This is a genomic window from Acidiphilium sp. C61 (assembly GCF_905116885.1).
In the GTDB taxonomy this organism is placed as follows: domain Bacteria; phylum Pseudomonadota; class Alphaproteobacteria; order Acetobacterales; family Acetobacteraceae; genus Acidiphilium.
Window position 1 is genome coordinate 2,298,662 of record NZ_CAJHNI010000005.1, and the last position, 88,839, is coordinate 2,387,500.

Annotated in this window: 85 protein-coding genes and 1 tRNA gene (2 of these 86 only partly in view); 38 read left to right on the forward strand and 48 right to left on the reverse strand. The window is 67.7% G+C overall.

What is annotated here, in order from left to right; genetic code table 11:
* Together HUW10_RS13650 and HUW10_RS13655 are read right to left on the reverse strand one after the other, a co-directional pair.
* Positions 1-64: the 5' portion of a site-specific integrase gene (locus HUW10_RS13650; RefSeq protein ID WP_174504000.1), read on the reverse strand. 1,082 nt of this gene lie to the left of the window's left edge; 64 of the gene's 1,146 nt are visible here — the first part of the coding sequence; the start codon lies at positions 62-64; the stop codon falls past the left edge of the window.
* Positions 65-200: 136 nt separating this feature from the next.
* Positions 201-290 (reverse strand) — tRNA-Ser (locus HUW10_RS13655).
* A gap of 201 nt (positions 291-491) precedes the next feature.
* On the opposite strand from HUW10_RS13655, the gene rplU reads away from it, so the two are divergent.
* The 4 genes from rplU (at position 492) to proB (ending at position 3,336) form a co-directional block, all read left to right on the forward strand.
* On the forward strand, positions 492-806 hold the full coding sequence (gene rplU, locus HUW10_RS13660) for a 50S ribosomal protein L21 (protein WP_174504001.1): 315 nt from the start codon (positions 492-494) through the stop codon (positions 804-806).
* Between the two features lie 15 nt (positions 807-821).
* Positions 822-1,091 (forward strand): 50S ribosomal protein L27, encoded by a 270-nt coding sequence (gene rpmA, locus HUW10_RS13665; RefSeq protein ID WP_174504002.1) that lies wholly within the window; start codon positions 822-824, stop codon positions 1,089-1,091.
* 62 nt (positions 1,092-1,153) lie between these two features.
* Positions 1,154-2,152, forward strand: a complete 999-nt coding sequence (gene obgE, locus HUW10_RS13670) for a GTPase ObgE (RefSeq protein WP_174504003.1) — start codon at positions 1,154-1,156, stop codon at positions 2,150-2,152.
* Positions 2,149-3,336, forward strand: coding sequence for a glutamate 5-kinase (proB, locus tag HUW10_RS13675; RefSeq protein WP_174504004.1), 1,188 nt, complete (start codon positions 2,149-2,151; stop codon positions 3,334-3,336). The genes obgE and proB overlap by 4 nt, the downstream gene beginning before the upstream one ends.
* Positions 3,337-3,458: 122 nt before the next feature.
* On the opposite strand, the gene HUW10_RS13680 is transcribed toward proB, so the two are convergent.
* From HUW10_RS13680 to HUW10_RS13690, 3 genes are all read right to left on the reverse strand, one after another.
* Positions 3,459-4,001, reverse strand: coding sequence for a Cupredoxin (locus HUW10_RS13680; protein WP_174504005.1), 543 nt, complete (start codon positions 3,999-4,001; stop codon positions 3,459-3,461).
* A gap of 71 nt (positions 4,002-4,072) precedes the next feature.
* Positions 4,073-4,861, reverse strand: a complete 789-nt coding sequence (locus HUW10_RS13685) for an arginyltransferase (protein ID WP_174504006.1) — start codon at positions 4,859-4,861, stop codon at positions 4,073-4,075.
* On the reverse strand, positions 4,858-5,352 hold the full coding sequence (locus HUW10_RS13690; protein ID WP_174504007.1) for an RDD family protein: 495 nt from the start codon (positions 5,350-5,352) through the stop codon (positions 4,858-4,860). The genes HUW10_RS13685 and HUW10_RS13690 overlap by 4 nt, the downstream gene beginning before the upstream one ends.
* A 159-nt stretch (positions 5,353-5,511) precedes the next feature.
* Between HUW10_RS13690 and HUW10_RS13695 the strand changes: the two genes are divergently transcribed.
* The 4 genes from HUW10_RS13695 (at position 5,512) to HUW10_RS13710 (ending at position 8,999) form a co-directional block, all read left to right on the forward strand.
* Positions 5,512-6,444, forward strand: coding sequence for a ribose-phosphate pyrophosphokinase (locus HUW10_RS13695; RefSeq protein WP_174504008.1), 933 nt, complete (start codon positions 5,512-5,514; stop codon positions 6,442-6,444).
* Positions 6,445-6,469: 25 nt separating this feature from the next.
* On the forward strand, positions 6,470-7,090 hold the full coding sequence (locus HUW10_RS13700; protein WP_174504009.1) for a glutathione S-transferase family protein: 621 nt from the start codon (positions 6,470-6,472) through the stop codon (positions 7,088-7,090).
* The gene (locus HUW10_RS13705; RefSeq protein WP_174504010.1) at positions 7,090-7,674 is read left to right on the forward strand and encodes a histidine phosphatase family protein; all 585 of its coding nucleotides are present in this window, start codon (positions 7,090-7,092) and stop codon (positions 7,672-7,674) included. Before HUW10_RS13700 ends, HUW10_RS13705 begins: the two co-directional genes overlap by 1 nt.
* A gap of 161 nt (positions 7,675-7,835) precedes the next feature.
* Positions 7,836-8,999: an iron-containing alcohol dehydrogenase gene (locus tag HUW10_RS13710; protein ID WP_174504011.1), complete on the forward strand. Its 1,164-nt coding sequence runs from the start codon at positions 7,836-7,838 to the stop codon at positions 8,997-8,999.
* A gap of 21 nt (positions 9,000-9,020) precedes the next feature.
* On the opposite strand, the gene HUW10_RS13715 is transcribed toward HUW10_RS13710, so the two are convergent.
* Entirely contained in the window at positions 9,021-10,190 is a 1,170-nt protein-coding gene (locus HUW10_RS13715) for an amidase (RefSeq protein WP_174504012.1), read from the reverse strand.
* A 106-nt stretch (positions 10,191-10,296) separates the two neighbouring features.
* Between HUW10_RS13715 and HUW10_RS13720 the strand changes: the two genes are divergently transcribed.
* Complete coding sequence (locus HUW10_RS13720) at positions 10,297-11,247, forward strand: ferritin-like domain-containing protein (RefSeq protein ID WP_174504013.1); 951 nt, start codon at positions 10,297-10,299, stop codon at positions 11,245-11,247.
* The gene (locus HUW10_RS13725; protein ID WP_174504014.1) at positions 11,244-12,098 is read left to right on the forward strand and encodes a class I SAM-dependent methyltransferase; all 855 of its coding nucleotides are present in this window, start codon (positions 11,244-11,246) and stop codon (positions 12,096-12,098) included. The genes HUW10_RS13720 and HUW10_RS13725 overlap by 4 nt, the downstream gene beginning before the upstream one ends.
* A 131-nt stretch (positions 12,099-12,229) precedes the next feature.
* Here the strand turns inward: HUW10_RS13725 and fusA are convergent, their stop codons facing one another.
* A complete protein-coding gene (gene fusA, locus HUW10_RS13730) occupies positions 12,230-14,317 on the reverse strand; it encodes an elongation factor G (protein WP_174504015.1) in 2,088 nt (695 codons plus the stop codon).
* A gap of 226 nt (positions 14,318-14,543) precedes the next feature.
* Positions 14,544-15,791, reverse strand: coding sequence for a D-alanyl-D-alanine carboxypeptidase family protein (locus HUW10_RS13735; protein ID WP_236656396.1), 1,248 nt, complete (start codon positions 15,789-15,791; stop codon positions 14,544-14,546).
* A 168-nt stretch (positions 15,792-15,959) separates the two neighbouring features.
* On the opposite strand from HUW10_RS13735, the gene lepB reads away from it, so the two are divergent.
* The 3 genes from lepB to era are packed head-to-tail and all read left to right on the forward strand — an operon-like array spanning position 15,960 to position 18,264.
* The gene (lepB, locus tag HUW10_RS13740) at positions 15,960-16,718 is read left to right on the forward strand and encodes a signal peptidase I (protein WP_174504017.1); all 759 of its coding nucleotides are present in this window, start codon (positions 15,960-15,962) and stop codon (positions 16,716-16,718) included.
* Positions 16,715-17,380, forward strand: coding sequence for a ribonuclease III (gene rnc / locus HUW10_RS13745; RefSeq protein ID WP_174504018.1), 666 nt, complete (start codon positions 16,715-16,717; stop codon positions 17,378-17,380). Before lepB ends, rnc begins: the two co-directional genes overlap by 4 nt.
* Entirely contained in the window at positions 17,377-18,264 is an 888-nt protein-coding gene (era, locus tag HUW10_RS13750) for a GTPase Era (protein ID WP_174504019.1), read from the forward strand. Before rnc ends, era begins: the two co-directional genes overlap by 4 nt.
* A gap of 38 nt (positions 18,265-18,302) precedes the next feature.
* Here the strand turns inward: era and HUW10_RS13755 are convergent, their stop codons facing one another.
* From HUW10_RS13755 to HUW10_RS13785, 7 genes are all read right to left on the reverse strand, one after another.
* Entirely contained in the window at positions 18,303-19,421 is a 1,119-nt protein-coding gene (locus HUW10_RS13755) for an acyl-CoA dehydrogenase family protein (RefSeq protein WP_174504020.1), read from the reverse strand.
* A gap of 10 nt (positions 19,422-19,431) precedes the next feature.
* The gene (pimC, locus tag HUW10_RS13760) at positions 19,432-20,643 is read right to left on the reverse strand and encodes a pimeloyl-CoA dehydrogenase large subunit (RefSeq protein WP_174504021.1); all 1,212 of its coding nucleotides are present in this window, start codon (positions 20,641-20,643) and stop codon (positions 19,432-19,434) included.
* Between the two features lie 114 nt (positions 20,644-20,757).
* Positions 20,758-22,461 carry an AMP-binding protein gene (locus HUW10_RS13765; RefSeq protein WP_174504022.1) on the reverse strand — a complete coding sequence of 568 codons (1,704 nt, stop codon included), beginning with the start codon at positions 22,459-22,461 and terminating at the stop codon, positions 20,758-20,760.
* Complete coding sequence (locus tag HUW10_RS13770) at positions 22,458-24,554, reverse strand: 3-hydroxyacyl-CoA dehydrogenase NAD-binding domain-containing protein (protein WP_174504023.1); 2,097 nt, start codon at positions 24,552-24,554, stop codon at positions 22,458-22,460. The genes HUW10_RS13765 and HUW10_RS13770 overlap by 4 nt, the downstream gene beginning before the upstream one ends.
* A gap of 134 nt (positions 24,555-24,688) precedes the next feature.
* Positions 24,689-25,687 (reverse strand): ABC transporter substrate-binding protein, encoded by a 999-nt coding sequence (locus HUW10_RS13775; RefSeq protein ID WP_174504024.1) that lies wholly within the window; start codon positions 25,685-25,687, stop codon positions 24,689-24,691.
* Positions 25,687-27,060: a tetratricopeptide repeat protein gene (locus HUW10_RS13780; RefSeq protein WP_174504025.1), complete on the reverse strand. Its 1,374-nt coding sequence runs from the start codon at positions 27,058-27,060 to the stop codon at positions 25,687-25,689. Before HUW10_RS13780 ends, HUW10_RS13775 begins: the two co-directional genes overlap by 1 nt.
* Positions 27,057-28,934: a tetratricopeptide repeat-containing sulfotransferase family protein gene (locus tag HUW10_RS13785; RefSeq protein ID WP_236656397.1), complete on the reverse strand. Its 1,878-nt coding sequence runs from the start codon at positions 28,932-28,934 to the stop codon at positions 27,057-27,059. Before HUW10_RS13785 ends, HUW10_RS13780 begins: the two co-directional genes overlap by 4 nt.
* Positions 28,935-29,066: 132 nt before the next feature.
* Between HUW10_RS13785 and mbfA the strand changes: the two genes are divergently transcribed.
* A complete protein-coding gene (gene mbfA, locus HUW10_RS13790; protein ID WP_174504027.1) occupies positions 29,067-30,023 on the forward strand; it encodes an iron exporter MbfA in 957 nt (318 codons plus the stop codon).
* 31 nt (positions 30,024-30,054) lie between these two features.
* Positions 30,055-31,011 (forward strand): nitronate monooxygenase family protein, encoded by a 957-nt coding sequence (locus tag HUW10_RS13795; RefSeq protein WP_174504028.1) that lies wholly within the window; start codon positions 30,055-30,057, stop codon positions 31,009-31,011.
* A 7-nt stretch (positions 31,012-31,018) separates the two neighbouring features.
* Here HUW10_RS13795 and HUW10_RS13800 read toward each other — a convergent pair whose 3' ends face one another.
* Both HUW10_RS13800 and HUW10_RS13805 read right to left on the reverse strand, forming a co-directional pair.
* Positions 31,019-31,684 carry a glutathione S-transferase gene (locus HUW10_RS13800; protein WP_174504029.1) on the reverse strand — a complete coding sequence of 222 codons (666 nt, stop codon included), beginning with the start codon at positions 31,682-31,684 and terminating at the stop codon, positions 31,019-31,021.
* Entirely contained in the window at positions 31,681-32,514 is an 834-nt protein-coding gene (locus tag HUW10_RS13805) for a folate-binding protein YgfZ (protein ID WP_174504890.1), read from the reverse strand. Before HUW10_RS13805 ends, HUW10_RS13800 begins: the two co-directional genes overlap by 4 nt.
* 48 nt (positions 32,515-32,562) lie before the next feature.
* Between HUW10_RS13805 and HUW10_RS13810 the strand changes: the two genes are divergently transcribed.
* The 5 genes from HUW10_RS13810 to HUW10_RS13830 all read left to right on the forward strand — a co-directional run bounded on the left by HUW10_RS13810 (position 32,563) and on the right by HUW10_RS13830 (position 37,994).
* Positions 32,563-33,459 carry a glycosyltransferase family 9 protein gene (locus tag HUW10_RS13810; RefSeq protein ID WP_174504030.1) on the forward strand — a complete coding sequence of 299 codons (897 nt, stop codon included), beginning with the start codon at positions 32,563-32,565 and terminating at the stop codon, positions 33,457-33,459.
* Positions 33,456-34,481, forward strand: a complete 1,026-nt coding sequence (locus tag HUW10_RS13815) for a glycosyltransferase (protein ID WP_174504031.1) — start codon at positions 33,456-33,458, stop codon at positions 34,479-34,481. Before HUW10_RS13810 ends, HUW10_RS13815 begins: the two co-directional genes overlap by 4 nt.
* Complete coding sequence (gene asnB, locus HUW10_RS13820; protein ID WP_174504032.1) at positions 34,481-36,226, forward strand: asparagine synthase (glutamine-hydrolyzing); 1,746 nt, start codon at positions 34,481-34,483, stop codon at positions 36,224-36,226. Before HUW10_RS13815 ends, asnB begins: the two co-directional genes overlap by 1 nt.
* On the forward strand, positions 36,223-37,551 hold the full coding sequence (locus HUW10_RS13825) for a dihydroorotase (protein ID WP_174504033.1): 1,329 nt from the start codon (positions 36,223-36,225) through the stop codon (positions 37,549-37,551). Before asnB ends, HUW10_RS13825 begins: the two co-directional genes overlap by 4 nt.
* Before the next feature lie 236 nt (positions 37,552-37,787).
* Positions 37,788-37,994 carry a cold-shock protein gene (locus HUW10_RS13830; RefSeq protein WP_007422074.1) on the forward strand — a complete coding sequence of 69 codons (207 nt, stop codon included), beginning with the start codon at positions 37,788-37,790 and terminating at the stop codon, positions 37,992-37,994.
* An 89-nt stretch (positions 37,995-38,083) separates the two neighbouring features.
* Here the strand turns inward: HUW10_RS13830 and HUW10_RS13835 are convergent, their stop codons facing one another.
* The 6 genes from HUW10_RS13835 to HUW10_RS13860 all read right to left on the reverse strand — a co-directional run bounded on the left by HUW10_RS13835 (position 38,084) and on the right by HUW10_RS13860 (position 43,902).
* Positions 38,084-38,725, reverse strand: coding sequence for a GIN domain-containing protein (locus HUW10_RS13835; protein ID WP_174504034.1), 642 nt, complete (start codon positions 38,723-38,725; stop codon positions 38,084-38,086).
* A 71-nt stretch (positions 38,726-38,796) separates the two neighbouring features.
* Complete coding sequence (locus tag HUW10_RS13840; RefSeq protein WP_174504035.1) at positions 38,797-40,032, reverse strand: DNA polymerase IV; 1,236 nt, start codon at positions 40,030-40,032, stop codon at positions 38,797-38,799.
* A 51-nt stretch (positions 40,033-40,083) separates the two neighbouring features.
* On the reverse strand, positions 40,084-41,010 hold the full coding sequence (locus tag HUW10_RS13845; protein ID WP_174504036.1) for a sterol desaturase family protein: 927 nt from the start codon (positions 41,008-41,010) through the stop codon (positions 40,084-40,086).
* 2 nt (positions 41,011-41,012) lie between these two features.
* Positions 41,013-42,014, reverse strand: coding sequence for a beta-propeller fold lactonase family protein (locus HUW10_RS13850; RefSeq protein ID WP_174504037.1), 1,002 nt, complete (start codon positions 42,012-42,014; stop codon positions 41,013-41,015).
* Positions 42,011-43,330, reverse strand: a complete 1,320-nt coding sequence (locus HUW10_RS13855; RefSeq protein ID WP_174504038.1) for an O-antigen ligase — start codon at positions 43,328-43,330, stop codon at positions 42,011-42,013. Before HUW10_RS13855 ends, HUW10_RS13850 begins: the two co-directional genes overlap by 4 nt.
* A complete protein-coding gene (locus HUW10_RS13860; RefSeq protein WP_174504039.1) occupies positions 43,327-43,902 on the reverse strand; it encodes a class I SAM-dependent methyltransferase in 576 nt (191 codons plus the stop codon). Before HUW10_RS13860 ends, HUW10_RS13855 begins: the two co-directional genes overlap by 4 nt.
* A 40-nt stretch (positions 43,903-43,942) precedes the next feature.
* On the opposite strand from HUW10_RS13860, the gene HUW10_RS13865 reads away from it, so the two are divergent.
* A complete protein-coding gene (locus HUW10_RS13865) occupies positions 43,943-44,707 on the forward strand; it encodes an alpha/beta fold hydrolase (RefSeq protein WP_174504040.1) in 765 nt (254 codons plus the stop codon).
* A gap of 34 nt (positions 44,708-44,741) precedes the next feature.
* Here the strand turns inward: HUW10_RS13865 and HUW10_RS13870 are convergent, their stop codons facing one another.
* Positions 44,742-45,155: an EVE domain-containing protein gene (locus HUW10_RS13870; protein WP_174504041.1), complete on the reverse strand. Its 414-nt coding sequence runs from the start codon at positions 45,153-45,155 to the stop codon at positions 44,742-44,744.
* Positions 45,152-45,445, reverse strand: a complete 294-nt coding sequence (locus tag HUW10_RS13875; protein WP_174504042.1) for a YciI family protein — start codon at positions 45,443-45,445, stop codon at positions 45,152-45,154. Before HUW10_RS13875 ends, HUW10_RS13870 begins: the two co-directional genes overlap by 4 nt.
* Before the next feature lie 139 nt (positions 45,446-45,584).
* On the opposite strand from HUW10_RS13875, the gene HUW10_RS13880 reads away from it, so the two are divergent.
* From HUW10_RS13880 to HUW10_RS13915, 8 genes are read left to right on the forward strand one after another with little or no spacing between them, the layout of a single operon-like run.
* Positions 45,585-46,397, forward strand: coding sequence for a heme ABC transporter permease (locus HUW10_RS13880; protein ID WP_174504043.1), 813 nt, complete (start codon positions 45,585-45,587; stop codon positions 46,395-46,397).
* Between the two features lie 4 nt (positions 46,398-46,401).
* Positions 46,402-46,566: a heme exporter protein CcmD gene (gene ccmD / locus HUW10_RS13885; RefSeq protein WP_174504044.1), complete on the forward strand. Its 165-nt coding sequence runs from the start codon at positions 46,402-46,404 to the stop codon at positions 46,564-46,566.
* Complete coding sequence (gene ccmE / locus HUW10_RS13890; RefSeq protein ID WP_174504045.1) at positions 46,563-47,084, forward strand: cytochrome c maturation protein CcmE; 522 nt, start codon at positions 46,563-46,565, stop codon at positions 47,082-47,084. The genes ccmD and ccmE overlap by 4 nt, the downstream gene beginning before the upstream one ends.
* A gap of 21 nt (positions 47,085-47,105) precedes the next feature.
* Complete coding sequence (locus tag HUW10_RS13895) at positions 47,106-49,079, forward strand: heme lyase CcmF/NrfE family subunit (RefSeq protein WP_174504046.1); 1,974 nt, start codon at positions 47,106-47,108, stop codon at positions 49,077-49,079.
* A gap of 9 nt (positions 49,080-49,088) precedes the next feature.
* Positions 49,089-49,643, forward strand: a complete 555-nt coding sequence (locus HUW10_RS13900; protein WP_174504047.1) for a DsbE family thiol:disulfide interchange protein — start codon at positions 49,089-49,091, stop codon at positions 49,641-49,643.
* Positions 49,640-50,137 carry a cytochrome c-type biogenesis protein gene (locus HUW10_RS13905; RefSeq protein WP_174504048.1) on the forward strand — a complete coding sequence of 166 codons (498 nt, stop codon included), beginning with the start codon at positions 49,640-49,642 and terminating at the stop codon, positions 50,135-50,137. Before HUW10_RS13900 ends, HUW10_RS13905 begins: the two co-directional genes overlap by 4 nt.
* On the forward strand, positions 50,134-50,910 hold the full coding sequence (gene ccmI, locus HUW10_RS13910) for a c-type cytochrome biogenesis protein CcmI (RefSeq protein ID WP_174504049.1): 777 nt from the start codon (positions 50,134-50,136) through the stop codon (positions 50,908-50,910). Before HUW10_RS13905 ends, ccmI begins: the two co-directional genes overlap by 4 nt.
* Positions 50,907-51,098, forward strand: a complete 192-nt coding sequence (locus tag HUW10_RS13915) for a DUF1674 domain-containing protein (RefSeq protein WP_174504050.1) — start codon at positions 50,907-50,909, stop codon at positions 51,096-51,098. The genes ccmI and HUW10_RS13915 overlap by 4 nt, the downstream gene beginning before the upstream one ends.
* A 9-nt stretch (positions 51,099-51,107) precedes the next feature.
* Here the strand turns inward: HUW10_RS13915 and HUW10_RS13920 are convergent, their stop codons facing one another.
* The 4 genes from HUW10_RS13920 to hrpB all read right to left on the reverse strand — a co-directional run bounded on the left by HUW10_RS13920 (position 51,108) and on the right by hrpB (position 58,116).
* On the reverse strand, positions 51,108-52,928 hold the full coding sequence (locus HUW10_RS13920; protein ID WP_174504051.1) for a chloride channel protein: 1,821 nt from the start codon (positions 52,926-52,928) through the stop codon (positions 51,108-51,110).
* Between the two features lie 174 nt (positions 52,929-53,102).
* Entirely contained in the window at positions 53,103-54,629 is a 1,527-nt protein-coding gene (locus tag HUW10_RS13925) for an acetolactate synthase large subunit (RefSeq protein ID WP_174504052.1), read from the reverse strand.
* A gap of 33 nt (positions 54,630-54,662) precedes the next feature.
* Entirely contained in the window at positions 54,663-55,535 is an 873-nt protein-coding gene (locus HUW10_RS13930) for a hypothetical protein (RefSeq protein WP_236656398.1), read from the reverse strand.
* A gap of 151 nt (positions 55,536-55,686) precedes the next feature.
* Entirely contained in the window at positions 55,687-58,116 is a 2,430-nt protein-coding gene (gene hrpB, locus HUW10_RS13935) for an ATP-dependent helicase HrpB (RefSeq protein ID WP_174504891.1), read from the reverse strand.
* Positions 58,117-58,163: 47 nt separating this feature from the next.
* Between hrpB and HUW10_RS13940 the strand changes: the two genes are divergently transcribed.
* The 4 genes from HUW10_RS13940 (at position 58,164) to HUW10_RS13955 (ending at position 62,269) form a co-directional block, all read left to right on the forward strand.
* Positions 58,164-60,191, forward strand: coding sequence for a protein-disulfide reductase DsbD (locus HUW10_RS13940; protein WP_174504053.1), 2,028 nt, complete (start codon positions 58,164-58,166; stop codon positions 60,189-60,191).
* Positions 60,188-60,673, forward strand: a complete 486-nt coding sequence (locus HUW10_RS13945) for a hypothetical protein (RefSeq protein ID WP_236656399.1) — start codon at positions 60,188-60,190, stop codon at positions 60,671-60,673. Before HUW10_RS13940 ends, HUW10_RS13945 begins: the two co-directional genes overlap by 4 nt.
* A gap of 45 nt (positions 60,674-60,718) precedes the next feature.
* Positions 60,719-61,345 carry a c-type cytochrome gene (locus tag HUW10_RS13950; RefSeq protein WP_236656400.1) on the forward strand — a complete coding sequence of 209 codons (627 nt, stop codon included), beginning with the start codon at positions 60,719-60,721 and terminating at the stop codon, positions 61,343-61,345.
* A 169-nt stretch (positions 61,346-61,514) separates the two neighbouring features.
* Positions 61,515-62,269, forward strand: a protein-coding gene (locus HUW10_RS13955) for an IS5 family transposase (protein WP_371808631.1) whose coding sequence is annotated in 2 segments (ribosomal slippage) — positions 61,515-61,835 and positions 61,838-62,269 — 753 coding nt in all. Because the reading frame shifts where the segments join, the coding sequence is not laid out codon by codon here.
* A gap of 113 nt (positions 62,270-62,382) precedes the next feature.
* Here the strand turns inward: HUW10_RS13955 and HUW10_RS13960 are convergent.
* Positions 62,383-63,585, reverse strand: a complete 1,203-nt coding sequence (locus HUW10_RS13960) for an ABC transporter substrate-binding protein (RefSeq protein ID WP_236656523.1) — start codon at positions 63,583-63,585, stop codon at positions 62,383-62,385.
* Positions 63,586-63,711: 126 nt separating this feature from the next.
* On the opposite strand from HUW10_RS13960, the gene HUW10_RS13965 reads away from it, so the two are divergent.
* Both HUW10_RS13965 and HUW10_RS13970 read left to right on the forward strand, forming a co-directional pair.
* The gene (locus HUW10_RS13965) at positions 63,712-64,713 is read left to right on the forward strand and encodes an NAD(P)H-quinone oxidoreductase (RefSeq protein WP_174504057.1); all 1,002 of its coding nucleotides are present in this window, start codon (positions 63,712-63,714) and stop codon (positions 64,711-64,713) included.
* 396 nt (positions 64,714-65,109) lie between these two features.
* Positions 65,110-66,351: a hypothetical protein gene (locus HUW10_RS13970; RefSeq protein WP_174504058.1), complete on the forward strand. Its 1,242-nt coding sequence runs from the start codon at positions 65,110-65,112 to the stop codon at positions 66,349-66,351.
* Between the two features lie 213 nt (positions 66,352-66,564).
* Here the strand turns inward: HUW10_RS13970 and HUW10_RS13975 are convergent, their stop codons facing one another.
* The 11 genes from HUW10_RS13975 to dxs all read right to left on the reverse strand — a co-directional run bounded on the left by HUW10_RS13975 (position 66,565) and on the right by dxs (position 79,763).
* Entirely contained in the window at positions 66,565-67,350 is a 786-nt protein-coding gene (locus HUW10_RS13975) for an ABC transporter ATP-binding protein (protein WP_174504059.1), read from the reverse strand.
* A complete protein-coding gene (locus HUW10_RS13980; RefSeq protein WP_174504060.1) occupies positions 67,347-68,129 on the reverse strand; it encodes an ABC transporter permease in 783 nt (260 codons plus the stop codon). The genes HUW10_RS13975 and HUW10_RS13980 overlap by 4 nt, the downstream gene beginning before the upstream one ends.
* Positions 68,130-68,137: 8 nt before the next feature.
* Positions 68,138-69,211 carry an alanine racemase gene (alr, locus tag HUW10_RS13985; protein ID WP_174504061.1) on the reverse strand — a complete coding sequence of 358 codons (1,074 nt, stop codon included), beginning with the start codon at positions 69,209-69,211 and terminating at the stop codon, positions 68,138-68,140.
* Entirely contained in the window at positions 69,208-70,017 is an 810-nt protein-coding gene (locus HUW10_RS13990) for an EcsC family protein (RefSeq protein ID WP_174504062.1), read from the reverse strand. The genes alr and HUW10_RS13990 overlap by 4 nt, the downstream gene beginning before the upstream one ends.
* Positions 70,018-70,046: 29 nt before the next feature.
* Positions 70,047-71,531, reverse strand: a complete 1,485-nt coding sequence (locus HUW10_RS13995) for a replicative DNA helicase (RefSeq protein WP_174504063.1) — start codon at positions 71,529-71,531, stop codon at positions 70,047-70,049.
* 176 nt (positions 71,532-71,707) lie between these two features.
* On the reverse strand, positions 71,708-73,525 hold the full coding sequence (locus HUW10_RS14000) for a calcium-binding protein (RefSeq protein WP_174504064.1): 1,818 nt from the start codon (positions 73,523-73,525) through the stop codon (positions 71,708-71,710).
* Between the two features lie 171 nt (positions 73,526-73,696).
* On the reverse strand, positions 73,697-74,527 hold the full coding sequence (gene hpnK / locus HUW10_RS14005; protein WP_174504065.1) for a hopanoid biosynthesis-associated protein HpnK: 831 nt from the start codon (positions 74,525-74,527) through the stop codon (positions 73,697-73,699).
* A 21-nt stretch (positions 74,528-74,548) separates the two neighbouring features.
* On the reverse strand, positions 74,549-75,973 hold the full coding sequence (hpnJ, locus tag HUW10_RS14010) for a hopanoid biosynthesis associated radical SAM protein HpnJ (protein ID WP_174504066.1): 1,425 nt from the start codon (positions 75,971-75,973) through the stop codon (positions 74,549-74,551).
* Positions 75,974-75,983: 10 nt separating this feature from the next.
* On the reverse strand, positions 75,984-77,174 hold the full coding sequence (hpnI, locus tag HUW10_RS14015) for a bacteriohopanetetrol glucosamine biosynthesis glycosyltransferase HpnI (RefSeq protein ID WP_174504067.1): 1,191 nt from the start codon (positions 77,172-77,174) through the stop codon (positions 75,984-75,986).
* 1 nt (position 77,175) lies between these two features.
* Positions 77,176-77,802, reverse strand: a complete 627-nt coding sequence (locus HUW10_RS14020; RefSeq protein WP_174504068.1) for an ABC transporter substrate-binding protein — start codon at positions 77,800-77,802, stop codon at positions 77,176-77,178.
* Positions 77,803-77,819: 17 nt separating this feature from the next.
* Positions 77,820-79,763 carry a 1-deoxy-D-xylulose-5-phosphate synthase gene (gene dxs / locus HUW10_RS14025; protein WP_174504069.1) on the reverse strand — a complete coding sequence of 648 codons (1,944 nt, stop codon included), beginning with the start codon at positions 79,761-79,763 and terminating at the stop codon, positions 77,820-77,822.
* 390 nt (positions 79,764-80,153) lie between these two features.
* Between dxs and ispH the strand changes: the two genes are divergently transcribed.
* Both ispH and hpnH read left to right on the forward strand, forming a co-directional pair.
* Positions 80,154-81,137, forward strand: a complete 984-nt coding sequence (ispH, locus tag HUW10_RS14030; protein WP_174504070.1) for a 4-hydroxy-3-methylbut-2-enyl diphosphate reductase — start codon at positions 80,154-80,156, stop codon at positions 81,135-81,137.
* 39 nt (positions 81,138-81,176) lie between these two features.
* Positions 81,177-82,328, forward strand: a complete 1,152-nt coding sequence (gene hpnH, locus HUW10_RS14035; protein ID WP_174504071.1) for an adenosyl-hopene transferase HpnH — start codon at positions 81,177-81,179, stop codon at positions 82,326-82,328.
* Between the two features lie 27 nt (positions 82,329-82,355).
* On the opposite strand, the gene HUW10_RS14040 is transcribed toward hpnH, so the two are convergent.
* The 7 genes from HUW10_RS14040 to HUW10_RS14070 all read right to left on the reverse strand — a co-directional run bounded on the left by HUW10_RS14040 (position 82,356) and on the right by HUW10_RS14070 (position 86,869).
* Positions 82,356-83,108: a response regulator transcription factor gene (locus tag HUW10_RS14040; RefSeq protein WP_174504072.1), complete on the reverse strand. Its 753-nt coding sequence runs from the start codon at positions 83,106-83,108 to the stop codon at positions 82,356-82,358.
* Positions 83,109-83,362: 254 nt separating this feature from the next.
* Positions 83,363-83,806 (reverse strand): molybdenum cofactor biosynthesis protein MoaE, encoded by a 444-nt coding sequence (locus HUW10_RS14045; protein ID WP_236656401.1) that lies wholly within the window; start codon positions 83,804-83,806, stop codon positions 83,363-83,365.
* Between the two features lie 11 nt (positions 83,807-83,817).
* Positions 83,818-84,132, reverse strand: coding sequence for a molybdopterin converting factor subunit 1 (gene moaD / locus HUW10_RS14050; protein WP_371808632.1), 315 nt, complete (start codon positions 84,130-84,132; stop codon positions 83,818-83,820).
* 39 nt (positions 84,133-84,171) lie between these two features.
* On the reverse strand, positions 84,172-84,774 hold the full coding sequence (locus HUW10_RS14055; RefSeq protein ID WP_236656402.1) for a hypothetical protein: 603 nt from the start codon (positions 84,772-84,774) through the stop codon (positions 84,172-84,174).
* Between the two features lie 148 nt (positions 84,775-84,922).
* Entirely contained in the window at positions 84,923-85,462 is a 540-nt protein-coding gene (mobB, locus tag HUW10_RS14060; protein ID WP_174504073.1) for a molybdopterin-guanine dinucleotide biosynthesis protein B, read from the reverse strand.
* 11 nt (positions 85,463-85,473) lie between these two features.
* Positions 85,474-86,058: a CDP-diacylglycerol--glycerol-3-phosphate 3-phosphatidyltransferase gene (pgsA, locus tag HUW10_RS14065; RefSeq protein WP_174504074.1), complete on the reverse strand. Its 585-nt coding sequence runs from the start codon at positions 86,056-86,058 to the stop codon at positions 85,474-85,476.
* 49 nt (positions 86,059-86,107) lie between these two features.
* A complete protein-coding gene (locus tag HUW10_RS14070; protein ID WP_174504075.1) occupies positions 86,108-86,869 on the reverse strand; it encodes an MOSC domain-containing protein in 762 nt (253 codons plus the stop codon).
* Between the two features lie 117 nt (positions 86,870-86,986).
* Here HUW10_RS14070 and clpB point away from each other — a divergent pair, with 117 nt between their 5' ends.
* Positions 86,987-88,839: the 5' portion of an ATP-dependent chaperone ClpB gene (clpB, locus tag HUW10_RS14075; protein ID WP_174504076.1), read on the forward strand. The gene runs 730 nt beyond the window's last position; 1,853 of the gene's 2,583 nt are visible here — the first part of the coding sequence; the start codon lies at positions 86,987-86,989; its stop codon lies off the right edge, out of view.

Sequence of the window (88,839 nt, forward strand, 5' to 3'; positions counted from 1 at the left end):
CGCCGTCGCCATAGCGGCCCGGCTCCTTTGCGGCCTTCACTGAAGTGGCTGAAAGCTTACCCAATCTTATCCCACACTAATTACCACATAGCGAGTGGGATATCATGCAACGGGATACGCCGGGATGCAACAACAAAACACCAAAATTGGCTAAAATCAGCCAATTTTTGTACATTATGATATTGGATAATTCATGGTGGTGGCGGAGAGGGTGGGATTCGAACCCACGGTACCCGTGAAGGCACAACGGTTTTCGAGACCGTCCCAATCGACCACTCTGGCACCTCTCCGCGGTCGGGCGGGGTTATAAGCATGATGGTGCTGACTAGGCAACAGCCGCGGCGCGGGCATCGATGGCGGGGGGAGCGGGCAAATCGATTGACAGCGGGATGGAGCGCGCTATAACCCCGCAATCGCGCGACGCCGCAGGGTTTCGCGCCACTTTTCTTTGTCCGCCCGCGCGGCGTTGCAGATAGAATTGGACCAGATCGATGTTTGCAGTCATCCGCACCGGCGGAAAACAATATCGCGTCGTGCCGGACGCGGTGCTGAAGGTCGAGAAGCTCGAGGCCGAGGCCGGCAGCACCATCACCTTCACCGACGTTCTCGCCATTGGCGGTGAACAGGGCGTGACCCTGGGAAAGCCCGTGGTCGAGGGAGCGACGGTTACCGCCACGGTGATCGCGCAGGACAAGCTCGATACGGTCATCATCTTCAAGAAGCGCCGCCGGCAGAACAGCCGTCGCAAGAATGGCCACCGTCAGCCGGTGACCGTGCTGCGCGTGTCCGGCATAAACGCCGCCTGATCGGAGGGATATCCCATGGCACACAAGAAAGCCGGTGGCTCGTCGCGCAACGGGCGCGATTCCGAAGGCCGCCGCCTCGGCGTCAAGAAGTTCGGTGACGAACAGGTGATCGCCGGCAACATCATCATCCGCCAGCGCGGGACCAAGGTGAAGCCGGGTTCCAATGTCGGCGTCGGCCGTGACCACACGATCTTCGCCCTCGTCGATGGGCGCGTGAAGTTCTCCCGCAAGGCCGAAGGCCGTGTGCACGTTTCGGTCGAGCCGCTGCCGCTCGCCGCGGAGTAATCTGTCTCCGGCATGAAAGACGCGAAGGCCGGCCGGTGCCGGCCTTTTGCGTATCTGCACCCATGAAGTTCCTCGACCAGGCTAAAATCTATGTGCGTTCGGGCGATGGCGGCAACGGCGTCGTCGCGTTCCGGCGCGAGAAATACATCGAGTTCGGTGGGCCGGACGGCGGCAATGGCGGCCGCGGCGGCGACATCGTGTTCGAAGCGGTCGAGAACCTGAACACGCTGATCGACTTCCGCTACACCCAGCATTTCCGGGCCCGCAAGGGCGGCAACGGCTCCGGATCGGACCGCACCGGTGCGGCCGCGCCGACGGTGGTGATCAAGGTACCGGTCGGCACCCAGATCCTCGATGACGACCGCGAGACCCTGCTCGCCGATCTCGACGCGCCGGGCAAGCGCATCGTGCTGCTGCGCGGCGGCGATGGCGGCCATGGCAACGCCATGTTCAAGACCTCCACCAACCGCGCGCCGCGCCGCGCCGATCCCGGCTGGCCGGGCGAGGAGCGCTGGGTCTGGCTGCGGCTCAAGCTGATCGCCGATGCCGGGCTGGTCGGGCTGCCGAATGCCGGGAAATCGACCTTTCTCTCGGTGGCCTCGGCGGCGCGGCCCAAGATCGCCGACTATCCCTTCACCACGCTGCACCCGCAGCTTGGCGTGGTCCGGCTGTCGATGACCGAGGAATTCGTCCTCGCCGACATTCCGGGCCTGATCGAGGGCGCGCATGACGGCGCCGGGCTCGGCGACCGGTTTCTCGGCCATGTCGAGCGCTGCGCCGCGCTGATCCACCTGATCGACGGGGCGGCCGGCGACGTGGTGGACGCCTGGCGGACGATTCGCGGCGAGCTTGAAGCCTATGGCGGCGGGCTGGCGGACAAGCCCGAGCTGATCGTGCTGAACAAGATGGATGCGATGACGCCGCACCAGATCGCCGGCCGGCGTTCGGCGCTGGAACGGGCCTCGGGCTGCAAGGTCATGGTGATTTCCGCCGCCGCGCATCAGGGGGTCGACGCGGTGCTGCGCGAAACCCTGCGGATGATCCGCGAGCAGCGGCAGTGAGCCAGGGGCTGCCCGATCCAGGCAGCGCGCGGCTGCTGGTGGTGAAGATCGGGTCTGCCCTCATCGTCGATCCCGATGCCGCGGCGCCGCGCACGGCCTGGCTTGCAAGCGTGGCCGCGGACATCGCGTCCCTCAGGGCGCGCGGCGTCGGTGTGATCGTGGTGTCGTCCGGGGCGATCGCTCTCGCGCGGCGGCAGCTTGGCCTGACGCAGAAGCGGCTACGGCTTGAGGAGAAGCAGGCCGCGGCCTCGGTCGGGCAGATCCGGCTGGCGCAGGCCTGGAGCGAGGCGCTTTCCGCGCACCGGCTGGTGGCGGCGCAACTGCTGCTGACCATGGACGATACCGAGGACCGGCGGCGCTATCTCAACGCGCGGGCGACATTGCGGACCCTGCTCGAACTTGGCGCCGTGCCGGTGATCAACGAGAACGATTCGGTCGCGACCGGCGAGATCCGCTTCGGCGACAACGACCGGCTCGCCGGCCGGGTGGCCGAAATGGTGGAGGCGGACCAGCTGATCCTGCTCTCCGATATCGACGGGCTCTATACCGCCGATCCGCGGCGCGACCCGGGGGCGGCGCATCTGCCGGTCGTCGCCGCGATCACGCCGGAGATCGAGGCGATGGGCGGGGCGCCGCCGCCGGGCTATTCCTCCGGTGGGATGCGGACCAAGCTTGTCGCCGCGCGGATCGCCACCCAGGCCGGCTGCGCCATGGCGATCGCGCTTGGCGGGGTTGTGCATCCGCTTGCGTCGCTCGAATCAGGGGCGCGCTGCACGTGGTTTTTGCCGCAGCCCGGCGGGCGCTCGGCGCGCAAACGCTGGATCGCCGGCTCGCTCGCGCCGCTCGGGCGGCTGCATGTCGATGCCGGTGCCGTGCGGGCGATCCGCGGCGGATCATCGCTGCTGCCGGCGGGGGTGGTGCGCGTCGAGGGACGGTTCGAGCGCGGCGATGCGGTCGAGATCGCCGGGCCGGATGGCGCGGCGCTGGCCCGTGGCCTTGCCGCCTATCAGAGCGAGGATGCGGCGCTGATCGCGGGCCACCGGACCGACGAGATCGAGGCGCTGCTCGGCTGGCGCGGGCGGGACGAGCTGATCCACCGCGACGATCTCGTGCTCATGTCCGGCCCGGCCGGCCCTGGAGCGCGTCCCGATCCTGATGGATCGGAGCATATTCAGTCATGTTGATAACCAGGGCGCTTTATCCGATCAGATCATGCCATCTGATCGGATGACGCTCTGACGGTCCCCTCTCCCGAGGGGCGCCGCTGCGATCGGCGCCTGCGGGCAAGGGGCGGTCCGGGCGCGGTTCAGCCGCCGAAATAGCCCGGCAGCACCTTTGAATGGCTGGTTGCAGGATTGTCCTTCAAGAGCGCCGCATCGCGGGTGACGATGATCACCCCGGCCATCGGCGTGCCGAACCCGTGCACGCCGGGGCGCACTTTCGGCATCCACACGCCGCCCGGCGCCTTGGCGAGACCGGCATGGACCGGGCAGTAATACCATTGCGGTCCCTGGTGGCGAAAGCTGATCGCGTAGGTGTGGAGCTTGTGTCCCTTGCCCGGCGTGCCCGCCAGCGCGGGGTCGTCGAAGGTCTTGCTCGCGGCGCCGGTCTGCGGGTTGTAGCCCAGAATGGCGTGCGGCCCGGTATCCTCGTTGACGAACACCACCTTCTGGCCGGGGTGCACGAAAACGAGGCGTTCGAGGAACTCGTTGGCGCCGTTCATGTGGATGTAGACCGGTTGCGGCGGCGAGGCGGCATGTGCAGTGGCGGCGCCGAGGATGAGGGCGGAGGCAAGGCCGAGCGCGAGGGCTGATCGGTTCATGATGGTCTCCTGTTTGCTGGCGTTCATCTTCGCCATCCTCGTGGCAGCACAAGGGCAGGCGAGGTGCCGCGCGATCAATCCGGCGTGAGCTTCGCGGATCAGGTGCCGCTCTGGCGCACCGGAGCGAGACGCAGGGGCCAGGCGGCAGGGCTTTCGGCGGCGGCAAGATCGTCGGTCAGGTCCGTCCAGCTACCGCCGAGCAGGATCTCGGCCGGGCGAAACCGCGCCTTGTAGGCCATTTTCGGGCTCTCCGGCACCCAGTAGCCGAGATAGACGTAAGGCAGGCCCAGCTCGCGCGTGCGTTCGACGAGCCAGAGGATCGACCTGGTGCCGAGGGATTGCCGGACCAGCTCAGGGGCGAAGAACGAGTAGACGGCGGAAAGCCCGTCGGCGAGGCGGTCGGTCAGGCATGCGCCGATCAGCTCGTCGGTCGCGTCGCGGAACTCGACCAGCCAGCTCTCGATCGGCGTATCCTCGACCATGGCGCGGTAATCGTAGAAGCTCATGCCCGCCATGTCCCCATCGCCGTGGCGGGCCTGCTGGTAGCGCTGGAACAGCTTGAACTGCTCGGCCGTGGCGCGGGGGGGCATCTCGTAGGCGCGCAGCCCTTCATTCGCGGCGATGATCCGCTTCTGGGTGCGGTTCGGCCGGAACCGGTCGCTGATGATGCGGATGGGGATGCAGGAGCGGCAGCCGGGGCAGACCGGCGCGTAGGCGATGTTGTGGCTGCGGCGGAAGCCACCGCGCGAGAGCCGGTTGTGCAGCGCATCGGCATCGGCGCCGGCGAGTTCGGTGACGACCTTCCGCTCGGTTCGCCCGGCGACATAGGGGCAGGGCAGGGGGGCCGTTGCGTAGAAGAATTGCGGCGGGCGGCTGGAGACGGTCACGGCGGCAGGGGGCGGCCGAGCGCTGCGGCGTGCACCACCGTCAGGCCGGAGAGAAGGTCATGCCCGGTCCGGCGCCGCCTCGTCACCAGCACCAGCAGGAAGGGCAGCATGCCCACCATGAAGGAGACGCCGAGCAGCACCGTCCAGGCGATGGCCTGGGCGAAGCTCGGCTTCAGGGCGCCGCCGCCCTCCAGCGTGTCGTCCTGCCGGAGCGTCAGGCCGAGCAGGCGCTGCCCCGGCGTGGCCGCGGCGGCGGAGCGCAGCCAGAGCACGTAATAAAGCGGCGGGACCGCCCAGGTGAAATGCAGCAGCAGAAAGCCGAGGCCGAGCGTGGCGAAGCCGAGCACCACGATCGTCCACCAGATCGCGCCGCTGAGGATCGCGAGCAGCACGAGATCGACCAGGAAGGCGAAGATCCGCCGCGGCCAGACGTCGCGCGTGAGCCAGGCGTCGCGCGCCGCTTCGGCCTCGAGAGGCAGGGATTGGCTCATGGATTGCAGGATACCGCGCACGGGGCCATCGGTGCAATGGCCTGCACTGCCCGCGCGTCAATGGACAGGGGCGGGAGCGGTTGCTACACGCGGCTCGGATCGTTCGGTCCATTTCCTTCGACATCGGGGCCGCTCGTTCCGGCCGCAAGGATACGCCACATGAAGATCGTCGCGTGTAATTCGAACCTGCCGCTCGCGGAAGCCGTCAGCAAGGCGCTGCACCTGCCGCTCACCAACGCCATCATCCGCCGCTTCGCCGACATGGAGATCCATGTCGAGATCCAGGAGAATGTCCGCGGCGAGGACGTGTTCGTCATCCAGTCCACCTGCTTTCCGGCGAACGACAACCTGATGGAACTGCTGATCACGCTCGATGCGCTGCGGCGCGGCTCGGCGCGGCGCGTCACCGCGGTGATCCCGTATTTCGGCTACGCCAGGCAGGATCGCAAGACCGGCCCGCGCACGCCGATTTCCGCCAAGCTGGTCGCCAACATCATCACCGAGGCGGGGGCGAACCGCGTGCTCACGCTTGACCTGCATGCCGGGCAGATCCAGGGCTTTTTCGACATCCCGGTGGACAATCTCTACGGCGCGCCGCTGTTCGCGCGCGACATCCAGGAGCGGTTCGCCGGGCGGGATATCATGGTGGTGTCGCCGGATGCCGGCGGTGTCGCCCGCGCCCGCGCCACGGCGAGCCGGCTGGCCTGCGATTTCGCGATCATCGACAAGCGCCGCCCGCGCGCCGGTGTTTCGGAAGTGATGAACGTGATCGGCGATGTCGAGGGCCGGCACTGCATCATGATCGACGACATCGTCGATTCCGGCGGCTCGCTCTGCAACGCGGCCGAGGCGCTGATCCGCCACGGCGCGGCCTCGGCCTCGGCCTATGTCAGCCATGGCGTGCTCTCGGGCAAGGCGCTGGAGCGCATCGGCGCCAGCCCGATCGAGACGCTGACCATCACCGACAGCATCAATCTCGATCCCGCGCGCAATCCGCCGGCCAATCTGCGCGTGCTGCCCATCGCCCCCTTGCTTGCCGAGGCGATGCGCCGCATCTCGGACGAGACCTCGGTCAGCTCGCTGTTCGACTGACCAGCCGCCAACCCGGAGGAAACGCATGAAACTGTTCTACACACCCGGCGCCTGCTCGCTCGGCATTCACGTGCTGCTCGAAGAGCTTGGCCTGCCGCACGAGGGCGTGCTGGTGAACCTGCGCGAGGGGCAGCAGTTCAGCGACGAATTCCGGGCGATCAACCCGAAGGCGAAAGTGCCGGCGGTGGTGCTCGACGATGGCGCGGTGCTGACCGAATGGATCGCCATCGCCCATTACCTTGCCGCCACCAACCCGCAGGCGCAGCTGGTGCCTTCCGCCCCGGTCGAGGCGGCGCGCTGCAACGAGCTTGTCGCCTACATCAACGGCTGGATGCACCCGCAGGGCTTTACCCGCATCTTCCGCCCGGACCGTTTCGCGCCGAACCCGGAGGACAAGGAGGCGGTGCGCGAACAGGGGCGCAAGATTTTCGCCGAAGGGTTCGACCTGATCGACAACGTGCTCGCCGATGGGCGTGAGTGGCTGCTCGGCAGTTTCTCGATCGCCGACGCGGCGCTGTTCTATGTGTCGTTCTGGGCAGAGGGACGGCAGACCCTCCCGCTGCCGGCGCATGTCGCGGCGCATTACGCGCGGATGAAGGCGCGCCCGGCGGTGGCGCGGGCGATGGAGCAGGAGCGCCTGTCCTGATGACGCTGCCGCGCACGCCGTTCTGGTTCCTCCGCCACGGTCAGACCGACTATAACGCGCAGGGTCTGTCGCAAGGGGCAATCGACATTCCGCTGAACGAGACCGGCCGGGCGCAGGCGCGCGCGGCGGCGCCGCTGCTGCTCGGGCGCGGGATTGTCGGCATCGTCGCCTCGCCGATGCAGCGGGCGCGCGAGACGGCCGAAATCGTCAACGAGACGCTCGGCCTACCGCTCGCCTTCGAGCCGGAGCTGCGCGAGGTGGTGTTCGGCGGGATGGAGGGCAAGCCGCTCGAACCCTGGTTCAGCGACTGGATCGACGGGCGGCTGACGCCGCCGGGCGCGGAGAGCTTCGCCGACATCACCCTCCGCGCCGGGGCCGCGCTGCGCGCCATTCTGGCGCGGCCGGGACCGCTGCTGCTGGTGTCGCACGGTGCCTTCTTCCGGGCGGTGCGCGGGCTGCTCGGCGTGAGCCTGGAAGGCCGCACGGCCAATGCCGCGCCCATCCTCTGCGCGCCGGAAGGCTTGGGGTGGCGGACGGCGATGGCCGCCGAACTCGACGAGGCGGCGGCGCCGGGTGCGATGTAGTGTCCTGCCCCTGAAATTCCGCAGAGAATTGCAGGGACAGGCAGGAAGCTGAATGATTGGTTCTACTGGTGTCGCAAGTCTGGAATCCGGTCGGGTTCGGACGCGTGACACCAGATCGTCCTTATCCGGCCGGGCCGGATCGCCTGTGGGGGGAACGCAACATGGATATTGGATTTTTCGCACCGCGGCACATGGATATTGGTGGCGGGTCTGCGGCGCGGATCGCGGCCCTGCTCGGCCGCCTCGGCCTGTCGCGGCCGCTGATCGTCACCGATCCGGTCATGGTGAAGCTCGGCCTGGTTCGCCGCATCACCGATCCGCTGGAAGCGGCCGGGATCGTCTGCACGATCTTCAGCGATACCGTGCCGGAGCCGGTGGATACCGTGGTGGAGGCCGGCGTTGCGGCCGCACGCGGCGGTGAGTTCGACTGCCTGATCGGCTTCGGCGGCGGCTCGCCGATCGACACGGCGAAGGCGATCAACATCCTGCTCGCGGCCGCACCGGGCGCGCGGATGCGCGACTTCAAGGTGCCGGTGGCCGCGGATGCGGCGGCGCTGCCGCTGATCGCGGTGCCGACCACCGCCGGGACCGGCTCGGAAGCGACGCGCTTCACCGTGATCACCGATACCGAGACCGACGAGAAGATGCTGATCGCCGGCCTCGGGGCGCTGCCGCTGGCGGCGGTGGTCGATTACGAGCTGACCATGAGCGTGCCGCCGCGCACCACCGCCGATACCGGGATCGATGCCTTCACCCATGCGCTGGAAGCCTATGTCTCGCGGCGGGCGAACCCGGTCTCCGACGCCTATGCGCGCAGCGCGATGCGGCTGATCGGCGCCAATCTGCGCAAGGTCTGGCAGACGCCGCAGGATCGCGACGCGCGCGAGGCGATGATGCTGGGCGCGACCCTGGCCGGGCTCGCCTTCTCCAACGCCTCGGTGGCGCTGGTGCATGGCATGTCGCGGCCGATCGGGGCGCATTTCCACGTGCCGCACGGCATGTCGAACGCGATGCTGTTGCCGGCGGTGACGCGGTTTTCGCTCAACGCGTCGCTGCCGCGCTATGCCGAAGCGTCCCGCCTCGCCGGCTTCGCCCGCGCCGACGATGCCGACCAGCTGGCCGGCGCCAGGCTGATCGAGGCGCTTGAGGCGATCAACGCCGAGCTTGAAGTGCCGACGCCGGAGGGTTTCGGCGTGTCCCGTGCCGACTGGGACGCGCTGCTGCCGAAAATGGCGGAGCAGGCGCTGGCCTCCGGCAGTCCCGGCAACAATCCGGCGGTGCCGGATGCTGCCGAGATCGTGAGGATATACGACGAGATCTTCTGAAATCGTGTCCCGGCCGCGCGCTCAGGCGAGCGCGAGGTCGGCGGCGAGTTCGAGCAGGGCGAGGTCGCGTCCCGGCCCGGCGATGAGCGACAGGCCGACCGGCGCGCCACCCACCTTGCCCACCGGGATGGTGAGTTCCGGCAGGCCGGCGAAGGCGGCGATGATGCCGACACGCAGCGTGCGGGTGCGGACGTCTTCATAGACCGATTGCTCGGCTGCCACCGGCGGGGCCGGGCAGGGCGAGGTGGGGATCACCAGCACCGCGCCGCCGGCCAGCAACGCGTGCATCCGCGCCGTATAGGCGAGGCGCGCCGCCTTGCCTTCGGCGGCGGCCTCGGTGGTGAAGCCCCGCGTGGCCGCGATCCGGCCGGCGGTAACCGGGTCGAGCGTTGGGTTCACCTTGTCGATGAAGCCGCCCAGTGTCAGCCAGGTTTCGCGCCCGCGCACGGCGTTCTGCAGGGCCAGCAGGCGGTCGAGCCCCTCCGGCACCGGGTCGATCTCGGCGGTCGGGCCGAGCCTGTCGAGCGCCGGCGCGAGGGCGGCGACGACACCGGGATCGGCATTGGCGAAGGCGGCGGGAATCCTGAGGAACTGGGCGGATAGCGGCGGTGCTGGCGGCAGCAGTGCCTCGCCGACGCGGAGCATGGTCTCGGCATCGCGGGCGAACCAGCCGGGCGTGTCGAAACTCGGGGCAAGGGCCGCAGCGCCGGCGAGGCTGAGCAGCCCCTGGCTCGGGCGCAGCCCGTAAAGGCCGCAATAGCTGGCCGGAATCCGCACCGAGCCGCCGGTGTCCGAACCGATGCCGACATGGGCGTAGCCGCCTGCGATCATCGCCGCCGAACCGCTGGATGAGCCGCCGGGCAGCCGGTCCGGTGCGGCGGGGTTGATCGGCGTGCCGTAATGGGCGTTGCGGCCTTCGAGGCCGAAGGCGAGTTCGACCGTCGTCGTCTTGCCGGTGATGCGCGCACCGGATTCGAGAAGCTGCGAGACGATCCAGGCATGCGAGAGGGCGGCGCCGAAATGCCGCCCCCAGTCGGGGTTGCCGAAGGCGGTGACTTCGCCTGCGATGTCGAACAGGTCCTTGACGACGACGTTGAGCCCGGCGAGCGGACCATGCGGATTGCCCCGTATGTCGAGCGACTTGATCAGGCCGAGATCGGGGTTTTCGGTGAGATTGTGGCGCGTTTCCATACCGGCAGGGTAACAGAGTTCGGCGTCGGGTTGAACCGGTTTCGGGCGGGGTTAAAATCGTCCCGCTGGCACCGATATTGCCGACAGAAGACAAGGATGAAGGTCGATGAACGCCACTGCAATGACCGTTGATGCCGCCACCATCGAAGCCGCCGACAAGGCCGCCCGTCACTGGGTCAGCCCCGATCCCGGGCCGCTGAAGCCGGGCTCGGAAACCCACAAGCGCGCCGTCTGCGCGATGTTCCACGAAACCTTCAACCCCTACAAACCCTCGGTGATCGAGTGGCCGAAACTCGACGCGGAGACGCTGAACAAGATCACCTCGCTGCCGATCTGGGACATCGCGGTGCAGACCGAGGGCAAGGCGCGGCTGCGGATGGCGGCCTATGCGCGGATCATTGCCGATCCGGACATGAGCAAGACGATCGAGCTGAACGGCTGGGAGGAGAACCGGCACAAGGAGGTGCTCTCCAAGCTGGTCGCGGCCTATGACATCCCGCTGGAGCCGGAGCCGGAATACCTCCAGCCGAAGGATCCCGAATGGGCCTACATGGTGACCGGCTATTCGGAATGCATCGACAGTTTCTTTGCCTTTGGCCTGTTCGAGCTGGCGAAGCGCTCGGGCTTCTTCCCGGCCGAACTGGTCGAGACCTTCGAGCCGGTGATGCAGGAGGAGTGCCGGCACATCCTGCTCTTCGCCAACTGGGTCGCGTGGCACCGGGCGAAGCTGCCGCTGCACCGGCGGATCTGGTTCGAGCTGCGGGTGGCGGCGGTGTGGGCGTTTCTCGGCTGGGAGCGGATCGGCATCGCCCGCGGCATGGACGATGGCGGCAAGGACAAGCCCAAGACGCAGGACAACAACTTCACGGTCACCGGCAGCAAATCGGTCAGCGCCGAGGAGATTTCGGTGCCCGAGCTGATGCGCATCTGCCTTGAGGAGAACGACCGGCGGTTTTCCGGCTACGATCAGCGGCTGCTGCGGCCGACCACGATGCCCATGCTGGTGCGGTTCGCGCTCAAGTTCATGCCGAAGCTGCGCCGGCAGGCGGCGGCGTGAGCGAGGCGGCGGCCGGGGGCGGCAACGAGCGGCAGATCGCCTATTGGAACGAGGTCGCCGGGCCGAAATGGATCGGCCTCCAGGCGGCGATGGAAGCCCGGCTCACCGGGGTTGAGGACCGGCTGCTGGAGCTGGCAGCGCCCCGCCCCGGCGAGCGGGTGCTGGAGATCGGCTGCGGCACGGGGACGACCACGGCGCGGCTTGCCGGGCTGGTGGGCGAGGGCGGGCACGTCACCGCCGTCGATGTCTCGCGCCCGATGCTGGAGGCGGCGCAGGCCCGGCTTGGCGACCTCGCGCAGGTGACGCTGCTGGAGGCGGACGCCGCCGTCGCCACTTTCGCCGCGCCGTTCGACCTCATGACCTCGCGGTTCGGGATCATGTTCTTCGAGGATCCGGCGGCGGCGTTCGCCAATCTGCGGCGCGCGCTGGTGCCGGGCGGCCGACTCGTCTGCGCGGCCTGGGGGCCGATCGAGGACAATCCTCATTGGTCGGTGCCGCTGGGCATCGCCATCGAGCGTCTCGGGCCGCCGAAGCCACGCCGGCCGCACGCGCCGGGACCGCTGGCCTTCTCCGACCGCGCGCATGTGTGCGCCGTGCTGGCGGCGGCGGGATTTGCGGATGTCGCGGTCGCGCCGGAGCGCGTCGATTTGTATGGAAACTCTCTCGACGACGAGGCCAGGATGGCGGCCACGATGGGCCCGGCGGGCGCGCTGATCGACGAGAGACAGGCCGATCCAGCGATGCGCGGGGCGCTGGTTGCGGCGTTTCGCGCCGCGCTGCCCGGCTATGCCGGCCCGGATGCGAGGCTGGCGGCGACCATTCACCTGATCACGGCCCGCAACCCGGGCTGACGCCTGCCCCGCCTCGGGCGATTTCCTCACCAGAGCTGAAGACAAGAAAAACGCGGACGACATTGTCGTCCGCGTTCGGCAGGCTTCAGGCGACTGGCGCCCTTTCGGGCGCCCTGTTTAGCCGCGTTGGATCAGGCGCTTTTGGCCATGATTTCTTCCGCGATGTTGCGCGGCACCGGATCGTAGTGGTGGAATTGCATGGTGAAGGAGGCGCGGCCCTTGGTCATCGAACGCAGGTTCGAGATGTAGCCGAACATTTCCTTCAGCGGCACCTGGGCGCGGACGATGACGGTCGATCCCGAGCTTTCCTGGTTCTGGATCATGCCGCGGCGGCGGTTGAGGTCGCCCACGACGTCGCCGACATGGTCCTGCGGCGTGGTGATCTCGACATCCATGATCGGCTCGAGAATGACCGGGCTGGCCTTCTTCATGCCTTCGCGGAAGCAGGCCTTGGCGGCGATTTCGAAGGCGAGCGCCGAGGAGTCGACATCGTGGTACTTGCCGTCGACCAGGGTGTATTTGAAGTCCACGGTCGGGAAGCCGGCGAGGACGCCGGTGTCGGCCTGGATGCGGATGCCCTTTTCGACCGCCGGGATGTATTCCTTCGGCACGGTGCCGCCGACCACCGAGTTCTCGAACTGGATGCCCTCGTTACGCTCCAGCGGCTGGAACACGATCTTGACTTCGGCGAACTGGCCCGAACCGCCCGACTGCTTCTTGTGGGTGTAGGTTTCGGTGTGCTCGCGGGTGATCGTTTCGCGATAGGCGACCTGCGGCGCGCCGACATTGGCCTCGACGCCGTATTCGCGCCGCAGCCGGTCGATGATGATGTCGAGATGCAGCTCGCCCATGCCGGAGAGGATGGTCTGGCCGGTTTCCTGGTCCGTCTTGAGGCGAAGCGAGGGATCCTCGCCGGCGAGCTTCTGCAGCGCCAGCGTCATCTTCTCGACGGCGTCCTTGGTCTTGGGTTCGACCGAGATGTCGATAACCGGAACCGGGAAGGCCATGCGCTCCAGCACCACCGGATCTTCCGCGGAGGCCAGCGTGTCGCCGGTGCCGGTATCCTTCAGCCCGACGAAGGCGGCGATGTCGCCAGCCTGGACTTCCTTGACCTCTTCGCGCTTGTCGGCGTGCATCTGGAACATGCGGCCGACGCGTTCCTTGTGCCCCTTGGTGGTGTTGAGCACCGTGTCACCCGAACGCAGCGTGCCGGCATAGACGCGGACGAAGGTCAGCGTGCCGTACTTGTCGTTGATGATCTTGAAGGCGAGGCCGGCGAAGGGGGCTTCCGGATTGGCCGGGATCACGCGGCGCTCGACCGAGGGGTCTTCCTCCTCGCCTTCCGGCGGGGCGACCTTGATGCCCTCGATGTCGATCGGGCTCGGCAGGTAGTCGAGCACGCCGTCGAGCAGCGGCTGCACGCCCTTGTTCTTGAAGGCGGTGCCGCACAGCACCGGGCGGAACGCGCCCGAGATGGTGCCGGTCTTGATGGCGCGCTTCAGGGTCTCGACGCTGACGTCGCCCTTCTCGAAATATTCCTCCATGCCGGCATCGTCGACCGCGAGCGCGGTGTCGAGCAGGGTCTGGCGGTGTTCCTTGGCCTTCTCCAGCAGGTCGGCCGGGATTTCCTCGTCATGGAACTTCGCGCCGAGCTCGCCGCCTTCCCAGACGATCGCCTTCATCTCGACGAGGTCGACCACGCCGATGAACTGGTCCTCGATGCCGATCGGCAGCTGCAGCGGCAGCGCCACGATGTCGAGCTTCTCCTTCAGCGTGTCGAACGCGCGGTAGAAATCGGCGCCGGTGCGGTCGAGCTTGTTGATGAAGATGATGCGGGGCACGTTGTAGCGGTCGGCAAGGCGCCAGTTGGTTTCGGACTGCGGCTGCACGCCGGCCACGCCCTCGATGATGAACACCGCGCCGTCGAGCACGCGCAGCGAACGGTTCACCTCGATGTTGAAGTCGATATGGCCCGGGGTGTCGATGATGTTGATGCGGTGGTCTTTCCACTCGCAGGTCACCGCGGCGGAGGTGATGGTGATGCCGCGCTCACGCTCCTGCGCCATGTAGTCGGTCGTGGTGTTGCCGTCGTGGACTTCGCCGATCTTGTGCGACACGCCCGTGTAATAGAGGATGCGCTCGGTGGTCGTGGTCTTGCCCGCGTCGATATGTGCGGTGATGCCGATATTCCGGATCTTGGCAAGCTGGGTGCCGGACATGCAGTCTCTCCAGGGTGGGCTGTCCAGGATACAGCGAACAGCGTTGACAACGAAAAACGGGCGCGACCGCCGGACTGTTCTCCGGCAATCCACCCGATTGCGACCGGCTTTCGACCAATCTTCGGCCGCATAATGGCAAGCGGCACCGGATTTTGCAAGCCGCCGCCCGCCGTTTCGCGAGCGGAAGCCGCAAAGGTGCGGCTCCGGCCGAACGACCGGAGTGCGGTTACAGTGCTGCCTTCAGCCGGCGCATCATCCGGGTCATGAAGCTGGCCCGCGGATCGTCCGCCAGCGCCACGGCGGGAACGGTGGCCAGGGTCTTGCCCTCGGCGGTTACGGTGATGGTGCCGACCTGTTGCCCGCGATGCACGCCTCCCGCCGGCGGCGGATCGAGTGTCACGCTGGTTTTCAGCGTTTTCGCCGCCAGAACCGGCAGCGTCATCGACACGTCGTGCCCCGGCCCGACAGCAACGCTGGTGGTGCGATAGAGCGGCGCCTTCAGCGTGCCCACCGGCTTGCCGGCGGTGACGATCGTGGCGTTGGTGTAGAACTGGTAGCCGTAATCGAGCAGGGACTCGATGTCGTGGGTGCTGACCGACCAGTTCGGGCCGCCGAGCACCACGGCGATCAGGCGCCGCCCGTTGCGCAGCGCGGTGGCGTCGATGCAATGGCCGGCCTCGTTGGTGCGGCCGGTCTTCAGCCCGTCCACCGTCGGGTCGTGAAACAGGACCGGGTTCCAGCTGCGCTGGCGGATCTTGTCGAAGGTGAAGTGTTTCTTGACCGATATCTTGAGGAATTGCGGATAGGTGCGGACGATGTCGCGCGACAGGGTCGCGACATCCATCGCCGATGTGCGCAGGTCCGGGTCGGGCAGGCCATCGACATTTGTATAATGCGTCGCCTTCAGGCCGAGCGCCTTGGCCTCGTGGTTCATCAGGCCGACGAACCCGCCGCGGCTGCCGGCAACCGCCTGGGCGAGCGCCACGGCGGCATCGTTGCCCGAATCGATGATGAGCCCGTGCAGCAGCTGGTCCACCGTCACCGACATGGCCGGCGAGATGAACATGCGCGAGCCGCCGGTGTGCCAGGCGGTGGCGCTGACCGGCACGGTCTGGTCCATCTTCAACGCGCCGCGGGTCACGGCCTGATAGGTGAGATAGGCGGTCATCAGCTTGGTCAGGCTGGCGGGCGGCCAGGGCTGGTCCGGCGCCTTGGCGGCGATCACCGCACCGGTATCGGCATCCATCAGCACATAGGCCGCCTGCTGCGGCAGCTCGGGCGGCTGTGGCACGCCCGCGACGGCGAGCGGCGCGACCGGCGGTGGGCCGGCATCCTGCTGCGGCACCGCGGCGGCGGCGGCGGCATGGTGTGCCGGGCGGTGTGCCGGGCCCTTGTGCCGCGTGACCGTGTGGCCGGCGGCAAGGGAGGTGGTGGAAAGGAGGGCGAACGTCAGGCACAAAAGGCGGCGCTTCATGGCTGCGGGAGTCCGGTCTGTTGGCATATCGAGAGCCATACAATCGCGGGCCATGCCGTGGCAAATCGCGAGGTCGTGCGAGGCGTTCACGCCGCTGTCAGGACCGGTTCCTTGACTTCGCGCCCCCCGCACGGTTGAACCGGGCGGAACATTTCAGAACGGTTGGACATGGCGCAGACGAAGGATACGGTCGCAGGCTCGGTCAGGGAGTGGGTTGTCACGATCGTTTATGTCGTGGTGATCGCCGTGTTCATCCGCTCCTTCCTGTTCGAGCCGTTCTTCATTCCCTCCGGCAGCCTGACGCCGACGCTGCTGCCCGGCGATTTCGTGCTGGTGACCAAGTGGAACTACGGCTATTCGCGCTGGTCCTTCCCGTTCGGCGAGCCGGACTTCAAGGGGCGGATCTTCGGCTCGCTGCCGAAGCAGGGGCAGATCGCGGTGTTCGCCCTGCCGCGCGATCCGGCCGTCGACTACATCAAGCGGGTGATCGGCGAGCCGGGCGACTCCGTGCAGGTGACCGACGGGCAGCTTTACATCAACGGGCACGAGGTGCCCCGCACCTCGGCCGGGACCTATATCGAGACCCCGCTCGATTCCGGCGAGGGCGTGCCGGTCAGCGTGCGGCTCTATCGCGAGCACCTGCCGGATGGCGTCACCCATCTGATCGCCAAGGAAACCAGCCAGGGCTTTGCCAACAACACGCCGGTCTATCACGTGCCGGCTGACCATCTGTTCATGATGGGCGACAATCGCGATTTCTCCGAGGATTCGCGCTATCTCGACGCCGTCGGCTACGTGCCGCTGGCGAATTTCGTCGGCCGGGCGCGGATCATCTGGTTCTCCATCCGGCTCGATCATCCGTGGTGGGCGTTCTGGTACTGGCCGGTCGATATCCGCTGGGACCGGCTGTTCACGGTCATCCATTGAACGAGGCGGCGGAGGCGCTGCTCGGGCATCGCTTCGCGCGGCCTGACCTGCTTGCCCAGGCCCTCACCCATCGCTCCGCCGTCGGGCAGGGTGGCCTCGGATCGAACGAACGGCTGGAATTCATTGGCGACCGCGTGCTGGGCCTGCTGATCGCGGAATGGCTGATCGAGCGGTTTCCGCATGAGCGCGAGGGTGGGCTGGGGCCGCGGCTGGCACATCTCGTCTCCCGCCAGTCGCTTGCGGAGATTGCCGAGCATGGCGGGATTGCCGGGCTGCTCTCGGTCTCGCCGGGGGAGAGCCGGCGCGGGGTGCGCAACCGCGCGACCGTGCTGGCCGATGCGCTGGAAGCGCTGATCGGCGCGCTCTATCTCGATGGCGGGCTGGAGCCGGCGCGCCTGTTCATCCGCCGCATCTTCGCACCCCGGATCGACGGGCAGCCGAGCGCCCCGCCCAAGGACCCGAAGACCGCGCTGCAGGAATATGCGCTGGCGCGCGGGCCGGTTCTGCCGGCCTATGAGCTGGTGGAGCGGACCGGCCCCTCGCACGCGCCGCGCTTTCGCATCCGCGTGACGGTCGAGGGACGCTCGGCCGAGGGACTCGCCGGAACCAAGCGCGAGGCGGAGCAGATCGCCGCGCGCGACCTGCTGGAGCAACTGCAATGACGACCCGCTGTGGTTATGTCGCCCTTCTCGGACGGCCGAATGCCGGCAAGTCCACCCTGCTGAACCAGGCGGTCGGCGCCAAGGTGTCGATCGTGACACCCAAGGCGCAGACCACGCGGTTTCGCATTTCCGGCATCGTCATGCGCGGTGGCGACCAGATCGTGCTGGTCGACACGCCGGGCATCTTCGCGCCGAAGCGGCGGCTCGACCGTGCAATGGTCGCCGCGGCGTGGGAGGGCGTGGCCGGCGCCGATCTCGCCTGCCTGATCGTCGATGCGGCGAAGGCGGACCCGGACGATCTCGCCGAGCCGATCGAGGCGCTCGCCGCGACCGGGCGGCCACGCTGGCTGATCCTCAACAAGATCGACCTGCTGCCGCGCGACAGGCTGCTGCCGCTGGCCGAAACGCTGGCGCGCCAGGGCGGGTTCGCGGAAGTGTTCATGATCAGCGCGCTGAAGCGCGACGGCGTCGATCGCCTGCTCGACGCGCTGGCCGCGGCAATGCCCGAGGGCCCGCATCTCTACCCCGAGGACGAGCTGACCGACCAGACCGAGCGGATGCTCGCCGCCGAGCTGGTGCGCGAGCAGATCTTTCTCCAGCTGCGCGACGAGGTGCCTTACGGCGCCTCGGTCGAGACCGAGAGTTTCAGCGAGCGGAAGGACGGATCGGTGCGGATCGACGTCACGGTCTATGTCGCGCGCGCCGGCCACAAGAAGATCGTGCTCGGCGAGGGCGGGGCGCGCATCAAGTCGATCGGGTCGCGGGCGCGGCGGGATCTCGAGCGCCAGCTGGAGCGGCGGGTGCACCTGTTTCTCAACGTCAAGGAACGCCCGGGCTGGGACGAGGAGGCCGCGCGGCTGCGCGCCCTCGGCCTCGATGGCTAAACACCGGCGCCGGGTTGGCCCGGCGCCGGTTCAGAACATCAGGCGGCGAGCCGGCGGCGATGGTGATCGGCGTTGCCGAACATCGTGTCGATCATCGTCAGCCGCTTGAAGTAGTGGCCGGCCTTGTATTCCATCGTCATCGCGATGCCGCCATGCAGCTGGACCGCCTGCTGGCCGACGAAGTGCAGCGCCTTGCCCACCCCGGCCTTGGCCAGCGCCATCGCCTTGCCGCGCGCCTCGGCATCGTCGTCGGCGGCCGAGAGGGCGGCAAAGATGGCAAGGCTGCGCGCCTGTTCCAGCGCCACATACATGTCCACGGCGCGGTGCTGCAGCGCCTGGAAGACGGCAATCGCCACCCCGAACTGCTTGCGCTGCTTCATGTAGTCGACGGTCAGTGCGACCAGGGCCTCCATCGCGCCCACCGCCTCGGCGCAGAGGGCGGCGATCGTCTCGTCGCGCGCGCGCTCCAGCACCGCGAGATCGCCGATCTGCCGCGCCGCCGGAACCCGCACGCTGGCGAGCGAGATTTCCGCGCCGCGCAGCAGGTCCTGCATCGGATAGCCTCGGCGGGAGACGCCTTCGGCCTTCGCATCGACCAGGAACAGGCCGATCCCGTCGCGGTCGCGCCTTCTGCCCGAGAGGCGGGCGCTGACGATCAGCCAGTCCGCCGTGTCGCCACCGAGGACCACCGACTTCTCGCCCTCGAGGATGAAGTGATCGCCGTCGCGCTTCGCGGTGGTGGTCACGTCTTCGAGGTCGTGGCGGGAACTGCGCTCGGTATGGGCGACGGCGACGATCGTCTCGCCGGCGGCAAGTGCTGGAACCACCTCGTCCCTCACCGCCGCGCTCGAGCCGTGGCGGAGGACGGCGCCGGCGAAGATGATCGCGGCGAGATAGGGTTCGAGGGCCAGCGCCTTGCCGATCTCCTCCATGACGATCATGGTCTCGACCGGCCCGCCGCCGAAGCCGCCCTGCGCCTCGTCGAAGGGCAGGGCGAGCAGCCCGGCCTCGGCATATTCGGCCCAGACCGCGCGGTCGAACCCTTCGGGAAGTTTCGCATAGGCCTTGCGCTTTTCGAAATCGGCGTAGCGGCTGGCGAAAAGCTTGCCGACACTGTCGCGCAGCAGGCGCTGTTCTTCGGTGAAATCGAAATCCATTGTCTTGTCCTCAGAACCCCAGGATCGCCTTGGCGATGATGTTGCGCTGGATCTCGTTCGAGCCGCCGTAGATCGAGATCTTCCGCCAGTTGAAGTAGGTGGGCGCCGCCTCGGCCGCATCGTCCGGCCCGATCGGCATGGCGTTGCCGTCGTCATCCGGATCGGTCGAGCCCTGGAATGGCATGGCGAGCGGGCCGACGACGTCGAGCAGCAGCTCGGTCGTCGCCTGCTGGATTTCCGAACCCTTGATCTTGAGGATCGAGGATTTCGGGTCCGGCCGGCCATGCTTGCCCGATTTGCGCGCTTCGGCGAGGACGCGGAGCTGGGTGATTTCCAGCGCCTTGAGATCGATCTCGACATCCGCGAGCTTCTCGCGGAACCAGGGCGCGTCGATCAGCCTGGCATCGCCGGCGCGCTCGATCGCGGCGAGTTCGCGGATGCGGCGCAGGCGCTGCTTCGAGGCGCCGACGCGGGCGATGCCGGTGCGCTCGTTGCCGAGCAGGAACTTCGCATAGTCCCAGCCCTTGTTCTCCTCGCCGACGAGGTTTTCCGCCGGCACCTTCACCTCGTCGAACCAGACCTCGTTCACCTCGTGCCCGCCATCGATCAGCTGGATCGGCCGGACGGTGATGCCGGGGGTCTTCATGTCGACAAGGATGAAGGAAATGCCTTGCTGCTTCTTCTCCGCCCCCGGATTGGTGCGGGCGAGGACGAAGATCCAGTCGGCGTATTGCGCAAGGGTCGTCCAGGTCTTCTGGCCGTTGATGATGTAGTGATCGCCCTCGCGGCGGGCCGTCGTCTTGAGGCCGGCGAGGTCCGATCCCGCGCCCGGCTCGGAGAAGCCCTGGCACCACCAGATGTCGAGATTCGCCGTGGCCGGCAGGAATTTCCGCTTCTGCTCGTCATTGCCGAAGGTCGCGATCACCGGGCCGACCATGGAGACGTTGAAGGGCAGCGGGCTCGGCGCGGGGGCCGATTGCAGCTCGTCGAGCAGGATGAATTCCTGCACCGGGCTCCAGTCCCGCCCGCCCCAGGCGCGCGGCCAGTGCGGCACCGCCCAGCCTTTCGCGTTGAGCTTGCGCTGCCAGTCGATAATATCCTGCTTGCCGATCTCGCGTCCCTCGATCAGGCGCTTGCGCACCTCTGCGGGTAGGTTGTCGCGGATGAAGGCGCGCACCTCGTCGCGGAACGCGATTTCCTCGGGCGAAAAGCTGAGTTCCATGGCGCTCTCCTCAGTTGTTCGTGATATGGCCGGCGGCCGATTTGCGGCTGCCGGTGCTGGTGTCGGTGCGGTTGTCGGGCCGCCCGCGCGGAGCGGCGGCGATGGAAACCGGGCTCATGACGCCGCCGCACTGGAAGCCCTGGCGGCCGCGTGGGCGTCGCGTTCCTCTGCTGCGAGTTCCTTGCGCGAAAACTTGCCGACCGATGTCTTCGGCAGGGTCTCGCGGAATTCGAGGGCGGCGGGCAGTTCGTGCTTGCCGAGCTTGTCGGCAAGGAAGTCGCGCAGCGACTCGATCGTGAATTCCGCAGCACCCGGCTTCAGCGTTATGAAAGCCTTGGCCGACTGGCCGCGATAGTCATCCGGCACGCCGACGACGATGACCTCGGCGACATCGGGATGTTCGTAGATCGCGCTCTCGATCACGGTCGGGTAGACGTTGAAGCCGCCCGAGAGGATCATGTCCTTCTTGCGGTCGACGAGAAAGACCATGCCGTCCTCGTCGATATAGCCGACATCGCCGGTCAGGAAATGGCCGTCGACGAAACTGCGGGCGGTTTCCTCGGGGTTTTGCCAGTAGCCGATGAAGGTGTTGGGCGAGCGGATGCGGATTTCGCCGGTTTCGCCATAGGGCAGCACGCGGGATGGATCGTCGAGGGCGACGACGTCGAGCTTGATGCCGGGCAGCGGCATGCCGGCGGAGCCGAACTTGAACAGCCCGTCGAGCAGGTTGCCGGTGCCGGCCGAGGCGGTTTCGGTCATGCCCCAGCCGCCGCCGAGGCGCATGCCGGTCAGCCGCTCGAAGCGCTGCCCGATTTCCACCGGCAGCGGCGCGCCGCCCGAGCCGACGAGGCGGAGCGACGAGAGATCCCGCCGATCGAGATCCGGCACGTTGGCGAGCGCGATCCACATCGTCGGCACGCCGGGAAAATAGCTCGCCTTCTTCACCTCGATGTCGCGCAGCGTGGTTTCGGCATCGAATTTCAGCCGCAGCAGCAGCGTCGATCCGCGCGAGAGCTGCAACAGGCAGAGCACGACCAGCGCGTAGATATGGAACAGCGGCAGCACGCAGATCGCGCGGAATTTCTGCCCCGGCGGGAAGCGGTTCTGGCCGTCGAAGAAGGTGGCGTAGATCGCCACCGCCGCCCGCAGCGTCGCGTGCGTGTGCATCGCCCCCTTGGGCAGGCCGGTGGTGCCGCCGGTATATTGCAGCAGCGCGAGATCGCCCGGCGCGATGGCGGGCGGCTCGAATTCGAACGCCCGTCCCCGCGCGCGCAGGGCATCGAGCGTCATCACCCGCGGATCGCCGGTCGGGATCGGCGGGTGCGCCATGCCGGGGATCTCGCCGAACGCCGCGTCATCGGCGACGACGAGGCGCTCGACATGGCCGGCATCGAGCAGTTTCAGCGCCATGCCGAGCATCGCGCCGAGATTGGTCGTCACCAGCGTGCGCGCGCCGGAATCGTGCAGCTTGTGGGCAAGCTCGCGCTCCGCATCCAGCGGCGAGAGATGCGCGACCACGAGCCCCGCCGTCAGCGCGCCGTAGAAGCAGAACGGGTGCGCCGGCACGTTCGGCAGATAGAGCGCGATGCGCTCGCCCTTCGCGTGGCCGAGCGAGGCGAGCCCGGCGGCAACCTCGCCGATGGCGATGCCAAGCTCGGCGAAGCCGGTTTCACGATCGCGATAGTCCAGCGCGGGCTGGGCTGCGTTTTCAGCGACGCTGCGCGCGATCATGGCCGGGATCGTCTCGGCCGGGATGTCGATATCCCAGCCGAGACCGGGCGGATAATTCCGCTCCCACGGGAACGGCCGGGCGCTCATGACGCGGCTTTCGCGTCCTGGGCGAAATCCGCGAACCCCTGGCCTTCCGCCGCGAGGTGACGCAGCAGGGCGCAGGGGGCGAGCGTTTCGTCGCCCACCGCCTTGGCGTAGTGTTCGAGCCGGGCGGCGATTTCCTTCAGCCCGACGAGATCGGCATGGAAGCACGGCCCGCCGCGCCAGACCGGCCAGCCATACCCATAGATCCAGACGACATCGACATCGGACGGACGGATGGCGATGCCTTCCTCGAGGATGCGGGCTGCCTCGTTGATCATCGGGTAGGTCATGCGTTCGAGGATTTCCTGGTCGGAAATCGCCCGCCGGGTGATGCCGAGGGCTGCCGCCTTTTCACTGATCAGCGCCTCGACCTCGGGGTCGGGCGTCGGCACCCGGCTGCCGTTCTCATAGATGTAGTAGCCGCGGCCGGTCTTCTGGCCGAAGCGGCCCATCTCGCACAGCGCGTCCGACACCGGTGCTGTGGCGCCGCGATGCTTGCGGATCCGCCAGCCGACATCGAGCCCGGCCAGATCGCCCATGGCGAACGGACCCATCGGGAAGCCGAACGCCTTGACCACGGCATCGACCTGCTGCGGCAGCGCGCCTTCCAGCATCAGCCGCTCGCACTCGGTGGTGCGGCGCGCCAGCATGCGGTTGCCGACGAACCCGTCGCAATTGCCGACGACGACCGGCACCTTGCCCAGGGTCTTGCCCACCGCGATGGCGGTGGCGATCGACTGCGCGGAGCTTTCCTTGCCGCGCACGATCTCCAGCAGTTTCATCACGTTGGCCGGCGAGAAGAAATGCATGCCGAGAACGTCGCCCGGCCGCTTCGTCGCGGCGGCGATGGCGTCGACATCCAGCGTCGAGGTGTTGGTCGCGAGCAGCGCGCCTTGCCGGGCGATGCCATCGATCCGCGCGAAGACCTCCTTCTTGAGCCCGAGTTCCTCGAACACCGCCTCGATCACGATATCCGCCTCGGCCATCACGCCCCAGTCGGTGCTGCCGGAGAACAGGGCCATGCGCTTCTCGGTCGTGCCGGCGGGCAGGGCGCCGCGCTGGACCGAGACGTCGTAGGTGCTGCGCACGCGGTCGAGCCCACGGGACAGCGCCGCCTCGTCGGTCTCGACGATGGTGACCGGGATGCCCGCATTGGCGAAATTCATCGCGATGCCGCCGCCCATCGTGCCGCCGCCGATCACCACGGCGCGGCCGATTTTCGCCCCCTTCACCTCGGGACCGATGCCCGGGATTTTCTGCGCCTCGCGCTCGGCGAAGAACACATGCCGCTGGGCGCGCGACTGGTCGCCGACGACGAGGCGCATGAACGCCTGCTGCTCGGCGCGTGCTCCTTCGTCGAAGGGCAGGGTGAAGGAATTGCGCACGGCCTCGACACAGGCGGCCGGCGCCTCGACGCCCTTGAGCCGCTTCGTCGCCTCGGCGGCGGCGGCTTCGAAGGCGCCCGGATCGGCCTTGGCGGCGGCAATTTTGTCGCTGCGGTCGCGCACGCGGATGAGCCGGGTCGGGTCGATCGTATGGGCGAAATCGATGGCGCCCTGCACCGGCTCGGCGACGATCGCATCGATCAGCCCGTCCGCCAGCGCGGCCTTGGCGCCGATCATCTTCCCGGAGACGATGGCGGCCACCGCCTTTTCCGGCCCGATCAGCCGCGGCAGGCGCTGCGTGCCGCCGGCACCCGGCAGCAGGCCAAGCTTGACTTCCGGCAGGCCCATCCGCGCTGAGTCGACCGCGACGCGATAATGGCAGCCAAGTGCGAGTTCGAGCCCGCCGCCGAGCGTGGTGCCGAACAGCGCGGCAACGACCGGCTTGCGGCAATTGTCGAACCGCTCGATCACCTCGTGCAGGCCCGGCGCGCGCGGCGGCTTGCCGAATTCGGTGATGTCGGCGCCGGCCGAGAAGGTGCGACCCTTGCAGGCGAGCACGATGACCCGGACCGACGCATCCGCCTCCGCCGCCGCGAGCTGCTCGATGAGCCCGGTCCGCACGGCATGGCCGAGCGCGTTGACCGGGGGATTGTCGATCGAGATGACGGCGACGCCGTTGGCGATTTCGAGCCCGACTTTCTGCTCGCTCATGTTCCCTCCGCTTGTGTGGCCGAACCCGGCACCATTGGTTAAGCGTTTATCGCTTGCGGTCGGGGGCGATGCAAGACCCCCCCCCCAAGCCCTTCCAAGCCCTTCCAAGCCCTCCCGCGCCCGCTCTCGCCGCTTCAAAGCCCCGAGCCGACCATCTCGCGCGCGAACCAGTCGATGGCCGGCAGCGGGTCGGTCGCGATCGCGCGCGGATCGCGCGGGGCGAGACCGGCGAGGTCCGGCAGGTTTGGCGGCGGCGGCACCGCCGCATTCACCGGCCAGAAGGACGAGTCCATGTCGTCCGCCGCAAGCGCTGCGCGCTGGCCGGCGGGCGAGCAGGCAAAGGCGATGAACGCGAGGGCCGCGTGCCGCACGGCCGGTTCGAGATGTCGCGGCATCACGATCAGGCTCGGCATCAGCACGGCGGGTGCCGGGATCACGGTTTCGAGCGAGGAATCGACGCGGGAGGCGATGTGAAAGGCGACGGCGGAGCGGATCAGAGCGAGCTGGATGGCGCCGCTGCGCAGGGCCGCGACGGTGTCGGACGTGGAGGCGTAGATATGCAGTCCTGCCCCCCGGAGTGCCTTGACGAAGCCGCACCCGGCCGGCCAGCCCTGGGCGGCGAGCAGGCTGGCGAGGCCGCCCCAGGCGGCATCGTCCAGGCCCGGATCGGCCATGCCGGCAAGCCCGCGGCGGGCGGGGGCGAGCAGGTCCTGCCAGTGCGCCGGGGCGGCGAAGGGGGCGGATTTCGGCATCAGCAGCACGCCGCCGAGTTCGAGCCCGGTCGGGATCGCGCTGCCATCCGGCGGGATGAGGGCGGCGGCGCGCGGCGATAGCCCGGCCGGCACCGGCAGATGCCGCGCCAGCAACCCCCGCGCATCGAGGGCGATGGCGGTCGGCGTGCCGGTGAACCAGGCGAGCGCCCAGCGTGGGTGCGATCCCTCGTGGGCGATCCGGTCGGCAAGGCCGGTCGGCGGCGGGCGGCGGATGCGCACGGCGATGCCGGTTTGCGCGGTGAAGGCGCGGGCGACGGCGGGGGCATCATCCAGCCGCGAATACAAGGTGAGGGTCGCGGCCCGCGCGGCGAAGGGGGCGCCGAGCAGGCAGGCGAGGACAAGCGGAACGAGACGGCGCATTACAAACTCCCGGCAACCCGCTCGATCACGCCCGACCAGTCGGCCGCGCGTTCCTGGCGGAAAAGGCGCAATGACGGGTACCAAGGCGTATCCTCCCGGTCCAGCAGCCAGCGCCAGTCGGGTGTGTAGGGCAGGATGACGGAGGTGGCCACGCCGGCCGCACCCGCCAGATGGGCGACCGAGGTGTCGATCGTCACCAGCCGGTCGAGACAGTGCAGGATCGCCAGCGTATCGGTGAAATCGAGGATCGAAGGGCCGAGATTGACCAGCGGCGCGCGGCCGAAATAACCGCCCACCTCGTCGATCCGGTCGCCTTTCTGCACGGTGATGATGGCGATGTCGGGCCGGGCGAAGAGCGGTGCGTAGCGCTCCAGCCGCACCGTCCGCTTGCGGTCGTTCTTGTGAGTGGGCCGGCCGGCCCAGACCAGGCCGATGCGCTTCAGCCCCGCCGGCACCAGCGTGGCGAGGCGCTGGCGCCAGGTTTCGACCATGCGCGGGTCGGCCCGCAGATAGGGGGTTTCCGCCGGAATGGTGGCGAGCGTGGTGCCGGCGAGGCGCGGCAGGCCGGAGAGCGGCATGTATACGTCATACGCCCCGGCGGCGGCCCAGCTGCTCACGAAGCGGCCGGTTCCGGGGATCTGTCGTAGCAAGGGCTTCAGGGAGCTGTCGCAGGCGATGACGGGGTTTGGCGCGCGGGCGGCGGCCCAGGGGATGTAGCGGCCGAACTGGATGCAGTCGCCGAACCCCTGGTCGGCGACGAGCAGCAGCCGCCCATCCGGCAGCTTGCCGCCGTCCCATTGCGGCCGGTCGGTCCTGGGCAGCATCCCCTCGGCCTGTTTCAGCTCGAATCGCCGCTCGTAGCTCTCCCAGCCTTCCGCCAGCCGCCCGCCGAGCAGCAGCAGCTCGGCGCGGGCGAAATGCGCCTCGGCGAAGTCGGGCGCGAGCGCGATGGCGCGGTCCGCGGCGTCGAGGCCGGCATCCAGCTCATGGCGCTCATGGCGGATCATCGCGAGGTTGAAATGCGCGAGGTGGTCGTCCGGCGCGAGTTCGACGGCGCGCAACGCCATCGCCAGCGCGTCGTCGAGCCTGCCGGCGCTGCGATAGATGTCGCAGGCGTTGCGCGGGTAGAGTGCGACATCCGGCGCGAGGGCGAGCGAGGTCTCGATCAGCTCGATCGCCCGCGGAATGTCGCCGGCCCGATGCGCCACGATGCCGGCGATATGCAGCACGTGCGGGTGCTGCGGCGCGGCGGCTGCGGCGCGCGCGGCCAGCGTTTCGGCCTCCCGCAGCCGTCCCTCCTGCTCGAGCGCGGTGATTTCCGCCAGCACCTCGCCGACCGTGGTCTTCATCGGCCGGGGCGGGGCGGCGCTCATGCGGGTTGCATCTCCGGGGAGGCATAGCCGAGGCGCTCGATCCAGGGGGCGAGGACGGGCATGGCCTCGCCGAAGACATCGCCGAACCGGCGATGCCGGAACATCGCCCGCCGGTGCAGCGTCTCCAGCTCGGCCCTGTAGGCGGGGACGCGCGGGACGGCGCGGGGGGGTGCTGCGATCATCGAAGCGGGATCGGCTTCATGCCCGATGAAGCCGAGCACGCGAGCCAGTGTTGCTTCCGTATCGGTAACCAGATCCTCGTAGCGCACGGCGAGGTATCGCATGGTCATCTGCCCGCGCACCTGCGCGATCGCGTTCATCTGCGCGTCGTAGAGCCGGGCGATGCTGGCCAGCGTGACGCCTGCATTGCCTTCATACAGCCGGTCCTGCGCGAAGCCTGACAGCACGACGTCGAGCGGATGGCGCAGCACGTGGATCACCGGCGCATCGGCGAACAGCGTGGCGGCGAGGCCGAGCAGCCAGGGCAGGTCGGGGTGGCGGTCGGTGACGAAGCGCGCCTGCGGCCCGGCGATGCCGCCGGCGCGCAGCAGGGCGGCGTAGCGCCCGGCGAGGATGGCTGGAATGTCCCGCGCCTCGCCGGCGACCATGACATCCAGCGCGGCGGGAAAGCTGGCCCCAGGGTCGCCGAAGCTGGCGCCGCTGAAGCTTGCGACCAGCGAGGTCAGCAACCGGGCGAGGGCGGGCAGCGGCGCGCGGCTGTCGCCGGGATCGATCTCCGGGGCCTGGGCGAGCAGATGTTCGAGCAGCGACGATCCCGAGCGCGGCGTGCCCAGCAGGAAAACCGGTGTCGGGGCGTTCGCCGGCGTCCCGGCCCTTGGCAGCCCGAGCAGCCGGTCGGCCCGGAATGTGCTGCGCAGGGCGGCGAGCCGGGCTTCGAGCGGTGCCGGATCGAAGCGGCGGCCGGCCTGGTCGCGCTGGTAGGCGCGGCCGGCCTGATAGGCCGACCAGGCCTCGTCGTGCCGGCCGAGGCGTTCGAGCGCGCGGCCGCGCAGGACGAGTTCGGTCGTCATCAGCGGCTGCGGCGCGATCCGGGCCTCGGTGGCGGCGATCCGCTCCAGCACGGCCCCGGCATCCCCCGCGCGCAGCCTGACGAGATCGAGCAGGACGGCGAGGCTGCGATTGTCGGGGTCGGCCGCCACGGCCTCGGCGGCGAGTGCTGCCGCTTCGTCCAGCCGGCCGCGCCCCGCCTCGACCTGCGCGAGACCGCCAATGCTGCGCGGGGTGCGGGCGACGCCTTGCAGCACCTGGGCGTACATCGTCGCTGCCTCGTCCAGCCGCCCCTGCTGGCGCAGATTCCAGGCGAGATTGCCGAGCAGGACCGGATTGGCGGTTTCCGACAGCGCCGCGGCGATGCGGTAATGCCGTTCGCCATAGGCGGCGCGGCCGGTTTCTGTCTGGATCAGCCCCAGCAGGTGATGCGCGGCCGGATCGCGCGGGGCGAGCTGCACCGCCCGCCGCGCCGGCGCCTCCGCCTCGGCGTGGCGGCCCGCGCTGGCCAGAAGCTGCGCATGCAGGACATGCGCAGCCGGGGTTTCGGGCGGCAGGGCGGCGAGGCGGGCCACGAGCGCAATGGCCGCCGCGCTTCGCCCTTCGGCATGGCGGATTTCATGGAGCAGCCGCAGCGCTTCGGGATGCAGCGGCGCGAGGTCGAGGATCCGGAGCACAAGTCGCTCCGCCTCGAGACGACGCCCGGCATCGGCGGCGGCGCGGGCCTGCTTCATGTGCGGTGCGACCAGCGCGTGATGCGCGGGATCCGGCGGGCCGCCCTCGTCGAGGGCGCAGCAGCGCCGCGCCCGCAGGCCCGATCCGCAGCTGCAGGGCGTCGGGTCGGGGCGTGGAACGGGCGGCGGCATCGCTGCATCCATGTTAGTATCATGCAGGGTTTGCCGAGCGGCGCAAGGCTGGAGCGCGATCGCCAATTGCAAATAAATCTCAAGTAAAACAAGGCGCTTGACCTTGTCGGACGGTGCGGCCATGTCTCGCGCATGCGCAATTTCTCAGAACTGTCGGACCGCGAAATCCTGGCCCTCGCCATCGGTGCCGAGGAAGAGGACGGCCGCATCTATGCCGATATCGCCGAATCGCTCCATGCCGATTTCCCGGCCTCGGCAAAGGTGTTTTTCGAAATGGCGGCGGAGGAGAGCGACCACCGCCGTTCGCTGATCGATCTCTACCAGCAGAAATTCGGCGACCATATCCCGCTGATCCGCCGGCAGGACATACGCGGGTTCCTCGCCCGCAAGCCGGTCTGGCAGCTGCCGAAACCCACGATCAACGACGTGCGCAAGCTGGCCGAGAGCATGGAGTCGGAAACCCAGAATTTCTACCGCCTCGCCGCCAGCCGCACGAGCGATGCCGCGACGCGCAAGCTGCTCGGCGACCTTGCCGAGGCGGAGGCGGGCCATGAGCGCCTGGCCGACCGTCTCGCCCGCGAGAACCTGACCGAAGAGGCGCGCTCCGCCGAGGACGACACGGCACGCCGCAATTTCGTGCTGCGGTTTATCCAGCCCGGTCTCGCCGGGCTGATGGATGGTTCGGTTTCCACCCTGGCGCCGGTCTTTGCCGCCGCCTTTGCCTCCGGCAGCCCGTGGCAGGCCTTCATCGTCGGCATCGCCGCCTCGCTCGGTGCCGGCATTTCGATGGGCTTTGCCGAAGCCCTGTCCGACGATGGCAGCCTGACCGGCCGCGGCTCGCCGCTGATGCGCGGCGTGATCACCGGCGCGATGACGACGTTGGGCGGGCTCGGCCACACGTTGCCGTTCCTCATTCCGAATTTCTGGACCGCGATGGTGCTGGCCTTCGCCGTCGTTGTCGTCGAACTGGCGGCGATTTCCTGGATCCGCACCAAATACATGGACACGCCGCCGCTGCAGGCCGCGCTCCAGGTCGCACTCGGCGGCGCCATCGTCTTTGCCGTGGGCGTTGCGATCGGCAGCAGTTGACGTTTAGGGAAACCCTCGGCACAGTCGGGGGATGAGCGCCGCACAGGATCTTCGAAACAGGCTGGCGATTCCGGTGATCGGGTCGCCGCTGTTCATCATCTCCAATCCGAAACTGGTCATCGCCCAGTGCATCGCCGGCATCGTCGGCTCGTTTCCGGCGCTGAACGCCCGGCCGGCCGCGCAACTCGACGAGTGGCTGGCGGAGATCACCGAAACGCTGGCGGCCTGGGACCGCGATCATCCGGATCGCAAGGCGGCGCCCTTCGCGGTCAACCAGATCGTGCATCGCTCCAATACGCGGCTGGAACAGGATCTCGAACTCTGCGTGAAATATCGCGCGCCGCTGGTGATCACCTCGCTCGGCGCGCGGCCTGAGGTGAACGAGGCGGTGCATGGCTATGGCGGCATCGTGCTGCATGACATCATCAACAACCGCTTTGCCCGCAAGGCGGTCGAGAAAGGGGCGGACGGGCTGATCGCCGTGGCCTCCGGCGCCGGCGGCCATGCCGGCACGCTCTCGCCCTTCGCGCTGGTGCAGGAGATCCGCACCTGGTTCCAGGGGCCGCTCGCTCTGTCCGGCGCGATCGCGACCGGTCGCGCCGTGCTCGCCGCCGAGGCGATGGGAGCCGATTTCGCCTATATCGGCTCGGCCTTCATCGCCACCGAGGAGGCCAATGCGGCCAGTGCCTACAAGCAGGCGATCGTCGCCAGCGGTGCGGAGGATATCGTCTACACCAATCTTTTCACCGGCGTGCACGGCAATTATCTGCGCCCGAGCATCGTCGCCGCCGGGCTCGATCCCGACGACCTGCCGCAGAGCGATGCCTCGGCGATGAATTTCCACGAGGGCGCCAAGGCCAAGGCGTGGAAGGACATCTGGGGCTCGGGGCAGGGGATCGGCGCGATCGACGCGGTGCTGCCGGCGGGCGAGCGGGTCGCGCGGCTGATCGCCGAATACCGCGCGGCGCGCGCCGCCCTGTGCGGCTGAGCGCGGCTCAGGCGAACGGGTAGGGGCCGCCGCGCTCCAGCGCCCGCTGCCAGGCCGGGCGGGCGTGGATCGCGGCGAGAAAGGCGTTGAGCCGCGGGTAATTGCCGCGCAGCAGGCCCCTGGTGTTCGCCGCCTCGATCGGGAAGCTCATCATGATGTCGGCGCCGGTCAGCGCATCGCCGGCGAACCAGGCCGAGTTGGCCAGCGCGTCTTCCCAGAGGCGGATATTGGCGCCGAGATTGGGGTCGAGAAACGCATCGCCCACCTTGTTGCCGATGGCGCGCATCAGCGGCTTGAGCACGAAGGGCGCCTGTTTGGGCATTTCGTCGAACACCAGCTTCATCACCAGGAACGGCATGGCCGAGCCCTCGGCGTGGTGCAGCCAGTACGTGTAGCGGCGCCGCTCGTCGGTTCCCTCGGGAGGAATAAGCCGCCCCTTGCCATAGGTGCCGATGAGGTATTCGACGATCGCGCCGGTCTCGGCGACGGTGATGCCGCCATCGGTGATCACGGGCGACTTGCCAAGCGGATGCACCGCGCGCAGCGATGGCGGGGCGAGTCGCGTCTTCCGGTCGCGATCGTAATGCTGCACCTCGTATTCGAGGCCGAGTTCCTCCAGCAGCCAGAGCACGCGCTGCGAGCGCGACGCTTCGAGATGATGAACGACGATCATGGGGTCGCGGTCTCCGGCAGGGTCATCCAGGATGGGATATCGGGTGTCAGCGCGATGCCGTCGAGGCACAGCTTGCTGCCCAGCGCATCGAGCCGCAGCAGCGCGAGGCCGCGCCTTCCAAGGCTGGTCCGCAGGGTGCCGACCTCGCGCTCGCCATCGGTGATCGTCCCGGCGACGGGCAGCTCGGCTTCGGCATCGACCGGGATGAGCCGGCGCTTGACCAGCCCCCGGTAGCGGGTGCGGGCGGTGAGTTCCTGCCCCATGTAGCAGCCTTTCTCCCAGTCGATCCCGTGCAGCTCGCCGAAGCCGGCTTCCATCAGCAGGGTCTTTTCCGGTTCGAGATCGTCGTGATCGGGCAGGCCGAGCGCCAGCCGGTGGGCGAGATAGGCGGGTTCATCCGCCGCCCCGGCCAGCGGCGCCGGCGCCAGTATCCGGTGGCCGGCTTCGGGCAGGCGCGGATCGGCGGCGATGATCGCGCCGGGGGGTGTAACAGGGGGCGCGCCGCCCCACGCGGCATGCACCGCGAATTCGTCCGACCGGTCCCGCAGCGTGACCTGGCTGCGCAGCCGGAAGCGCGAGAGGCGGCGGATCAGCTCCGCGACCGAAGCGCGCGGCGCCTCCAGCAGGAGCGACTCGCCCGCGGCAAGAATGAAGAATTCGGCCAGATAGCGCCCCTGCGGCGTGAGCAGGGCGGACCAGACGGCCCGGCCCGGCTCCGCCTTCGTCACGTCGTTCGACACGAGGCCCTGGAGGAAGGCGACGCGGTCGGGCCCGTCGATCCCGATCACGCCGCGCGCGGGAAGATATGCGATCGTCGTCATGACCGGGATGTGGCCCCTTGGCCGTGCGGCGGCAAGCCGTGCTACAGCCTCGACAGCATGAGAATCCTTTTCATAACCTCATCGCGCATCGGCGACGCGGTGATCGCCTCGGGTGTGATGGAGCGCATCCGGCGCGATCATCCGGGCGCGAGGCTGACGGTGGCCTGCGGCGCCGCTGCCTCCGGCGTGTTCGCGCGGCTGCCCGGGCTGGAGCGGCTGATCATTTTCGAGAAGCAGCGGCAGGATCGTCACTGGCTCTCGCTCTGGGGCCGGCTGGTGCGCGATCGCTGGGCGGTGGTGGTGGATTTTCGCGGCTCGGCGCTGGCCTACACGCTGCGCGCCGGGCGGCGGATCGTGGTGCGTGGCGGCCGGCGGCCCGGCCGGCGCTACCGGCAGATCGGCGCCTCCAGCGGGTTCGATCCGGCGCCGCTGCCGGTGGTCTGGACCGCGGCGGAGGACCGCGCCGTTGCGGCCCGATTGCTGCCCGAGGGCGCGCCGGTGCTCGGCCTCGGCCCGACCGCGAACTGGGACGGCAAGATCTGGCCGGCCGAACGCTTCGTCGCCCTGGCACGCGCGCTGGACTATCGGCGAATCGCGGTCTTTGGCGGCCCGGGCGAGGCCGAGGCGGCGCGCGCCGCCCCTGTGCTCGCGGCGCTGCCCGGCGCGATCGACCTGGTCGGTCGGGTTTCGGTGGTCGAGGCCGCCGCTTGCCTCGCCCGCTGCGCCCTGTTCGTGGGCAATGATTCCGGGCTGATGCATCTCGCCGCCGCCGCCGGCACGCCGACGCTCGGCCTGTTCGGCCGCTCCCGCGCCTCGGAATACGCGCCTGCCGGCCGTTGCGCCGGCTTCGTCGCCGCGCCGGGCCCCGAGGGCGAGGCGCCGATGGAGGGATTGGGTGTGGATGCAGTGATCGCGGCGGCGCGCGACCTCGCGGCGCGGGCGGCGGCGGCATGAGGATCGCCCAGCTGATGGCCGGAGCCGCGAATGGCGGCGCCGAACTCTTTTTCGAGCGGATGACGCTGGCGCTGCACGAGGCCGGCGCGGCGGTGCTGCCGGTGATCCGCCCCGATCCGGCGCGGATGAACCTGCTGCGCGCGGCAGGGCTCGACCCGGTCGGGCTGCGCTATGGCGGGCCGCTCGATTGTCTCACCCGCCCGCGTGCGGGGGCGGCGCTGCGCGGCTTCGGCGCCGAGGTGGCGATGGCCTGGATGAGCCGCGCCGCCTTTCACGCGCCGCGCGGCGACTGGGCGCTGGTCGGCCGGCTCGGCGGCTACTATCCGCTGAAATATTTCCGCCGCTGCGATCATCTGGTCGGCAATACGCGCGATATCGTGCGCTGGATCGGCGCGCAGGGCTGGCCGCGCGAGCGCATCGCCTACCTGCCCAATTTCGTGGCCGATTTTGCTGCCGAGACGCCGGCCGCGCGCGAGGGGCTCGGCGTGCCGGCGGGGGCACCGCTGGTTCTTGCCCTCGGCCGGCTGCACGAGGTCAAGGGATTTGACGATCTGATCCGCGCGATCGAGCCGGTCCCCGGCGCGCATCTGGTGATCGCCGGCGAGGGGCCGGAACGCGCCGCGCTGGAGGCGCTGGTCGCCGCGCGCGGGCTTGGCGGGCGGGTCCATCTCGCCGGCTGGCGGCGCGATGTCGGCGCGCTGCTGCGGGCGGCCGACCTGTTCGTCTCGTCCTCGCGCCACGAGCCGCTGGGCAACATGGTGCTGGAGGCGTTCTCCGCCGCGACGCCGGTGGTGGCGGTTGCCGCCGAGGGGCCGCGCGAAATCATCCGCGACGGGGTGGATGGTGTGCTGGTGCCGCTCGGCGACACGCAATCCCTGTCCGCCGCGATATCTGCCCAGCTCGCCGATCCGGCCCGCCGCGCCGATCTCGCCGCCGCCGGACGGGCGCGGTTCGAGGCGGAGTTCGCCGCCCCGGTCGTGATGGAAACCTGGCGTGGCTATCTCTCCGGAGTGCGGCGCTGATGTGCGGCATTGCGGGACTCGCGCTGAAGCCGGGGGCGCGGATCGCTCCGGAAACCCTCGCGGCACTCGCCCGCGCGCTGGCCCATCGCGGGCCGGATGGCGCGGGCACCCATGTCAGCGAGCGGGCGGCGCTGGTGCATACCCGTCTCGCCATCGTCGATCTCGCGACCGGCGACCAGCCGCTGTTCGGCGCCGGTGCCGCGCTGATCGGCAATGGCGAGATCTACAACAACCGCGAATTGCGCGCCGCCCTGCCGCAGATTCCCTTCCGCACCGGCAGCGATTGCGAGCCGCCGCTGCATCTCGCCCGCGCCGAGGCGGATTTCCTGCCGCTGCTGCGCGGGATGTATGCGCTCGCGATCGATGATTCCGAGCGCGGCGTGGTGATGCTGGCGCGCGATCCGTTCGGCATCAAGCCGCTCTATCGCTGCGCCGCCGAGCCGGGCACCGCCTTCGCCTCCGAGCCGCAGGCGCTGCTCGCGGCCGGGCTCGCGACGCGGCGGATCGACACCGCGCGCCTCGTCGAGCTGCTGCAACTGCAATTCACCACCGGCAACGCGACCGTTTTTTCCGGGATCGAGCGGGTGCCGCCCGGCGCGCTGCTCACCCTGCGCGATGGCGCCGAGGCGGAACTGCTTGGCCATAAGCCGATCGAGCCGGGCGAGGCGCCGCGCGACGAGGATGCGGCCCTCGTCGCGCTCGATGCCGTGCTGGCGCAATCGGTCGAGCTGCACCAGCGCAGCGACGTGCCCTATGGCATGTTCCTCTCGGGCGGGATCGACAGTGCCGCGATCCTCGCCCTGATGGCGCGGCTGAACGAGACGCCGGTGCTTGCCTTCACCGCAGGCTTCGACCGCGACACGGTGGCCGACGAGCGCGACGATGCCGAGGCGACCGCCCGCGCCGTCGGCGCCCGGCACGAGCGGATCGAGATCACCGAGGCGATGACCTGGCGGCACCTGCCCGCGATCGTCGCCGCGATGGACGATCCGGCCGCCGATTACGCAATCATCCCCACCTGGTTCCTCGCCCGCCATGCGCGCGGGAGCGTCAAGGTCGTGCTGTCCGGCGAGGGCGGGGACGAGATGTTCGCCGGCTACGGCCGCTACCGCGCGGCGGCGCGGCCCTGGCCCTTCGCCCGGCCGATGCGCGCCCGCGGTGCGTTCGACGGGCTCGACCTGCTGCGCGATCGCGGCGAGGGCTGGCGCGACGGCCTGAAGCGGGCGCGGCAGGCGGCGGAGGGCAGCTTCCTCGCCCGCGCCCAGCGCGAGGATGTGGCGACCTGGCTGCCCGACGATCTGCTGCTCAAGCTCGACCGTTGCCTGATGGCCCATGGCGTGGAGGGCCGCACGCCCTTCCTCGACCGCGAGGTGGCGCGTTTCGCCTTCGCCCTGCCGGACCGGCTGCGGGCGCGCCGGGGGCTTGGCAAATATCTGCTGCGCAAATGGCTGGAGGCGAACCTGCCGGCGGCGCGTCCCTTCGCCCGCAAGCAGGGGTTCGATGTGCCGGTCGCCGCCTGGATCGCCGGGCAGGGCCAGCGCCTCGGCGAGCTGGTCGCGCGCGCGCCGGTCATTGCCGAGGTTGCGGATCCGGCGCGGGTGCGCGACCTGTTCGGCCGCGCGGCCGACCGCCGGGCCGGCGTGGCATGCTGGCGGCTGCTGTTCCTCGCCTTGTGGCATCATCGTCACGGGCTGGGCGGCGCCGTCGATGGCGATGTGTTCGAAATACTGGGAGAACGGGCATGACCGAGCGCTACGACCTGATCATCGAGAACGGCACCCTGATCCTGCCCTGGGGCGAGGCAACGGGGCGGATCGGCGTGCGGGATGGCCGGATCGCCACCCTCGCCGCGACCGGGGATGCGGCCGAGACGATCGATGCGCGCGGCCTGCACGTGCTACCGGGGCTGATCGACCCGCATGTGCATTTCCGCGATTCCGGGAGCGGCGAGCTGCCGGCGGTCGAGACGATGGAAACCGGCACGCGCGGCGCCGTGCTCGGCGGCATCACCGCGATCTTCGACATGCCGAACACCGGCACACCGGCCACCGGACAGGCGGCGCTGGCGGCGAAACGGGACTCGCTCGCCGGGCGGGCGTGGTGCGATGTCGGCCTCTATGTCGGCGCGACGAAGGACAATATCGGCGACCTCGCCGCCCTTGAGGCCGAGCCGGGCATCTGCGCGATCAAGGTGTTCGCCGGTTCCTCGACCGGCAACCTGCTGGTCGAGGACGATGCCTCGATCGAGCGCGTGATGCGCGCCGGACGGCGGCGGATCGCCTTCCACTCCGAGGATGAATTCCGCCTGCAGGCGCGGCGCGGCGAATTTTCCACCGGCATGGCCTATGCCAACCACGCGGTCTGGCGCGATCCGGAATGCGCGGCGCTGGGGACGCGGCGGATCATGGCGCTGGCCCGCCGCACCTTCCGCCCGGCGCATATCCTGCATGTCTCGACCGAGGAGGAATTCGCCTATCTGCGCGATTTCCGCGACATCGCCAGCGTCGAGGTGCTGGTCAATCACCTGACCCAGATGGCGCCCGACGCCTATGACCGGCTCGGCGCCTATGCGGTGATGAACCCGCCGATCCGCGATCGGCGCCATGTCGAGGCGGCGTGGCGCGCGGTGGCGGATGGGCTGGTGGACACGATCGGGTCCGATCACGCGCCGCATCCGCGTGCCGCGAAGGAGCGCCCCTGGCCCGAAACCGCGGCCGGGCTGACCGGGGTGCAGACGCTGGTGCCGGTGATGCTCGACCAGGTGGCGCAGGGACGGCTGACGCTCACCCGGCTGGTCGATCTGATGGCGGCGGGGCCGGCGCGGATCTATGGCGCGGTCGGCAAGGGGCGGATCGCCGCGGGCTATGACGCCGATTTCACCCTGGTCGACCTGCGCCGCCAGCAGCGCATCGAGGCGGGCTGGCTCGCCAGCCCTTGCGGCTGGTCGCCGTTCGAGGGCGAGCGCGTCACCGGCTGGCCGGTGATGACGATCATCCGCGGTCAGGTAGCGATGCGCGACGGCGCGGTGACGGGGTCGCCCGCGGGGCGGATCGTCGCCTTCCGCTCCTGACCCGCACGGCCCGGGTCAGCGGATGCTGGCCGTCGCGATATCAAGGGGTTGGTTTCTGGCGTCGGGTGTCCAAATCCATGCTGGCCCTCGGGTCGAAAAACCTGTATAAAGAAATTACGGCGCTTTTCGGTTCTGGTTGCTGCGTGCGTTTCGGCGTTACCGCCTTCGACACCTCCCCAAGTTGAAGAGTTAGCTGGCCCGCATATCGCGGGCTGCCGTTTGTTTGGAGAGTCGCGATGTCGACAGGTACTGTTAAGTGGTTCAACGCAACCAAGGGCTATGGCTTCATCCAGCCGGATGACGGGTCGAAGGACGTGTTCGTGCATATTTCCGCCGTCGAGCGTGCCGGCCTTGGCCGGATCGACGAGGGTCAGCGCCTTGAGTTCGAAGTCCGCAAGGGCCGCGAAGGCAAGATGTCCGCCGAGAACCTGAAGGCGGCCTGAACCCGCCTGTCTCGGAAAAGGCGCCGTGCGAACGGCGCCTTTTTTGTTGCCCGTGTTTTTTTGTTACCCGTGTTTCTTGTCGCCGTCTCTCAGCGCTGGGTGATGACACCATAGGCGAGCGACTTGAAGGTATGCGCCTGCGGGTGGCCGAGAACCACGACCCGCCCTTCGCCATACATCGTCACATCGGCGTTCTTGCTGGCATAGACGACCAGGTTGGCCTGGCCCCGCGCCGCGATGCGCGCCCCGGCGGCGTGCAGCCGGCTTGCATCGATCGAGGCGACCCCGCGCGATACCATGCTGAACCGCCCGACCTGCCCCGACAGGGTGGCGGCCGCAGCGCCATCGTTGGTGAAGTCGAACCGGCGTCCCGAAAGCCCCTGCAGATCCGCGCGGACGAACCCTTTCGTGGTCAGCCCGGCCAGCGAGGGTGCGGTGATCGTCACCCGCACGGTCTCCTTCTGCGGCAGGTCCAGCGCGGCTGGACGGTCGATCACCAGCACGCCGCGCTGCACGCTCACGGCGAGGTTCTCGACCAGATAGGGATCGCCCGCGAGCCGCACCGATTGCGCGGCGCCGGCGGTGAAGTCGAGCCAGAACCGGCCGTGCAGGGCGATCGCGTCGAACCGGCCGACATGTTCGACGATCGTCCGCGGTGCCGCGATGGCGGTCCCGGCGGTGGCGATCGACAGCGCCGCGATGCAGGCGGCCGGAACGTTCCATCCTCTCATCGGCGATCCTCCTGTGGCCAGCCTATAGGCTTCGCACAGAAGCGGGCAAGCGCTGCGTGTGCCTGTCGTGCCTATCCGCCGCGGCGGATGATGCCGGTGCCGAATTTCGCCCGCAACCGCTCGACGGCGTCCTCGCGGGCGGCGCGGCGCGGCGTTTCCCGGTCGACCAGATCGCCGCGATCGGCCTCCGCGGCGGCGGCGAGCCGGGCCGCGCCGATCCCGATCAGCCGGTAGCGCGGTCCGGCGGCACGCATCAGCACCGGCTTCGCCGCCTCGAAGATCGTCTCGGCCAGCTGCGTGGGGGCGGTCAGCCGCACCGCATGGGTATGCGTCTCGAACCGGGCGGTCTTAAGCTTGAGCACGAGCCCGGCAGCGGCGAAGCCTTCGGCGCGCAGCCGCCGGGCAAGTTTCTCGCAGAGCGGAAACAGGGCGCGGGCGAGGGCGGCCGCATCGTCGATATCCGCGGCGAAGGTCGTCTCCGCACTGATCGATTTCGTTGCCCGCGCGGGGTCGATCGGCCGGGGATCGATGCCGCGGGCGCGCGCGGTCAGCATCGGCCCGTCCTCGCCGAGCCGGGTGCGGGCTGCGCGGTCATCCAGGGCGGCGAGCTGGCCGACGCGGGTGATCCCCATGCCAGCCAGTTTCCGCGCCAGCGCCGGGCCCACGCCGGGCAGAATGCCGACCGGCTCCGGCGCCAGCACCGCGGCGGCCTCCGCACCCAGCACGGCGAAGCCGCGCGGCTTGTCCCGCTCGGCGGCGAGTTTCGCCAGCAGCCGGTTCGGCGCCAGGCCGATCGACACCGTCACGCCGATCTCCGCCTCGACCTGCCGGGCGAAGCGGCTGAGAACGACGGCAGGCGGCGCCTTGTGCAATGCCGCCGTGCCGGAGAGATCGAGCGCCGCCTCGTCGATCGAGAGTGGCTGCACCAGCGGCGTCAGCGTGGACATCAGCGCGCGGATCTCGGCTGCCGCCGCCGCGTATTTCCGCATCTCCGGCGCGATCACCACCGCGTCCGGGCAGAGTTTCCTCGCCTTGAACATCGGCATCGCCGAGCGCACGCCCGAGAGGCGGGCGATGTAGCAGCAGGCCGCCACCACGCCGCGCGCCCCGCCGCCGACGATCACCGGCCGGTCGGCGAGCTCCGGCCGGTCGCGCTTCTCCACGCTCGCATAGAAGGCGTCGCAGTCGATATGGGCGATGGCGAGGGTCGCGATCTCGTCATGCGCGACGAGGCGCCGCCCCTCGCAATGCGGGCAGGCGCCGGCGGCCTCGGAAATCGTATCGCAGTCGCGGCACAGGATCGGCATGGCCAGCGCAGGAAACGCCTTATCGGCGCCGGGCGGAAGCGAAAAATCGCGTCAGATCGAGCGGACCATATGCACGAGCCCGGACCATTGCTGGGCGACCCATCCGCCGCTCGCCATCGCCTCGGGCGCTTCGGGGTCGCCGGTCGGCGCGAAATCCTTCGAGAAATCGGCGGTGCCGAACAGCATGTCCCAGAACGGGAACACCGCGCCGTAATTGATCGAGCGTTCGCCGGCGGCGAGAATGCCGTGATGCGCGCGGTGAAACCGCGGCGAGACCAGCAGCCGCTCGCCAATCCGGCCGAAGGAGAGGCGGATATTGGCGTGGCTGAAACTCTCGACGAATCGCAGGATCAGCACCAGCAGCGGGAATTGCAGCGGCGGAATCCCGACCAGCAGCCCCACCGCCATGAACCAGAGGAAGCCGATCACCTCGTCGAGCACATGGTTGCGGTCGTCGGACCAGAAGGTCATCTGCCGCTGGGCGTGATGCACCGCGTGCAGCGCATACCAGAGGCGGAAGCGATGCGAGAGACGGTGCCGCCAGTAATCGGCGAAGTCGAGGATCAGCGCATAGACCGCGAAGGTGATCACCGGATGGCCGAACAGCGGCGGGAAGATCGTCTCCAGCATCGGCGGCACATAGCCGTGATCGGCGAGAAACCCATCGAGCCGCACCTGCGCCGCGTAGAACAGCACGAAGGTCATCACCGGCAGCACGCCGACGCGGGCAAGAAACGTGTAGAACACGTCGACCAGCACCGCCCGCCGGCTGTCCCACCGCTCGATCGGCATCGCCCGCTCCAGCGGCACGCAGACCGCATAGGCCAGCAGCATCTGCGTCACGCCATAGATCGCGACCAGGGTCCAGCCGAAGGAGAGTTCGCTCCACTGCATCAGCCCGAACCGGTAGAGCAGCGGCAGCACCGCCACCTGCTCCACCCAGCCGGCAAGATCGTTGAACGGATGGGCCGGCAGCATGCTCAGGCCAGGCGCATCGCCGTGCGGGCGGCGGTGTCGGTCAGCAGGGTCGAGAGATAAATCCCGTGCGGCGAGCGGCCGACCGTGATGTGGTCAACAGCACCGCTCGCCGGCTCCAGCACGGCGACGCGGGAGGCGAAGCGCAGCGCGATCCACAGCCGCCCGTCCGGTGCGAAACAGAGATCGTCCGGCCCGCCCGGCATCGGAATCCGCCGCTTGAAGCCGAGGTTCTTCGCGTCCAGCACGGTGAGCGAACCGGCGACGCGGTTGGTGACGTAGAACTCGCTGCGGTCCGGCGTGAGGAAGATGTTGTGCGCGCCCTTGTCGGTCAGCACGGTGCGCATCACCCCGCCAGTCGCCGGATCGACCACGGCGACATGATCGCTGCCCATGATGGCAACCAGGACCACGCCGTCATGCCACATCACCCCGGCGGGCGTCTTGCCGACCGGCGCCGTCCAGCGGACGCGCATGGTGGCGAGGTCGATCGCGACCAGCGTGCCGGAATCCTGCATCGAGACGAAGACGGTGCGCGAATCCGGCGTGTAGCTGAGATGGCTCGGCATCGAGCCGGCGCGGAAGCGGTGGGCGAGGGTCAGCGTGTCGGCATGGTAGATGTCGACATGGTTGAGCCGCAGGCAGTTCACGGTGAGGAACTTGCCGTCCGGGCTGAACCAGAGCTGGTAGGGATCGGGGATCAGCTTGTGGCCGCGTTCGCGCCCGGTGGCGGGATCGAAGAAGAACACCGCATTGCCCGCGGCATCGGCGATCATCAGCGTCTTGCGGTCCGGCGTCAGCGTCCAGTGGCCGGGCTCGCGCAGCGTCGGCTCGGTATGGATCACCTTGCGCGTTGTCATGTCGATGATCGAAACGCGCGAGCCGCCCGAATCGAGCACGATGCAGATCGGCGGCGTCGGGCCGGCGGCGTGGGCGAGGGAGGGTGCCAGGCCGAGAAACGCCGGCGCGGCCAGCAGCGCGCGGCGGGAAAGCGGGAGCATGGTCATGCCGGGGACGATCCTTCGTCGGGATTGATGAACACCGCCCGCGCCCATGTGAAGAACGTCAGGCTGGTCGTTGCGATCAAAGTATTATCTGTCAGAGATTGCACTGCGAAGGCGAGAAATACAAGGCGGATCAGCCGTCGCTGCCCCACCGGCAGCGCAGCGCTGCCCCGAAACAGCCACAGGCCGAGCAGGCCGAACAGCAGCAGCGCGCCGGGCACGCCGCCCTCGCAGGCGATGCGCAGATATTCGTCATGCGCCGCGTTGGTGCCAAGGAACCGGCCGATCGGCGAATGCAGCGGTACGATCACCTTGCCCGCGCCCACCCCCCAGCCGAGCCAGGGCGAGCGCGCCAGCGCCGCCTCGAAATAGGGCCAGATCAGGTTGCGGTTGGACAGGCTGCCGGCATCGCCGAGATGAACGAGGTCGATCACGCGGACGAAATGCAGCGCCGGCCCGGCGAGAAGCACGCCGCCGAACGCAGCACCGCCGATCGCCAGCAGGCTGAGCCGGGCCCGCATGCCGAATTCCGGCGCGTCCACCGCGAGCAAGGTGGCGAGCGTGGCGCTGCTGGCGAGTGCGAGCGGCGCGCGCGCACCGCTGGCCAGCAGGATCAGGAAATTCGCGCCGATCCAGCCCCATTCCCGCCGTCGGCCGCTGCCGGCGAAGGCGACCAGCCCGGCATAGATGGCGATCATCGCGAAGCCGCCGAGAAAGGCCGGCGAACTCGATGCCTGCAGCCGGATCGCACCGAGCTGAACGCCGTAAAGTGCGCGCACCCCCGCCGCGTGGAGCAGCAGGCCGAACCCCACCGTCACCGCCGGGCCGATGATGGTGCTGCGGATGATCGCCGCGCGCATCCGCGCCTCCGTCCGCATGAAGCCGGCGGCGAACGGCGCCGCCGAGCCGACCAGCGACCGCAGCGCGGCGAGCGGCGTCAGCCCCGGCCACATTCCGTGCATGAAGCCGCCGATGAACATGAACACGAAGGCGTAGCCGGGATTGTAGCGGTCGAACCTGCTCCCGCGGCGCAGGGCGGCCAGCCCGATGATCGCCAGCCCCGCGACCTTGAGCAGGGCGATGATCGTCTCGTGATGGCCGATCATGTCGGAAAGCCACATCTCCGGCGTGGTCGCGACCAGGAGCAGCCAGGCGGCCATCGCCCCCTCCGGCCAGGCGAGTGCCGCCCCACCGGCAAGGCCGAGCGCCAGAAGGCCCAGCAAGGGCTCGATTCCCTGCGGCACGAGGAGCAAAAGCGCTGCCGCAAGACCGGCCGCCACGGCGAGCGCCGCCCCTCCGCGCGCGATGCCGCCAGTCACGGCACGGCGAGGATCGTGTAGTGCTCGTCCGGTCCGGCTTCGGCGGCGGCCGCGGAAAACCCGGCGGCGGCTAGGAGTGCCTGAGCCTCCGCCGGCGCCATCCGCCGCGCCATCGGCGCGCCGACCGCGCCGGGCCCGGCAGGGTCGTATTCGGCGATGAACAGCGCGCCGGAGGGTTTCATTGCGGCGCGGATCGCGCGCAGCGCCGTGTCCCTCTCGTGCATGTGATGCAGCGCATCGGTCAGCATGACCCGGTCCGGCGCCACGTGCAGCGCTGCCAGCGTCTCGGCCCGGCCCACCATCGTCTCCAGGGCAAGGCCGCGCCGCACCGCCTCGGCCGCGGCATGAGCGAGGGACGCGGAATCCGGGTCCATCGCCAGCACGCGCGCGCCGAGAGCGGCATACTCGAGGGCGAGGGCGCCGGTGCCCGCGCCGATATCGAGCACGGTCATGCCGGCGGCAAGCCCTGCCCGTGCCGCCCAGATTGCGGCGAGATGCCGCTTCTCCGCCTGCCGCGCCACCAGCCGTTCGAGCCGTGCCGCATCCGCCCCGGGTTGATTTTCCGCCTGCATCGGCCAACCCTAGCCGAAGCCAAGGGATCGACAAACCGAAATGATTCTCCACGCCTCAACGACGGGCAGCGGCCCGGACGTCATTCTCCTGCACGGGCTGTTCGGCGCCGGGCGCAATCTCGGCGTCATCGCCCGCGGGCTCGCGACGCGGTTCCGCGTCACCACGCTCGATGCCCGCAACCATGGCGACAGTCCGCACGATGCTGACATGCGCTACCCCGTCATGGCGGAGGATGTGGCCGAGACGATGGAGTCGCTGGGCATCGCCGCGGCCGGCTTCGTCGGGCATTCGATGGGCGGCAAGATCGCGATGATGCTGGCGCTCACCCATCCTGCCCGCGTCACCCGCCTCGCCGTGCTCGACATCGCGCCGGTCGCCTATGGCCACGAGCATCTGGGTTATGTCCGGGCGATGCGCGGACTGGCACTGCATCCCGGCCTGACCCGGCAGGAGGCCGACGCCGCGCTCGCCGCCAGCGTGCCGGAGCCGGCCTTGCGGGGGTTCCTGCTGCACAATCTCGTGTTTGGCGCCGCACCGCGCTGGCGCCTCGGCCTTGAGGAGATCGCCGGCGCGATGAACGATCTGGTCGGCTGGGCCGATCCGGCGCCGGGTGCGCGCTACGACGGCCCGGCGCTGGTCGTCGCGGGGGCGACATCGTCCTATGTCCCGCCGACGGCGCATGGGGCGATCCGCGCCCGCTTCCCGCAGGCGCGGATCGAGACGATCGCCGATGCCGGCCACTGGCTCCACGCCGAGAAGCCGCGGGAGGTGCTCGCGGCGCTCGAGCCTTTCCTGCGCGGCTAGAGCATCATCCGATCCGAAAGGATCGGAAACTACTCTACAGCCGCAACCCGCCCATGGCGCAGAGATACGCCCAGTGTTCCGGGCTGACCGGGCCGACCGACAGGCGCGAGAGGCGGACCAGTGCGAGATCGGCCAGCGCCGGATCGGCCTTGATCGCGGCGAGGCCGACCGGATGCGGCATCGGGGCGACGGCCTTCACATCGACCGCCACCCAGTCGCCGGATTCGGCGGTCGGGTCCGGATAGGCTTCCCGCACCACCTCCACCACGCCGACGATCTCGCGACCGATATTGGAGTGATAGAAGAAGGCGCGGTCGCCCACGCGCATCGCCTTCAGGTTGTTCCTGGCGGCGTGGTTGCGCACGCCGGTCCAGGGTTCGACGCCGTTGGCCACCTGCTGGTCCCAGGAAAACGCGTCCGGCTCGGACTTGACCAGCCAGTAGTTCACGGCGTCAGCGTGCCGTCGCGCAGCACGGTGCGGAAGCCCTGGATCTCGACCGCGCCGAACAGCCCGGCCTTGCTGTAGGGGTCGTTGGCGACCAGCGTTTCCGCCGCCGCGCGGTCCGCCACCTCGTAGACGATCATCGAGCCGCAGGGATTGCCGTCGGCATCCAGCATCGGGCCGCCATAGAGGATGCTCGACTTGATGCTGTCGAGATAGGCGAGGTGATCGGGGCGGACCTGCTTGCGCAGGGCGAGGCTGTCTTTGCGATCATGGGCGACGAGGACGAACTGCATTGCGATGGCTCCTTGCGGGCGGTTTCACTGACGCCAGCATAATGGCTGATCGTGCTGCGCCAAGATGTGATCGGCAGGGGCGGCTCCGCGTCCGGGTGGGGGCTGTCAAAAACAAGAATTCGTATTAGACAATCTGTTGATGGACCGTTCACCCGCCACGGATTACGCGGCCGACGCGCAGGCCGCCATGATCGCCGCCCCGACATCGAAATCAGGTGCCTGGCTGCACCGTTTCGCCAATCCGGGGCGTTTCCAGCGCCTGGTCCAGCCGCTGATCCCCTGGATCGGCTGGTCGGCGCTGATCGTCTGCACCGTCGGGCTGGTCTGGGGGTTCGCCTTCGCCCCGGCGGACTGGCAGCAGGGCATCGCCTCGCGCATCATGTATGTCCACGTTCCCGCGGCCTGGGTGGCGATGAACGGCTATGCGGCGCTGGCCATCTGCTCGCTGCTCTCGATCGTCTGGCGGCATCCGCTGGCCGATATCGCGGCGAAGGAGATGGGGCCGGTCGGCGCCGGCTTTACCGGGCTCTGCCTGATTACCGGATCGCTCTGGGGCGAGCCGGAATGGGGCACCTACTGGGTGTGGGATGCGCGGCTGACCTCGGTGCTGATCCTGTTCTTTCTCTATCTCGGCCACATGGCGCTGATCCGCGCGTTCGACAATCCGCAGCACGGATATCGCGCCGCCGCGATCCTCGGCCTTGTCGGCGCGATCAACCTGCCCATCATCGTGTTCAGCGTGTACTGGTGGAATTCGCTCCACCAGGGCAACTCGATCACCCTCACAGGCCCATCCAAGATCTACGTCACGATGCTGTATCCGCTGCTGATTTCCACCTTGGGCTTCTATCTCGCCTTCATTGCCATGTCCCTCGCACGCATTTCGAGCGGTATCATGGAAAACCGCGCGCGGGCGCTGCTGCTCGCACGCGCGGAGCGCTCGGGGAACTGATACGATGGTGAAGAACACCCTGCCTTACGTGGTCGGCAGCTATGGCGCCGCCCTTGCGATCATCGGCATTCTCTCCCTGACCACGTTCTTCCGCTACCGCGCGGCAAGGCGCAGGCTGGCTGCGGTGGAGCCGCGCGGGCGTGGCGAGTCGGGGAGTGCCGCGTCATGATGAGCCGCAAGAAACGCCGTCTCTGGATCGTGGTCGCCTGCGGTCTCGGTCTGTCCACCGCGGTGGCGCTGATGCTGGTCGCCTTCCGCTCCAGCCTCTCGTTCTTCATGTCGCCGCAGCAGGTCGCCGCGCGCCATCCGCCGGCCGGGCAGGTATTCCGCCTCGGCGGCATCGTGCAGGCGAACACCGTGGTGATGGGCACCCGCAACGGCGCGCCCTATACCACGTTCCGCATCACCGATGGCAGCGCCTCGATCCCGGTGGTCTATACCGGCGTGCTGCCCGGACTGTTCCGCCAGGGGCAGGGCGTGGTCACGATCGGCGCGATGAGCGAGGGCGATCGTGAATTCCTCGCCTCCACCGTGCTCGCCAAGCACGGTGCCGATTACATGCCCCGCGATGTCGAGATGGCGCTGCGCAAGGCCGGCAAGTGGAACCCGAAATTCGGCCCGCCGCCCGATGCCGGCGCCTGGGACGACAAGTCGCCCGCCCAGATCGAGGCGTCCAGCAATGGCTGAGCCGACCGCAGGAGCCGCACAATGATCCCCACCCTCGGCAATTTCGCGCTTGCGCTGGCTCTGGCCATCGCCGTTGCGCAATCTGTGGTCGGCATCGCCGGGCCAATGCTGCGCGACCGGCAGATCCTTCGTGCCGCACCCGCGCTGGCGATCGGCCAGTTCGTCATGCTGGGCCTGTCCTTCCTCGCGCTGGTCTGGGCCGGCGTGGTGTCGGACTTCACGGTACGCAATGTCGCGGAATATTCATCATCGACGACGCCGCTCTTCTACCGGATCACCGGTACCTGGGGAAACCATGACGGGTCGATCCTGCTCTGGTGCCTGATCCTCTCGCTGTGTGGCGCGACCGTCGGCATTTTCGGCAACAGCATACCCACCAGCCTGCGCTCGCGCGTGCTCGGTGTGCTCGGCCTCGTGTCCGGCGGGTTCATGGCTTTCGTTATCGCCGTCTCCAACCCGTTCGCGCGGATCTGGCCGCCGCCGCTGCATGGCGCGGGCGTCAACCCGATCCTGCAGGATCCCGGCCTCGCCGTGCATCCGCCGATTCTCTACACCGGCTATGTCGGCTTCTCGATTGCCTTCGCCTTCGCCGTTGCCGCCCTGATCGAAGGGCGGGTCGATGCCGCCTGGGGGCGCTGGGTGCGGCCCTGGGCGCTTGTCTCCTGGCTGTTCCTGACCTGCGGCATCTGCTTCGGCTCGCTCTGGTCGTATTACACGCTGGGCTGGGGCGGGTTCTGGTTCTGGGATCCGGTCGAGAACGTTGCCTTGCTGCCCTGGCTGACCGGCACGGCGCTGATCCATTCCGCCATCGTGGTGGAGAAGCGCGAGGCGCTGAAGACCTGGTCGGTGCTGCTCGCCATCGCCACCTTCTCGCTCAGCCTGTGCGGCACCTTCCTCGTCCGCTCGGGCCTGCTCAACTCGGTGCACGCGTTTTCCGCCTCGCCGGATCAGGGGCTATTCATCCTCGTGCTGCTCGCGCTGACCATCGGCGGCTCGCTGCTGCTGTTTGCCTTCCGCGCGCCGGTTCTGGCGGCGAGCGGGGTTTTCGCGCCGGTCTCGCGCGAGGGCGCGCTGATCCTGAACAACATATTCCTCTGCATCATCGCCGCCGTCGTCTTCACCGGCACGATGTATCCGCCTTTTCTCGCGCTGCTGTTCAACCGGCAGATCTCGGTGGGCGCGCCGTTCTACGACCAGGCCGTCCTGCCGCTCACCGCGCCGCTGATCCTGGCGATGGCGGTCGGGCCGATGCTGTCGTGGAAGCGCGCGGCGCTGCTGCCGGCGCTGACCAAGCTGTGGTTCGTGGCGGTTCTCGCACTCGTCGTCTTCGGCGCCTTCATCCTGCGCGGGCATTTCGTCGCGGCGCTCGGGCTCGCTGGCGCGGTCTGGGTGGTGATGGGCGCGCTGGTCGATCTCGCGGAGCGGGTCCGCCTGTTCCGGATTCCGCTTGGCCAGTCCTTCATGCGGCTGTTCACCATCCCGCGGGCCGCCATCGGCGCCTCGCTCGGGCATCTCGGCTTCGGGATCGCCGTGCTCGGCATCGCCGGCATGTCGTTGCAGACGCATACGATCCGCGTGCTCAACCCCGGCCAGTCGATCGATCTTGGCGGCTACAACTGGAAGCTGATCGCGATCAAGCCGGCAACCGGGCCGAACTACAGCGCCCGCGATGCGACGATCGAGGTGTCGCGCAACGGGCATCTGGTCCAGATCCTGCACCCCGAGACGCGGTATTTCACCGACCAGAAGGTCAAGACGGTGGCCGCTGCGATCCGCAGCAACGGCGTTCGTAATCTCTTCGCCACCTTCGCCGGTGACAACAACAGCGGCGGCGGCGAATTCCGCTTCAACATCCATCCGCTCGCGCCGGAAATCTGGCTCGGCGGCCTCATCATGGCGCTTGGCGGCGCGATCTCGCTGACCGACCGGCGGTTCCGCGTCGGTGCGCCGGTGCGAAGCCGGCTGCGTCGGCCTTCCGGCTCGGCCACGGTCTGATCCCGACCGATGAGCCTGTCGCGCCGCATGATGTTCGGACTGCCGCTGCTCGTCGTGGGCGTGGGCGGGGTCGGCTTCTATGAACTGCTCCGCCGGATGCAGACCGGCAGCTACAACCCGCAGGCCTTCGACAACCCGCTGGTCGGGCACGACGTGCCGGATTTCACCCTGACCGGGGTGGATGGCAAGGAGGGGTTCGACAAGAAGCTGCTCGCCGCGCAGACGCGCCCGGTTCTGGTGAATTTCTTCGCCTCCTGGTGCGTGCCCTGCGCCGGCGAGGCTCCCTATCTCGACCGGCTGGCGAAATCCGGCGTCGACATCTGGGGGATCGCCTATCAGGACAAGCCCGAGGCCATCGGCCTCTACCTTGCGAAATACGGCAACCCCTATGCCCGCCTCGCGGCCGATCCCTCGGGGCGGACGGCGATCAACTGGGGCGTTTATGGCGTGCCGGAGAGTTTCCTGATCGCCCCGGGCGGAAAGGTGGTGTGGCATGTCGCGGCGCCGCTGGTGCCCGAGGTGATCGACGATCAGCTCCGCCCCGCGCTGCGGAGGCTGGCATGAGGCGCTGGCTCGTCCTGCTCGTCGCCGGACTGGCTCTTGCCTGCGGCACGGCGATGGCATCTCCCGCCGCGCCGGCGCCATCGGCGGGCGGCGATCACCCGACCAGCATCACCCGCGACGGCGTGAAGCTCACCTTCGCCCAGGAGGAACGCGCCGAGGCGATCGGCAACAAGCTGCGCTGCCTGGTCTGCCAGAACGAAACCGTCGAGAATTCGCGGGCCGGGCTGGCCAAGCAGTTCCGCACCATCATCCGCCACCGCGTCGCCGCGGGGGACAGCAATCGCCAGATCATCGCGTTCATGGTCAAGCGTTACGGCATCTATGTGCTGCTCAAGCCGCCGTTCCGCCCGGAAACCTGGCTGCTCTGGCTTTCGCCGGGCATTGCCGCGATCATCGGGCTTGCGGTGCTGCTGGTCGCGCGCCGCCGCCGGCGGGCAACCCCCCCGCCATTATCGCCGGAAGAAACTGACCGGCTGAAGGAACTCCTGTCTTGATCTGGCTCTGGATGGCGGTGCTGGCCGCCGTGGCGATCGCGCCGCTCCTGGTCGTCTGGCTGCGCCAGGGCACGATCCGTTACCGGCGGGAGACCGCCATGGCCCTGCATCGCTCCCAGCTCGAGGAAATCGACCGGGATCGTGAGGAAGGCCGTCTGCCGGAGGAGGAATACAAGGCGGCACGGCTCGAAGTGCAGCGCCGGCTTCTCGCCGCCGACCAGATTCCTGAGCCGGAAGCCAACCGCGCCGCGCGCGGGGTGATGATCGCAACCTTCGTCGCCATACCGGTCGCGGCGGTGGCGCTGTTCATCCCCTCGGGGCTGCCTCTCGTGCCCTCGGAGCCGCATGCCAGCGTGATCCGCCAGCGCGATGAAGCCGCGAAGCGGGACAATGCGCTGATCGAGCAACTCAGGCAGAAACTCGCCAGCCTGCCGCCCGGCAGTCCGGAGGCGCGGCAGGGATATCTGCTGCTCGGCCAGGCGCTGGTGAGCCAGAACAAGCTGGCCCCCGCGGTGCAGGCCTGGAAAATGGCGCTCGCCATGAAGTTCGATCCCACCCTCGCCGCCGAGACGGCCGAGGCGGAGAGCGAGGCCGTGGGCCATGTCACGCCGGATGCCGCGGCGCTGTTCCGCAAGGCCATGGCCGCAGCACCGGCCACGGCCCCCTGGCGGCCGCTTGCCGAGCAGCGGCTGCGCGAGGCGGCGGTGCTGGAATCGAATGGTGGCAAGTCCCCCTTGCCGGGTAACGCGGAAGGGGCCAAATCCGGCTCATGACCGATCAGACCGAAAGCACCCAGGCCGAACCTGCCGGCACCACCACCGCGACCGCGAGCAACGCTCCGGCGGCAACCCCGGATACCGCTGCGGCAAAGCCTTGGCCGAAGGAAATCGGCGGCCCGAAAGGCCCCGAACCGACCCGTTATGGCGATTGGGAACGCAACGGCCGCTGCTCCGATTTCTGAGCGCGGCGCCTATTCGCCCGAAAGCTCCCGCCGCCGCTGATCCAGCTCCTCGCTGTAGCGGCGGAGGGCATATTGTTCGGTGAGGACGCCGAGCACCTGACGGCTCTCCTCCCCGTCGATCACCGCCAGAACATCGCATTCCGCCTTCTCGAAGGCCCGGATCGCTTCCTTCACCGTCGCCTGCGGCGTGAGAAAATCGTCACGATGGCGAACGAGGGGCTGGATCGACTCCTCGGCCGCGGCATCCGGCGCGTGCACCTCCGAGGGATAGGCAAGCCCGGCATAGCGCTGGTTCTCGTCGAGCACGACGACATACTGCGTCCGGCCGAGCGGGAACTCGGCCTTGAACTCAACGATTTCGCTGGTCTCCTGGGTGACGTACTGGTTGCGGCGCATCATCCGCCCGACCGTCAGATTGTGGATCCAGCCAATATCGACAGCGCTGCGGATCGTCTCGCCGCGCAGATGGAAGCGCCAGGTGGTGAACGAATAGCCGAAAAAGCGGCGAACCGTGAGCGATGCGGCGATCGCGGCCATCAGGACGGCGATGGTGATGCTGAAATTGTTGGTGCTCTCGAGGGTGAGGAAGGTCATCGTCATGGTGCCGCTGACGATCGCGGTGGCCAGCGCCGCCATGCCGACCACGGCATAGAAGCCGATCGGCACGCCATGCGCCACGGGCAGTAACACCGCGACATCGCCATAGGCGCGGCCGAGCAGCGATCCCATGAACAGCGCGGCGAAGAACAGGCCGCCGCGGAAGCCGGTCGCGATGGAGAAGGCCGAGGCGGTCGATTTCATCACCAGCAGCGCCACCGCGAGCATGAACGGATAGATCACGGCGAGCTGGGTGTGCAGCGATGAATTGCCCGAGGCCATCACCTTGGGCGTGATGCTGCCCAGCAGCCCGACAACGACGCCGCCGATCATCGGCCGAAGCCAGACCGGCACGCCGGTGCGCCGGAACACCGCTTCCAGCGAGGTCACCGTCCGCATGATCGCGATGCCGACAAACCCCGCGATGATGCCGAGCAGCACCGCGAGCGGGTAGGCATAGCCCGGCGTATGGGTCGGCAGCACGACATCGAGCGGCCGCACGCCGCCATCCATCAGCAGTTCCGTGGTCAGCGTGCCGGAGAGCGAGGCGATGACGACCATGGTCAGGGTCGGCAGGGAATAGGTGCCGATGACGAGTTCGATTCCATAGAACGCGCCGCAGAGCGGGGCGTTGAACGCGCCGCCGATCGCCGCCCCGGCGCCGCAGCCCACCAGCACGCGCAGGTCGTTGCGCCGCAGCCGCAGATGCTGGCCGATCCATGAGGCGATGCCGCCGCCGAACTGCGCATAGCCGGCTTCCTGGCCCACCGAGCCGCCGACGCCGTTGGAAAACGAGGTCTGCATCGCCACGATGAAGGAATCGCGCAGCGACATCTTGCCGCCGTAAAGCGCATTCGCCTCGACCGGGTCGACGATGTTGGTGATGCGATACTTGCCGAGAATCCAAGCGACCGACCCCAGTGCCGCGCCGCCCAGGATCGGCACGAAGATCGCGCGCATCGGGTCGATATGCGTCTGCTGCGAGAGGCCCTCGCCGAGCTTCGGCAGGGCGAAGAACCAGAAATGGAAGTGGTGGCTCAGGAAATCCATCAGGAAGACGCAGAACCCCGAGAACACGCCGACCACGACGGCAATCGCCGCGAGCCAGATCTCGTCGGTCCGCACCAGGGCCCGGACATGCATCGGCGCATCGACGGTGATCGCGGCCAGTCGTCGTCGTGTCGCCGCCCACCAGCGGGAATTTGACCGACCTTGAACCGTGGAACTCGCCATGCTGCGTCCTGTGTAGTCGTCTTGTGTCAGGACGGACCGCCCGCCCGGCGGTCAGATGCCGCCGGTTTCCGGCAGCATCATGGCCAAGGGCACAGTTACAAGATGAAAGTTAACGGTCAACCACCGTTCGATGGAAATCGCCGATCAATCCGATCCGTTGCGTCGATGAACGCCTCAGGTCAGCAGTTCGATCAGGAACGGTCCCTTGCGCTCGAAGCTCGCCGCCATCAGCGCATTGAGCTTTTCCATGCTGTCCGCCTGCGCCGCGGCAACCCCCATGCCCTCGGCAAGGCGCACGAAGTCGATATCCGGATGGCCGAGATCGAGCATGTCCATCGCGGTCCGCCCGGGATTGGCGCCGACATTGGCGTATTCGTGCAGCAGGATCGCGTATTTCCGGTTGGCCAGGATCACCACGGTCACGTCGAGATTGCAGCGCGCCATCGTCCACAGCGCGGTGATGCTGTACATCGCCGAGCCGTCCGCCTGGATCGCGAGCACCCGCCGGCCGGAGCCGATCGCAGCACCCACCGCGCCCGGCAGGCCGCCGCCGATCGCTCCGCCCGGCACCTGCAGCCACAGATGCGGGGCGGCGCCATGGGTAAAGCGGGAGAAGCCGCGGCCGAAGGAAATCCCCTCATCGACCACGATACTGTCATCCGGCAGCAGGGCGGCGAGCGAGGTCGCCACCGTCTCCGGCGCGATCGCCTCGGTCGCCGGTGCGGGGCGCGGCGTGACCGCGATGTCCGGCGTGCCGGCGCCGACGCGCTCGGCCAGTGCCTGCAACGCCGCAGCACCATCCTGGCCGATATCCGCCAGCGTATGCACCGTGCAGTCATCCGGCCAGAGCCGGCCCTTCTTGCCCGGATAGGCGAAGAACCCGACCGGCGGCTTCGCCTCGACCAGGATCAGGTGGCGGATGCCCTCCAGCGAGTGCACCGCGGCGTCGATCTGGTAGGGGATGCGCTCGATCGGCGGCCGCCCCTGGCCGCGCTCCATCCGCGCGTTGAACATCTCGGCCAGCATCTTCGCGCCGGTCGTCTGCGCGATGGCGGTGACGATCCGCAGCGTGGCGTCGGTCAGCGTCCGCCCGCCGAGCAGCATCAGCGCCGTCTCGCCCGAGCGCAGCACGTCGGCGGCGGCATCGATGGCGGCGGTCTCGGCGGAGGGGCGCGGCGGAACCGGCTGCGGCGTCCCGACCACACCGCCCTCGGTCCAGGCCGTATCCGCCGGCAGGATCAGCGTCGCGATCGTGCCGGTGCGTGCGGCGGCCACCGCGTCGGCGGCGTCCCGCCCGACCGCCTCGGCGGTCATCGCCGTCCGCACCCAGCCGGAGACCGGCCGCGCCCAGCCTTCGGTATCGGCGGTCAGCGGTGCGTCCAGCGGGCGGTGATAGGTTGCCTGGTCGCCCACGATGTTGACGATGCCCGAGCGGCCGCGCCGCGCGTTGTGCAGGTTGGCGAGCGCGTTGGCGAGGCCGGGGCCGCAATGCAGCAGCGTCGCCGCCGGCCGCCCCTTGGTGCGCCAGTACATGTCGGCGGCGCCGGACACCACCGTCTCATCGAGGCAGAGAACGCAGTTGATCCCGGGAATCCGGTCCAGCGCCGCGACGAAATGCATCTCGCTGGTGCCGGGGTTGGCAAAAACAGTATCGATGCCGCACGCAATCAGCGTATGCACAAGACTTTCCGCGCCGTTCATGAAATTCCCGGTCCTTCCCCGTCGGTTGATTGATTATCGGTCACGGAAACTGCCTGTTCCGGACGCGCCCGGCAAGGGGGGCGCGTGATGCGCGGGCAGGGGGGCGCTGGCCATCCGGCGGAGCCAGAAATGTGGCATGCCGCCGACAAACCGACGCCGCAGCGAGGCCAGCCGCGCCGCGCTCAGCCCCACGGTCGCAGCGGCGAAAAAATTCGGATCGCGGGTGAAGACCATGTAGGCGATCGTCTCGTTCACGATCAGGTCGTGATCGGCGGGATCGTAGCCGGAGGCGACCAGAAACCCGCGAAAGGCCGCCTGTTCCCGCGCGGTCATGGCAGTATCGTAGAAATGGTGGACATAGGCGCGATAGGCCGGAAGGGTGAAATAGGCGCCATGCGCCAGTTCGTGGCGGAGAATGACCGCGCGGGTCTGCCAGCCGACGCGCCGGCTTCCCGCCGCCTGGGGAATCGAAATCACCGCGCCGTTGGCCCCCGGCCGGAGAAACCCCTCCTCCCGCGCGATCTGCTCCAGCCGGCGTTCCTGCTTCGTCAGCGTCACGCGCTCGGCCCTGGCAAGGCGGTAGAAGCGGCGCAAGGCCGCAGCCGGATAGTCGTTACCGTAATAATACGTCGCCACCGACAGGTTCGCCGCCGCCAGCGCCCGGTGGAAGGCCGCCTCGTCCAGCACCCTGTCCCGCGGCGTCGCGGCCTTCTCGATCAGTGCTGCGATACGGTCGAACATCAGCCCCTGCGCTTCGAGGTCCGGGCAGTCGATCACGACGATCAGCGGATCGTCGCGGAAGCGGAACACGGTGAAGCGGTGGCCGACATGGTTGAAGATCGCGGCCTCGCTGGCGAGCGGGAAGGCGGGACGCCGCGCCGGCGCCGCCGCTCGCGCGCACGTCATGGCGGCAAGCAGAATCCCGATCGCCAGCTTCAGCCCAGATCGCCGCACCCGGCAAAAGCGCATGACCGATGCCCCGAGAGGTGAGATTGAAATCCTAACCGCCGTTCCGGCGCCGCGCCAGCCGCCTCTCCTGTTCCTCGGCGGCAGGTGCCTATCGCCGCCCGCGCGGCCTTGCCGGTGCGCGCCACGGCTCTTCCGGCCACTCATGCTTGGGGTAACGGCCGCGCATGTCCTTGCGCGCATCCGCCCAGCCGCGCCGCCAGAAATCGGCGAGATCCCCGGTCACCGCGATCGGCCGCCCGGCCGGCGAGAGCAGCGCGATCTGCAATTTCACCGCTCCGCCGGCGAGGCGCGGCGTCGCGTCGCTGCCGTAGAAGGCCTGCGCCCGCGCCGCCGCCACCGGCACCGGGACGGTATAGTCGATCGGCACTTCACCTCCCGGCGCCTCGATCCGCGGCGGCAGGGCCGAATCCAGCGCGCGGACGCGCTCATGGCCGAGATGGTCATGCAGGATGGCGAGCAGGTCGAGCGCCGCCGCCTCCTTCAGCCGGCTCATCCCGGCGAGATAGGGAAACAGCCAGGTCTCGAAATCCGCCCGCAACGCCTCGTCGGACAGGTCGGGCCAGCCCTCCGGCTCGATCTCCCGCATCAGCGCCACGCGGGCCTGCAACTGCCGCACCCCGTCGCTCCAGCCGAGCAGGCCCGGCTTCTCGCGAATTGCCGCGCGCAATGCCGCCTCGATCTCCGCGGGCGATGCCGGCGTGCTGCGCTCGGCGAGCACCAGCGCGCCGAAGCGTCGTCGCTCCCGCGCCATCACCGTGCCGCCGGTGCCATCGAGCCCGATCTCCCGCGTGGTGACGATGCGGGCGGCGAGTCGCTCCTCGATCGTCTCGACGCTGATCGGTGCCGCGAGCCCGATCTTCGGCGCGCCCCGCCCACCCAGCGCGGCGACGGCGAGCATCTGCGCGCGCGCCAGCGGGTCGGCCGGATCGAGTTTGGCGCCGCCCCCCTCGCTGAGCCGGAAACTGCCCGGCTCGCCGCGGCGCACGCCGATCCGGTCGGGAAAGCCGGCGGCGATCAGCATGGCGGGATCGCCGCCCGCTTGCGTATCCCGCCGCAGGCCGAGCCGCGCGCGATAGGTGCCCGCCGCCTGGCGGATCCGCGCGATCGCCCCGCGATCGCCGCCGCCGCGCCCGGCGATCGCGTCGAGCCGGAGCGCGATATCGGCGCTGCCCGCCTCGCGCAGCGGGTCGCGCTCCTCGAGCAGGGCCGCGAGGTCGGCGGCCAGCGCCGCCTCCGCCGCGCCATCGGCAGCCAGCATCATCGCCGCAAGGCGCGGGGCGGCGCCGAGTTCGGCCATCCGCCGCCCGACCGCGCTGATCCGCCCTGTGGCATCGAGCGCGCCGAGATCGGTGAGCAGGGTGCGCGCCTGCGCCAGCGCGCCGGGCGGCGGCGGCTCGGGAAAGGGCAGCGCCGCCGCGTCCGCACCCCAGGCGACGCAGGCCAGCACCAGCCCGGAAAGCTCGGCGGCGGCGATTTCCGGCGGGTCGAATTCCGGCAGGCCGCGATGCAGCGCCTCGGTCCATAGCCGGATCGCGACCCCCGGCGCCTCGCGCCCGGCGCGCCCGGCGCGCTGGGTGGACGCCGCCCGGCTGATCCGCCGCGTGACGAGGCGGGTGAGCGCCCGGCCGGTATCGAATTCCGGCGCCCTGCGGAACCCGCCATCCACCACCACGCGCACCCCCGGCACGGTGAGCGACGTTTCCGCGATGCTGGTCGCGAGAATGACGCGCCGCTGGCTCGAAGGGGCCAGCACCCGTGCCTGTTCCGCCGGCGGCAGGTCGCCATAGAGCGGCAGGATCGCGGCCGGCGCGCCCTCCAGCGCCGCGGCGGCGCGGCGGATTTCGCCAACACCGGGCAGGAAGGCGAGAATGTCGCCCCGATGCGCTGCCAGCGCGCCGCGCACCGCGCGGGCCAGTGCCGCCGGCAGATCCCGCGCATCGGCAAGGTCGCGCGCGGCGAATTCGGTCGTCACCGGATAGACCCGTCCCGCGCTCTCGATCACCGGCGCGTCCAGCAGCGCGGTCAGGGTCGCGATGTCGGCGGTGGCGGACATTGCAAGGATCCGCAGCTCCGGCCGCAGACCACGCTGCAGGTCGAGCGTGAGGGCGAGGGCGAGATCGGCTTCGAGGCTGCGCTCGTGAATCTCGTCGAAAATCACGCAACCGATGCCATCGAGCCCGGGATCGGTCAGCAGCCGGCGGGTCAGCAGCCCCTCGGTGATCACCTCGATCCGCGTCGTCGGGCCGGTCACGGACTCAAGCCGCGTGCGATAGCCGACCGTGCCGCCCGGCGCCTCGCCGATCAGCTGCGCGATCCGTTCCGCCGCGGCGCGGGCGGCGAGCCGCCTTGGTTCGAGCATCACGATCTTTTGTCCGCCCAGCCAGTCCGCCGCCAGCAGCGCCTGCGGCACCAGGCTGGTCTTGCCCGCGCCGGGCGGGGCGACGAGGATTGCATTGGCCGATCGCGCGAGGCTCGCGCGGAGATCGGGCAGGATGGCGGCAACCGGCAGTTCGTCCATGAGGCGGGCGGTTAGCACCGAACCGCCCGATATGCGATATTGCGCCGATGAGACGCCTTCTGCCCGTTCTGGCCGGCCTGTTTCTGGCCCTTGCAGCCATCGCCCCGGCGCGGGCGGCGCGCAGCAACGTGATTACCTCGCCGCGCGCCGAGGTCACGCTCGTCTCCGCCACGAACGCGCCGACTTCCGGGACGATCACGCTCGGCCTGCTGTTCCAGCTGAAGCCGGACTGGCACATCTACTGGTCCGATCCGGGCGATGCAGGGCAGGCCCCAACCGTGTCGATCGCCGCACCGGCGGGGGCGAAGTCCGGCCCGTTCGCCTTTCCGCCGCCGCACTGGCTGGTCGCCGGCGGCGGGGTTGGCGATTATATCGAGAGCGGCACGGTGCTGCTGCCCTTTACCGTGACGCTGCCGCGAGCGGGTGTTTCGGCGATCGACGCGAAGGCCGACTGGCTGGTCTGCAATCCCAAGCTCTGCGTGCCCGAGCACGGCAGTTTCCATCTCGCCCTTGCAGGTGGTCCGTCGGCCGAGGCTGCGCTGTTCCGTGCCGCGCATGCGGCGCTGCCGCGTCCCTTGCCCTATCGCGCGCGCATCGCGCCGGATGGCACCCTCGCCGTCACCGGCGTCGGCCTTGGCCGCGGCGTGGTGAAGCGCGCGCATTTCTATCCCTACGATTCCACCGTCATCGTCAACGCGGCGCCGCAGCGCCTCGGTTTCGTGCGCAACGGCTTCACCCTCCGGCTCAAACCCGCGCATCCGCCGATGACCGCGGCCGCCGGCGTGATCGAGATCACCGATCCCTCGGGCCGGATGCAGGCGCTGACGCTGCACGCCGCGCCGGGCGCTGCACCGCCGCCGCTTGCCGGCACGCCCTGGATCGTCTGGCTCGGTGCTGCGGTGCTGGCCGGGCTGATCCTCAACCTGATGCCCTGCGTGTTTCCGGTGCTGGCGATCAAGGCGCTGGCCCTGGCCCGGCTCGGCCATGACGACCGCCCGCTCGCCCGGCGCGAGGCGCTGGCCTATGCGGCAGGCACCGTCGCCGCGATGCTGCTGCTCGGCAGCGGGCTGCTGGCCTTGCGCGCCGGCGGCGAGGCGCTGGGGTGGGGCTTCCAGTTCCAGTCGCCGGTCTTCATCGCCGTGATGGCCTGGATCGTCTTTGCGATCGGGCTGAACTTTGCCGGCCTGTTCGAGATTTCCGGGCTCGAGCGCCTCGGCGCCGGGATGGCGCGCCATGGCGGCGTGCTCGGCAGTTTCGCAACCGGGCTGCTCGCCGTCGCGGTTGCCACGCCGTGCACGGCGCCGTTCATGGGCGGCGCGCTGGCCGCGGCGCTGGCCGCACCCGTTATCCTCGGGCTGAGCATATTCGCGTCCCTCGGGCTTGGCATCGGCCTGCCCTTCGTGGTGCTGGCGGCAGCCCCCGCGATCGGCCGGATTTTGCCGCGGCCCGGACCGTGGATGGTGACCCTGCGGCAGGTCCTTGCGTTCCCGATGTTCGGCACCGCGGTCTGGCTGCTCTGGGTGATGTCGGTCGAGGCCGGATCGTCAGGCGTGCTGATCGTCGGCGCCGGCGCGCTGCTGATCGGCTTCGCGCTCTGGCTGCTGCGCTTCCAGGGACTTCTCCTCCGTGGGTTCGCGGTTCTCGCGGTGATCGGGGCGGTGCTGCTCCTGCCCCAGGTCGTACCCGCCGATGCGACAGGGTCTGCCGCGCTGGCCGGTGCTGTGCCGCGCAGCGCCGTGCCTTATTCCCCGGCGAAGCTCGCGGCGCTGCGCCAGGTTGGTCAGCCCGTGTTCGTCGACATGACGGCCGCCTGGTGCATCACCTGCCAGGTGAACGAGCGGGTGGCGCTGGCGCCGCGCGCGATGCAGCGCCTGTTCGCGGCACGGCACGTGACGCTCATGGTCGGCGACTGGACCCGGCGCGATCCCGCGATCACCCGCTTCCTTGCCGCGCACGGGCGGGATGGCGTGCCGATCTATGTCTATTACCCACCCGGACACGCCGCACCGGTGGTTCTGCCGCAGGTGCTTACCCCGTCGATCGTCCGGGCCACGATTGCGGGCGCGCCGTCGTGATCCGCCGCCGCCATGTCGTGTTGCGGGCTGTTGTCCTTGCCGGCGCGCTGGCCGGAACCATCGGGCCCGGCCGCATCCTCGCCGCGCCGACCGGCAGGTGGTCGGGCCATTATCATTGCGCGCAGGGCAACACGGCGCTGGACCTGACGATTACGCCGGCCGGGCCCGGCAAGGTTCGGGCGCTGTTCTTTTTCCATGCTCTCGTAGGCAATCCTCACGTGCCGCCGGGCTGCTTCTCCATGGCCGGCCGTTATGACGCGGCGTCCGGCCATCTTGCCTTGAGGCCGACAATGTGGCTGCTTCGGCCGCAACATTTCGTCTGGGTGGGGCTGCGCGGCCGCATCGACGGCGCGGGCGGGGCGATGGCCGGGCAGATCGATGGGCCGGGATGCACCGATTTTTCCCTCGTCCGCGTTGATGGGAAGGTGCCGGCATCGGTTCCGCCCGCTTGCCGTATGGAACGCGGCGCGCCAACGGTTTAAGACTACGAAAAGCATACGATATCGGTAATTCAGGACTGGATGGACATGATTCGGAAAAGTGGTGTGCTGGCGGTAATCGCATTGTTGGCCGGTTTCGGGGTGGCTCAGGCCGCCCCGCCGCCCGAGGCGGCGCAATGCGCCGGCTGCCACGCCCAGAACGGCATGGGCAATCCGGCGGCCGGGTTTCCGGCACTCGCCGGGCAACCCGTGAACTACCTCGAACAACAGCTTTACGCCTTCAAGCACGGCACAAGGCGAAACGGCATGATGAGCAGCTTCGCGGGGGGGCTGAACGCGGCCCAGCGCAAGGCGATTGCCGAATATTATCACGGCCTGCCGGTGGTCGCACCGGCCTCGCTGCCGGCGGCCCCGAAGGACAATGTCGGCGAGACCCTCGCGATCCACGGCGTCGGCGCCGGTACCGACCACGCGATCCCGGCCTGCGATTCCTGCCACGGCGCTGGCGGGCGGGGCCTGGAGCCGGAATTCCCCCGGCTCGCCGGTCAGCCGGTGAACTATCTCGAGGCGCAATTGAAGGCATGGCAGGGCGGCGCCCGGCACGAGGGCAACACGCATCTCATGCAGAACATCGCCGACATGCTCAGCCCGGCCCAGATCAAGGCTGTTGCGGCCTATTTCGCGGCGCAGCCGCCGGTCGCACCGGGATCCTAGAACATCAACCGATCAGATGGGATCATCTGATCGGATAAAGATGCTTTCATTATCAACGGGATAGAGCGCGTCGTCCGATCCATCCGGGTCGGGTGACGTGCTCTAGGTTCTGTACCTATTGCCATGACTACGGGGCGTCTGATTCAAGTCTGTTTGGAGGACTTGGAACATGGCGGAACTTTTCTGGCTGAACGACACGCAATGGGCTGCGATCGAACCATTGCTGCCGAAGCTTGGCGGCAAGCCTCGGGTTGATGACCGCCGGGTGCTGAGCGGCATCCTGCATCGCTTTCGCGAGGGCTTGCGATGGCGAGCGCTTCCTGAGGCCTATGGGCCACGAACCACTGTGTTCAACCGGTTCAACCGCTGGAGCCAGCGTGGCCTCTGGCAGGAGATCTTCGCGGCGCTTGTCGCCTGCGCGGATCCGCCGCGCATCGCCATGGTGGACAGCACCTCGGTTCGGGCACATCGCGCGGCCGCGGGCGGTAAAGGGGGGCGCAAAGCCAGGCCATCGGCCGGTCGAGGGGTGGACGGACGACCAAGATCCACGCCGTCGCAGATGAGCAGGGACGCATCGCCGCACTCCTCCTGACGCCAGGACAGGCCTCCGACATCAGCGGCGCGAGGGCGCTTCTGCCCACAATACCGCCACCAGAAGAGCTGATCGCCGACAAAGCCTACGACGCTGATGATCTTCGCGCCTTCCTCACCCGCCAAGGCACCAGGCCGGTGATCTCGCCCATGCCCAACCGCCGCGCCATTCCGCACTTCGACCCCGTCGCCTACAGAAAGCGCAATCTCATCGAACGCGCCTTCTGTAGGCTCAAGGACTGGCGCGCCATCGCCACACGATATGACAAAACCGCACGAAATTTCCTCGCTGGTATTTGCCTCGTCCTCGCCGTCACATCATGGATCAGTTGAGTCCAGAACCTAGAGCATCATCCGATCAGATGGAATCATCTGATCGGATAAAGATGCTCTATTTATCAAAAAGATAGAGCACTACATCCGATACGGAAGGATCGGAAAGTGCTCTAGAACGTGAGGACCGGCTTTGCCGCGCCGGGGATTTTCGGATCGATGGTCACGAGCGCGCCGTTGCGCCATTGCTGCAGCGTGACGAAGCTTGCCTGGTTCTGGCCGCGCGAATCGAATTTGATGCCCCAGCCGTTTGGCAGGCTTCCGCGCGGCAGGTTGATGGCCGAGAGCGCCGCTGGCAGCTTTTGCCGCCGTCGCCAGGCCTCGATGGCGATTGTCGTGCCGACATGGGTGGTCAGGCTGGCGGCGCCGCGCGGCGGGGCGGCGTAGCGCGCCTGATAGGCAGCAGCGATTCCGGCGGCGGCCGGGCCGTAGAGCGGGTTGCCGATCACCATCGTATTGTCGATCGCCCCGCCAAGGGTCTGGCCGATTTCGGCAAGCCCGTAGCCTGGCCCCGTGCCGATGATCATGCGGGGACGCCAGCGCGCCTCCTGCATCGCCTGGTAGAGCAGCAGGACATGATCGGTCCGCCCGGCATGGATCAGCAGGTCGATCCGGGCATCCCGCATGCGCCCCACCTCCTCGTCGAGATCAGGTGCGGTCGTGGCATGGGCCATGCTGAGCGTCACCGGGAGGCCCTCCTGCCGCAAGCCCGCGAGCAGGATACCGGCAAAGGAGCCGTCGGTGGCGCCGATATCGAACAGCAGGGCAATGCGCAGGCGCGCGGCGGTGGTGTTCCACCCGGGCGCCAGGATCCGCGCAATCGCCGCTTCGGTGGCCGCGGTGAAGGCCGCGGTTGTTGTGCAAGTCCGCCGCAAGATCCGGAAATTGCGCATGGTGATGCCGGCGGCGGGTGCGTCGAGTTCGACATAGGGAATCCCGGCGAGCTCGGCGGCGGCGGTCGCGGCGAAGGACGCGGTGGAGGATTGGCTGCCAAGGATCATGTCGATCGACGGAGCCTTTCCGGCCTTGCGGATCATGGCCTGGATGGAAGCGTCGGGGTCAGCCGCATTGGCTCGTATCACTTCGATATCCGCGTCGATCCTGGTGCGGGCGGCATCAATGGCGAGTGCCACGCCGCGCCACGCCTCATCGCCGAGCAGCGTCTGCGGGCCGGTTTCGGGGAACAGCGTGCCGATCAGCAGGCGGCGGCGTGTCCCGTTGGCCACAAGCGGCTTTGCCGCCACCGCCGGCCGGAGGCCAAATCCCGCAAGGCCGATGCCGGCAATCACGCCGCGGCGGGAGAGCGGGCGGGTCACGCGCAAGCAGGGCGATGCGGTTGATCGATCATGGCTCATATATATAGGTGAGAGACATGGCCGGATAGGCGCCGCCGACGCCGTGCCATGCCCCCGAAATCCAGCCGCCAATCAAGGAGACATCCGATGAGCCATCCCGCGACCATGGAGCATGTCACGTTCGAGCAACCCGGCGGTCCCGAGGTCTTGTCGTTCGCGACCGGCCCCGTCCCGGCGCCGCGCGAGGGCGAGGTTCTGATCCGGGTCGCCGCTGCCGGGGTGAACCGGCCGGATATCCAGCAGCGCAAGGGCGCCTATCCGCCGCCGCCGGGCGCGAGCCCGATCCTCGGGCTTGAGGCCGCCGGGACGATCGCCGCCTGCGGCACCGGCGTTGACCGCTGGGCGGTCGGTGACAGGGTGACAGCCTTGTGCAATGGCGGCGCCTATGCGGAATACGTCGCGGTTCCGGCGGCGCAGTGCCTGCCTTGGCCGGAAGGGTTCAGCGCGATCGAGGCGGCCTCGTTGCCGGAGACCTATTTCACCGTCTGGGCCAACCTGTTCGACCTCGGGCGGCTGGAGCCGGGCGAATCGGTCCTGATCCATGGCGGGACATCGGGAATCGGTGTCGCCGCGATCCAGATGGCCCGGCAGCACGGTGCGACCGTCTATGTCACGGCCGGTTCGGCCGCGAAGTGCGAGGCCTGTGTGGGACTCGGCGCGACCGCGGCAATCCAGTATCGCGAGCAGGATTTCCTCGACGAGATCAAACGCCTGACCGATGGGCGCGGTGTCGACGTGGTGCTCGACATGGTCGGGGCGCCCTATGCCAGCCGGAACCTGCGTGCGTTGCGGCGGTCGGGTCGCCTGGTGCAGATCGCCTTCATGGGCGGCAGCGTGGCGCACGACATCGACCTGCTCCCCATCATGGTCAATCGCCTTACCGTGACGGGATCGACGATGCGCCCGCGCAGCACCGCGGAGAAGGGGGCAATCGCCAGCGCCTTGCGCCAGACCGTGTGGCCGTGGCTGGAGTCGCGGCAGATCCAGCCGGTGATTGCGCAGACGCTGCCCTGGCGTGAGGTCGCGCGCGCCCACCAGCTGATGGAAGACAGCACGCATATCGGCAAGATCATCCTCACGATCGCGTAGCGGCCGGAATCCGGCACATTACGGATGACCGGCGCAAAATCCTGACCGGCCGTCTGCGGAGCTGACCGGCCCCTGAAATTCCCCACCGGAGATTTCAGGGGCTACCGCAGCCGAGACAGAGAAAAATAAATAATAAGACAAATTCGACAATGCGGCTGCGTTAGTTGAAATAAGAGAAATAATCTAAAAAAACAATCAATATAGATTATTGAGACAGATTTTTGATTGGGAGGTCAGACAAAAATCCTAATATGAGAAATTCACTGATTTTGAGTTTCTTTTATAATATAAGTATCGTTTTTGATATTATAACTTCCTATCTATTCTCTTGCTCGGAAACCCTGAACAGGATATTTGGTAACCATTGGTTAAGGACGATTTTCAGGAGCTTTCGGTATGAGTCAGAGTATTTCAATTGGTGGTGGTGTTAATAATCAAAAGCTGACTGGAATTGTGACGATTCCGACCAGCAATCTTACCCCATCGCAGGTTGCATCTCTCCAATCCTTGCTCAACGCGGATTTTAGCGCGGCGGCTCAGGGCACTGTCGACCTGATCGATTTCGATGCCGTGATCCCCCAGACTTTCAGCACCGCAGGCTCACAGTCTACCGGCGGGATTTATGAAGTCACCAATACCAGCGGAACAGGCGTAACTTCGCCTGGTAGCGTCAATGTTGCCGTCACGGTGCCGTCGAGCACGAGCAACGTAATCTTGCAGGCGCCGGGCACGATTTCGGTAACCGGCAATGGCCAGGCAAGCACCTACTTTATCGGGTCGCAGACTGCTGCCCTGATCACGACTGGCGGTAGCGGGGCCGGGACTAATACGATCTACGGTTTGGGTGGCAATACGACGATCAATGCTGCTGGCGACAACCAGATTTCACTGTCCGGCGGCAACGATCTCGTCAGAGTGCTGAACGGCAACGACACGGTGAATGCGACCGGCTCAGCAACGGTTCGGGTCGGCATCCCCAATGGGTATGCCGGCTCTGTCGACTTCATCAACAATGGAACAGGCTCTGTGGTCGTTCTTGGGCAGCGCGGCTCAGTGACGGCCTTCGGCGGCAATGCCGGCGGTCTACTTTACGGCGGCACGGCCGGTAACAACCAACTGGTCGCTGGCAATGGATCGTTTACGCTGGTTGGTGGTGGTAACGGCGACACCCTCGCTGCCGGCTACAACGCGACATTCTCGACGTCCAATAACAACGACCTCTTTGCCGGCGTCGGCAATGAGACGCTGGGCGCCTCTCAAGCCACCAATAACAACCTGTTCGCTGCGGGTTCCGGTAACGACGTGATTTCGTCTGCCGGCGCGGGCGCTCAATATTTCTTCACATCCTCAAGCTCTTCGACAATTTACGGCTCGACAGTTACGGGTGCGACCAACACATATTTTGTCTCCAATTCCACGGCCGGTGGCGGAAGTTCGGTCCTCGAAAACTTCAACATGGCCACGGACCAGATGGTTGCACGCAACGGTGTGGTCATCAGCTCCGTCAACAATATCACTGCCAGCATCTATCCGACCGGCGCCGCCGCTGTCATGCTGTCGGATGGTTCGCAGATAACGATGGTTGGTTACAACGCCAGCCAGCTTACGAAATTCGTTGGTGGGTCGGTCATCAACTGAAGTTTTTAGAGCAACATCCGGTTCTGATATGTCGGATGTTGCTCGGAATCGCGATATTTCAGAAGCCTCGGGCCATAAACCCGAGGCTTTTTCATTGGACGAGTTTTGCGCCATCGGCCGATCCGATCGGATGTGGTGGCCTACGATATTGATAAACGGAGCATCATGCGGGACGTCATCGAGGGCGGCTGGATCCGCCAGACGAGATGCGTTTCAGCGGCGCAGCGCCATCCGGATCGGTCCTTCGCGGCGGCCGTGGGTGAACTGGTCCACCATCTCGTTGCCGCTGTTCATCACCCGCGCGGCGTCGCCCTCCCAGACGATCCTGCCATCCTGCAGCATGGCGATGCGATCGCCGATTCGCTGCGCGCTCGCCATGTCGTGGGTGATGGTGATCGAGGTCGAGCCCAGGCGCTTCACGCAATCGACGATCAACCCATCGATCACCGCGCCCATGATGGGGTCGAGTCCCGTCGTCGGCTCATCAAAGAACATGATCGACGGCTCGGCCGCGATCGCCCGCGCCAGGGCCACGCGCTTCTGCATCCCGCCCGAGAGTTCGGAAGGTGAAAGCTCGCCGACGCTCGAATCGAGCCCGACCTGTGCGAGAATGCCTCCGGCAATCCCGCGCGCCTCGGCGCGGGTGACGCGGCCGCGTGCCAGCAGCCCGAACGCGACGTTTTCCCAGACCGGCCGGCTATCGAACAGCGCGCCGTTCTGGAACAGCATGCCGATCTGGTCGCGCAGCGCGCGGGCGCGCGCCGGCCGCGCGGTGAGCAGGTTTTCCCCATCGATCCAGATTTCACCCTCATCTGGCGGGATCAGGCCGAGAATGCATTTGAGCAGAACCGACTTGCCGGTGCCCGATCCACCGATCACGACCGTGCTGGTCTTCGGCATCACGTCGAGATCCACGCCGTCCAGCACGCGCTTTGCGCCGAAACTCTTGCGCAGACCGCGGATGCGGATCTTCGGCTCGGTTGTCCCGCCGCCGCTCACGAGAAGAACGCCTGGGTCATGAGGTAGTCCAGTGCCAGGATCAGCACCGAGGCGGAGACCACCGCCGCCGTGGTCGCACCGCCAACGCCCTGCGCGCCGCCGCGCGAGCGGTAGCCGTGAAAGCATCCCATCAGCGCGATCACGAAACCGAACACTGCCGCCTTCACCAGGCCGGAGACGACATCGTTGCTGTGCAGGTAGTTCACCGTGTCGCGCAGATAGGCGTTGGGCTCGAAGCCGAGCCTGACGGTGGAGACAAGGAAGCCGCCGGCCACGCCGAGAATATCGGCGATCACCACCAGCAGCGGCAGGGCGATCACCCCGGCGAGCAGGCGCGGGGTGACGAGGTAGCGCATCGGATCGGTGGCGAGCGTGGTCAGCGCGTCGATCTGGTCGGTCACGCGCATCGTGCCCATCTCCGCGGCGATCGCCGAGCCCGCCCTGCCGGCGACCATCAGGCCGGCCAGCACCGGGCCGAGTTCGCGGGTGAGGGACAGCACCACCACGCTCGCGATCACGCTCGAACTGTCGAACCGGGAGAAGCCGACATAGCTCTGCAGCGCCAGCACCATCCCGGTGAACACCGCGGTGAGAGCGACGACCGGCAGGCTCGAATAGCCGATTTCCATGAGCGCGCGGCCGAAATTCCGCAGATGGAAGGGCGGACGCACCAGGCCGGACAGGCCGGCGACGGCGAAGAGCGCGAGTTCGCCGAGCGTGGTCACGAAGCCGAGCGCAAGGCGGCCGAGTGCGGCAATCGGGTCGAGCACGAGATTCATGCGCGGGATTATACCGATTTCACCACCCGCCGATAGCGCGGGCCAAGCGAGGTCAAAATCTCGTAGCCGATCGTGCCGGCTTCGGCGGCGATGGCATCGATGTCATGGCCCGGACCGATCACCTCGATGACGTCGCCAGGGGCGAGGGCGGGATGATCGGTGACGTCGAACGTCGTCAGGTCCATCGATAGCCTGCCCGCGACCGGGATGAGCTTTCCCCGCCAGCGCGCCGTCAGCCGGTTCGACAGCGACCGCGGCAGCCCATCGGCATAGCCGACGCCGATTGTCGCGATGCGCGAGGGCCGTGCCGCCCGCCAGGTGCCGTTGTAGCCGACGGTCTCGCCCGACGCGATCGCGCGGATTTGCAGGACCGGCGCGGCGAGGGTGATGGTCGGGCGCATCGGATTCGCTGCCGTCGGTGTCGGGTTGCCGCCATAGAGCGCGTAGCCGGGCCGGGCGAGGTCGGAGCCGAATGTCGGGCCGAGAAACAGGCCGGAGGAGTTGGCAAGACTTGTCCGCAGCCAGGGGAATTGCGCGGCGAAGGCAGCGAAACGCCGTTGCTGTGCTGCGTTTTCCGCCGCATCCGGCTCCTCGGCGGCGATGAGATGCGTCATCACATGCGTCAGTCCCAGCCCGTCGAGACGGTCAGGATGGGCGATGAGATGGGCTGCCTCGTCACGATCGAGGCCGAGCCGGTTCATCCCGGTATCGACATGCAGGAACGAAGGCGGCGCGCCGTCATCGCCGGCCGCCTCGCGCCAGCGCATGCAGGACGCTAGCGAGCCGAGCACCGGGATCAGCCGATGCGCGTGCATCGTGCGCTCCTCGCCGGGCGGGCAGCCGTTGAGAACCGCGATCCGCACCGCCGGCAACAGGGCGCGCAGCGAAACCGCCTCATCGAGCGTGGCAACGAAAAAGCTGCGGCAGCCTGCCGCGGCAAGGGCAGGGGCGACCAGCGCCGCACCGAGTCCGTAGGCATCCGCCTTCACCACGCCGGCGACCTCTCCCGCATGGCGAGCGGCCAGTGCTTGCCAGTTGGCAGCGACGGCGCCGGGATCGATGGTCAGGGTCGGGTGGTTCATGCGGCGGTGCGGAACAGTTGCCGGCGCTCCCGCAGCCGGGCGACATGCGCGTCGAAACAGGCGCGCACCTGCTCGGGATCGTGCCGGCGCTCCAGGTCGCGGATCGTGAAGTGAACCTGCGCCATGGTCTGGAAATGGCTCATGAAAAGGTAGTTGGCGCCCGCCCCCGAAAGGGCGCCGACCAGTGGCACCAGCGCCGCCATCGCCTGTTCGGATAGCATGACGGAAAACCGCGCGGCGATCGTGCGCAGGAACAGCGCGAGCGGCGCGTGGGTCAGTGCGCCGCGCACCGCCCAGTAGCTGGCCTCGACCTCGCCCTCCTCGCCGCGGATCGTGCCGAAGCCGAACACTTCGAGGCAGGCGCGCCGCGTCTCGAAATCGTCGATATCCTCACCGTGGCTGCGGGCGATCTCGGCGATGGCGCGGAACATCATCGCCATGGTGAACGGGATGTCGGCCAGCGCGAGCGGGCCGCCGGCAAGCCCCGAGATTGCCCCGCTCGCCGCAACGGCGCCGCGATAGACCCGCTCGGAAGCCGGCCCCGCGCGGCGTGGCGCGAGCCCGGCGCGCGAGGCGGCGAGCAGCGACCACAGGGCTTCGGAGGCGTAGTCCTCGATCGCCCGGCGGCTGTTCGGCAGGAACAGGTTCAGCGCGCGCTCCGCCGCCCCTACCGTGCCGCGGCCGATCCGGTTCAGCAGGCGGGCAAACAGCCCGTGCGCCGCGACATAGCGCGACGCCGCCTGCGCGATCCGTGCAAGATCGGCCTCGGGCAGGCCGGCGCAGGCATTGCCGCCGGATGTCGCCATCGCACGCGCTCCTTCGGTTCGTTCACCGCTCATTCATGTTGGGTGTCGAGGTCGGCGAATCGAGTGAATTCGGCCTCGAAGAACAGGTCGATCTTGCCGGTCGGGCCGTGGCGCTGCTTGGCGAGGATCAGCTCGGCGCGGTTGTGCACCGTCTCCATGTCCTGCTGCCATTTAGCCAGCGCGTCCTGGAACTTGTCCTCGGAATCATACGCCATCTGCTTCGGCATCCGGGCCTGGAGGTAGTATTCGTCGCGATAGACGAACATCACCGCGTCGGCGTCCTGCTCGATCGTGCCGGATTCGCGGAGGTCGGAAAGCTGCGGGCGCTTGTCCTCGCGGGATTCCACCGCGCGGGAGAGCTGCGAGAGTGCTATGACCGGCACCGCGAGTTCCTTGGCGATGGCCTTCAGCCCCTGGGTGATCTGGCTGATTTCCAGCACGCGGTTGTCCGGCCTGGTGCCGGCGGCCGGGCGCATGAGCTGGAGATAGTCGACCACGATGAGCGCGAGGCCGCGCGTGCGCCGCAGCCGGCGGCAGCGGGTGCGCAGCGCCGAGAGGGTGATCGCCGGCGTGTCGTCGATGATCAGCGGTAGCCGGGCGATGCGGCGCGACACCGCGACGAAATTGTCGAAATCCTTCTGGCCGATCTCGCCGCGGCGGATGCGGTCGGAGGAGACGCGCGCCTCCTCGGCGAGAAGGCGGGTGGCGAGCTGTTCGGAGCTCATTTCGAGCGAGAAGACCGCGACGCATTGCTTCGCCTCGGCGTTCGGGTTTTCGGCGCGAGCCTCGCTCAGCAGGGCCTGGGCGGCGCCGAAGGCGATTTTTGTGGCGAGCGCCGTCTTGCCCATGCCGGGACGGCCGGCGAGGATCAGCAGGTCCGACGGGTGCAGCCCGCCGGTCCGGGCGTCGAGATCCGTAAGGCCTGTGGTCAGGCCCGAGACCTTGCCGTCACGCTCGAAGGCCTTGGCGGCAGTGTCGATCGCCATCGCCAGCGCGGCCTCGAAGGTCATCGCGGCACCCTCGCTGCCGCCCTTGGTGGCGAGGTCGAACAGCGCCTGCTCCGCCGCCTCGATCTGCGCTGTGCCGTCGAGCTCGGGGTCCGACCCGAAGCCGCGATTGACCGTGAGTTCGCCGAGCTCGATCAGTTGCCGGCGGATCCAGGCATCGTAGATGATCCGACCATAATCGCCGGCATTGATGATGCCGACCATCGCGGTGAGCAACTGGCCGAGATAGGCGGTGCCGCCGACATCGTCGAGCAGGCCGGAGTGTTCGAAGGTCGCCCGCAGCGTGACCGGATCGGCGACCTGCCCGGCCTCGATCCGCCGGGCGATCGCCTCGTAAATCCGCCCATGCACCGCATCGGCGAAATGCTCCGGAGCGAGAAATTCCGAAACCCGCTCATAGGCCTTGTTGTTGGCCAGCAGGGCGCCGAGCAGGGCTTGTTCGGCCTCGAGATTGGCAGGGGGTAGTTTCGGCGCGGCGCCCGGCCGGGCAAGCTCGGAGATGTCCATCTGCCGCTCTTAGCGCGTCATCCCGGCGCGCGACAGCACGCGATGCGGGCCACAGGGCTGTGGAAAAGGTGGATAAGGTGGATAACCGCCCGAGCGCGGGGCAGGCGCGGGCGCCCCATCGCCGGTTTTCTCGTAAGAGCGGTCGCCCTCCGGGCGGGAGGGCGACCGTGCCGGGATCAGGAAAGAGTGGTGGTCGATCCGGAAAGATTGGCGCTGAGCTTGTTGCTGAGCCCGCTGACGAGAATCTGGGTTCCGTCGTTCAGAAGCAGGTTGAGGCCGCCCGAGACGACGGACTGGCTGCTGACGGAGACATTGCCGGAGAGGTTGATTTTGTCGGTACCGCTCCGGAAATTGCTGATCAGGTCAGACTTGTTGGCAGATCCGCTGTCGAACGTGAAGTAGTTCGCGGTTGCCTTCGCGCCGCCGACGAGCGTTTCGTTCCCGGCGCCGGCAAAGAGGTAATTGGTCCCCGAACCGCCGGTCAGCGTGTCGCCGCTACCGCCGCCATACAGCGTCACCGAGCCGGTGGAGCCGGTCAGCGAGTTGTTGCCGCTCGAGCCGCCAAAGGCCACCAGCCCGCCCGACCCGCCAAGGGCGGTGACGCTTCCGGTGCCGCGGGTGATCACGCCCTGGCCATTGCCGCCGATGAAATCCAGCGTCCCCACGCCGCCATAGACGCTGGCCGCGCTCGTTCCGGTCGCAGTGATCGTCTCGTTGCCACCTAACAGGAAAGCCTTTGAGCCGCCGTTCAACGTCTCGCTATTGTTGCCGCTGACATAGAGGGTAAAATTCTGCCCGGCGCTGACAATGGAACTGTTGCCAGCCGCAAGCGCATAGGATGTGCCGCCAAGCGTTGCAGAGTTACCCGCGCCTGTCGTGCTCGCCATAAAGACGAAGCTGTTGCTGTTGCTCGTGGTGATCGCCGCGTTTTGCGAGCCGTTGACGAAGATGTCACTCGTTCCCGACGCAGTGATCGTATTGTTGCTGCCGTCGGCAACGACGGTATCAGCGCCGGTGGCGTAGACAGTGTTATTCGACCCGTAGGCTAGGAGAACATTCGACCCCGTAGCGGTTTCCGCGTTGTTCTGCCCGAAAATGGCGACAGGGGCGGCGGCGCTGGCGGTGATCGAGTTATTCTTGCCGGTAATCAGGGCCTGGCCGGTGCCCGAATCGGTAATCGTGTTGGCGCTGCCATCGGACCAGAGGCCACCTTGCCCGCTGATCGTGGCTGAATCGTGCGTGCCATTCGCCCACACCGTTGTCGCGCCGGAGGCGTTGACCGAGTTATATCCGGTATCCACCCGCTTCAGCTTGACCAGGGCCTTGCCCGTAGCCGTGATGGCGGCCTTCGCGGTTCCCACATTGATCGTGTCGTTGCCGCCGGACACAACTGTGTCCAAGCCGGCATTCAGATTGAGCGTGTTGTTGCCGCCGGTGGTCGTGATGTGGTCGTAGCTTGCGCTGCCATTGACATTCGGAGCCGCCGTGATGGTGTTGTTGCCGCTCGGTGCGACAACATCGTACCAATAACCGTCGAGGGTGAAATTGTTGTTGCCCCCGCCGGCATAAATGGTGTCGATGCCCGAGCCGCCCTGCGGGTCGAAGGTCAGGTTGGTTGTGTTGCCGGTGACGATGAGAGCGTTATACCCGGAGCCGCCGGTGATGGTTTCATTGCCGCTGAAGCCAGCGACAATGCCTTTGATGCCGCCATTGGTCGGGGCCCCGTTGGTCTGGCCATTGGGAAGGGACAATATGCTGCCCCCACCGGTGACCGTGCCGGTAATCAGGGTATCGATATAGAAATTCGTGCTGGTCGGTGCCGGCGGAAGGGGTGAAGCCGTGGTGCCAGCGCTGTTCAGGGACAGGGGCGTAACACTCGCCCCGGAATAGGCCGATTGCAGGGTAACGATATTGTTTATGTTGTTGTTCAGCTGCTGCTGAACGATCGACTGGATCGACTGGTCGACAGAGAAAAGATTGGTCGTTCCATTCAAGCCGGTCGTTATTGAAACAGTTCCATAAGATATTGAAGATGACACGTTATGCTCCGTATCCTGCTGCGCTCACAAACAGTTAGTTTTAAAAAATTACCAGTCAATCAACAAGGAGGTGTTTTTCCGATCAAGGAGCCCCTTTCAATGTCACATTGCAAAATTAAATTCTACTCATCTTATATCGCGTTTTAACCAGGCCGGATACCCCGTGCGCAGCCGGAGCAGCGCGTCAAATTCCGCCGCGTGTTCGTAATCCGGCATCAAATGAGCGAGGGTAGCGCAGTGCTGCGTTGCGGGATGAAAATAGATTTCGGTTTGCCCTGGTGGCAGCGCTTCGAGATAGGCGCGCACCCGCTCCAGTGTCATGTGGCCCGAATGGCGGAGGCCGAGAACATGGTCCGGACTTGCCAGCCCGGCGCGCCGCGCCTGGGTGCGCAGCACCCGCGACCACGCATGAAGAGCATGGGCGGCAAATCCGGGCCGGTCACCACATGACGCCAGAACGGCGGGCGGTTCCGCCGGAATCCGGATCCGGGTCAGGCCGAACTCCCGGCCGATGCGGATCATCAGCGCCGCGACGGTCGGATGCATGTGCATGTGCTTGTGACTGTCGGCGTGGTGCAGGGGCAGGCCGGTGGCGGCGAAGGCCTCGAACTGCGCGCGGATTTCGGCCGCCAGCTCGCGCCGCGCCGCGGCCGAGAAGAAGTAGCGGAAGCCGCGGGCCACCTGATCCGAGCCGAAGCGGCCATCCGCCCCGGTGATGGTCGGCAAAGCGGCATGACCGAGGATCGAGGCGCCCTCGACCAGGACCAGATGCAGCCCGACATTCAGCCCGGGCAGGCGTCGCGCCCGGGCCACCGCGTCTGCCGCCGCCGGGGCGGCTACCATGAGGCTGGCCTGGCTCAGCACGCCCTCGCGATGGGCGCGCTCGACAGCCTCGTTGACGGTTTCGGTCAGCCCGAAATCATCGGCCGAGAAAATGACCTCGGCGTCCCTCCGCATGGCCGCGGACGCCTCTGGCGATCAGGCGGCGTGGCGTTCGCGCAGGAACTGGAAGAATTCAACGCCCTCGCGCAGCCGGCGCTTCATCATTTGCGGGCTGCGCACCATCTCGCCCACGATCGAGGCGATTTTCGGCACCCGGAAATAGAACTGCCGGTAGAAGGTTTCGACGCTGTCGAAGATTTCGGTATGCGTCAGGTGAGGATAATGCAGCGGCGCGATCTGGATGCCGTGATCATCGATCAGTTCGGCATGCGTGGCATCGAGCCAGCCGTTCTCGACCGCCTGGTCGTAGAGGAAGGTTCCCGGATAGGGGGCCGCGAGCGACACCTGGATGGTGTGCGGGTTGATCTCCTTCGCGAAATCGATCGTCTCGCGAATGGTCTCCTGGGTTTCGCCGGGCAGGCCCAGAATGAAGGTGCCGTGGATCTTGATGCCGAGATCGTGGCAATCCTTCGTGAACTGCTTCGCGACCTCGACCCGCATGCCTTTCTTGATGTTGTGAAGGATCTGCTGGTTGCCGCTTTCATAGCCGACGAGCAGCAGGCGCAGCCCGTTGTCGCGCAGCACCTTCAGCGTGTCGCGGGGAACGTTCGCCTTGGCGTTGCATGACCAGGTGACGCCGAGCTTGCCGAGTTCACGCGCGATCGCCTCGGCGCGGGGCAGGTTGTCGGTGAACGTATCGTCGTCGAAGAACAGCTCGCGCATCTGCGGGAAATCGCGCTGAATCTGCTTCACTTCGGCGATCACGTGCTCGACCGAACGGGTGCGGTAGCGATGCCCGCCCACCGTTTGCGGCCAGAGGCAGAAGGTGCAGCGCGACTTGCAGCCCCGCCCCGTATACAGCGAGACGTAAGGGTGCATCAGATAGCCGATGAAGTAATCCTCGATCTTCAGGTCGCGCTGATAGACATCCGCGACGAAGGGGAGGCTGTCCATATCCTCGAGGATGGCACGGTCCTTGTTGTGGACGATCTCGCCGGCCTCGTTGCGCCAGGAAATGCCGTCGACCTCGGCGAACGGCCTTCCCTCGGCGATCTCCTTGATCGTGAAGTCGAACTCGTTGCGGGCGACGAAATCCACCGGCGTCGCGCGTTCGAGGCTTTCGGCGGCCTGCACCGCCACCTTCGCGCCGATGAAGCCGATCTTCACGCCGGGATTTTCCGCCCGGATCTGCGCGGCGACCTTCACGTCGTTGGCGAAGGAGGGGGTGGAGGTGTGGATGATGACCAGCTCGGCGGCGCGGGCGTGCGGCATCACGTCCTTCATCGTCTGGCCGGCCGGCGGCGCGTCGATCAGCTTCGAGCCGGGGATCAGGGCTGCCGGCTGGGCAAGCCAGGTCGGAAACCAGAACGAGCGGATCTCCCGTCGCGCCTGGTAGCGGGAGCCGGCGCCGCCGTCGAACCCGTCGAAGGAGGGCGGTTGCAGGAACAGGGTCTTCATCATTGCTTCGGTCCTAACTCATGTGCCGCGGGACGGCACCAATTCCGTTCCCACCAGTGCTGCGGCCGGAATCGGCCTGCAGCGTCTGGCCACGCCACTCCACCGTGTCGCTCCAGAAACTCAGCGCGAAAATGGCGGCCGAAGCCGTGTCGCGCAAGAGGAAAAGCCAGGGCGGCGGCGGGGTCATCAGCAACGGCACGCCGCCGCTCCCCCCGCCAAACCCGAGGCGCCGCTCGAACAGGCGGGCAATGCCATGGCGCAGCCCGGCGGCAAGGGCAAGGCAGATCCAGGCCCAGATGGCGCCACCGCTCAGCAACAGGGCGAACAGCGCCCAGAACAGCGGAAATTGCGTCACGATTCCCGCATAGCTGAGCGGCACCAACGCGCGGACGGTCCTGGCCCAGCGCAACTCGTGGCGCAGCAGTGCGCGGAGCGTGATCTCCGGCACCGAGGTTGCCGGTATCGCCGGGGCAAGGGCCACCTGTTTGCCGATCGCGCGGATCCGCTGGCCGAGCACATTGTCGTCGGCGAGATGGTCGAGCAGCGCCGCGAAGCCGCCGATCGCGTCGAGATCGCGCCGCCGCAACGCCATGGTGGCGCCGAGGCAGTCCTGCCGGCCGAGGGCGCGGGCGATGGCGGCGCCGGGCAGAAATCCGTGATTGATTTGCATCGCCCCAAGTCGGCCGGCGAGTGTGTCGGTCGCGGGCAGGCCGGTATAGAACGTGGTGACGAGTCCGACCTCCGGCCGTGCCAGCGTCGTGACGATCGCGGCGAGGAAATCCGGCGCCACGTGTATGTCGGCATCGGAGACCACGAATACATCGTGGCGCGCCGCGCCGCGCATCGCGATCAGATTGGCAACCTTGCGATTGCGCCCCTCGCGATGGGGGCCGGTCACCACCGCCACATCCACCTGCGGATAGCGCTGCCGCAGCCGGGCGACGATGGCAATCGCCGGATCGTCCGGGTCGGCGGCGCCGAAGACCAGCTGGAAGTGCGGATAATCGAGCAGGAAGAAGGATTCGAGCGCGGTATCGAGCAGCGGCTCGACCCCGTGCAACGGCTTGAACACGGTAACCGGCGGCGCCTGGTCCGGGATCGTCGCAGAACCCCGCTGCGGGCTGACGAGGCAGGCGCCGATCGCCTGCTGGATCAGACCGACCGCGCAGAGCGCCTCGGCGAAGACGGGCAGGATCGCGGCCATGTCAGTCGCTTATCGCCCCGCCGGACAGCATCGCGATCTTTTTCCTCAGCGCCTCGATCAGCCGCGCGGCGTTGCCAGGGTCGATCAGTCCGCTGAAATCGGAGCGCTGTGCGGCAACCTTGCTGATCGTGCCCTCGAAGAGCACGTCGGTGATCTTCCAGGCGCCGCTGGCCTCGCGCATCACGTAGGCGAGCTTGACCGCCTTGCCGTCCTGCTCGTTCAGGGTGGTGGACACGATCCGGCTGTCGCCGGCGCGGCGGATGTCCGGATCGGTGGTGAAATGCTGCCCGCCATAGGCGTTGAAATTACTGACATAGGTCGCGATCGTGTATTGCCGGAACAGCTTGCCGAGCTCGGTTTTCTGGGCGGCTGGAATTTGCGGCCAGAGCAGGCCGGCGGAATTCTGGAGGATCAGCTCGAGATCGAAGCTCGCCTCCACCACCGGCTTGAGCATGGCATAGCGCGCGGCGAAGCTCTTGCCGGCGCTGGCTGCCTTCATCACCGCGATCAGCGCCGAATCGAGCGAGTCGACCGGCAGCGCTTCCGGCGGCGTGGCCGCGCGCGCCTGGGGCAGGGCGAGGCCGATTGAGGTGGCGGCTGCAGCCGCCAGGAGACCACGACGTTTCATGCCCTGAGATATAGTGTTCACCGTGCCGGAATTGCGACGGAACCTTGGGCATTTTTGGGCACGGCGCCGCGGCCGAGCGCGCCCAGCGCGTGCGCCACGATATCCTTCGCGGTCAGGCCCGCATCGATCAGCTGGGCCGCGGGTGTGTTATGGTCGATGAAGCGGTCCGGCAGCACCATCGGCCGGAAGCGCAGCCCGGAATCGAAAGCGCCCGACCAGGCGAGATGATGGGCGACCGCGGCCCCGAAGCCGCCGCTGGCGCCATCCTCGATCGTGATCAACACTTCGTGATGGCGGGCTAGCTGGTCGATCAGCGCGGTATCGAGCGGCTTCATGAAGCGGGCATCGGCGATTGTCGCCGTGAAGCCGTTCGCGGCAAGCTCGTCGGCCGCGCGCAGCGCATCGCCCAGTCGCGGGCCGAGCGCCAGCACGGCGACGCTGCTGCCCTCGCGAACGATCCGTCCCTTGCCGATCTCCCACGGCACGCCGCGTTCCGGCAGGGCGATTCCGGTTCCCTCGCCGCGCGGATAGCGGAAGGCGGAGGGACGGTCGTCGATCGCGGTGGCCGTGGCGACGCAGTGGACGAGTTCCGCCTCGTCCGACGGCGCCATGATCACCATGCCCGGCAGGCAGCCGAGATAGGCAAGGTCGTAGACGCCGGCATGGGTTGCGCCATCGGCGCCGACCAGCCCCGCCCGGTCCATGGCGAAGCGCACCGGCAACGACTGGATGGCGACATCATGCACCACCTGGTCATAGGCACGCTGGAGGAAGGTGGAATAGATCGCGCAGAACGGCGCCATGCCCTCGGTCGCCAGCCCGGCGGCGAAGGTCACGGCATGCTGCTCGGCAATGCCGACATCGAAACAGCGATCGGGAAACCGCTTGGCGAAGGCGTCGAGCCCGGTGCCGCTCGGCATGGCGGCATTCACCGCGACGACCGAGGGATTGCGTTCCGCTTCCGCGATCAGCGCCTGCGCGAATACCTTCGTATAAGACGGCGGACCCGGCGGCGCCTTGGCCTGCTCGCCGGTGACGACGTTGAACTTCGACACGCCATGATATTTGTCCGCCGAGGCCTCGGCCGGCGCATAGCCCTTGCCCTTTTGGGTGACGACGTGCAGCAGGATCGGCTCGTCGCCCTCGCTGTCGCGCAGGTTGCGCAGCACGGGCAGCAGGTGGTCGAGATTATGGCCGTCGATCGGGCCGACATAATAGAAGCCCAGCTCCTCGAACAGCGTTCCGCCGGTCAGGATGCCGCGGGCATATTCCTCGGCGCGTTTCGCGGTCCGCTCGATCGTGCGGGGGAAGTGCTTCGCCATCCGTGCGGCGAAATCGCGGATCGAGAGGAAGCTGCGCGAGGAGATCAGCCGCGACAGATAGGCGCTCATGGCGCCGACGGGCGGGGCAATCGACATGTCGTTGTCGTTGAGCACGACGATCATGCGGGACTTGCTCGCCCCGGCATTGTTCATCGCCTCATAGGCCATGCCGGCCGACATCGCGCCGTCGCCGATCACCGCGATCACGTTCCGCTTCGGGGTTTCGCCCTTGATGTCGCGCGCCACGGCCATGCCGAGCCCGGCGGAGATCGAGGTCGAGGAATGGGCGGCGCCGAACGGGTCGTATTCGCTTTCCGAGCGGCGAGTGAAGCCGGAGAGCCCGCCCGGCTGGCGCAGGGTGCGGATCCGGTCGCGCCGTCCGGTGAGGATCTTGTGCGGATAGGTCTGGTGGCCGACATCCCAGATCAGCCTGTCCCGCGGAGTTTCGAACACGGCATGGATCGCCACGGTCAGCTCGACGACGCCGAGCGACGCGCCGAGATGGCCGCCGGTGACGGAAACCGTGTCGATCGTCTCCGCGCGCAGTTCATCGGCGAGCTGGCGCAGCTGCTCGGCCGAGAGGTTGCGCATGTCGCTCGGAACCCGCACGCGATCGAGCAAGGGGGTCTGCGGCGGCATCAGGCGGTCTCTCCCAGGCGTTGTGCGGGAGTCTCGCTGGAGCGGTAAGCCATGATGCTGGTTCCTTATACTCTGCGTCGTTGCGACCCTTGCGTCCGGATCGTTCCGGCGAAGCGCCCTTTATACGGTGATCGCGGGAAGCGATAGACCCCTGATTGGCAGATGGGGGCGATGCGGCCGTCATGAAAAGTCTCATGAACGTGACCCGCGATCCGAGCGACAGATTGGCATCTTGCGATGCAAGCGCGCAACAGTGTCGGCGGACGGCGTGCCCTGTCCGCGCCATCCCTTGCGAAACCGCCGCAGAATACCCTAATTGGCGGGTGGATACGTGTGCCCGGGGCAGACGGTCCGTACTGCGACATTCAGAGTTCTGAAAGGCGACGGACGATGGATCTGTCTCTCACCACGACCGACCGTGCCGATCCTGCGGCCGCCACGCCCGCCATGAAGGTGGTGCTGGCGCAGCCCCGCGGGTTCTGCGCCGGCGTCGAGCGGGCGATCGAGATCGTCGAGCGTGCCCTCGTGAAGTTCGGCCCGCCGATCTATGTCCGCCACGAAATCGTTCACAACCGCCATGTCGTCGAAGATCTCCGCGCGCGAGGCGCGGTTTTCGTCGACGAGATCGCCGAAGTGCCGGACGGGGCGATCACCGTGTTCTCGGCGCATGGCGTCGCGCGCAAGGTGCAGAAGGATGCTGCCGACCGCTCCCTGCCGGTGATCGACGCGACCTGCCCGCTGGTCGCCAAGGTGCATTCCGAGGGGCGGCGCTATGCCGGGCAGGGGCGGGAAATCGTCCTGATCGGACATGCCGGCCATGCCGAGGTCGAGGGCACGATCGGCCAGATCGACGGCAAGGTCTATCTCGTGCAGACCGTCGAGGATGTCGCCTCGCTGGAGGTCGCCGATCCGGACAAGCTGTCCTACATCACCCAGACCACGCTTTCGGTCGATGACACGCGTGGCATCATCGCCGCTCTTGTGGAACGCTTTCCCGGCATTGTCGGCCCCGATGTGCGCGATATCTGCTACGCGACGCAGAATCGCCAGGAGGCCGTGCGCCATCTCGCCGAGCTCGTCGACGTCATTCTGGTGGTCGGCAGCCGCAATTCCTCGAATTCCAACCGGCTCCGGGAAATCGGCGCCGAACTCGGGCGTCCCTCCTACCTGATCGACGATGCGAGCCATCTCGATCCGTCGTGGTTCGAGGGGGCGCGCACGGTCGGCCTGACGGCCGGCGCCTCGGCCCCCGAGGTTCTCGTCAAGGGTGTGATCGACGGGCTGAGAAAGTTCGGCCCGATCGAGATCGACACGCTCGCCGGCACGCCGGAAGACGTAAGGTTCAAGCTTCCCGCCGAAGTAAGCGACGCCTGATCGGCGTCCCGGTCGGGTGATCATTAGCAGGAGTTACAGATGGGCGTGCCGCTGAAACAGGCGATCAAGGTCGGAGCCTATGTGCTGAAGCAGCACCTGACCGGGAACAAGCGTTATCCGCTCGTGCTGATGCTCGAGCCGCTGTTCCGTTGCAACCTCGCCTGCGCGGGATGCGGCAAGATCGATTATCCCGCGCCGATCCTCAATCAGCGGCTGTCGGTCGCTGATGCGCTTGAGGCGGTCGATGAATGCGGCGCGCCGGTTGTCGCGATTGCCGGCGGCGAGCCGCTGCTGCACCGCGAGATGCCCGAGATCGTCGAGAAGATTCTCGCACGGGACAAGTTCATCTATCTCTGCACCAACGCTCTTCTCCTTGAGAAGAAGATCGACCAGTACAAGCCGCATCCCAATTTCTGCTGGGATATCCATCTCGATGGCGACCGCGAGATGCACGATCACGCGGTGAGCCAGGAAGGCGTGTATGAGCGCGCTGTTGCGGCAATCAAACTCGCCAAGGCGAAGGGTTTCCGCGTTTCCATCAACTGCACGCTTTTCGATGGCGCCGATCCCGCTCGTGTGGCGTCATTCCTCGATACCGTGAACGAGATCGGGGTCGATGGTGTGATGACATCGCCCGGCTATGCCTATGAGCGCGCCCCGGATCAGGAACATTTCCTCAACCGGCAGCGCACCAAGGAACTGTTCCGGGCGATCTTCCGTTATGGCAAGGAGCGCAAGGCGCGCGGCGTTCACTGGAAATTCAACCAGTCTCCGCTTTTCCTCGACTTCCTGGCCGGCAACCAGACCTACAAGTGCACGCCCTGGGGCAACCCGACCCGTAACGTGTTCGGCTGGCAGCGGCCGTGCTACCTGCTTGGCGAAGGCTACGCCAAGACCTACAAGGAATTGATGGAAACCACCGACTGGGACAAGTACGGGGTCGGCAATTACGAAAAATGCGCCGACTGCATGGTGCATTCCGGCTTTGAGGCGACCTCGGTGGTCGATTCCGTCAAGCGGCCCTGGAAACTCGCCAAGCTGGCCATCCAGGGCATTCGCACCGAAGGCCCGATGGCGGCGGATATCCCGCTCGACAAGCAGCGCCCCGCGGAATTCGTGTTTTCACGTCACGTCGAAAGCAAGATGGCTGAAATTCATGGCCAGACGGAGCCTGCCGAACCCGCCGAATAAGGCGGGCAAGGCAGGTTTATCCCGGCTTCACCCCGCGATGCTCCGTTCCCGCGGGGAAAACGGCACGCGTGAGGTCATGGGGGTTTCGGTAATCCGCGCTTCGGCTTCCCGGCGATCGACGATCATGTAGCCACGACCCCAGTTGGTCTGGATCAGGTCGTCGGCACCGGCCGAGATCAGCTTCTTGCGGATCTTGCAGATGAACACATCGATGATCTTGGGGTTCGGTTCATCGAGCCCACCATAGAGGTGATCGAGGATCGCCTCCTTGCTCAGAACGCAGCCCTTGCGCAGCGCAAGGATCTCGACGATCTGATATTCCTTCTTGGTGAGGCTGATCTCATCCTGACCGACGAAGATTTTCTTCGCGTTCATGTTGATCTCGACATTGCCGACAGCGAGGGACGGGCTCTGGAAGCCTCTGCTGCGGCGAACCTGGTTTTGCACGCGGAGGAAGGTTTCCTCATGCGAGATCGCGTTGACGATCAGGTCATCGACACCTGCTTCGAGAATGCGCAACCTGGTTGCTTCGCTCAGAAGTTGTGAAACCGCGAGGATCGGGCAGCGCAGGCCGCTGAGATGCAACCGCCGGATGAGCTCGATTTCTGCCGGCCTCGTGTCGGTCACCCGCAGCACGACCGCGTCGTATTCATAGAATCGTGTGAGATCCAGAGCTTCTTCAAGATCGGACGTCTCGTCCACGACCACCAGCTTCGAGCGGAAGAAGGTCGTCAGGATGTCCCGATTGTCGACCGGATTTCCAAAAATGAGAAGTTTCATTGCAACCCCCAGTTAACTTGGAAATTCAATACAACCACAAGAGGAGGCCGTCAATAAAATAATTTTAAGGAACTGGCAATCGATTGAATAATAAACTCAGTGCCATGAAAATAGATTAAAAGTGACATTCTGGAAATTTTTCTGACACCGTATCGCACAAACCACAGGGTTTATGCGCCATCACACACGATTTTTGTGCGCTGAGCGAACAAATTGCTGTCAAGTGCAGCGTCAGCCCGGGTCGGGCGGTCAGACTACCAGCGGTTGCGTGACAGAATGTCGTCGTCGCGCGCATCGACCCATTGCGATGCGCCGTCGATGAAATCCTCGCGCTTCCAGAACGGCGCGTCGGTCTTCAGCCAGTCGATGAGAAAAGCGGTCGCTGCAATCGCGTCCGCCCGATGCGCGCTGGCTGCCGCGGCAAGGACGATCCGCGCGCCGGGCTCAAGCCGGCCGATCCGGTGAATGATCGTGCAATCGGTCAGTGTCCACCGCGCCATCGCCATCTCGGCAATCCCGGTCAGGGCAGCCTCGGTCATCCCCGGGTAATGTTCGAGGGTCAGTGCCGCGAGGGGGCGTCCGTCCACCTGGCCGCGCACCACGCCCACGAAACTGGCCACCGCACCGGCATCCGCCTGCAGGCGTTCAAGTTCGGCGGCAATGTCGAAATCCGCCAGCGAAACGAGGATGCGCGGCACGGGCTTCGGGCTCAGCCGCCGGTGAACGGGGGAAAGAAGGCAATCTCGGTCGCGCCGGCCAGCGGCGTTTCCGGCGGCACGAAGCGCTGGTCGACCGCCGCCTTGATCGCCTGCCGCGCGGCGAAGGCGCGGGCATGCGCGGGGCCGCGGCCGGCCAGATACTCGGCCAGCTCGCCGACGGTCGCCACCTCCGCGGGAAGGTCGATCTCTTCCTCGGCGAGGCCGATGCGCTCGCGGAGCCATGCGAAATACAGGATCTTCATCTCTCTTATATTGTAGTGCGCGTCGCTGGCGTCATCGGGTCTGGACAGTGACGACCTGGCCATTCGCCTGCACCAGCGTTGCCGTCCCGTTGCCATTGGAAATCAGGATGCCCCCCCCTTGCCGGCAATCGGCGCCACGGTCTGGTAGCGCCCGTTGCTTGGCGTGCTGACAATGCCGAGCGGCCCGCGCGGTCCCATCACCGTCTGCCCGACGGGCAGGCCGGCATCCGGCATGATCGGCTTTGCCGCGCGCGCGCGGGATTCCGGCACCGCCGGCGCGCGCGGCACCAGCGTCCCCGCCTCGCCCGACTGTGGCGAGGTGTGCAACGTCGCCGCCGCGCTGCCGACCAGATCCGTCGCCTCGCCGCCCTGGCGGTCCGAGGGCAGCCCCCGCGCCTTCGCCCCCGGCGGCACCGAGTAGGTCGCCTGCGGTGAGCCCGCCGATGGCGCGCTGTAAAGACCCCGATACGCCGCGCCAAGAGGCACGTTCATGTGTTTCTGAATCTCGCCCAGGGTGGGAATGGGCGCGGCCTTGCCGGGCCAGACATCGCCGGGTTCGGGGCGCAACGGCTGGACGGCGACATTATCGCCCCGCGCGCGCTGCATGTTGACCGCATCGCCGGCCGGCGCGTTCGGGTCGCCGAAGGGATTCAGCGTGCTGCTCAGATAATTGCCGACCCCGGCACAGCCGGAGAGGAGCAGCACAATCCCCCCGAGGCCACGGCCATCGCCGCGCGGCGCAGGCCGGTCGGGCCTGGCAAGGCCATACGGGGCGGGGCGGAACGGACAAATGACCGCATCTTTCTTCCTTGAAAATGTTCCGGATGGTTATGCGCCGGATTGGCGGTGAACCTCAAGCAATCGCATCCGCGTGCCAGCGGAGGATGAACTCCGCAACCGCCGCCGGGCGGTTGAGCGGCAGAACCGGCAAGCCGCCAGCCTCCAGCGGGTCGTCGCTGGCCACCGCCACAATATCCCTGAACTCAGGCCAGAGCGCGGGCTTGCCGAGTGCCGGGCGGTGAACCTCGATCTTGGCAACGCTGGCGGACTTGAAGCCCTCGGCGATGAAAAGATCGGCCGGCGCCATCCTGGCCAGCAGGGAGGGCAGGTCCGGCTCGTCGGTGCCGGCGTGATGATCGTGGAACAGCACAAAGCGTTCCGAGGTGGCGAGCATCGTCTCATGCGCGCCGGCCGCGCGATGGCGGAAACTGTCCTTGCCCTGCTGGTCGGGGTCGACCTTGTGATGGGCGTGTTTCAGCGTCGATACGCGCAGCCCTGCATCGATGAGCAGCGGCAGCACCGCGGCCAGCAGCGTCGTCTTGCCGCTGCCCGACCAGCCGACAAGGGCGAGAACCGGCGCGCCCTGTGGGCCGCGCAAGGGGAGGGGGGGCATGTCCGCGCCTATCAGCCGGTTGTGCCGGGCTGGGTGATATGCCGCAGGCCCGCATTCAGATAATCCCAGCCGGTGATCAGCGTCAGGCCCCCGGCGATCCAGAGCAGCGCGCCGCCGATGATGCCGGCCGGAAGCCACGAAATGCCGAGTTGCGCCGCCCCGGAATCGCCGAGCAGCAGAACCCCGAGGGCCACCATCTGCGTTGCCGTCTTCCATTTCGCCAGCCGTGTGACCGGCATGCCGACCTTGATCCCCGCCAGATATTCCCGCAGCCCCGAAACCAGGATCTCGCGCAGCATGATCACGATCGCCGGGTAGATCCCGTATGCGGTCAGCCGGTGGAACCCGACCAGCAGCATCAGCGTCGCGCCGACCAGCAGCTTGTCCGCGATCGGGTCCAGCATCCGCCCGAGATCGGAGAGTTGCCGGCGGCTGCGGGCCAGACGGCCATCGAGCCAGTCGGTGATTCCGGCGGCGACGAACAGCAGCGCGGCCAGCAGATCGGCGAGCGGCGAGCCGATCGCGACCAGCACGACGAGCAGCGGGATCGCTGCGATGCGCGAGAGGGTCAGCATATTCGGTAAGTCGGTCAGCATTTCGGGACGTTAAGCCGATTTTTCAGCCCGCGTCACCCGTCGCGCAGGCTCATGGCAGGAGAATGATCGGATCGCCGTGCGCGATCCGGCCGGGATGGACGATTTCGGCATAAATTCCGCAATCGACATGACCAAAATGCGTCATCAACTCCTTGACCGGATTGGCATCGCGCGCCCGGGTTTCGGGGTTGATCGTGGTGGCCGCGCAGCGGTCGATCCGGGCGGTCACGCGCAGCCGCGCCGCGCCGATCGCGAGCGTGCGGCCCACCCAGCCGAGTTCGGCCCAAGGTTCGGCTCCTTCGAAATAGATATTCGCGCGAAACCGCAGCCTGTGTCGCGGCGCACCCGTCGCCGCCTCCAGCGCCCGCAGGCTGGACAGGCCGATCAGGCTGATCACCTGGTTGCGATGATCCGAGAAGCTGTGGCCGGAGACGTGGTGGAACCGCGGCGTCCCGCGCATTTCCGCCGGCAGGGCGGCGGCGAGGAACGCGCCAAGCGCATCCCGTCCGGCCTCGGTCAGCGGCGAGGCGTCGATCGCGGCGCCATCCGGCGCGATGAGGGTGAGCATGCAAGTGGCGTCGTTGAACCGGCAGTCGATGCCGATGGCGTCGGGATTGCGGGCAAGGCAGAGGAACTCCGTCTTCGGGCGCCAGTCCGGCGCTGCCGGATCGAAACCGCAATCGCCCTGCGCCAGCGCGAAGGCGCGGTCCCAGGCGATCGCCCGCCCGGTTTCGAGATCGGCCCCGGCCAGCGCCTCGCCGGTCAGCCCCTTGACCGGATAGCGGAAGAGTTGGTCGACGAGCATGGTCATGGGTGCGGTTCCTCTTGAGCAGGATCAATGCAGCAACCATGTCCACCAGACAAGGTTGGATCATCGCCTCGTGAGGGATGATCCGGCCAGGTCGCCTGATGAAAGGGATCGAATACAATGGATTTTGAAAAATTCACCGAACGTGCCCGCGGCTTCGTGCAGGCCGCGCAAACCATCGCGGTCCGCGAATATCACCAGCAGATCACGCCCGAGCATCTGCTCAAGGCGTTTCTCGACGATGAGGAAGGGGCGGCGAGCGGGCTGATCCGCGCCGCCGGCGGCGATGCGGCGGCGGTGCGCCTTGCTGTCGATGCCGCGATCGGCAAGCTGCCGAAAGTGCAGGGTGCGGGTGCCGGGCAGCCGCAGATCACGCCGGATCTCGTGCGCGTGCTCGATGCGGCGCAGCAGATGGCGCAGAAGGCTGGCGACGAATATGTGGCGCAAGACCGGGTTCTGGTCGCGCTTGCCGCCAGCGGCACGCCGGCGGGGCGGGCGCTGAGCGGCGCCGGCGCCTCGGCGCAGGCGCTGGAAAAGGCGGTGGCCGATATCCGCAAGGGTCGCACCGTCACCAGCGCGAATGCCGAGCAGACTTTCGACGCGCTCAAGAAATACGCCCGTGACGTGACCGAGGCCGCGCGCGCCCAGAAACTCGATCCGGTGATCGGGCGGGACGAGGAAATCCGCCGCGCAATTCAGGTTCTGGCACGGCGGACCAAGAACAACCCGGTGCTGATCGGCGAGCCCGGCGTGGGCAAGACCGCGATCGTCGAAGGGCTGGCACTGCGCATCGTCAATGGCGACGTGCCCGAGGCGCTGAAGGGCAAGCGGCTGCTCGCGCTCGATCTCGGCGCCATGGTCGCGGGCGCGAAATATCGCGGCGAGTTCGAGGAGCGGCTGAAAGCCGTGCTGAAGGAGATCGAAGGCTCGAACGGCGAGATCATCCTGTTCATCGACGAGATGCACACGCTGGTCGGTGCCGGTCGCGCGGATGGCGCGATGGACGCCTCGAACCTGATCAAGCCCGAGCTTGCCCGCGGCGCGCTGCACTGCGTCGGCGCGACGACGCTCGACGAATATCGGAAATACATCGAGAAGGACGCGGCGCTGGCCCGGCGGTTCCAGCCGGTCTTCGTCGATGAGCCGAGCGTCGAGGACACGATCTCGATCCTGCGCGGGATCAAGGAGAAATACGAGCTGCATCATGGCGTGCGGATTTCGGATTCTGCGCTGGTCGCGGCGGCGACCTTGTCGAACCGCTACATCACCGACCGCTTCCTGCCGGACAAGGCGATCGACCTTGTCGACGAGGCCGCCTCGCGGCTGCGGATGCAGGTGGATTCCAAGCCCGAGGCGCTCGATGAGCTCGACCGGCGGCTGATGCAGCTCAAGATCGAGCGGGAAGCGCTGCGCAAGGAACAGGATCCCGCGTCCCGCGAGCGGCTGGACCGGCTCGAGGGCGAGATCGCCGAGCTCGAGGAGAAATCCGACGCGATGACGGCGTCGTGGAAGGCCGAGAAGGACCGGCTGAACGCCACCCAAAAGCTGAAGGAACAGCTCGACCAGGCGCGCGGCGAGGCGGAAATGGCGCAGCGCTCCGGCAACCTGACCCGGGCGTCTGAGCTGATGTATGGCGTGATCCCCGATATCGAGCGCAAGCTCGCCGCGGAGCCGGCCGAGGGCGCCATGGTCAACGAGGCGGTGACGGAGGCGCAGATCGCCCAGGTCGTCGCCCGCTGGACCGGCATCCCGGTCGACCGGATGCTGGAAGGCGAGCGCGCCAAGCTGATCCGCATGGAAGATGAGCTGCGCCAGCGCGTGGTGGGGCAGGAAGCCGCATTACGGGCGGTTTCGGATGCCGTGCGACGCGCGCGGGCCGGATTGCAGGATCCGAACCGGCCGATCGGCTCCTTTCTGTTCCTCGGCCCGACCGGCGTCGGCAAGACCGAAACTTGCAAGGCGCTGGCCGAATT

Coding starts and splice junctions, on each gene's coding strand:
- HUW10_RS13875 (WP_174504042.1), bottom strand. CDS start 45,445: ATGCAGTTCGTCCTCGTCGCCCATGATCGCAAAGACAGCCTCGCCCTG.
- mbfA (WP_174504027.1), top strand. CDS start 29,067: ATGCGCAATTTCTCAGAACTGTCGGACCGCGAAATCCTGGCCCTCGCC.
- HUW10_RS13770 (WP_174504023.1), bottom strand. CDS start 24,554: ATGAGCGAGCAGAAAGTCGGGCTCGAAATCGCCAACGGCGTCGCCGTC.
- HUW10_RS13950 (WP_236656400.1), top strand. CDS start 60,719: ATGATTCGGAAAAGTGGTGTGCTGGCGGTAATCGCATTGTTGGCCGGT.
- ccmE (WP_174504045.1), top strand. CDS start 46,563: ATGATGAGCCGCAAGAAACGCCGTCTCTGGATCGTGGTCGCCTGCGGT.
- HUW10_RS13835 (WP_174504034.1), bottom strand. CDS start 38,725: ATGAGAGGATGGAACGTTCCGGCCGCCTGCATCGCGGCGCTGTCGATC.
- HUW10_RS13830 (WP_007422074.1), top strand. CDS start 37,788: ATGTCGACAGGTACTGTTAAGTGGTTCAACGCAACCAAGGGCTATGGC.
- hrpB (WP_174504891.1), bottom strand. CDS start 58,116: ATGGACGAACTGCCGGTTGCCGCCATCCTGCCCGATCTCCGCGCGAGC.
- HUW10_RS13795 (WP_174504028.1), top strand. CDS start 30,055: ATGAGCGCCGCACAGGATCTTCGAAACAGGCTGGCGATTCCGGTGATC.
- HUW10_RS13905 (WP_174504048.1), top strand. CDS start 49,640: ATGAGGCGCTGGCTCGTCCTGCTCGTCGCCGGACTGGCTCTTGCCTGC.
- rpmA (WP_174504002.1), top strand. CDS start 822: ATGGCACACAAGAAAGCCGGTGGCTCGTCGCGCAACGGGCGCGATTCC.
- HUW10_RS13980 (WP_174504060.1), bottom strand. CDS start 68,129: ATGAATCTCGTGCTCGACCCGATTGCCGCACTCGGCCGCCTTGCGCTC.
- HUW10_RS13915 (WP_174504050.1), top strand. CDS start 50,907: ATGACCGATCAGACCGAAAGCACCCAGGCCGAACCTGCCGGCACCACC.
- HUW10_RS13780 (WP_174504025.1), bottom strand. CDS start 27,060: ATGAGCGCCGCCCCGCCCCGGCCGATGAAGACCACGGTCGGCGAGGTG.
- fusA (WP_174504015.1), bottom strand. CDS start 14,317: ATGTCCGGCACCCAGCTTGCCAAGATCCGGAATATCGGCATCACCGCA.
- HUW10_RS13965 (WP_174504057.1), top strand. CDS start 63,712: ATGAGCCATCCCGCGACCATGGAGCATGTCACGTTCGAGCAACCCGGC.
- HUW10_RS13715 (WP_174504012.1), bottom strand. CDS start 10,190: ATGGAAACGCGCCACAATCTCACCGAAAACCCCGATCTCGGCCTGATC.
- HUW10_RS13735 (WP_236656396.1), bottom strand. CDS start 15,791: ATGAAGCGCCGCCTTTTGTGCCTGACGTTCGCCCTCCTTTCCACCACC.
- HUW10_RS13705 (WP_174504010.1), top strand. CDS start 7,090: ATGACGCTGCCGCGCACGCCGTTCTGGTTCCTCCGCCACGGTCAGACC.
- HUW10_RS13930 (WP_236656398.1), bottom strand. CDS start 55,535: ATGACGTGCGCGCGAGCGGCGGCGCCGGCGCGGCGTCCCGCCTTCCCG.
- dxs (WP_174504069.1), bottom strand. CDS start 79,763: ATGCCGCCGCAGACCCCCTTGCTCGATCGCGTGCGGGTTCCGAGCGAC.
- HUW10_RS13700 (WP_174504009.1), top strand. CDS start 6,470: ATGAAACTGTTCTACACACCCGGCGCCTGCTCGCTCGGCATTCACGTG.
- HUW10_RS13695 (WP_174504008.1), top strand. CDS start 5,512: ATGAAGATCGTCGCGTGTAATTCGAACCTGCCGCTCGCGGAAGCCGTC.
- HUW10_RS13765 (WP_174504022.1), bottom strand. CDS start 22,461: ATGAGCGCCCGGCCGTTCCCGTGGGAGCGGAATTATCCGCCCGGTCTC.
- HUW10_RS13990 (WP_174504062.1), bottom strand. CDS start 70,017: ATGGCGACATCCGGCGGCAATGCCTGCGCCGGCCTGCCCGAGGCCGAT.
- HUW10_RS13825 (WP_174504033.1), top strand. CDS start 36,223: ATGACCGAGCGCTACGACCTGATCATCGAGAACGGCACCCTGATCCTG.
- HUW10_RS13840 (WP_174504035.1), bottom strand. CDS start 40,032: ATGCCGATCCTGTGCCGCGACTGCGATACGATTTCCGAGGCCGCCGGC.
- HUW10_RS13815 (WP_174504031.1), top strand. CDS start 33,456: ATGAGGATCGCCCAGCTGATGGCCGGAGCCGCGAATGGCGGCGCCGAA.
- HUW10_RS13680 (WP_174504005.1), bottom strand. CDS start 4,001: ATGAACGCCAGCAAACAGGAGACCATCATGAACCGATCAGCCCTCGCG.
- moaD (WP_371808632.1), bottom strand. CDS start 84,132: ATGGCCAGGTCGTCACTGTCCAGACCCGATGACGCCAGCGACGCGCAC.
- HUW10_RS13970 (WP_174504058.1), top strand. CDS start 65,110: ATGAGTCAGAGTATTTCAATTGGTGGTGGTGTTAATAATCAAAAGCTG.
- HUW10_RS13710 (WP_174504011.1), top strand. CDS start 7,836: ATGGATATTGGATTTTTCGCACCGCGGCACATGGATATTGGTGGCGGG.
- ispH (WP_174504070.1), top strand. CDS start 80,154: ATGGATCTGTCTCTCACCACGACCGACCGTGCCGATCCTGCGGCCGCC.
- pimC (WP_174504021.1), bottom strand. CDS start 20,643: ATGGAACTCAGCTTTTCGCCCGAGGAAATCGCGTTCCGCGACGAGGTG.
- HUW10_RS13995 (WP_174504063.1), bottom strand. CDS start 71,531: ATGGACATCTCCGAGCTTGCCCGGCCGGGCGCCGCGCCGAAACTACCC.
- HUW10_RS13940 (WP_174504053.1), top strand. CDS start 58,164: ATGAGACGCCTTCTGCCCGTTCTGGCCGGCCTGTTTCTGGCCCTTGCA.
- HUW10_RS14020 (WP_174504068.1), bottom strand. CDS start 77,802: ATGAAACGTCGTGGTCTCCTGGCGGCTGCAGCCGCCACCTCAATCGGC.
- hpnK (WP_174504065.1), bottom strand. CDS start 74,527: ATGCGGAGGGACGCCGAGGTCATTTTCTCGGCCGATGATTTCGGGCTG.
- hpnI (WP_174504067.1), bottom strand. CDS start 77,174: ATGGCCGCGATCCTGCCCGTCTTCGCCGAGGCGCTCTGCGCGGTCGGT.
- HUW10_RS14070 (WP_174504075.1), bottom strand. CDS start 86,869: ATGACCATGCTCGTCGACCAACTCTTCCGCTATCCGGTCAAGGGGCTG.
- asnB (WP_174504032.1), top strand. CDS start 34,481: ATGTGCGGCATTGCGGGACTCGCGCTGAAGCCGGGGGCGCGGATCGCT.
- HUW10_RS13755 (WP_174504020.1), bottom strand. CDS start 19,421: ATGGATTTCGATTTCACCGAAGAACAGCGCCTGCTGCGCGACAGTGTC.
- HUW10_RS14040 (WP_174504072.1), bottom strand. CDS start 83,108: ATGAAACTTCTCATTTTTGGAAATCCGGTCGACAATCGGGACATCCTG.
- HUW10_RS13720 (WP_174504013.1), top strand. CDS start 10,297: ATGAACGCCACTGCAATGACCGTTGATGCCGCCACCATCGAAGCCGCC.
- ccmD (WP_174504044.1), top strand. CDS start 46,402: ATGGTGAAGAACACCCTGCCTTACGTGGTCGGCAGCTATGGCGCCGCC.
- hpnH (WP_174504071.1), top strand. CDS start 81,177: ATGGGCGTGCCGCTGAAACAGGCGATCAAGGTCGGAGCCTATGTGCTG.
- HUW10_RS13880 (WP_174504043.1), top strand. CDS start 45,585: ATGGACCGTTCACCCGCCACGGATTACGCGGCCGACGCGCAGGCCGCC.
- HUW10_RS13895 (WP_174504046.1), top strand. CDS start 47,106: ATGATCCCCACCCTCGGCAATTTCGCGCTTGCGCTGGCTCTGGCCATC.
- HUW10_RS13690 (WP_174504007.1), bottom strand. CDS start 5,352: ATGAGCCAATCCCTGCCTCTCGAGGCCGAAGCGGCGCGCGACGCCTGG.
- era (WP_174504019.1), top strand. CDS start 17,377: ATGACGACCCGCTGTGGTTATGTCGCCCTTCTCGGACGGCCGAATGCC.
- HUW10_RS13860 (WP_174504039.1), bottom strand. CDS start 43,902: ATGCAGGCGGAAAATCAACCCGGGGCGGATGCGGCACGGCTCGAACGG.
- obgE (WP_174504003.1), top strand. CDS start 1,154: ATGAAGTTCCTCGACCAGGCTAAAATCTATGTGCGTTCGGGCGATGGC.
- HUW10_RS13920 (WP_174504051.1), bottom strand. CDS start 52,928: ATGGCGAGTTCCACGGTTCAAGGTCGGTCAAATTCCCGCTGGTGGGCG.
- mobB (WP_174504073.1), bottom strand. CDS start 85,462: ATGCCCCCCCTCCCCTTGCGCGGCCCACAGGGCGCGCCGGTTCTCGCC.
- lepB (WP_174504017.1), top strand. CDS start 15,960: ATGGCGCAGACGAAGGATACGGTCGCAGGCTCGGTCAGGGAGTGGGTT.
- HUW10_RS13925 (WP_174504052.1), bottom strand. CDS start 54,629: ATGAACGGCGCGGAAAGTCTTGTGCATACGCTGATTGCGTGCGGCATC.
- rplU (WP_174504001.1), top strand. CDS start 492: ATGTTTGCAGTCATCCGCACCGGCGGAAAACAATATCGCGTCGTGCCG.
- pgsA (WP_174504074.1), bottom strand. CDS start 86,058: ATGCTGACCGACTTACCGAATATGCTGACCCTCTCGCGCATCGCAGCG.
- HUW10_RS13775 (WP_174504024.1), bottom strand. CDS start 25,687: ATGCGCCGTCTCGTTCCGCTTGTCCTCGCCTGCCTGCTCGGCGCCCCC.
- HUW10_RS13850 (WP_174504037.1), bottom strand. CDS start 42,014: ATGACCATGCTCCCGCTTTCCCGCCGCGCGCTGCTGGCCGCGCCGGCG.
- alr (WP_174504061.1), bottom strand. CDS start 69,211: ATGAACCACCCGACCCTGACCATCGATCCCGGCGCCGTCGCTGCCAAC.
- HUW10_RS13800 (WP_174504029.1), bottom strand. CDS start 31,684: ATGATCGTCGTTCATCATCTCGAAGCGTCGCGCTCGCAGCGCGTGCTC.
- hpnJ (WP_174504066.1), bottom strand. CDS start 75,973: ATGATGAAGACCCTGTTCCTGCAACCGCCCTCCTTCGACGGGTTCGAC.
- HUW10_RS13865 (WP_174504040.1), top strand. CDS start 43,943: ATGATTCTCCACGCCTCAACGACGGGCAGCGGCCCGGACGTCATTCTC.
- HUW10_RS13785 (WP_236656397.1), bottom strand. CDS start 28,934: ATGCCGCCGCCCGTTCCACGCCCCGACCCGACGCCCTGCAGCTGCGGA.
- HUW10_RS13845 (WP_174504036.1), bottom strand. CDS start 41,010: ATGCTGCCGGCCCATCCGTTCAACGATCTTGCCGGCTGGGTGGAGCAG.
- HUW10_RS13900 (WP_174504047.1), top strand. CDS start 49,089: ATGAGCCTGTCGCGCCGCATGATGTTCGGACTGCCGCTGCTCGTCGTG.
- HUW10_RS13810 (WP_174504030.1), top strand. CDS start 32,563: ATGAGAATCCTTTTCATAACCTCATCGCGCATCGGCGACGCGGTGATC.